Source organism: Myxococcales bacterium (assembly GCA_016706225.1).
In the GTDB taxonomy this organism is placed as follows: domain Bacteria; phylum Myxococcota_A; class Polyangia; order Polyangiales; family Polyangiaceae; genus JADJKB01.
On the sequence record JADJKB010000005.1, the window covers coordinates 746,869 to 862,211 of the forward strand.

Annotated in this window: 90 protein-coding genes, 1 tRNA gene and 1 pseudogene (2 of these 92 only partly in view); 41 read left to right on the top strand and 51 right to left on the bottom strand. The window is 68.3% G+C overall.

The window, feature by feature from the left end; all coding sequences use genetic code 11:
* The 3 genes from IPI67_11040 to rplS all read right to left on the bottom strand — a co-directional run.
* Positions 1–1,869, bottom strand: partial view of an FHA domain-containing protein gene (locus tag IPI67_11040; GenBank protein ID MBK7580730.1) — the 5' portion only. It extends 426 nt beyond the left edge of the window; 1,869 of the gene's 2,295 nt are visible here — the first part of the coding sequence; its start codon is at positions 1,867–1,869; the stop codon falls past the left edge of the window.
* A 40-nt stretch (positions 1,870–1,909) separates the two neighbouring features.
* Positions 1,910–3,349 (bottom strand): FHA domain-containing protein, encoded by a 1,440-nt coding sequence (locus IPI67_11045; protein ID MBK7580731.1) that lies wholly within the window; start codon positions 3,347–3,349, stop codon positions 1,910–1,912.
* Between the two features lie 118 nt (positions 3,350–3,467).
* Positions 3,468–3,827, bottom strand: coding sequence for a 50S ribosomal protein L19 (gene rplS, locus IPI67_11050; GenBank protein MBK7580732.1), 360 nt, complete (start codon positions 3,825–3,827; stop codon positions 3,468–3,470).
* A gap of 230 nt (positions 3,828–4,057) precedes the next feature.
* On the opposite strand from rplS, the gene rplC reads away from it, so the two are divergent.
* The 3 genes from rplC to IPI67_11065 all read left to right on the top strand — a co-directional run bounded on the left by rplC (position 4,058) and on the right by IPI67_11065 (position 8,070).
* Positions 4,058–4,726, top strand: a complete 669-nt coding sequence (rplC, locus tag IPI67_11055; GenBank protein MBK7580733.1) for a 50S ribosomal protein L3 — start codon at positions 4,058–4,060, stop codon at positions 4,724–4,726.
* A gap of 33 nt (positions 4,727–4,759) precedes the next feature.
* On the top strand, positions 4,760–6,397 hold the full coding sequence (locus IPI67_11060; protein MBK7580734.1) for a class I SAM-dependent methyltransferase: 1,638 nt from the start codon (positions 4,760–4,762) through the stop codon (positions 6,395–6,397).
* A gap of 740 nt (positions 6,398–7,137) precedes the next feature.
* Positions 7,138–8,070: an RlmE family RNA methyltransferase gene (locus IPI67_11065; GenBank protein MBK7580735.1), complete on the top strand. Its 933-nt coding sequence runs from the start codon at positions 7,138–7,140 to the stop codon at positions 8,068–8,070.
* A gap of 92 nt (positions 8,071–8,162) precedes the next feature.
* Here IPI67_11065 and IPI67_11070 read toward each other — a convergent pair whose 3' ends face one another.
* From IPI67_11070 to IPI67_11085, 4 genes are all read right to left on the bottom strand, one after another.
* Positions 8,163–8,876, bottom strand: coding sequence for a M50 family metallopeptidase (locus IPI67_11070; protein MBK7580736.1), 714 nt, complete (start codon positions 8,874–8,876; stop codon positions 8,163–8,165).
* 45 nt (positions 8,877–8,921) lie between these two features.
* On the bottom strand, positions 8,922–9,983 hold the full coding sequence (locus IPI67_11075) for an SGNH/GDSL hydrolase family protein (GenBank protein ID MBK7580737.1): 1,062 nt from the start codon (positions 9,981–9,983) through the stop codon (positions 8,922–8,924).
* Positions 9,984–10,094: 111 nt separating this feature from the next.
* Positions 10,095–10,448, bottom strand: a complete 354-nt coding sequence (locus IPI67_11080; GenBank protein ID MBK7580738.1) for a hypothetical protein — start codon at positions 10,446–10,448, stop codon at positions 10,095–10,097.
* Positions 10,445–11,020, bottom strand: coding sequence for a TetR/AcrR family transcriptional regulator (locus tag IPI67_11085; GenBank protein ID MBK7580739.1), 576 nt, complete (start codon positions 11,018–11,020; stop codon positions 10,445–10,447). The genes IPI67_11080 and IPI67_11085 overlap by 4 nt, the downstream gene beginning before the upstream one ends.
* A gap of 104 nt (positions 11,021–11,124) precedes the next feature.
* On the opposite strand from IPI67_11085, the gene IPI67_11090 reads away from it, so the two are divergent.
* Positions 11,125–11,979: a metal-dependent hydrolase gene (locus tag IPI67_11090; GenBank protein MBK7580740.1), complete on the top strand. Its 855-nt coding sequence runs from the start codon at positions 11,125–11,127 to the stop codon at positions 11,977–11,979.
* A gap of 28 nt (positions 11,980–12,007) precedes the next feature.
* Here IPI67_11090 and IPI67_11095 read toward each other — a convergent pair whose 3' ends face one another.
* The gene (locus IPI67_11095) at positions 12,008–12,523 is read right to left on the bottom strand and encodes a hypothetical protein (protein ID MBK7580741.1); all 516 of its coding nucleotides are present in this window, start codon (positions 12,521–12,523) and stop codon (positions 12,008–12,010) included.
* 96 nt (positions 12,524–12,619) lie between these two features.
* On the opposite strand from IPI67_11095, the gene IPI67_11100 reads away from it, so the two are divergent.
* A complete protein-coding gene (locus IPI67_11100; protein MBK7580742.1) occupies positions 12,620–13,507 on the top strand; it encodes a hypothetical protein in 888 nt (295 codons plus the stop codon).
* 112 nt (positions 13,508–13,619) lie between these two features.
* On the opposite strand, the gene IPI67_11105 is transcribed toward IPI67_11100, so the two are convergent.
* The 4 genes from IPI67_11105 to IPI67_11120 form a co-directional block, all read right to left on the bottom strand.
* A complete protein-coding gene (locus IPI67_11105; GenBank protein MBK7580743.1) occupies positions 13,620–13,868 on the bottom strand; it encodes a hypothetical protein in 249 nt (82 codons plus the stop codon).
* A gap of 202 nt (positions 13,869–14,070) precedes the next feature.
* A complete protein-coding gene (locus tag IPI67_11110) occupies positions 14,071–16,128 on the bottom strand; it encodes a peptidoglycan DD-metalloendopeptidase family protein (GenBank protein ID MBK7580744.1) in 2,058 nt (685 codons plus the stop codon).
* 119 nt (positions 16,129–16,247) lie between these two features.
* Positions 16,248–17,351 carry a hypothetical protein gene (locus IPI67_11115; protein ID MBK7580745.1) on the bottom strand — a complete coding sequence of 368 codons (1,104 nt, stop codon included), beginning with the start codon at positions 17,349–17,351 and terminating at the stop codon, positions 16,248–16,250.
* Between the two features lie 92 nt (positions 17,352–17,443).
* Complete coding sequence (locus tag IPI67_11120) at positions 17,444–17,986, bottom strand: hypothetical protein (protein ID MBK7580746.1); 543 nt, start codon at positions 17,984–17,986, stop codon at positions 17,444–17,446.
* 299 nt (positions 17,987–18,285) lie between these two features.
* On the opposite strand from IPI67_11120, the gene IPI67_11125 reads away from it, so the two are divergent.
* On the top strand, positions 18,286–19,437 hold the full coding sequence (locus IPI67_11125) for a hypothetical protein (GenBank protein ID MBK7580747.1): 1,152 nt from the start codon (positions 18,286–18,288) through the stop codon (positions 19,435–19,437).
* On the opposite strand, the gene IPI67_11130 is transcribed toward IPI67_11125, so the two are convergent.
* Complete coding sequence (locus IPI67_11130; GenBank protein ID MBK7580748.1) at positions 19,420–20,253, bottom strand: hypothetical protein; 834 nt, start codon at positions 20,251–20,253, stop codon at positions 19,420–19,422. The genes IPI67_11125 and IPI67_11130 overlap by 18 nt on opposite strands.
* A gap of 88 nt (positions 20,254–20,341) precedes the next feature.
* Between IPI67_11130 and IPI67_11135 the strand changes: the two genes are divergently transcribed.
* Both IPI67_11135 and IPI67_11140 read left to right on the top strand, forming a co-directional pair.
* A complete protein-coding gene (locus IPI67_11135) occupies positions 20,342–21,661 on the top strand; it encodes a sigma 54-interacting transcriptional regulator (protein ID MBK7580749.1) in 1,320 nt (439 codons plus the stop codon).
* Positions 21,658–22,605 (top strand): hypothetical protein, encoded by a 948-nt coding sequence (locus IPI67_11140; protein ID MBK7580750.1) that lies wholly within the window; start codon positions 21,658–21,660, stop codon positions 22,603–22,605. The genes IPI67_11135 and IPI67_11140 overlap by 4 nt, the downstream gene beginning before the upstream one ends.
* Here the strand turns inward: IPI67_11140 and IPI67_11145 are convergent, their stop codons facing one another.
* Positions 22,606–24,108: a protein kinase gene (locus IPI67_11145; GenBank protein ID MBK7580751.1), complete on the bottom strand. Its 1,503-nt coding sequence runs from the start codon at positions 24,106–24,108 to the stop codon at positions 22,606–22,608. It lies immediately after the preceding gene.
* A 232-nt stretch (positions 24,109–24,340) separates the two neighbouring features.
* Between IPI67_11145 and IPI67_11150 the strand changes: the two genes are divergently transcribed.
* From IPI67_11150 to IPI67_11170, 5 genes are all read left to right on the top strand, one after another.
* Positions 24,341–28,204, top strand: coding sequence for an N-acetylmuramoyl-L-alanine amidase (locus tag IPI67_11150; GenBank protein MBK7580752.1), 3,864 nt, complete (start codon positions 24,341–24,343; stop codon positions 28,202–28,204).
* Entirely contained in the window at positions 28,204–30,000 is a 1,797-nt protein-coding gene (locus tag IPI67_11155; protein ID MBK7580753.1) for a hypothetical protein, read from the top strand. The genes IPI67_11150 and IPI67_11155 overlap by 1 nt, the downstream gene beginning before the upstream one ends.
* Before the next feature lie 12 nt (positions 30,001–30,012).
* The gene (locus IPI67_11160; GenBank protein MBK7580754.1) at positions 30,013–30,546 is read left to right on the top strand and encodes a hypothetical protein; all 534 of its coding nucleotides are present in this window, start codon (positions 30,013–30,015) and stop codon (positions 30,544–30,546) included.
* A 467-nt stretch (positions 30,547–31,013) separates the two neighbouring features.
* Positions 31,014–31,781, top strand: coding sequence for a hypothetical protein (locus IPI67_11165; protein ID MBK7580755.1), 768 nt, complete (start codon positions 31,014–31,016; stop codon positions 31,779–31,781).
* 314 nt (positions 31,782–32,095) lie between these two features.
* The gene (locus IPI67_11170; protein MBK7580756.1) at positions 32,096–32,248 is read left to right on the top strand and encodes a hypothetical protein; all 153 of its coding nucleotides are present in this window, start codon (positions 32,096–32,098) and stop codon (positions 32,246–32,248) included.
* A 227-nt stretch (positions 32,249–32,475) separates the two neighbouring features.
* On the opposite strand, the gene IPI67_11175 is transcribed toward IPI67_11170, so the two are convergent.
* On the bottom strand, positions 32,476–33,114 hold the full coding sequence (locus IPI67_11175; GenBank protein MBK7580757.1) for a hypothetical protein: 639 nt from the start codon (positions 33,112–33,114) through the stop codon (positions 32,476–32,478).
* A 109-nt stretch (positions 33,115–33,223) separates the two neighbouring features.
* On the opposite strand from IPI67_11175, the gene IPI67_11180 reads away from it, so the two are divergent.
* From IPI67_11180 to IPI67_11195, 4 genes are all read left to right on the top strand, one after another.
* The gene (locus tag IPI67_11180) at positions 33,224–34,474 is read left to right on the top strand and encodes a beta-lactamase family protein (GenBank protein ID MBK7580758.1); all 1,251 of its coding nucleotides are present in this window, start codon (positions 33,224–33,226) and stop codon (positions 34,472–34,474) included.
* A 226-nt stretch (positions 34,475–34,700) separates the two neighbouring features.
* Positions 34,701–36,830: a WD40 repeat domain-containing protein gene (locus IPI67_11185; GenBank protein ID MBK7580759.1), complete on the top strand. Its 2,130-nt coding sequence runs from the start codon at positions 34,701–34,703 to the stop codon at positions 36,828–36,830.
* A 286-nt stretch (positions 36,831–37,116) separates the two neighbouring features.
* Complete coding sequence (locus IPI67_11190; protein MBK7580760.1) at positions 37,117–39,264, top strand: SLC26A/SulP transporter family protein; 2,148 nt, start codon at positions 37,117–37,119, stop codon at positions 39,262–39,264.
* 444 nt (positions 39,265–39,708) lie between these two features.
* Positions 39,709–40,701: a M23 family metallopeptidase gene (locus IPI67_11195; protein MBK7580761.1), complete on the top strand. Its 993-nt coding sequence runs from the start codon at positions 39,709–39,711 to the stop codon at positions 40,699–40,701.
* A gap of 6 nt (positions 40,702–40,707) precedes the next feature.
* On the opposite strand, the gene IPI67_11200 is transcribed toward IPI67_11195, so the two are convergent.
* Positions 40,708–41,052: a hypothetical protein gene (locus tag IPI67_11200; protein MBK7580762.1), complete on the bottom strand. Its 345-nt coding sequence runs from the start codon at positions 41,050–41,052 to the stop codon at positions 40,708–40,710.
* 67 nt (positions 41,053–41,119) lie between these two features.
* On the opposite strand from IPI67_11200, the gene IPI67_11205 reads away from it, so the two are divergent.
* Both IPI67_11205 and IPI67_11210 read left to right on the top strand, forming a co-directional pair.
* The gene (locus IPI67_11205; GenBank protein ID MBK7580763.1) at positions 41,120–41,377 is read left to right on the top strand and encodes a hypothetical protein; all 258 of its coding nucleotides are present in this window, start codon (positions 41,120–41,122) and stop codon (positions 41,375–41,377) included.
* A gap of 195 nt (positions 41,378–41,572) precedes the next feature.
* The gene (locus IPI67_11210) at positions 41,573–41,989 is read left to right on the top strand and encodes a hypothetical protein (GenBank protein ID MBK7580764.1); all 417 of its coding nucleotides are present in this window, start codon (positions 41,573–41,575) and stop codon (positions 41,987–41,989) included.
* On the opposite strand, the pseudogene IPI67_11215 reads toward IPI67_11210, so the two are convergent.
* Positions 41,883–42,355 (bottom strand): annotated as a pseudogene (locus IPI67_11215) (DUF1295 domain-containing protein). The gene IPI67_11210 and the pseudogene IPI67_11215 sit on opposite strands and share 107 nt — an antisense overlap.
* 231 nt (positions 42,356–42,586) lie before the next feature.
* On the opposite strand from IPI67_11215, the gene IPI67_11220 reads away from it, so the two are divergent.
* Positions 42,587–43,639 carry a metallophosphoesterase gene (locus IPI67_11220; GenBank protein MBK7580765.1) on the top strand — a complete coding sequence of 351 codons (1,053 nt, stop codon included), beginning with the start codon at positions 42,587–42,589 and terminating at the stop codon, positions 43,637–43,639.
* A 28-nt stretch (positions 43,640–43,667) separates the two neighbouring features.
* A complete protein-coding gene (locus tag IPI67_11225; protein ID MBK7580766.1) occupies positions 43,668–44,339 on the top strand; it encodes a carbohydrate-binding family 9-like protein in 672 nt (223 codons plus the stop codon).
* Positions 44,340–44,442: 103 nt separating this feature from the next.
* On the opposite strand, the gene IPI67_11230 is transcribed toward IPI67_11225, so the two are convergent.
* The 6 genes from IPI67_11230 to IPI67_11255 form a co-directional block, all read right to left on the bottom strand.
* Positions 44,443–45,819 carry a hypothetical protein gene (locus IPI67_11230; GenBank protein ID MBK7580767.1) on the bottom strand — a complete coding sequence of 459 codons (1,377 nt, stop codon included), beginning with the start codon at positions 45,817–45,819 and terminating at the stop codon, positions 44,443–44,445.
* A gap of 87 nt (positions 45,820–45,906) precedes the next feature.
* Positions 45,907–46,878, bottom strand: a complete 972-nt coding sequence (locus tag IPI67_11235) for a hypothetical protein (protein ID MBK7580768.1) — start codon at positions 46,876–46,878, stop codon at positions 45,907–45,909.
* 74 nt (positions 46,879–46,952) lie between these two features.
* Positions 46,953–50,105 carry a VWA domain-containing protein gene (locus IPI67_11240; GenBank protein ID MBK7580769.1) on the bottom strand — a complete coding sequence of 1,051 codons (3,153 nt, stop codon included), beginning with the start codon at positions 50,103–50,105 and terminating at the stop codon, positions 46,953–46,955.
* Positions 50,106–50,284: 179 nt separating this feature from the next.
* Positions 50,285–50,482 (bottom strand): hypothetical protein, encoded by a 198-nt coding sequence (locus IPI67_11245; GenBank protein MBK7580770.1) that lies wholly within the window; start codon positions 50,480–50,482, stop codon positions 50,285–50,287.
* A 137-nt stretch (positions 50,483–50,619) separates the two neighbouring features.
* Positions 50,620–51,879 (bottom strand): aldo/keto reductase, encoded by a 1,260-nt coding sequence (locus tag IPI67_11250; GenBank protein ID MBK7580771.1) that lies wholly within the window; start codon positions 51,877–51,879, stop codon positions 50,620–50,622.
* Positions 51,880–51,957: 78 nt separating this feature from the next.
* Positions 51,958–52,773, bottom strand: coding sequence for a hypothetical protein (locus IPI67_11255; protein ID MBK7580772.1), 816 nt, complete (start codon positions 52,771–52,773; stop codon positions 51,958–51,960).
* 197 nt (positions 52,774–52,970) lie between these two features.
* Between IPI67_11255 and IPI67_11260 the strand changes: the two genes are divergently transcribed.
* Together IPI67_11260 and IPI67_11265 are read left to right on the top strand one after the other, a co-directional pair.
* Complete coding sequence (locus IPI67_11260; protein MBK7580773.1) at positions 52,971–53,384, top strand: hypothetical protein; 414 nt, start codon at positions 52,971–52,973, stop codon at positions 53,382–53,384.
* 44 nt (positions 53,385–53,428) lie between these two features.
* Positions 53,429–54,079, top strand: coding sequence for a DNA-3-methyladenine glycosylase I (locus tag IPI67_11265; protein ID MBK7580774.1), 651 nt, complete (start codon positions 53,429–53,431; stop codon positions 54,077–54,079).
* Positions 54,080–54,355: 276 nt separating this feature from the next.
* On the opposite strand, the gene IPI67_11270 is transcribed toward IPI67_11265, so the two are convergent.
* Entirely contained in the window at positions 54,356–54,889 is a 534-nt protein-coding gene (locus IPI67_11270) for a Uma2 family endonuclease (GenBank protein ID MBK7580775.1), read from the bottom strand.
* Positions 54,890–55,249: 360 nt separating this feature from the next.
* Here IPI67_11270 and IPI67_11275 point away from each other — a divergent pair, with 360 nt between their 5' ends.
* From IPI67_11275 to IPI67_11285, 3 genes are all read left to right on the top strand, one after another.
* Positions 55,250–55,414, top strand: a complete 165-nt coding sequence (locus tag IPI67_11275) for a hypothetical protein (protein ID MBK7580776.1) — start codon at positions 55,250–55,252, stop codon at positions 55,412–55,414.
* Positions 55,415–55,535: 121 nt separating this feature from the next.
* Positions 55,536–56,726: a hypothetical protein gene (locus IPI67_11280; GenBank protein MBK7580777.1), complete on the top strand. Its 1,191-nt coding sequence runs from the start codon at positions 55,536–55,538 to the stop codon at positions 56,724–56,726.
* 210 nt (positions 56,727–56,936) lie between these two features.
* Entirely contained in the window at positions 56,937–57,779 is an 843-nt protein-coding gene (locus IPI67_11285; protein MBK7580778.1) for a hypothetical protein, read from the top strand.
* 159 nt (positions 57,780–57,938) lie between these two features.
* On the opposite strand, the gene IPI67_11290 is transcribed toward IPI67_11285, so the two are convergent.
* From IPI67_11290 to IPI67_11300, 3 genes are all read right to left on the bottom strand, one after another.
* Positions 57,939–58,367, bottom strand: a complete 429-nt coding sequence (locus tag IPI67_11290; GenBank protein ID MBK7580779.1) for a type II toxin-antitoxin system VapC family toxin — start codon at positions 58,365–58,367, stop codon at positions 57,939–57,941.
* A complete protein-coding gene (locus IPI67_11295) occupies positions 58,354–58,542 on the bottom strand; it encodes a type II toxin-antitoxin system prevent-host-death family antitoxin (GenBank protein ID MBK7580780.1) in 189 nt (62 codons plus the stop codon). Before IPI67_11295 ends, IPI67_11290 begins: the two co-directional genes overlap by 14 nt.
* A gap of 661 nt (positions 58,543–59,203) precedes the next feature.
* A complete protein-coding gene (locus IPI67_11300) occupies positions 59,204–60,388 on the bottom strand; it encodes an acyl-CoA dehydrogenase family protein (GenBank protein MBK7580781.1) in 1,185 nt (394 codons plus the stop codon).
* 116 nt (positions 60,389–60,504) lie between these two features.
* Here IPI67_11300 and IPI67_11305 point away from each other — a divergent pair, with 116 nt between their 5' ends.
* Positions 60,505–62,142: a L,D-transpeptidase gene (locus IPI67_11305; protein ID MBK7580782.1), complete on the top strand. Its 1,638-nt coding sequence runs from the start codon at positions 60,505–60,507 to the stop codon at positions 62,140–62,142.
* Between the two features lie 54 nt (positions 62,143–62,196).
* On the opposite strand, the gene IPI67_11310 is transcribed toward IPI67_11305, so the two are convergent.
* Complete coding sequence (locus tag IPI67_11310) at positions 62,197–63,930, bottom strand: cation:proton antiporter (protein MBK7580783.1); 1,734 nt, start codon at positions 63,928–63,930, stop codon at positions 62,197–62,199.
* Positions 63,931–64,549: 619 nt separating this feature from the next.
* Between IPI67_11310 and IPI67_11315 the strand changes: the two genes are divergently transcribed.
* On the top strand, positions 64,550–65,323 hold the full coding sequence (locus IPI67_11315) for a hypothetical protein (protein ID MBK7580784.1): 774 nt from the start codon (positions 64,550–64,552) through the stop codon (positions 65,321–65,323).
* 82 nt (positions 65,324–65,405) lie between these two features.
* On the opposite strand, the gene IPI67_11320 is transcribed toward IPI67_11315, so the two are convergent.
* The 7 genes from IPI67_11320 to IPI67_11350 form a co-directional block, all read right to left on the bottom strand.
* A complete protein-coding gene (locus IPI67_11320) occupies positions 65,406–67,898 on the bottom strand; it encodes a hypothetical protein (GenBank protein ID MBK7580785.1) in 2,493 nt (830 codons plus the stop codon).
* A 70-nt stretch (positions 67,899–67,968) separates the two neighbouring features.
* Positions 67,969–70,065 carry an SUMF1/EgtB/PvdO family nonheme iron enzyme gene (locus IPI67_11325; GenBank protein MBK7580786.1) on the bottom strand — a complete coding sequence of 699 codons (2,097 nt, stop codon included), beginning with the start codon at positions 70,063–70,065 and terminating at the stop codon, positions 67,969–67,971.
* Positions 70,066–70,878 carry a putative DNA-binding domain-containing protein gene (locus IPI67_11330; GenBank protein ID MBK7580787.1) on the bottom strand — a complete coding sequence of 271 codons (813 nt, stop codon included), beginning with the start codon at positions 70,876–70,878 and terminating at the stop codon, positions 70,066–70,068.
* Positions 70,862–71,728 (bottom strand): DUF692 domain-containing protein, encoded by an 867-nt coding sequence (locus tag IPI67_11335; GenBank protein MBK7580788.1) that lies wholly within the window; start codon positions 71,726–71,728, stop codon positions 70,862–70,864. The genes IPI67_11330 and IPI67_11335 overlap by 17 nt, the downstream gene beginning before the upstream one ends.
* A gap of 20 nt (positions 71,729–71,748) precedes the next feature.
* Entirely contained in the window at positions 71,749–72,114 is a 366-nt protein-coding gene (locus IPI67_11340) for a hypothetical protein (GenBank protein ID MBK7580789.1), read from the bottom strand.
* A gap of 135 nt (positions 72,115–72,249) precedes the next feature.
* On the bottom strand, positions 72,250–73,089 hold the full coding sequence (locus tag IPI67_11345; GenBank protein ID MBK7580790.1) for a hypothetical protein: 840 nt from the start codon (positions 73,087–73,089) through the stop codon (positions 72,250–72,252).
* Positions 73,086–74,579, bottom strand: coding sequence for a hypothetical protein (locus IPI67_11350; GenBank protein ID MBK7580791.1), 1,494 nt, complete (start codon positions 74,577–74,579; stop codon positions 73,086–73,088). The genes IPI67_11345 and IPI67_11350 overlap by 4 nt, the downstream gene beginning before the upstream one ends.
* A 103-nt stretch (positions 74,580–74,682) precedes the next feature.
* Between IPI67_11350 and IPI67_11355 the strand changes: the two genes are divergently transcribed.
* Complete coding sequence (locus IPI67_11355) at positions 74,683–76,332, top strand: serine/threonine protein kinase (GenBank protein MBK7580792.1); 1,650 nt, start codon at positions 74,683–74,685, stop codon at positions 76,330–76,332.
* Between the two features lie 9 nt (positions 76,333–76,341).
* Here the strand turns inward: IPI67_11355 and IPI67_11360 are convergent, their stop codons facing one another.
* A complete protein-coding gene (locus tag IPI67_11360) occupies positions 76,342–78,210 on the bottom strand; it encodes a response regulator (protein ID MBK7580793.1) in 1,869 nt (622 codons plus the stop codon).
* A gap of 107 nt (positions 78,211–78,317) precedes the next feature.
* Entirely contained in the window at positions 78,318–79,406 is a 1,089-nt protein-coding gene (locus IPI67_11365; GenBank protein ID MBK7580794.1) for a CDP-alcohol phosphatidyltransferase family protein, read from the bottom strand.
* A 56-nt stretch (positions 79,407–79,462) separates the two neighbouring features.
* Between IPI67_11365 and IPI67_11370 the strand changes: the two genes are divergently transcribed.
* The 4 genes from IPI67_11370 (at position 79,463) to IPI67_11385 (ending at position 86,048) form a co-directional block, all read left to right on the top strand.
* Positions 79,463–81,472, top strand: a complete 2,010-nt coding sequence (locus tag IPI67_11370) for a hypothetical protein (GenBank protein MBK7580795.1) — start codon at positions 79,463–79,465, stop codon at positions 81,470–81,472.
* Between the two features lie 58 nt (positions 81,473–81,530).
* The gene (locus tag IPI67_11375; GenBank protein ID MBK7580796.1) at positions 81,531–82,856 is read left to right on the top strand and encodes a tryptophan 7-halogenase; all 1,326 of its coding nucleotides are present in this window, start codon (positions 81,531–81,533) and stop codon (positions 82,854–82,856) included.
* 70 nt (positions 82,857–82,926) lie between these two features.
* Positions 82,927–83,523 (top strand): hypothetical protein, encoded by a 597-nt coding sequence (locus IPI67_11380; GenBank protein ID MBK7580797.1) that lies wholly within the window; start codon positions 82,927–82,929, stop codon positions 83,521–83,523.
* Between the two features lie 287 nt (positions 83,524–83,810).
* The gene (locus IPI67_11385) at positions 83,811–86,048 is read left to right on the top strand and encodes a DEAD/DEAH box helicase (protein ID MBK7580798.1); all 2,238 of its coding nucleotides are present in this window, start codon (positions 83,811–83,813) and stop codon (positions 86,046–86,048) included.
* A gap of 39 nt (positions 86,049–86,087) precedes the next feature.
* Here IPI67_11385 and IPI67_11390 read toward each other — a convergent pair whose 3' ends face one another.
* On the bottom strand, positions 86,088–87,059 hold the full coding sequence (locus IPI67_11390) for an extensin family protein (GenBank protein ID MBK7580799.1): 972 nt from the start codon (positions 87,057–87,059) through the stop codon (positions 86,088–86,090).
* A 69-nt stretch (positions 87,060–87,128) separates the two neighbouring features.
* Here IPI67_11390 and thrC point away from each other — a divergent pair, with 69 nt between their 5' ends.
* The 3 genes from thrC (at position 87,129) to IPI67_11405 (ending at position 91,272) form a co-directional block, all read left to right on the top strand.
* The gene (gene thrC / locus IPI67_11395) at positions 87,129–88,454 is read left to right on the top strand and encodes a threonine synthase (protein ID MBK7580800.1); all 1,326 of its coding nucleotides are present in this window, start codon (positions 87,129–87,131) and stop codon (positions 88,452–88,454) included.
* Between the two features lie 299 nt (positions 88,455–88,753).
* Positions 88,754–89,305 (top strand): sigma-70 family RNA polymerase sigma factor, encoded by a 552-nt coding sequence (locus tag IPI67_11400; protein MBK7580801.1) that lies wholly within the window; start codon positions 88,754–88,756, stop codon positions 89,303–89,305.
* A gap of 392 nt (positions 89,306–89,697) precedes the next feature.
* Complete coding sequence (locus tag IPI67_11405; protein MBK7580802.1) at positions 89,698–91,272, top strand: VWA domain-containing protein; 1,575 nt, start codon at positions 89,698–89,700, stop codon at positions 91,270–91,272.
* A gap of 40 nt (positions 91,273–91,312) precedes the next feature.
* On the opposite strand, the gene msrA is transcribed toward IPI67_11405, so the two are convergent.
* From msrA to IPI67_11420, 3 genes are all read right to left on the bottom strand, one after another.
* On the bottom strand, positions 91,313–91,879 hold the full coding sequence (gene msrA, locus IPI67_11410; protein MBK7580803.1) for a peptide-methionine (S)-S-oxide reductase MsrA: 567 nt from the start codon (positions 91,877–91,879) through the stop codon (positions 91,313–91,315).
* Positions 91,880–92,089: 210 nt separating this feature from the next.
* On the bottom strand, positions 92,090–92,356 hold the full coding sequence (locus tag IPI67_11415) for a hypothetical protein (GenBank protein MBK7580804.1): 267 nt from the start codon (positions 92,354–92,356) through the stop codon (positions 92,090–92,092).
* Positions 92,353–93,123 (bottom strand): PEGA domain-containing protein, encoded by a 771-nt coding sequence (locus IPI67_11420; protein ID MBK7580805.1) that lies wholly within the window; start codon positions 93,121–93,123, stop codon positions 92,353–92,355. The genes IPI67_11415 and IPI67_11420 overlap by 4 nt, the downstream gene beginning before the upstream one ends.
* Positions 93,124–93,301: 178 nt before the next feature.
* Here IPI67_11420 and IPI67_11425 point away from each other — a divergent pair, with 178 nt between their 5' ends.
* From IPI67_11425 to IPI67_11440, 4 genes are all read left to right on the top strand, one after another.
* Positions 93,302–100,579: a hypothetical protein gene (locus IPI67_11425; protein ID MBK7580806.1), complete on the top strand. Its 7,278-nt coding sequence runs from the start codon at positions 93,302–93,304 to the stop codon at positions 100,577–100,579.
* Between the two features lie 137 nt (positions 100,580–100,716).
* A complete protein-coding gene (locus IPI67_11430) occupies positions 100,717–101,196 on the top strand; it encodes a hypothetical protein (protein ID MBK7580807.1) in 480 nt (159 codons plus the stop codon).
* Positions 101,196–103,031 carry a hypothetical protein gene (locus IPI67_11435; GenBank protein ID MBK7580808.1) on the top strand — a complete coding sequence of 612 codons (1,836 nt, stop codon included), beginning with the start codon at positions 101,196–101,198 and terminating at the stop codon, positions 103,029–103,031. Before IPI67_11430 ends, IPI67_11435 begins: the two co-directional genes overlap by 1 nt.
* An 81-nt stretch (positions 103,032–103,112) precedes the next feature.
* The gene (locus IPI67_11440; GenBank protein MBK7580809.1) at positions 103,113–104,207 is read left to right on the top strand and encodes a hybrid sensor histidine kinase/response regulator; all 1,095 of its coding nucleotides are present in this window, start codon (positions 103,113–103,115) and stop codon (positions 104,205–104,207) included.
* Positions 104,208–104,232: 25 nt separating this feature from the next.
* Here IPI67_11440 and IPI67_11445 read toward each other — a convergent pair whose 3' ends face one another.
* From IPI67_11445 to IPI67_11485, 9 genes are all read right to left on the bottom strand, one after another.
* Entirely contained in the window at positions 104,233–105,675 is a 1,443-nt protein-coding gene (locus tag IPI67_11445; protein ID MBK7580810.1) for a serine/threonine protein kinase, read from the bottom strand.
* 434 nt (positions 105,676–106,109) lie between these two features.
* Entirely contained in the window at positions 106,110–106,559 is a 450-nt protein-coding gene (locus tag IPI67_11450) for a hypothetical protein (protein ID MBK7580811.1), read from the bottom strand.
* Positions 106,560–106,650: 91 nt separating this feature from the next.
* Positions 106,651–107,802 (bottom strand): hypothetical protein, encoded by a 1,152-nt coding sequence (locus IPI67_11455; protein MBK7580812.1) that lies wholly within the window; start codon positions 107,800–107,802, stop codon positions 106,651–106,653.
* Positions 107,803–107,825: 23 nt separating this feature from the next.
* Positions 107,826–108,851 (bottom strand): PEGA domain-containing protein, encoded by a 1,026-nt coding sequence (locus IPI67_11460; protein ID MBK7580813.1) that lies wholly within the window; start codon positions 108,849–108,851, stop codon positions 107,826–107,828.
* Between the two features lie 11 nt (positions 108,852–108,862).
* The gene (locus tag IPI67_11465) at positions 108,863–109,498 is read right to left on the bottom strand and encodes a hypothetical protein (GenBank protein MBK7580814.1); all 636 of its coding nucleotides are present in this window, start codon (positions 109,496–109,498) and stop codon (positions 108,863–108,865) included.
* A gap of 185 nt (positions 109,499–109,683) precedes the next feature.
* Positions 109,684–111,819, bottom strand: coding sequence for a serine/threonine protein kinase (locus IPI67_11470; protein ID MBK7580815.1), 2,136 nt, complete (start codon positions 111,817–111,819; stop codon positions 109,684–109,686).
* A 46-nt stretch (positions 111,820–111,865) separates the two neighbouring features.
* Entirely contained in the window at positions 111,866–113,203 is a 1,338-nt protein-coding gene (locus tag IPI67_11475; GenBank protein ID MBK7580816.1) for a serine/threonine protein kinase, read from the bottom strand.
* 339 nt (positions 113,204–113,542) lie between these two features.
* Positions 113,543–113,764 carry a DUF5615 family PIN-like protein gene (locus tag IPI67_11480; GenBank protein ID MBK7580817.1) on the bottom strand — a complete coding sequence of 74 codons (222 nt, stop codon included), beginning with the start codon at positions 113,762–113,764 and terminating at the stop codon, positions 113,543–113,545.
* Positions 113,761–114,012 carry a DUF433 domain-containing protein gene (locus IPI67_11485; GenBank protein ID MBK7580818.1) on the bottom strand — a complete coding sequence of 84 codons (252 nt, stop codon included), beginning with the start codon at positions 114,010–114,012 and terminating at the stop codon, positions 113,761–113,763. The genes IPI67_11480 and IPI67_11485 overlap by 4 nt, the downstream gene beginning before the upstream one ends.
* A gap of 361 nt (positions 114,013–114,373) precedes the next feature.
* Here IPI67_11485 and IPI67_11490 point away from each other — a divergent pair.
* Positions 114,374–114,460, top strand: a tRNA-Leu gene (locus tag IPI67_11490).
* Between the two features lie 34 nt (positions 114,461–114,494).
* Here IPI67_11490 and IPI67_11495 read toward each other — a convergent pair.
* Positions 114,495–115,343 carry the 3' portion of a hypothetical protein gene (locus IPI67_11495; protein MBK7580819.1) on the bottom strand. It continues 69 nt past the right edge of the window, so the window shows 849 of its 918 coding nt (coding positions 70–918); the start codon falls outside the window, past its right edge; its stop codon occupies positions 114,495–114,497.

Sequence of the window (115,343 nt, forward strand, 5' to 3'; positions counted from 1 at the left end):
CTGGGGCGCGGGTGCCGCATAGGGATTGGGAGCAGGCTGCTGCATGCCGCCGCCGTAAGGCTGAGGCGCTTGAGGCGCGCCGTAACCGCCGTAGGGCATGCCCATTGCCATCACCGGTGCGGGGGCAGGCGCTGCGCGCTTTTTGCTGCCGCTGCGCACGATCACCACGACCAGGAGCAGAAGCACCACGACACCGAACAGCCCGCCGAGCACCGGCAAGAGCGGAAACGGACTGGTCGTGCCCTTGACTTGCACGATGCTGTCGGAGGTTACGCCGCTCGTGCGACGGGCCTTGTTGTCGTAGACGACCAAACGCACCACCGCTTGTTCCCCGGAGCCGTGCAAGATCTTCTCTTTGTCCGGCGCCTCGAACTCGGCGTAGGTGTCACCCACCTCGATGGCGCGGCCCTTCATGCCCATGGCAATCAGCTGCTGCTGAGTCCGCTTCGCCTTGTCGATGTCGGCACCGGCTAGCGCCGCCGGCGCCTGCTGCCCCGCCGGGAGGAAATACACCTCCGCTCGGCCCTTCTCGCCGCCCCAGCAGAAGTTGCCGTACACCTTGAAGGTGCCGCCGGGATACACGCCGCCTTGGCGCTTGTTCATGTCCTGCGAGTACTGGATGTTGACGTCGAGCGGCCAGGTGGTTGGGTCGATGCCCACCGGCACTTCTTTGAAGGTGTTGTCGCCGAGAATGGGCGGCGAGACCTCCTTGAACACCAGGCCGAAGGTCTGGGTCACGCCGGACTCGATGCACGAGACCCGCCACTTGACGATGTGCATGTTGGAGAAGCGCGCGCGCACCGAGCTCACGATGTTCGTGGCGCGTCCACCTTCTCCGCCCTGCACCACCGTGAAAAATCCGCCGATCTCGGTGTTGGCGATGCCGCGCATGAACTCGAGCGAGTTCTGCCGGTACTCGTCGTAGACCTTGGGCGGGAAGAAGATGCTGATCACCGGCACCGGCGCCTTGGGCAGCGCGGTGTTGTCCTCCGGGAAGCGACCGCCGGTCATGTACTTCGCGATCTGCAGGCCGCCCGGACCGGTGGTGAGCGCGTCCGCCCCGCCGAACCCGGTGGAGATGACGACCATCGCCTGGTGCAGCGGGACTTTCACGTCCTCGCCGACGTTGCCCAGCGCCTTGAAGCCGTCGGTGGCGCCCTCCTTGATGATCGTGCCGAGCGAGCGGTTGCGGCCCTGCGACCGCCAGGTGCCGGTCACGCCGTTGACGAAGCCTTGTGCCTGACCCTTCTTGGCGGCGCTCATCCATTTGCTGTCCTTCACGACCTGCCGATCGTTGAAGAACATCACGTTGACGATGTCGCTCTGGCTCATGCTGCCGATGAAGGCATTGGCGATCTGTTTGGCGTCGCTGAAGCCGTAGTCGATGCGTTGATCCGCATCGACCATGATGAGCCAGGCCGTTCCGACGCTGGGTTGCGCGAGGCTCGCCCCCCACTTCGCGTGGCTGAGGTAGCTGGCCGGTTGGTCCGTGCCCTCGACCTTGACGGTGAAGATGGCGTTTTCGTGCGGGAAGCCCGCGCCCGCCGCCCCGAAGGGCTGGTACAGCGCCTGAGGTTTTTCCAGCGAGTCGCTCAGGCAGCGGTAGTAGCCGGTGCCTCGATCATCGACACAGCCCGCCGTCGCATCGCTGATGCGTTTGGTCTGCACCAACTCGATCAACGTGGTCAGGATAGGCGCGCCGTTCTCCTGGGCCGCCCGCGGGTCGATGCGCAGGATGTGGGCCTCGGGCGCGGCGAACGCGGCGCGGCTCGTAGTCAGAACGACGACGGCGGCGACGAGCGCCGACAGGAATGCCAGCGCGTGGCGGCGAAGTGATGGGTGGGCGAGATTCGACATCGCTGCTTGCATGTCCCTCGTGCTCGGGTGCGTCCGCGTGCTCTGCGCGTGGTTAAATGATCTTGACGGTGGTGGTGTAGCCGCCGAAGCGGAGTGTGTCGCCGTCGCGGATCTCCACGGGTGTGCCCTTGGCGACGCGCTCCTCGTTCAGGTAGGTGCCGTTGGTGCTACCCGGATCTTCCAGCTTGATCGAACCGGGCCGCGCGGCGGCGTGCAGCACCGCGTGGCGCGATGACGTCGTCGGGTGGTCGAGTTCGATGTCCAATCCGTCCATCGCAGCCTTGCGCCCCACGACGTTCTTGCCTTGATAGAGCGGCCAGAAGCTTCCGAGCTCGCTGGCCTCGAAGCTGACGAGGAAACCGGCGAGCACCCGTGGCGCGTCTGCCGCGATGGCCATCGGATCGTGAGCGACCTGCGCCTCGGTGCGCGAGACACCCGTCGGCGGCGGCGCACTGGGGCGCACGTCCTCAGGCGGTGCCGGTCGTGCTGATGGCTGCGCTGACGGCTGTGCTGACGGCGCGGGGGCTGCGGACGCGGCCGGCGTTGCGTCCGGCGGAGCCGGAGCGGCGTCCGGCGCTTGGCCCGCCTGGGCCCGCAGCGCCGCTTCGTGTTCATCCGCCGTCGGCGGTGGCGCGGTGGCCGCGTAGGCGGCCGGATCGTTCCAGCCCGGTTTGGGCGCGCCGGAGCCCGGTGTCGGAACCGGCACGGGCGCGAGCTGAGGACCACCCGGTGGTGGGCCAAATCCGGGACCGCCCGGCGGCGGACCACCCGGTGGCGGACCACCAGGTGGTGGGCCAAATCCGGGACCACCCGGCGGTGGACCACCCGGCGGCGGGCCACCCGGTGGCGGCCCAAATCCGGGACCACCCGGCGGCGAACCGCCCGGCGGTGGACCTCCGGGCTGGGGCGCTCCAGGTCCGCTGCCCAAGTCCGGCGCCATGGTTGCACCAAAGGGATTGAGTCCCTCCGGGGAGCCGACGCGAAATCGCTCGTCCGCCGGGGCGAAGCCACCCTGTTGAGGCGGCGCACCTTGCGGACCCGCGGGCGGCGGACCGCCGGGCGGCGGACCCCCGGGCGGCGGACCCCATCCCGGCTGCGCTGCGGGCGGCGGCCCGTACGGACCGGGCGGTGGACCGTACGCCGGCCCTTGGGGTCCCGGGCCGAACCCTGCCGGCGGTGCGCCGGGCGGTGGACCGTACGGAGACGGCGGCGCCTGCGGCGGCGCCCCCGGCGGACCGAAGGGGCTCTGCGGCGGGGCTCCCCACCCTGGCGGCGCTCCACCAGGCGGCGGGCCATATCCTGGCGGTGGGGCGCCCGGTGGCGGACCGGGAGGCGGGCCCCAACCGGGAGGTCCGGCTGGGGGGCGTGCGCCGCCAGGTCCCGGGAAGGTCGGCGGCTGAGCGCCGACACCGGATGCGGGCAGCGGGGCCCCGCAGGAAGCGCAGAACTTACTCGTGGGCTGGTTGGAAATGCCGCAGCGCGGGCAGGCGATCATCGAGACGACCTCCAAAACGCCTAGAAACGGCCGGAAAACATGCCGGTTCTGGGGCGGCGACGAGCATAGCCGGTCCGCTCACGCCCGAGTAGCACCGAAGTGCTACCCGCGTTGTTCAGACGTCCTTCACGTCCCGAATGCGCGCGGCTTTGCCCTGCAGCTTGCGCAGGTAGCCGAGGCGCGCCTGGCGCACGACGCCGCGCGAGACGACTTCGATCTTCTCGATGCGCGGCGAATGCAGCATGAAAATGCGCTCGACGCCGATGTTGAAGCTGACCTTGCGCACGGTGAAGGTACTGCGCGCTCCGGCCCGGTTGCGCTTGATCACGGTGCCCTTGAAGACCTGAGTGCGGAGTTTGTCGCCTTCGACGATCTTGTAGTGAACCGCTACGGTGTCCCCCACGCGAAAACTCGGCAGATCCGAGCGCAGGCTGCTGTTTTCGTGGGCATCGATCTTGGGGTGAATCATCGACATGACAGGGGCTCCGGCCGGCTGGGGGCGGGGATTATGCACGCAGGAGAGGCCCCGTCAATGCACCGGCCGAAGGCAGCGGAATTCACCTGACTCCGCCCCCGGCGGTCCAGACCGCCAAAAGGGTGGCTCGAGCGACCGGCTTGCACGGCCGTCGAAAATACACTACTTCGCGAGCCCATTTTTACGGATGGCCCAGTGTGCCTCCGCGACGACGAAAGAGAGACGGCAAGATGAACACGCATCCGGGTGTCATCGGGCGAAAGCTCGGAATGACTCAGGTCTTCACCAGCGACGGTTCCGTGATCCCGTGCACCGTGGTGGAGGCGCGTCCCTTCGTGGTCGCCAAGCGAACCAAGGAGAAGGACGGCTACGACGCCATCGTGCTCGGCCTGGTCGATCGCAAGGACAAGCACACCAAGAAGCCTCAGGCGGGCTTCTACAAGAAGTCCGGCGTCGGTCCCAAGCGTTGGCTGCGCGAGCTGCGCTGCACGCCCGAGTTCGCGGCGGGCTTCGAGGTCGGCGCCGAGGTCAAGCTCGACGCCGTGTTTCAAGAGGGTGAGTTCGTCGACGTGCAGGGCATGAGCCGCGGGCGGGGCTTCACCGGTGTGATGCGGCGCTTCAACTTCGCGGGCCAGGTGCAGACCCACGGTACCCACGAGTACAAACGCCACGGCGGCTCCATCGGTACGAACATGACCCCGGGTCGTGTGATGCCCGGTAAGAAGATGCCTGGCCAACACGGCAACACGAAGGTCACGGTGCAGAACCAGCGGGTGGTCAAGGTCGCGGCCGACGACAACCTGTTGTTCGTCGAGGGCGGTGTGCCCGGCTCGAAGAACGCACTCGTGTTCGTCAGAACGACGGTCAAGACCCGTCGCATCCCGGACGCGAAGAAGTAGGCCCCGCCTTCGGGCGCTGGTCGAGCGGTCGGTTTGTCATTTTCCCTCCGTCTCTGGCTCGATGAGCGCATCATTGCGTGCGACTCCGATGTGCTCGTGGTCGACAAACCGCGTGGCATCGTGGTGCACGGCGGTGACGTGTCGCTCGCCGACGATCTGGTGACGCGACTCCGAGCCTGGCTGCGCGCTCGGGGTGAGTCGGATTACCTGGGTGTTCACCAGCGCCTCGACAAAGAGGCCTCCGGAACGCTGCTGTTCACCCGGCGGCGCGAGCTGAACGCGGTGGTTGCCCGCGACATGGAGAGCCATGAAGCGCGCCGCACCTACGTGGCCGCCGTCACGGACAAGGGGCTCGCTGCCGAGGGACGGCTCGAGCATCAGCTCTTGCACGACAAGTCCGGCGTCACCCGCGTCGTCGGGCGAGGTGGGCAGCATGCCGTCGCTCGTTATCGCGTGCTCGAACGCCGCGCCGGTCGTGCGCGGGTCGAGCTGATGCCGGAGACCGGGCGCACCCACCAGCTCCGAGCTCAGCTCGCGGCCGTCGGCGCGCCCATCGCTGGCGACCGTTTGTACGGTGGCGCCCGCGCTCCGCGACTGATGCTCCACGCCCGATCGCTCGAGCTGCCGTCGGCAAAGCGGCGCTTCGAGTGTGCGGTGCCGGAGTGTTTCGACGACTGGGTACGGACCGGCAGCGTCGGACTCGGCTCGGAGGCAGCGGTGCATGGCTTGCTCGCGGACGCCTTCGTGCTGCGCGCTCCGCTGTTCGACCGCGCCACCGCCTTCCGTTTGTGCAACGGCGAGGGGGACGAGCTGCCGGGTGTCGTGCTGGATCGCTACGACGAGTTCGGTGTGCTCTCCGTCTCGAGCGACGAGGCGCGCGCGCGCGCGGAGGAGCTTGGGCGTGCGGTGCAGGCGCTCGGCGCCCGGGGCGTCTACCTCAAGATCCGCGAGCGTGCGGATCAGCGGCAGGTGGATCCGGAAAAGAACGCGCCGCGCCTACCCGTCGTTGGTGAAGCCGCGGCGGACGAGGTGGAGGTGAGGGAGGGCGCCCTGCGCTTCCGCGTGAAACTGGGGGAGGGGCTCTCCACGGGCCTGTTCGTCGACCAGCGAGACAATCGCGACTTGGTGCGCCGCCTCGCGGGCGGCTTGCGCGTGCTCAACCTGTTTGCTTACACCTGTTCGTTCAGTGTGGCCGCGGCGGCCGGCGGAGCGCGCGAGGTGGTCAGCGTCGATCTGTCGCAGCCGGCCCTCGAGCGCGGTCGCGCTAGCTTCGAGCTGAACGGCCTCGAGCCGACCGCGCACCGCTTCTTCCGTGAAGACTGTGTGGCGTGGCTCGCGCGGTCGCGGCGCCGCGGGGAGCGGTTTGACCTGATTGTCCTCGACCCGCCCAGCTTTGGTACGCGCAGCAAGCGAGCGACCTTCGATGTCGACAGCGGCTACGTGCGGGCTGCCGCCGACTGTCTTCTGCTGCTTGCGCCGGGAGGGCGGCTACTTTCCGTGACGAATCATCGCAAGACCAGCCGCGAGCGCCTGCGCAAGATGCTCCACGACGCGGCGCGCGAGGCCAAGGTGCAGGTGCGGCAGCTGAAGGACCTGGCATCGCCCCTCGATTGTCCGGATGCGTCGGAGGGACCGAGCCCGATGAAGAGTGTACTGGTGACGGTGGCGTGAGCGGTTTCTCCGCGCGTGTTCGAGCCCGGGCGGCGATCGTCGCTGCCGAACCGCGCGCTTCCTCGTGCTAATCTGGCAACCATGTTCAAGCGCGCCGCGCCGCTCGTGGTCTCGGGCCTCACGACGTGGCTCGCCTGCGCGTGTTCTGGCGCAACGAGCGACGATGCCTCGGGCGGCGGCGCGGGAACGTCTTCCGGGGGCGGAGGCGGCACGACGTTCGGGACGGACGGCGGAGACTGGCCCGACGGGAGCGGCGGAGGTGGCGCAAGCGGTGGCAGCGGGGCCTCGGGTGGCGTCGGCGCATCAGGCGGCGTCGGCGCATCCGGGGGCATCGGCGCAGCCGGCGGCACTGGCGCAACCGGCGGCACCGGCGCAACCGGCGGAGTCGGTGCGTCGGGCGGCGTCGGCGCGACCGGCGGCACTGGCGCGATCGGCGGTGCGGGTGGCTGTACCTCGGGGCAGACGCAGAGCTGTCAGGGGGCTTGCGGCGCGGGAACTCAGACCTGCGCCGGCGGGGTCTTCGGGGCGTGCAACGCGCCGGGCACACAGACCTGCACGAACTACGCGACCTGCAAACAAGAGGCGCTGTGTCTGTGCGCGCCGGTGCCCGCCGAGATCTGCAACTTGAAGGACGATAACTGCGACAACAACTGCGATGACTTCGCCAAGTGTCGCACCGGCGTTCACCGCTCCGTGAAGTCGACGGAGCACTTCTACACGACGAGCCTCACCGAAGCGAAATGCTGCGGGTACACGCTCGAGTTTCAGGACTTCTACTACCTCTACACCGCGGCGACGGCCGGGGTCGTCCCCTTCCACCGCTGCCTACTCGCGAACGGCAAGCACTTCTACACTGCCAGCGCCAGCTGCGAGGGCGCTGCCGGCAGTGTAATGGAGGGGGTGATCGGTTACATCGGTACGGCCGCCGCCTGTGGCGCCGTGCCGCTGTACCGTCTGAGCCACGCGTCGGGCGACCACTTCTACACCACGGGCCTGGCGGAGAAGAACAGCGCGGTCGCCAGCTCCGGTTACATCGACGAGGGCGTGGCGGGATACGTCTGGACCACGCCGTGAAGAGCCGTCGCCAGAACCCATACGCACGGGCGGACGCGCGCACGCTGGAGGCGAAAGCCAAGGGGTATCCCGCGCGCAGTGTGTTCAAGCTCGAGGAGATCGATCGCCGCACGCGCCTGCTCTCCCGTGGCATGCACGTGCTCGATCTCGGCGCCGCTCCCGGCAGCTGGAGCCTGTACTCTGCGGAGCGGGTCGGCCCCACCGGGCGGGTGCTGGCGGTGGATCTGGCCGAGATCAACCAGGCGTTCCCCGACAACGTCACCGTGATCCAGGGCGACGCCCTCGATCTGGATCACACCGCGCTCGCTCTGTTTGCGCCTTACGACGCGGTCATCAGCGACATGGCGCCGAACACCAGCGGCAACAAGGCCAAGGATCAGACGCTCTCCTTCGAGCTGTTCATGCGCGCGCTCGACGTCGCAGTCGCACTCGGCAAGCCCGGCAGCGCGTTCGTGGGCAAACTGTTCATGAGCAACGACTTCCAGCCGGCCCGCAAGGCCGTGCGGGATCACTACTCCAAGGAGCAGACCATCCGCCCGTCGGGCACCCGCAGCGTCAGCTCGGAGGTGTTCTTGGTTGGCTTGGGCTTGAGGCGTTAGAGCTCGCGGCCTCGGCGCGTGGCTTGGTCGGGGTTGCTCGCAGCCAAGGCCCGCGAGAGATCGCCCTCGCACTGCCGAACCCGAGCTGCGCCTCAGCCCGCCTGTTTCGGCCCGGGTGGCTTCTGGGCGGCGACCAACAGACACATCGCGGTGACCCCCAGCGACACCACGATCCAGAGCAGGCCCCACACTACGGATGGCACGAAGGTGAGCTCGGCGAGCATGTCCGCGTCCGAGCCGATCCCCGGGCGCTCGAGCACGTCGTCGACGATGTCGAGCACGGCGTACAGACAGCTGGTCACGCCGATGAGCTGGAGCACGAACTGGTTGACGGCATTCGAGAGCTTGACGCCCATCACGATCAGAGACGCCGATGCCAAGAGCGCGAAGCCAAATCCGAACCACGAGCGGACGTAGACGATGGTCACTGCGAGCATGAAACCGCCGATGAGCAGGCTGATCAGGCGCTGGCGTTTGGTGCGGGACGCCGCGACGATGATGAGTCCGCCCCAGAGCAGGCTGCCGAGATAACCGGCGCTGAGTACGACAAAACGGCTGCCGCCGGAGGTGTGGCAGACGCCGCCCTGCTGTGCGTTGATCTCCAGCTTCTCCACGCCGCCTCCGGTGACGATGGCGGCGATGCCGTGGCTGATCTCGTGCAGCAGGACAACGAAGATCTTGAGTGGCGTGACGACGAAGGTGCCCCACAGACTCGCGACCAAGACGAAGACTGCGACCAGGCCGAGCACGGTCTTTGGGTCCACATTCCGAAGCAGACGATTGAGTGTGTCGACCCAGCGGCTCATCGGGAGATCTCAGCTACCGCGCCGGCGGCTCCGTCAACGGGCGGCTCACTCTTTCACGGTCGCGGCGAACATCTCGGAAATCTTGGCATGCCCGGTCGGGTTGGGGTGAATGCAAGTGATGTCGAACCAGAGCTCGGCGCCCGGTCCGCGATAACAGATGCCCGCCGCATCCTCGCGTTTGTAGCCGTGGCCACAGAACTGTTCGAGCGTGAAAATCATGTCGACCTGGTGATCGACGGCGATCTTCATGAAGCGCTCCTGGAAGTGCACGACTGCGGGAGCGCCCTCCAGCCAGTTGCCCTTGAGGCCGCCCAGGCTGGCCGTTGGGCACGAAAAGAGATCGCCGGTAGCGTCGGTGTATTCGTACGGATTCGCGAACACCACGTAGATCCCATTCGGGAATTTACCGGGCTCCTTGAACCACTTCACGGTGTCCTCCAGAAGATCCGCGGCTTTGTCGGCTTCGAGCTTGGCGGTTGCCACGGGCATCTGGTCCTTGGCCCACGCGGCGATGTCGTTGCCGCCGATCGTGAAGACGACCAGCGTGGACTTGGAGTCGCCGCCGGAGGGAAAACACGCAGCGACCTGCTGTTGTCCCCCGAGGAAATCGTCGGTGCGAGCGCCCCACTTCGAGCAGTCGCTGACCTCGAGGCCCGGGAACGTCTTCTTCAGCTCCTCACCGAGCAACGCGCGGTAGAACTCCGCAGCCGGGGTGGGGGGCGTTCCGGCGGTCACCGAATCACCGATGAACACCAGGCGCTCCACGCCCTCGACTTTCTGGTGGTTCGTGCCGAAGCAGTGCGAGCCGATGACGGGCTCGAACTGGTCGTAGTCCGGGCCGAGCGTGCCGTCTCCGCCGATGTCCTTGAAGCACTCCTTCGCGGTGAGCTTGCCGCCCGCGCCCCCGGTGTTCGAGCCGGCGGCGCCTGCAGCTCCGCCACCCGCAACGCCGCCGCTCGGTGCACCCCCGCTCGAGCCGCCGGTGGCCGCCGTACCGCCGGAGCTGCCCGTGCTCCCCCCTTCTTCGCTCGAGCCTCCGCAGCCGAAGGCCGGCATGGCCAGCAGTCCACCGCCCAACACAACCGCCAGCGCACCCCGCTTCAACACACGTCGAGGATACGCGGTCGGGAGCTTCGCGCAAGGCGTGCCAGAGGGTCCGCTCGGCTTCGGTGCCTTGGGCTGTGCTGCCCTCGCCCCGCAGGATTCATCCTCCTCGACTCACGCGCACACGCAGTTGAGATTCTGGCCGTCCAGGGTGCCGCTGCAGGTCTCGGCCGGTGCGCTGCAGGCCCCGCTGCCGTCACACGGCGTGCAAGAGACGGCGCTCACGTCCACGCAGGAAGGCGACGCGGGTTTGCAAGCGGCTGCGTCCGTCGGCGCGCCGACACAGCAGTGGAACACGCAGAGCTGATTCCCGCTGCACGTCTGCGTGCCGCAGGGGATGGTTCCGGCGTCCGCGATGCTCGGGTGGCATCCCGCGTCGACCGCACACTGGCACGCGTCGAGCATGCCGGGCGGACAGCACGTCGCGAGCGAGCCGGCGCACAACACCGCGGCTGTCCTTCGCTTCAACCGTTCGACGCCACTTGCACGGTGCTCATCAGCGTGTTTTGCCAGGACGCGAGCAAGCGCTCGCGTGGCAGATCACGGTGGTCGAGCCAGTCGAGGACGGACGCTTCGACGTGACCGATGAACCCCCGCACGGCGTTGCGAACCTGCGGCGTCACGCTGTCGGCGTGTTGCAGGATGCGCTCGAGGATGCGCTTGCGGCACTGCTCGATGATCGAGCTGACCTCGGCGTCGAACCCGATGCCGCCGCGGTACAAGGCGCGGTACGCGGGCTCGCGCTCCTCGACGAAGCTCAAGTACGCTTCGAGCGCCTGCGCCGGATCGTCCCCTGCTAGTTCGATTCGCTCCACCAGCTCACCCGCGGCGACGCCGAGCGCTGCGATGTAGAAGTCCCGCTTGCTGGGGAAGTAGTGATAGAGCAGCCCCTTGCTGATGCCCGCCTCCTCCGCGATCTCGTCGATGCTGATGTCGTCGTAGGACCGGCGCGCAAAGCGCTCGAGCCCGAGCTTCAGGAGCTCCTCGCGGCGCTCGCCGACCGGAAGCCGACGACGTGATTTCTTTTTTGCCGCTGACACGAGAAAACTATTATTATTCCAGTGGTTACTGAATAGTCTAGGTCGCTATTGACCGCAGGTCAATAGGGGTTACCTTTGGCGGGACACTGATTCCGGAGGTTTTGATGACCGCATCCGCCGCCCAGCCACGAGCCGCCGAACCCCCCGCGACCCGCGCGCGCCAGACGATACGACCGCGCCGTCCGAAGCTCGACTACAGCGATCTGCCCCGGCACTGGCTGGCTGGAAACCGCTTCGCGACTCAGCTGGTAAACGGGCTGAACCTGCTCTTTCCGCGCGGCGAACGCTTCTTCGTGCGCAGTGTGAATCACTATCTGCCCGAGATCACCGATCTGCAGCAGCGTGCCGACGTGCGCGGATTTTTTGGTCAAGAGGGGCGGCACGCCGCGGAGCACGAGCGTTTCTTCGAGGTGATGGAGCGACAAGGCTACGAGATCCGGGAGTTCCTGCAATGGTACGGCAAGTGGACCGCGCGTCTCGAGTCCGTCACTCCACCGGCGCTCAACCTGGCGGCGACGGCTGCGGCTGAGCACTTCACGGCGTTGTTCGCCGACGTCGTGCTGCGGCAAGGTCTGCTCGACGAAGCCGATCCCCGCATGCGCGATTTGCTGCTGTGGCACGCCGTCGAAGAAATCGAGCACAAGGCCGTAGCTTACGACGTGCTGCAAGTCGTCGCTCCGAGCCATGCGCTACGCGCTGCCGGGCTGCTCTTGGCGAGCACGGAGCTGGCGTTCTTCTGGTTTCACGCCACGCGCATGTTGCTGCGCCAAGACCCAGCCGATGGAGCGAGCGTGGAGGAAGAACGAGAGCAGCTGCGCGCCTCCGGTTTCCTGCGGCCGTCGCGCTTGCTGGCAGGCATGCGCGACTACCTGCGACCGGACTTCCACCCCTGGCAACACGACAACAGCGAGCTCGCGAAGGCCCACGTCCGCGCGGCGGGTCTGGACGAGGTCAGCTGACGCGGGCCGTCCTTGGCTCGGTTCCGGCTCAGTAGTGCCTGCCGGTCCCGACCACGCTGAAGGCGGCGTCGACGATGAAGGCCAGCACGACGCCGTCCTCGCCCTCCGACACCGCGTCGTCGGCGTAACGTCGAGCCTCGACGAGGTCTTCGAAATCGCGGCAGCTCACTCGACCGTCCGCTTCGTAGACCACCGCTCGTAGGCTCCCCATCGCCAGGGGGCCGGCTGCTCGAGCGAACGCGGCGGCGGGCCAGAGCGTTCGCTCGAAGTGGTCCAGGACTTGGAGCAGTGCTTCGTCAGGGCACGCCGGATCCGACACGAAGAACCACCACTGAGCGTGCTGGTTGTTGATGCTGAACGACGCTCCGAGATACTCGAAGTCGAGCCAGGCTTCCGTCACATCATCGGTCAAGAAGCGGGTGAGCCGGGCTCCCGGCAACTGCGCGACCGCTTGTGGTAAGCGCTCCCAATCCGAGGTCTCGGGCAGGTCGCCGAAATGGCGGCTGCCGTCCGCCATGCGTAGATCGATGAGCCGCGAGCTCATTGGATTTGGCATGAGCGCACAGCGCACGAGCGTTGCCAAGGGTGCGCAGCAGCGAGAGGCTCGCGCGGCGCGGCGGCGTGAGCTAACCTGGGCGGCATGCGTAAGACGGTTGCGTTGTTCTCTCTGGCGTTTTGGTTGATCGGCTGCGGGGGTGACTCGACCACGGAAGGCACCGGTGGCAGCGGCGGCGCAACGGGCGGCAGCGGCGCAACCGGCGGCGGGGCAACAGGCGGCGCGGGCGGAACAGGCGGTGGCAGCGGCGGGACGACGGGAGGCAGCGGTGGCGTGACAGCCGGTGCGGGCGGAACGACCGGTGGCAGCGGCGGGACGACGGGAGGCAGCGGCGGCGCAACGGGAGGCAGCGGCGGCGCAACGGGAGGCAGCGGCGGCGCAACGGGCGGCAGCGGCGGCGCAACGGGCGGCAGCGGTGGCGCGACGGGCGGCAGCGGCGGCGCGACGTCGAAACCCGAGTGCGCTTCCGACAGCGACTGCAAGATCTTGCAAGATTGCTGCAGCTGCAGCGGATATCCGAGCTCCGAAACCCCACCGTCGTGCGCCAAGCTCTGCATTCAGGACAAGTGCGGCGAGCTCGGGGTGACGCCGACCGCGTCCTGCCAGGCGGGGCGTTGTGTCGCGGGTTTCAACTGCGACCCGTCGAAGGTGACGTGCAAATCGCTGACGCCCACCTGCAACCCCGGAGAGATCCCGCTGATCAACGCCGCGGGCAACTGCTGGCAGGGCGGCTGCGTTCCGGCGAACGAGTGCAAAGCCGTGAAGGCCTGCAGTGACTGCACCGGCAACCTGGTCTGTGCGAGCTGGGTCACACAACTCGGCACCCAGCACCACTGCGTCGACGTCCCAAAGAGCTGCGGTACGGACTTCACCTGCGGCTGCATGGGTCCCAGCGTGTGCACCTCTCCCTACCTGAGCTGCCAGGACTACTCGGGTCAGAAGGGCGTGAGCTGCAGCTGTCCGAATTGCTGACCGAACGGCGCTGCTCGCGTCGCCTGCGTTCCGGAGTGTGCAGTTGACTGGTAGCGAAAGGGTTGCGCGCATCTGAAACGGCCGGGCCGTGTTTCGCGCCGCGCGCAGACTGCTACGCTGGCCTCACCCAGCAGCTGCTGCTCTCGCTCGTGCCGAGCGGCGGGAGCGGGCCCACGGCGTTGGCACATGAGACGGTGTCGGTGTCGGAGAAGGCCTTCGCGAGGGACGCCGAGTCCGCGCTATCGGCCTTGCCTTCGCTCCAGCTCAGCTCGTCGTCGGGGCCGACGGGGCCGTCCGAATCGGGCTCGGACGCCGTCGATACGCTGCACGCCGCGGCCGCAATTCCGACGAGCAGGCACACGAACCGCGTCGCCCATCGCGGGGGGCGGCGGGTTTCAGTCGGAGATTTTTCCGGCGCACTCGCCGAAGCCTCGAGCCTGTTCTGGGACGATCGGGACATGACGCTTCGTGCCTCCATACGGGTTAGTGTCGTTCACAGAGTGGGGTGGGGTCAGTGACCGCCGCGGCCAGCTTCGTGACGAAGCCGGCCACCGGCAGCGCGCTCAGCCGCCGTCAGCGCCGCCGTCAGCGCCGCCGTCAGCTGTGGCTTCGGGAGTGATCCAGAGCTCGGTTTGCTCCCCGAAGTAGGCGTGGTTTCGCGGTCCGGTCCCGTCCCACAGGTCGAAGTGGCCGGTGTACGCGGTGCTCCCGCTGATGGTGAACTTGATGATGCCCTTCTTGCCGACGAAATCGTCTGGGTTGCTGCTGACGATGTCGGGTTTGCCGACTCGCGTGCGCAGGTACTCCGACAGCTCGCGCACGCGGAAGGCGTACCACTTGCCGTCGCCGCCCTTGACCACGTTCATGGGCTTGGCTTTTGTCGGACTCGGGACCTCGAAGCCGCCGTAGTTCAAGGCGCGGCTCACGCGAACCGTGCAGGTGTTGCTGATCCACGCGGCGTCGACCGAGCCGCCGATCAGCTTCTTCACCGTTGAAGCCCCGCCCATGGGGTAGGCGTCCCACATGCCCTCCAGCGGCGGCAGCTTGCGGGGCGAGTCGCCCTTGCCGAGGTCCGGCATCTCGAAGCTCATGTCCATGGGGTCGAGTGCCTCTTCTTCGCCGTCGTCGAACGCAGCGTCATCCGCGACGTTGCTGGTGCAGCCCGCCAGAAGCAGCATGAACGAGCAGGCCACCATGCACCCGAGAGCGCTCACGGAAGATCGGCGAGCACGCGGCCCGAAGCGCCGTCGTGCGGCGAAGGCGCCGGCCAACGCGAGGCTGACCAGCCAGGCAAAGCTGAACTTCGTGCCGGCGGGCGCCCCGACTGCACAGCCGTTCGCCTGGCTGGCGGCGGGGCCGCTCTCGACCGCGGCCAGTCCAGCCGCGTCTTCCTTGCCGTCGGCGCTGACCCGTGTGATTCGGATGGCGTCCGCCAGGAGTTGCCGCGTCGGCAGCAGGCTCTCCCAGGTGTTGTCGTCCAGGCGCAGCGACTGCCCTGCGCCCTTCGCAAAATCGAAGCTGCCGAGCTTCTGCCAGCCGTCCTTGGCGTTCTGATCGACGCTGACGGTCGAGGTCTTCGTGCCGTGCGAAAGGGTGTACTTGGCCTTTTTCGACAGCGTGTATCCGGTGGTTTTCATCGTATATACCTCCACGTCGTAACGGCCGGCCTCTGCGAAGCCGAGCTCCCAAGTCGCTTGATTCGTCGGTTTGTGAGCGCTCTTCACGTGCATCCACGAGCGGCTGCCGGCGTGCCCGTCTTCGACCAGGTGCCAGTTCATGGCTGGGCCGAGGCGCTTGAAACACACGTCGTCGTCCTCGACGACGCGTCCCTGGGCCGGGATCACCGCGCAGGTCTTGCAGTCTTCGGCGCACGTTGCTGGTGACTCGTCGCCATTGCAGGCACCGTCGCCACACTGCACGTCTTCGACAGTTGTGCTGGTGATGACGGTGCCGACCGCCAGGTCTTCCGTCCCGTCGAGCGGCTCGGGCACGACGGAGCTACCCGAGAGCGAGCCACCAGTGCCCGTTCCGCCGATCTGGGCATCACGGTGGATGGCCCAGTGCAGGTGCGGTCGCTCGAAGTTCGTGCAGCTCAGCGAGCTGTCGCACGAGCTACCCAACGTGCCAAGCTGCTGGCCAACCCTCACCAGCATGCCCTCGCTCACCGCGATCGAGTCGAGGTGCGCGTACACGCTGTGGTAGGTGTGACCGTCCCCGAGATCGTGCTCGAGCACGATGCGCTGGCCGTAGTTACGCCAGTTCGAAGTGGCCCACCCCGACCTCAGAACCTTGCCCGCGAGCGGGGCGAGCACCGGGAGCCCCTTGCCGGAGTTGGGCTCGCCGGCGATGATCAAGTCGAGCGCGTAGTAGTCGTTGGCCTTCCAGGACGAGGCCGTGTAGACGTGGAGTCCCGAGCCAGCGTTCGGACCAAAGCCCGCGATCACCTCGATGTCGTACCCAGCAGGGAAGGGCAGGCTGAGCTCGACGCCCGAGGGGAAGGCCACGGCACCTTGGAGGGGCGACGTCAGCGCCCCCGCATCCGACACCCACGACACCGTGCCGAGCAGCGCCAGAGCGCCGATCACCCCGAACTTCGTCGACGTAAGCAGCTCCCGGTCCATGAGTGCTACTTTTGCCTACATGACGCCTCTGGGTCATTGACCAGGGCGGACAGTCTATTGACCCGAGCGACCGGCACCGACCCATCGGGTCTGCGAAGCGCCCGAACCAGCCCGCCGCCTCAGAAGTTGTAGGCGACTTCGTACGGGATGCACGACGAGGTCGTGTTGCCCTTCACGCGGATGTAGACGCTGGCTGAATCCGAGACCGACGCGCAGTCGAGCAGGATCTCCGCGGCCCCGGCGCTCGACGTACAGCAACCCTTCATCGTGCCTTCCGTCGCCGGCACGCCCTTCGCGCAGCTCTTGAAACCGTCCGACTTGTCCGTGCACGCGGCGAACACACACGCCTGAATGCCGGTGGTCTTGGTGGAGATCGCCGGGCTGACGACGCAAAACCCGTCTGTGCCGGTGAACTTGAAGAAGTCCACATCGCCCCCCGCCTTGACCACGCCTGCGACCGAGCTGCCCGAGGCGTCGCAGTCGTTGATGGTGCACAACGTCGTCGGGCAGGCCGAGCTCGCGGTAGTCGGCGTGTTGTTGGGCTCGGGACCGGGATCGGTGCATGTAGTGCAAGCGCTGCCGTTGCACGTGCCCCCGCACTCGCAGCTGAGCAGCCCATTGCAGTTCTTGAGGCCGCTCGCACACTTCACGCATTTCGAGGCCGAACACTGGTAGTCCGCGTTGCCGCACTCGAACGCCTTGGCCCCCGTGCATTGAGGTGCCGTGCCGCCCGTTCCGCCCGATGTGCCACCGGTTCCACCGCCGCCTGACCCGCCCGAACCGCCTGATCCGGGGATGCTGCACGTCGCGCAGCCGAGGGTGTTGACCGAGACGACGCACATCGGGTGCCAGGACGTGCTGCAGCAGTAAGGCTCTTGGTTACAGACGCACGCCTCGACCTTCGAGTTCGAACATCCCGGCGACGATGACGGGGTGCAACAATCGTTCGTGGAGGCGCCGCCGCTGCCGCTCGCGCCGCCGGCGCCGCTCGCGCCGCCGGCGCCGCTCGCGCCCGCAGCGCCGCCCGAGACTGTCCCGGAGCTGCCACCGTTGCCGCCCACGGCCCCGCTGCCCGAGTAGCCAGCAAATCCCGAGACGCCGCCGAAGCTCTGGCCCGCCGAGCCACCTCCGCCGCTGGGATCTTCGACCTCGTCGCCCCCAGCGCATCCCCACCCGATGAACGGTGTTGCGAGCGCCAGGCCCAGGACTCGCGTGAGCCTCACGCCTTCACGATACCATCCTCGAGGCTGGGGGGTAGGATTGGAATCACGGAATCGCCAGCCGCAAGCGCGCAATCGAGGCGGCTCACCAACGTTCAAAACAACGAGTACTTGAAGTTGGCGACGCCCACGGCCGTCTTGAACAGGTCGAGCAGGCTCTCTGGAGGGTTGGGCTCGTTGCAGCGCATCGTCATCCGACCGCTGAGCTCGTGGCTCTGGCCGCCCATCAGCTTCGGGAACGTGACGGTGCGCTTGCTCGTCACGTCCACTTGGCCCGAGTCGCGCGCCAGCGACGTCGCGCCGATTTCGGCGAACTCGTCCGCGGCCTTGGTGCTCGGCAGTGGGCCCGAGCCGGCCTCGCTCGCGGTCTCGCCGATGTCAGCGAGCGCGTCACTCTTGCCTTCGCAGCCTTTCAGCGCCAGCGCCCAGGCCGTGCTCCGGGCTTCGTCCATTGCGTGGAGTTTGGCGGCATGGAACCTCAGCGCGGACCATGCACATGCGAACACCATCACCATGAACACGGCGACCACCGCCGCCTCCACCATCGCGGCGCCGCGCTCCCGACGTCCGCGCGCACTCGATCGGCTCCGCATGTCGGTGCTGGTGTGCAAGGCGTCTGCCAACCCGCGATTGGCCATTGCCTGCCTGCTTCCCGCGCTAATTCTCACGCCTTGGGCGAGCGCAGCCTGACGCCGTGGGGCCCGACGCGACCCGGGCTAGCTGGTCGAAATCACGGCCGCCCAGCGCCGAATTGGTCAGTGTGCGAGTGTCAGAACATGTCGCTGACACTGCGCGTTGACGCGTCTTCGCCGTATGCGAGCTGCGGCTCGTGCTCGTAGCGCTCGCTGATCCGTCAGGCCTCCGGCAAGGTTCGTGCAGCAAACCCGTGGTATCCTCGTGTTGGAACGCCTCCTGCTTCGGGGCGTCGGCACTCCCCATGGATCTCGGACCGTTGCTTCGTCCCCGCGCTGGCCTGCTCGCGCTGGTCCTCTGCCTGGCTGCGTGCTCGACGCCCGGGAACCACGAGGGCGGAGAGGACCTCGGCGCGGTCGAGCTGCGCGCGAGCGGCACCAAGCTCGTGGCCAGCAGCTGGGTGAAGCTCTGGAGCGATCTCCCCAAAGATCGCAGTGGGCTCGCGCACTACCGCGCTTGTCTGGGTGAGCCGTTCAAATACACGCTGGCCTTTCGCAACAAAGGCGACGCCATCTGGCGTGACGAACCCGGTCGGGGAAAGGAACCCGGTAGCGACGTCTTCCTCGAGACCGCGAACGGGAAGAAGGACACGCTGGCCGGCAAGAACCGCTTCAGCCTGCGTTGGAACAGCAACGACTGGGTGCGCGGTGACCGCAAAGCGCGGGAGTGCACGGTCGACCGAGGCTGTCGTAGGACGCGCTCGGTTCACGACGGCATCAGCGCGACGGCTCCGGCCAAACCTGGTGTGTACAAGTCACGCTGGCGCTTGCGGGACTACAGCCGTGCATGGGACAAGCCTCGTGGCTTCGGGCCGAAGGTCGAGCTCCGCGTCCGCGTGCAATGGTGCCCCGAGGCGGGTGAGTGCGCGTGCAACGTCACCTGCTCCGATGGGACCAAGAGTGTGCTCTGGCTCAACGAGGGTGACGACTACCAGTGCAAGAACAGCGCGGACTACGCCTGCTGGCCCGCTGCTGCGACCCAGCATCAGTTCGTGCCGTGCGTCGCGCCTTTGGACGGCGGAGCGGGTAGCGGCGGGAGCTCCGGCGCGGTGAATGCCGACGAACCTCCGGACGGCCCCGGGTACTGGATCACGGACTCCGACGACGTCGTCGGTGTGGGTGGTTCTGGGGGCACAGGCGGCTCGGGCGGCTCCGGCTCGGTCGAGTGGTGGGCCGATGGAGACGACCCCGGGGTCGGGGATGACGTCCCGGACGATCCGGACTACGAGCCCGACGGCTTCGATGGCGTGGCGGAAGAATTCGAGCCAGGCGTCGTTTCGGCGGACGACTCGGGCTGCGCGCTGTCTCCACGCCCTTCGGCGCCGCTCGCGCTGGTGTGCCTCACCGCGGCCGGAGCGCTTCTGCTGCGCAAGCGCCGCTCAAAAAGCAAACTCTAGCGCCGTGCGCACGCCGTTCGGGTGGGGCCAGATCCCCAGCCGGGCACCGGGACGCCGGCTCGCGGGCGCGCCCTCTCTCGGCTCGTCACTCCGCTCCGTGAAGTAGAAGTACGCGGCTCCGCCAAAGGCCAGCGCTGCAATCGCAAGGGACACGTCGGCCCGGGTGAAGTCGGCTCGAACTGCGTCGACGTCGTCCGGAGCGCACTCCCCCTTGCAGGCCTTCAGATCACTTCGTCCACTCAGGCCCTTGACCCCGAAGTAAGAGAAGCTGAGCAACCCGACGGCGCCGACACCCGCGAGCACGTAGCTGATGACGGCAGGGCTGGAGGCTTGGGTGGGGGCGCCGGCTTCAGCCGAGAGCTCGAGCTCGACGCGGCGGTTCTTCTCGCCCTGACGGATCGTGAGCGTCTGCGTAACCGGCGGCCGTCCCGGCGCTTCGACGCGGAACACACGCTGGCCGGGGTCCACCTCCAGGGCCGCGCCGTTCAGCGAAGTTGCCAGGACCTCGTCGTCGACCAGCACCCGGACATCCGAGAGCTCCTTGCCGCCGGAGCTGACGCTCACGACCACGGTCGGCATGCCGCGTTCGACCTCGGCCAGCCAGGACGAACAATCGGCACGCAGGAGCGCAGGACACTCCGGCTCGACACAGACCAGAAGCTCCTTGCGCGATGTGCGCAGCTTTCCCGAGTTCTTGTCCTGCTGTGCCGCCTCGTACGCCCGGAGGCACCCCGCCTTGTCCGCGGCGCGTGCCGCGGGCGCCCACACAACTGCGGCGGCGATCGAGAGCAGAAACGTTGCGAGCCTCGCGCCCATCCGGCCCCGTTATTCTCCGCCCGCCGCGAGGCCGCAACCCGCTGCTGCTTTGGCTGTGCCGCGCCGACCGCGGTAGAGTCGGCTGGGAATGGCCGACGTCACCGAAACCCGCCAGGGACCTGGAGAGCTCGCAGGCTCGAGGCCCATCACCGGTGTCGTGATCCTGTTCTGCGAGGAGCGCGAGCTCGCTTCGCCTCGCTCCCTCGCCGTCACGTCGCGGTGCCGCCTGGGTCGTGATCCGCAGGTTGCCCTTCAGCTGGAAGACTCGCAGGTTTCGCGGGAGCACGCCGAGCTCGCGCCGGCAGCCGGGGGTGTCCACGTCAGCGATCTCGGCAGTCGCAACGGGACCTATGTCGACGAAGAGCGGGTCGGTGAGGCCGGGGCGTTCGCACGGGTGGGCTCGTGCATCCGCTGCGGGAAGACCTTGCTCACGGTCGTGGAGGACGTGGAGCTCTTCCGCAAGAACCCACAGTCCACGCTGCCTCCGCTCGTGGGCAGCGCGCGCATCGCAGAGGTGAAGCGCCTGGTCGGGACGGTCGGCCCGTTCGCGCATCCGGTGCTCGTGCTCGGCGAGACCGGCACCGGCAAGGAGCGCGTCGCCGAGGCGGTGCATGCGGCAAGCGGGCGAACCGGCCCCTTCGTTCCCGTGAACTCCAGCGCCATTCCCAGCGAGCTCGTGGAGTCGGAGCTCTTCGGCCACGCTCGCGGTGCGTTCTCTGGCTCACACCAGGCGCGCACAGGCCTGTTCCGTTCGGCGGACGGGGGCACGTTGTTCCTGGATGAGATCGCCGACCTGCCGCTGACCGCGCAGGCCAAACTCCTGAGAGCGATCGAGACGGGTGAGATCCGGAGTGTCGGCGACGATCGCGTGGGCACCGTGGATGTTCGAGTCGTGTCGGCCACGAATGCCGACCTCGATGCTCTCGCGCAAAGTGGCCGCTTTCGCAGCGACCTGCTGCACCGCATCTCGATGTGGCGCGTCACGCTGCCCCCACTCAGGGAGCGGGTCGAGGATGTGCCCTTGCTCGCGGCACATTTCCGACCGCCCGACTCCCCTGGATTCTCGGTGGAGGCGATGGCGCGGCTGGTCCTCTGGCGCTGGCCTGGCAACGTGCGCGAGCTTCGCTCCGCCGTGTTCACGGCAGCAGCGCGCGCTGCTGCGGACCGGGCGGAGCAGATCCTGGTGGGGCACCTGCCGCCGGAGATTGCCCGCGGCGGAGGGCAGCGGAGCGCGCCCCCTGCCGCGCTGGACGAGGAGGCCGTCTTTCGCACACGGGTCGAGACGGCGCTCTCGCTCAGGGCCGGCAACGTCGCGCAGGTGGCGCGCGATCTCGGCTGCAGCCGCCCGTGGTTGTATCAGGAGCTCAAACGCCTGGGCATCGACGTCAACGCCCATCGCAAACGATGACCCACCGCCGTCTCCGCGTTCTCCTCGCACTTGGGGTTTCCAGCACACTCGCGGCGTGCACGCTCGTGTTTTCCCTCGATGACTACGCGGCGCCGACGCTCGCCGTTTGCTCGAGCTGCGCTGCCAATCGCTGTCAGTGCGCGCCGAACGCGCCGACGGGCTTCGACTACGCACGCCTGCGCGTGCCGGCGAAGACCGAGGACGTGTGCCCGAGCGGCACCGTCGCCGGTGTTGCCATGGGCCAGGGGGTGGAGGATGACGGCTGCGAGTGCGCGTGCGACAGCCCGGCTGCGGGAGCTGCGTGCAGTTTGGCGATCTTCGCCGGCAAGGGCTGCAAAGGGTCTCCCGTTCAGAGCATCGCGCTCGGCGCCTGCACCGCGCTCGGCACGAGCGGAGACTCGTCCGCGGCGGTGCTCCCGGCCGCCGGCAAGGCCTGCCCCGTGCATGCAACGCTCCGCCCTCCGGCTTTCACCGTGTCGGTGCTCGTGTGTCTCGACCCGCTGCCCGGAGACAGCGGCTGCGACGAGCGCACGACCTGCACCGCCGCTCCCGGTCCGCCCTTCGAAGCCACCGCCTGCATCATTGCCAAGCCCGGTGCGGCGGTGTCCTGCCCCGACAGCTATTCTCACAAGTACCTCTTTGCGACAGAGTTCGACGATCAGCGCTCCTGCGACTCGTCGGCGTGTGCCTGCAGTCCGCAAGAGTGCCCGGACACCACCGTGAGCCTTTGCCAGGATCCAGCGTGCCAGGCCAGCTGCGGAGTCTCCGGCCAGAATTTCCTCAACTGCAAGGACTTCGCCGGGCTCACTCACGGTCAAGTCGTCAGCGACGGAAAGACGGTTGGCAAATGTGAAGCCAGCGGCGAGGCGACCAGCTCGGGCAGCGTCGCGACCTCCGGATTGGTGACCGTGTGCTGTCGCAACGCGCTGCCCAAGGGAACGTGATCAGAAACACTCCGGCTTCGGCACCTTCACACGACCGCGGTAGGTGAAGGGCGGCTCACAGGCGCTCTTGCCTTTGAGTCCCGCGGGGCCCTTTGCGCTCGGTTTGGGCGAGCTTTGGGTCGGCGGTGCCGTCGAAGCGGAACCAGCGACCGATGCCGATTCCGCGGGCACGGGCGGCGCGAACGGCGGCGTGAGCGAGGGCGCAGCGACCGCGAATCCGCCGCCCGCGGCGGCGGGTAGGCTCGAGCTGCTCGGCCCGGCGGGCGCGTCGCTTCGGGCGCGGGCCGCCAGAACGACGAGCACGATGGCGCAAAACAGCACGGCGCCGAGCAGCGACCCGGTCAGCGCCAACCACAAGCGGTCCCGCTTCGGAGCTTCCTCGGTGGATGGCCGCATCACCGTCATGTCACTGGTCACGAGCGACGTGCTCGACCGGGCGTCGTTGTGCTCGGTCGCAGCCGCGGTGGCCTCGCTCACACCAGCCACGGGCGCCGGTTGTGGCTCGGCGAGTGCTTGCTCACCCGCCTCGATGCGTGCCACCCGCTCGGCGCGCTCCGCGAGCGCCTTGCCCGCCACCCGCTGCACCCAGTCGGCGACTGCTCGTTGCGAGGCTGGGGTCAGCGCATGCTCGAGCGCCAGCGCGAAGTCCCGCGCCGTCTGGAAACGCAGCGCTGGGTCGCCCGCGATGGCCTTCATCACGACCGCGTCCAGCTCCGCCGGCACCTCGGGCACCAGCATGCGGACCGACTGTTTTGCGCCGTTCTTCACCAGCTCGAAGATCTGAGCGTCGCCCTCGCCCAGGAACAGCCGCTGCCCCGTCAACAGCTCCCACGCCACCACGCCCGCGGAGTAGACGTCCGTGCGGCGATCGACGTTCGCACCGCTGAGCTGCTCCGGTGACATGTAGCTCGGCTTGCCCTTGACCTCCCCGATCCGGGTCGTGGCCAGGCGCTCCGCCGCGTGCGCGATTCCGAAATCGAGCACGCGCGCGAGGCCGTCCTCACCCACCATGACGTTCTGCGGAGAGACGTCACGGTGCACGATCGAGAGCGGCCCTCCGGTCTCGCTCTTGGCCTCGTGCGCCGCGTGCAACCCGGTCAGTGCCCCGACCAGGATCGCGCACACGACGTCAGCCGGAATGCGGGCCTCGGATTGCCGCCCGGCGCGCCAGAGTGACGAGAGCGACTCGCCGGCCACGTAGTCGAGCACGATGAAGAGCTCCGTGGGCAACGAGACGACATCGAGGATCGGCACCACGTTGGGGTGCCTCACCCGGGCCGCCAGCCGCGCCTCGTCGAGGAACATCGATACGAACTCCGCTTCGAGCGCGAGGTGCGGGTGCAGGCGCTTGATGGCGACGATGCGCGAGAAGCCCACCGGACCCACCATCCGGGCCAGGTGTACCTGGGCCATGCCGCCCTGAGCGATGGACTCGAACAGCAGGTAGCGCCCGACGCGTTCCGGCCGGGCGGTGGCAGCGGGCAGCGGCGCCGAGCTACTCACGCTCGAAGCTCCAACAACACCCGAGCCAGCCTAGCACTCCTGCCCCAAACCCGGCTCGGGTGTCAGACACCTGTCAGACACCCGAGCTGGCAAGAACAGCGGGAAAACTGCCGGTTCTGCGCTCCCCGGGGTGTCAGCGCCGACAACGGGGGTTCGGGGCGATGTCGGCGCTTTTCTCGGGGCTTTTTGTTGGAACGGCACCTGCAAGCTCACCTGCCGGAGGTTCACCGTCATGTTCCGTCTCGCCACTCGACTCGCCGCGCCCATCCGCGTGCTCCTCGGCCTCTGCCTGGTCGTGGTCGCCGCGCTCGCCGGCTGTGCGATGCCGCTCGGTGATGGCGAGCACGAGGCCTGCGAGCTCGAGCCGCAGACGCTCTCCTCGGAGCCGGCGGGGCTCGAGGAGGACGTCGGCGTGGCGCAGGAGGAGCTGTCCTCCCACTCCTGCAAGATGTCCGGCGCCACGGGCTACAGCTCGGGGCATGCCTTCGACATCAAGGTCGTCAGCGTCGACAGCAACAGGGTCGAATGGAAGACCGCCAACGCCTATCTACGCATGGCCCAGGCGGCAGCCAAGGACGGCGTTCAGATCCGCATCGTCAGCGGATTTCGCAGCATGTCGGAGCAGCAGTACCTGTACTCCTGTTACAAGAACTGCAGCTGCAACAGCTGCAATCTCGCGGCCACACCGGGCTACAGCAATCACCAGAGTGGTCACGCGCTCGATCTGAATACGAGCGCGGGCGGCGTCTACAGCTGGCTCTCGAAGCACGGCGCCAAGTACGGGTTCAAGCGCACGGTTCCCAGCGAAATCTGGCACTGGGAGTGGTGGGGCGACGACCCCGGTATCGGTCCGTGCAACGGTGGCACCGTCAAGGCAAAGCTCACGAAGCGTTGGAGCAGCGCCAAGCGCCATCGCGGCAAGAAAGCCAACTACACCGTGTGCGCGGGTGACAGGTTCAAGTTCAGCTTCACCTTCAAGAACAAAGGCACTGCCACTTGGCACGACGTGGACGGCCGCGGTCGGAAGGTCGGCAGCGACGTGTTCCTGGTCACGGCCAACGGCAAGACGGACAAACTGACCGGCAAGAAGCGCTTCTCGGTCAAGCTCAACAAGAACGCCCACGTGCACGGTGACCGTAAGGCGAAGGACTGCAGCACCAAGGATGGTTGCCGGCGCACGACCTTCATCAAGGGTGCGATCGAGGCCATGGCGCCGAAGAAGCCAGGCATCTACCGGTCGCGTTGGCGGTTGCGCGACTACAGCAAAGCTTGGGGCAAACACTCGAAAGGGTTCGGTCCGAAGGCCCAGCTCGCGTTTCAGGTGGTGAGCTGCGACCAACCCAAGAAGGAGTGCGGTTGCCGAGTCTGGTGCACCGACGGCAAGAGCCAGAAACTGCCGGCCAACATCAGCAGCGCGGCGATGTGCAAGTCCGTCGCTCAGACCTTCTGCAAGCCGGCGGGCTACCTGGATCACAGCTTCCAGGCGTGCTCAACCGCCGGCACCGGTGGCGGTGGAGGGAAGGGTGGAGCTTCGGCCACGGATCCGTCGGCGCCGAGCGCGAGCGAAGACCCTGCGGCGGGCACCGAGCCGTCCGCGAGCGAGGAGCCCGCGGTCGAGAGTCCCGCGGCGAGTCCGGCGGACGATGAGCCCGCTGCCGAGAGCAGCGCGGGCGACGAAGGCGACGAGGACGACGACAACGGTCTGGATTCGAGCGACGACCTCGACGATGGCGTGGGCACCGAAGAGGCGGATGACGCGGACTTCGAGGACGACGACTACCCCGGCTACGACGAGACCGAGACGGTTGTGGGAGAAACGTCCGGGTGCTCGCTGTCCGGCCCGAGCAGCGGAGCACCGCTCAGTCTCGGATTCCTGGCCGTGATCGGCGCGGGGCTCTCTGTTCGCCGACGTCGCTCGCGTGACAGGGCTCGCGGCGCCGGCCGCGTCGCTCTCGGACTGCTCGCGCTCCTCGCTCTCCTGTCGTTGCCGCTCTCGGGCTGCGGCGCCGACACCCCGAGCCCCGCCCGGCGGGCCCAGATCACCGGTGACTCACCGCTGGTGCAGATGTTCCGGGATGCCGAGTCCGAGACCCGTGTGCCGGCGGAAATGCTGGCAACGATGTCCTGGCTCCAGGCGCGCCTCAGCATGAACCTGGGTGCGGCGGAGTCCGAGGCTCACGGCGCGCCGCGGGAGCACGGCTTGATGGCCATCGGCACGGGCGGGCTACGAACTCTCGACGAGGTCGCCCGCGCGGCGAAGCTCGACCCGAGCGACGTGGCGACGGATCCGCGGACCAACGTGCGCGCCGCCGCACTCTGGCTCGCCGCCGAAGCAAAGCGTCAGGGGCTCTCACCAACCACGGACCGCGAGTGGGCGTCGGTGTTGACGGCGTGGGGTGGGGACGACGTGTCGTCCGGTGTGTTGCGTTTGCTGTCCGTCGGTTGGGAAGGCAGCGACGACGACGGACACGCCGTCTCCGTCAGCGGGAGCGAAGCGGAGCTCGAGAACGCGCGAGCACAGAACGGCGTCGGCAGCGTGCAACAGGAGCTCGGCTACCCGGGCGGCAAGTGGAGCCCTGCGGCTTCTGGTAACTACACCAACGCGAGCCGCGGCAAGTCCGACATCCGATACGTCGTGATTCACACGACCCAGGGTTCGTACGCGGGCACCATCGGCTGGTTCAAGAATCCGGCTGCGAAGGTGAGCTCTCACTACGTGGTGCGCTCCCACGACGGCGCCGTGACGCAGATGGTGGATGACCGTGACATCGCCTGGCACGACGGCTGTTTCAACACCAACTCGATCGGCATCGAGCACGAGGGTTTCGTGAGCGCACCGAGCAAGTGGTACACCGAGGACCTGTACCGGTCGAGCGCGCGGCTCACGGCGTGGCTCTGCGACAAGTACGGCATCCCGAAGGATCGCAAGCACATCCTCGGCCACAGCGAGACCCCAGACTGCAGCGACCACACCGATCCGGGCTCCGGTTGGAACTGGAGTCAGTACATGAAACTCGTCGAGACCGGCGGCAAGCTGGAGACCCTCAAGGCCAAGTCCGTTCGGAAATGGAGCAGCGCGCGCCGCTACCGCGGTAAATCTGCCGACTACGTCGCCTGCGCGGGCGATGACCTGAAGCTGTCGTTCACCCTGAAGAACGTCGGCAGCGCCGTCTGGCACGACATCGACGGGCGCGGGAAGAAGGTCGGCAGCGACGTGTTCCTGGTCACGACCAGCGGCAAGCAGGACGCGCTGACCGGCCACAAGCGCTTCAGCTTGCAGAACAACCTGAACCAACATGTTCACGGCGACCGCAAGGCGAAGAACTGCAGCGACGAGAACGGTTGCCGCAAGACGACCTTTGTTGCCGGCGGCATGCACGCCAAGGCGCCCAACAAACCCGGCGTCTACCACTCACGCTGGCGCCTCCGCGACTACAGCAAGGCGTGGGGGAAGAACTCCAAGGGTTTCGGCCCCAAGCTGGATCTCAGCCTGAAGGTCGTGAGCTGCGATCAACCCAAGGGCAAGTGCGGTTGCCACGTGTGGTGCAGCGACGGCAAGGATCACCATCTGGCGGCGAGCATAGACAGCGCGGCTGAGTGCAAAGTCGTCGCGGAGAGCTTCTGCAAGCCGGCGAAGTACCTCGCCCACGGCTTCAAGGCGTGCTCCACCGCAGTCGGCGGCGGGCAGCCAGGGTCCGACCCCGCGGACGAAAACGCGGGCGGTGCGGGCGGTGCCGGGGGCTCGAGCTCGGAACCCAGCTCCGGCGGCGCGAGCGGCGGCGTGGCCGGCTCCGACACCGGCGCGGCGGGCGCCGGCGGCGACAGCGCGGAGGGCGGCGAGGCCGAGGACAACGGCTACGACGTCGACGACAGCGAGGACGATCCCGACGTGTTGCCCGTCGAGGACGACGCTGACTTCAGCGACGACGGCTTCGAGGGCGACGACGGCGCGATGCCGGAGCCCGGCTCCGACGCCGGGGGCTGCTCGGTTGCTGCGACGGGCCGGGCTCCCGAAGCGCCCTACCTCGCGCTCGGTCTCGTGGGCCTCGCGCTCGGTGTTTCCCGCCGGCGGTGCGCTCGGAAAGCAGGGCAGTGATGAGCGGCCATCGATTTGCCGCGCTGGCGCTCGCCGCGGCCGCGCTGTCTTCTCTCTCGAGCGTTGCCTGCACGGCTGAGGTCGCCGACGAGGATCTCGGGCAACGACGCGAAGAGCTCAGCGCCCCGAAGAAGGCCTTCTGCACCATCCCGGTGGACGGACGCGGCAGCAAGCAGATGGAGACGGACTACATCCCACACGTCATCACCTGCGAAAATGGCGGCGCGAGCTTGGAGGCACTCAAGGCGCAGGCCATCGCCGCTCGTTCGGTTGCGTACTACTCCATGCTCACCAAGGGAAGCATCTGCGACAGCCAAGGCTGTCAGGTCTACGGCTGCGGCGCAGCGCCTTCGGAGCGAGCGAAGCGCGCCGCCAAGGAGACCGCCGGCATGTATCTGTCGAGCGGCGGCACCCTCACCTATGCGTTCTACGTCGCGGGTGACTCGGGCGCGTCGGCCCCGGGTTGCAAGGACTTCGGCGGCTCCACCAGTCACTACGTGACGTACAACTGGGGCAAGACGGGCAAACACATCGACCAGACCTCGCTGGGCTACCAAGGCCCGCCGGGCTTCGGCCAGAACCGTGGCTGTATGAGCCAGTGGGGCGCTCGCTGTCTCGAGAACCAGCGCGACTTCAATCACCTCGAGATCCTGCGCTTTTACTACGGGCAGGACATCACCGTGAGTCAGGCCTCGGGTCCGTGTGTGACCGATGAAAAGACGCTGCGCGCCAAGCTGACCAAGAAGTGGAGCAGCGCCAAGCGTGAACGCGGCAAACACGCGGACTACATCGTCTGCGCCGGGCAGCCGTTCGCGATGACGTATTCATTCAAGAACACCGGCAGTGCGACCTGGCGCGACGTCTTGCATCGCGGCAAACCCATGGGCTCGGACGTTTTTCTGGTCACCGCCAACGGCAAGAGCGACGCGCTCACCGGTCGCAAGCGCTTCAGTCTGGCGAAGAACGCCAACTCCGAGGTGCGTGGCGATCACAAGGCAAAAAACTGCCTCACGAAGGACGGCTGCCGCAAGACCCGCTTCATCGAGGGTGGCATGGGCGCTGTCGCGCCGAAGAAGCCGGGTGTCTACAGCTCGCGCTGGCGCTTGCGCGACTACAGCAAATACTGGGGCAAGAAGTCTCACGGCTTCGGTCCCAAGGTCGAGCTGCGCGTCAAGGTCGTGGCTTGTGAGCAGCAGAAGAAAGAGTGCGGCTGCCGCGCCTGGTGCACCAATGGCAAGAGTCACGCGCTCGCCGCGAGCATCGACACGGGTTCGGCGTGTCAATCCATCGCGCAGTCCTTCTGCGGTCCCGGCAATTATCTGGATCACAGCTTCACCCCTTGCCCGAGCGGTTCGTCGGAGCCTGGTTCGAGCCCCGGTGCGGGCGGCGCGAGTAATCCTTCCGAGCCCGGTGGTGGCGCCCCGACGACGGAGCCCGGCGCGGGAGGCACGCCGAGCGGAAGCGAGTCGGGCGCGGGAGGTACGCCGAGCGGAAGCGAGTCGGGCGCGGCCCCGACCGAGGAACCCGAGGACGAGGAGCTCGACAACGGCGTCACCCCCGATGAGGGGGAGGCGGGCGACGAGGATGACGCTCCGGTGGAGGACGACGCCGACTTCACCGATGACGGCTTCGATGGTGACGCGGAGGGTGGCGTCATTCCGCTCGACGAGACCTGCGCCGTTTCGACCGCCGGCGCTGGCGCCCGCGGTTCGCTGGGGCTTCTGGGCCTCTGCCTCGGGCTCGTCGCAGTCCTTCGTCGGCGTGGTCGCAAGAGTCAAAACGAATACACTGGTTGAAGGAGACACACGATGCACTTGTCCAAGTTCGTGTTGGCGACGTCACTCTTGGTTGCTGCGTGCGGCAGCGACAGCGGGGGCGGCCCGCCCGGTGCAAGCGGTGGCGGTGGCGGCAGCGGTGGCACCGGCGCGACGGCGGGCGACGGCGGTCTGCCGGAGGCGTATGCGCCCGAGCCGGGGGTGTGTCGCGCGCTGTGCTGTGCCGATACGGATTGTGGGGACGGACTGAAGTGCGAAGCGTTCGATGCCAAGGCCGGCACCCTCGGTGTTTGCGCCGGCAGCGCCGAGGGCGGAAGCGTGAACCCCGAGGCCGGTGCCCCCAGCTTTCCCGAGAGCTGCTGGACGTTGACCAAGCCGGAGTGCAACCCCCTCACCAACGAAGCCTGCGCCGCAGGTGGCGCGTGCGACATCGGTGGTCAGGGCGATCCCGACACCAAGCCCGTCGTCAGCTGTTACTACGACGACAACATCCAGGGCCCCGGCGAGATCTGCGACAACGTCGACGGACCCTTCTGTGTGCCGGGCTACCACTGCGCACCGAAGTGAGGCAGTGTCGCGAGGACGTCGCTGCGACGCCCTCGCGCTCGCCCCTCGCCCCGCGCCGCGCCCGGACTCTCCCACCAGCGAGACTCGAGCGCTGAACGCGCTGCGGGTGAGGCTGAAGGCGACCGCTCCCGCCGCCGCTGCGTCGCCGCTCACCCGCCGGCGGCTTCAGTTGATGCTCACGCGGAACGCAGTGAGCTTGGCGCCTGCGAGAGCCGGTGAGGTGAAGCGGAGCGACCACGCGCCCAACGCTTACATTGGCGCCTTCGTCATTCACTCCGCGGACGTTTGCCCCTGACGCGCGGGAAGCTCGACCGGCACAGCGTGAGAACCTCGCGCTCCGTGCTACGCTCCACCGGTGTCTAGCAGGGGTCGAGATGCCGTCGACGCGCCGGGAAGCCGCAGAACCGACCGCGCCGATGTCGTGTCCGGCGGCGCCGCGTCGGAGTGAACGCTGAGCTGACTGCGGAATGACCAACGCACACGCCATGCTGCGGGTCGAACGCTGTCAGGGATGCGGCGGTGAGATCGGGGTCGACGGCAGCGAAGTGGGGGTGGTGTGTCCATTCTGCGGACACCGCCGCTACGTGGAAGAGAGCGAGCGAGCCGCCCGGAATGCCGCCGCCAGCGCGGCCGAGCTCGAGCGGGAAGCGACTGCGGCGCTCGTCGCAGCGATCCACCTGGAGGCTCACGCGCGCTCTCGAACCGGGGCGCTCATCGCCGGCGCGATCGTCGCGACTCCCGCGCTCTTGGCGGCGATCGCAGTGACGTACGTCGGGGACTTGCTCGAACCGCTCTGGGTCGGCATCTGTCATGGGATGGTGCTATTCTCCGGGGTCCTTGGCTTGCTCGCTGGCGGCGCCGCTGCGCTGGTCCTGTTCATGCCACGCCGGATCGAGGCACGTGTGCGCCGCCGGCTCACCGAAGTAGAGGCGGAGGTGGCGCGACGCGCCCGTGGCGGGCGATGTCCCAGCTGCGGGGGCAGCGTCTCGTCGAGCGCTCCGGCGGCGATCCTCGACTGCCCCTTCTGCCGAGCGCCGCTGTGTCACGCGCACGGCGTGCTGATCGCCTGGACGGCGGACACACGAGCGCGCGCCGAGCGCTGGAAGTGGCGCGCCTTCGACGAGGCTCTCGGCGCTTCGTTGTGGCCGTGGCCGACGTGGCTCGCCTTCACCGTGCTCTTGGCAGCGGGCGCCTCCGCGCTGAGGTCGCTCGGCGAGCTGGCCTTTCTGCTGTGAGCGGCGCGACTCACGGCCTCGAGCCCGAGCGGTTCGGGCGGCACTTCATGCGGCGACGTGGTCCGTGGATTGCCGAGTGCACGGGTCCAACGCCGGTTGACGCTTGAGCCTCCACTGAAAACCGAGAGGCAGAGCTGCCCCTCGCGCTTCTTCCCGGTCGCCGATAGGCTGGCGCATGCCAATGCGCCTACGCTTGCGCGCGCTGCTCGTTGCCGTCACCTTTGCCGCAGGGGCGCGCGCGGACGTTGCCCCGGATCTGCTGGCGGGGCACCACTTTGTCGAGACTGCCCGCGCCGCTGCGACCGTTCGCTCTCTTGGCGTTTCGCACCCTGGTGGCCGGTCGCTCGCTCGATCTCGACGACGCCCGCGAGTTGATGAAGCCGCTGGGCCTCGAAGACTCGGACGTGCGCCGGATCCCGGATGCCCCGGCGCTGCTGATGACGGGCCGCAGGCGCGCATCGAGCTGAGCGGGCCCCGGGTCGCCCGGGCACACGTCGTCGAGACCTTCGACGCAGGGCAATGGTCATCTCGTCCTTGGTCACGTCGCCGAGCAACGGTCCCTTGTCGACGGCGCCCCGTGCGAACCCCGTCCACAGCAGGACCCCAAAAGCAAGCGCCAGCGCGGGTGAGGGGCGTGGGTTCACGCCATGCATTTATCACCGGATCCGAGCAGGGTGCGCGGGTGCGGCTCGGCTCACTTTCCACACGCTGCCGGCAGCACGGCGCCGAGCACGGGCAAGATGGCGTTGCGGCCGAGATCGAAGCCGAGCCCCATCGCCCAGCTCTCACCGCCGAGCCCGATGAAGTCGCGTCGCCCGAGGGCCCAGGCGTGCAGACCGCTGAGCAGGTAGGTTGCGATCACACCCCGGCGGCACTGCACTGCCTCGGTCAGCGCTTGGTAAAACGGGTAGACCTCGACCCGGAGAGCGGCGCCGAAGCCGGCGAGGTGCGTACTGTCGTCCTTGCTCTGCCAGAGTGGCGCTCCGGTGAGGCCGAGGGTGAGGGCAGGGCCGGGGAGCCGGTGGAGCAAGAGTCCGGCGCCGAGACCGGTGGCGAGGAACCCCAGACGTGGTGAGTCGGGATCGAGCGGGCGCTGGGCGTCCATGCCGAAGATCGCGGTGACGGCCACCGCGTCCGAGAGCCGGTGGACGCGGATCTGATCTTCGAACGACAGCGACAAGATGCGGGTATCGAGCAGCGTCGAGTGCCCCACGCCGACGCGCACCGAGCCGATAGCGTCGAGATCGAGCTCCGGTCGCTCGCCGCGAGCGACCCCGGACGCGGCGCCGATCAGCACGAAGACGAGGCCGGCGCAGATTCGGTGGTGACTCACCGCTGTGCTCGTACGCCCGGCCGGGCGTGGGTCTTCCCAGTGTCATGGTTCGGCCCCGCCCGGCATCTGCTGGACGCTGCGGTTGCGCTCTGCCAGCGTGGGCTCGCTCATGGCTCCACGGTCCTCGATGCAGCGCGCGCCGTCGCCCGCTTGCGGTCATCATGCTGACGGTTTCGAGCCCGTCGCCCGCACCTTCGCCGAGCAGCTCGCGCGCGGCGAGGAGATCGGCGCCGCGTTCAGCGTGTACCAGCGCGGCGTGCAGGTGGTGGATCTCTGGGGCGGGGTCGCCGACGCGACCTCGGGACGAGCGTGGGAGCGAGACACCCGCATCGTCGTCTTCTCCGTGACCAAGGGGTTCGCCGCGATGGGCATGCACTTGCTCGCCGAGCGCGGGACCTTCGACTGGGACGAGCCCGTCGCGAAGTACTGGCCTGGCTTCGGCCAGCAAGGCAAACGAGAAATCAGCGTGCGCACTCTGCTCAACCATCGCGCGGGGTTGCCCTGCCTCGACGCGCCGCTGACGCTGAAGGACTGCATCGAGCCCGCGCGCGCCGACCATGTTCTATCGGCGCTCGAGACGCAGGCGCCTGCGTGGCAGCCGGGCGAGCAGCAGGGCTATCACGCGCTCACCTTCGGCCTGTACGTGAGCGAGCTGTTCGGGAGGATCGCCGGCGAGCCGCTCGGACCATTCCTCCAGCGCGAGCTGTTCCAGGTGGTCGGCTCGGATGCGCGGCTGGGCACGCCCGCCTCGGAGGACTCGCGTCAGGCCACGCTGTACGTGCCGAGCACGCGCGATCGGCTGCTGACGCTCGCCCGCGGCGCACTCCTAGCCACGGGTTCGCCCGAAACGCGCGTCACCCGGGACCTCTTTTCGCGAAGCTCCGTGGTGCGCCGCGCGTTCACGAACCCCTCACCCGGGCCGCGCGGGCTCTTGGCTTACGCAGAAGTCGAGGTCCGTCGCGCAGCCCTCGCCTGGGCCTCCGCGACCGCCAGCGCCGACGGTGTCGCCCGCGCCTACTTGCCGTTCGCGAGCGACGGCCGCTTCCAGGAGAAGCAGCTCTTCTCCAAGGGCTCGCTCGCGCCCGTGCACCGACGTCAGAGCTGGTCGCCGCGCGATCGCCTGCTGAAGAAGGCGCTGGGATGGTCACAGGGTTTCCTCAAGGAAGAACGCCAGACGTTCAGTCCGAATCCCCAGTCGTTCGGGCACGCCGGCATGGGCGGCGCTCTCGGCTGGTGCGACCCAACCGCCGAGCTCAGCATCGGCTACGTCATGAACCGCATGGACGCACACGTCCGTTCGCCGCGCGCCTTGGCGCTGTGTCGCAGCCTGTACGAGTGCGAACCGGTGTATGGTTCGTAGCGCGGGCAGCTGGCACAGTTCTGAGTCAGCAGCTGCGCGCAAGGTGGCGTCGATGGGCGCGGCCGGCCGGCAGCTCGAGAAAGCCGGGGCGACGTGCCGGATCCGAGCTGCGGATCCCGGGAGACCGGACGACTGGGAAGCCGTCTCGCCCGGACCGTCGTGGCCTGCACGACGCCTGACGCGGCGCCCCGTTGTGCCCTGCCCGGCGCACCCGTAACATCGGGGCATGCGCCACTGGAACAAGACGCTCGCCGCGGTTGCAGTCATCAGTGTCCTCGTCGCGCACGCCTGCGGCGGCGAAGAGGGTGGGGGAGTCGCCGGCAACACGGGCGGCTCCGTCGGCACGGGCGGTTCGAGCGGCACCGGCGCGGGCACCGGCACCGGCGGCGACGCGAGCTTGGTCTTCGATGGGCCCCAGGGCGAGATCGAGTCGCTCGCCGTGGAGCCGTCCGCGGCCGTCATCGACGTCGTGAACGGCACGAGCACGCCGGCGCAGTTCAAGGCCGTGGGCAAGCTGAAGGGCGGCGGGTCCACGGCGGTCGCTGCGACGTGGAGCTTCGATCGCCTCGACCTCGGGCTGATCTCGTCGGCCGGTAGCCTCACGGCGCACGGCACGAAGGGCGGCGCGGGCACCGTGACGGCGACGTTCGGCACGCTGAGCGCCACCGCTACGGTCAGCATCAACCTGAAGCTCGAGGAGGACACCGCGAGCCTCACGCCAGCCGACAAAGCGAAGTTCGGCTCTCCGGACTCGAACCCGAGCGGCACGTTGCTCTACCCGTACGACCAGACCGTGTTCGCGCGGGGGATCCTGGGCCCGGAGTTGATGTGGAGCGGCGGCGGAGCGGGGGACAAGTACAAGCTCGAGATCGTCGACAAGTCGGTCACCCTCACCGCCTACTTCCCGGCCGATCCGCCCAGCCGTTTCGGCATGAAGAAGGAGTGGTGGACGACACTCACCGAGAGCAGTGACGGCTCGCCCGTGAGTGTGAAGCTCTCGCGCCTGGACGCCGCCGGGGCCGCGCACCAGCCCATGAGCCAGAGCTGGAGCATCGCACCGGGCAGCCTGCGCGGCACCATCTACTACTGGGCCGTCAACACCGGCACGTTGATGAAGATCGCGCCGGGCGCCTCCAGCCCCGTCGCCGTGTTCGATCCCGGGCCGGCGAACCAGCTCGGCACCCCCGCGCCGTCCGGCTACGACAACACCCAGCCGCCGTGGGAGGCGGGCACCGGCGGCAAGCGCTGCGTTGCCTGCCACACCGTCAGCAAGGACGGCTCGACCCTCGCCACCATCTTCGAGAAGAAGGGCTCCACGGCCAGCCCTTGGGGCACGGTTGCGCTCGGACAAACCCCTCCGTCCATTCTCCAGATGTCCGCCTACACGTCGACGGCCATCTACCTTGGCCTCAGCCCCGACGGCACCTGGGCGGTGCGCAACGACTTGAACATGTCGATGCACCTGGCGAACGCCAAGACCGGCGCGCCCTTGGCGAGTGCGCTGGATTCCATCGCTGACAAGGTGTGTGATCCCGCGTTCTCGCCGGATGGGAAGCTGCTCGCGTTCTCCAGCAACGTGACCGGCGCGTACCCCGTCGAGTTCAGTCGTGCCGATCTCGACGTGTTCGAGTTCGACGCCACCACGCAGGTCTTTTCGAACCGCAAGAACATCGTGAACGGCGGCAGCCAGGCCATCGCTTTCCCGAGCTTCTCGCCGGACTCGAAGTGGGTCTTCTATCAGAAGGGCGACTACAGCCGGGCCAAGTACGGCGCGTCGGGCAACCTGACCGGGCACAACAAACTCTACGTCGCGGACGTGGCGAAACAGGTGGGAGAGATTGAGCTGTCCAGCGCGAGCGGTGTGAGCCTCGCGGCCAAGGATCAGCTGCGGAGCTACCAGCCCACCGTCAATCCGATCGCAGTGGGCGGCTATGTCTGGGTCGTGTTCTTCAGCCCCCGCGACTACGGCAATCGCATGCAGTCCGCGACGGACTCGACCATCGAGAATCGCAAGCAGCTCTGGGTTGCCGCCGTGGATCTGAATCCGCAGCCCGGCAAGGATCCGAGCCACCCTGGCTTCTGGCTGCCCGGCCAGGACCTCTCGACCATCAACATGAACGGCTACTGGGCGCTCGAGCCGTGCAAGCAGAATGGCCTCGAGTGCAACGATGGCTACGAGTGCTGTACCGGCTTCTGTCGCGACCAGGGCGACGGCTCGTTCAAGTGCGTTCCTCCGCCGACCAACGAGTGCGCGCTGGTCGGTGAGAAGTGCACGACCGTTGCCGACTGCTGCTCGCCGCCCGGGTCCAAGATCCAGTGCATTGGCGGCTTCTGCGCGCTGCCTGGTCCGGCGTGAGGGGCACAGCCGGGGCCCGGCCCCCGGCCGGGGGGGGGGCGGGGCGGGGCGCCGCGGGGGGGCGCCCTCCGAAAGGGGGGGGGGGGGGCGCGCCCCGGGCGGGCGGGGGCGCGGGGGGGGGGGACCGCTAGCCCTGGTCACTCGAACAAACTGCTCAGGATGACCGCGACCAGCACGCGGCGAGATGGCCCCCGTCATTGACGGCGCGGCTCGCGCGGAGCATTGACGAAACGTGTCCGAGCGTGGGAGCTCTCGTTCCTCTGAAGCCTGGGGTGGCCTGGCGGCCATGCTGGTCGCGATCCCTTCGTCCATCGCGTTCGGCGTCGCGACGTTCTCGCCGCTGGGGGCGACGGGCGCGGCGCTCGGCGCCGTTGCCGGCATGCTCGGAGCAACATTGCTCGGAGTGGTCAACCCCGCCCTCGGCGGCACGAAGGGTCTCATCTCCGCGCCGTGCGCGCCGGCCGCGGCCGTCATGGGCGCGCTGGCCGCTCAGCTCTCGCGTTCGCACGACGCTGGCACGACCCTGCTCTTGATGGCCTTGGTCGGTGCAGCCTCGGGCGCGCTGCAGATCCTCTACGGGCTCATCGGCGGTGGCAAGATCATCAAGTACATCCCGTATCCCGTCGTCGCTGGGTTCATGAGCGGCGTCGGGGTGCTCATCTTCCTCAAACAGATCCCCGGCCTGTTGGGCGTTGCCTCAGGCACGCCGCTCGTCGTCGCCATTTCACATCCGGACAAATGGCAAACGCCTGCCATGGTGGTGGGAGCCGCGACGATTGTTGGTGTCCTAGCCGGCCCGCGGCTCACGCGGAAGGTGCCGGCCGCCATCCTGGGGCTGGCCACCGGGGCAGTGGCCTACGCGGTGATGGCCGCGTTGGATCCATCCCTCAGGTCCCTCGCGGGCAACCGGTTCGTGGTTGGCGAGGTGCAAGCGTCGCTGTCGTCCATGTGGACGGGCATGCGCGAGAAGGGGGTCGCGCTCGGCGGGCTTGGCCTCTCGGATCTGCCCGCCGTCTTCGTGCCTGCGCTGACGCTGTCGGCTCTGCTCTCCATCGATACCCTGAAGACTGCGGTGATCGTCGACGCCATGACCCGCTCCCGCCATGACTCGAACCGCGAGCTTCGCGCCCAGGGAGTGGGGAACGTCGTGAGCGCCGTCTTCGGAGGAATGCCGGGAGCCGGTACCAGCGGTCCGACGCTGGTCAACGTCACGAGCGGCGGCAAGACGCGCCTGTCCGGCATGATCGAGGGCGCACTGTGTCTGATCGTGCTGCTGCTCTTCAGTCGCTTGGTGGCCTGGATTCCGCTGGCCGCTCTGTCCGGCATCCTCACCGTGATCGCCGTGCGCATGTTCGACACCAAGAGCTTCAACCTCCTGCGCCAGCGTTCGACGCTCCTGGATTTTGCGGTGGTCGCTGCGGTGATCGCCGTCGCCCTTTTCGTGGGGCTCATCCAGTCATCGGCGGCCGGGTTTGCGCTCTCCGTGTTGCTCTTCGCGCGGGAACACATGACGGCGTCGGTGGTCCGGCGTCGCTCGACGGGCGCGCAGACTTTCTCCAAGCAGCGGAGGATCGCCGACGAGATGGGCGTGTTGGAGCGCGAGGGGGAGCGCACGACGATCTGCGAGGTGCAGGGCAACCTGTTCTTCGGCACCACGGATCAGCTCTTCAACGAGCTGGAGAAGGACGTCGCCAGCAAGGACTTCGTGGTGCTCGATCTGAAGCGGGTTCAGGGCGTGGACTTCACCGGGGCGCGACTCCTGGACCAGATGGACATTCGCCTGGAGGAGCACGGCGGTCGACTGGTGCTGGCCGGCATCCCGGCCACCCTGCCGACCGGCAAGGACCTGCGCGGGTACTTTGCCGCGCTCGGCGTCGGCAAGGCCAGCGGCGGTGTGGAGATCTTCGACGACCTCGACTCGGCACTCGAGTGGGTCGAAGATCAGATCCTGGATGCAGCTCTACCGAACCGGCTGCAGCGCGGGCCGCCGCTGCCGCTCGAGCGCATCGATCTTTTCCAGGACCTGGAGTCCGACACGCTGCTCAAGGCCATCGCGGGATGTCTGGAGGAGCGGTCCTACGCCGCAGGTGAGAAGATCTTCGCCAGGGGCGACGAGGGCGACGAGCTGTTCGTGATCCGCAAGGGCACGGTGCGCATCCTGATTCGGCTCGAGGCCGAGCGCGCATTGCACGTCGCGTCGTTCGGTCGGGGGGACTTCTTCGGCGATATGGCCTTCCTGGACCGTGGGAAACGCTCCGCAGACGCCGTCGCCCTGACGCCGGTGGAGCTCTTTGTGCTGTCGCGCGCGCGCATCAACGAGCTGTCCCACGAACAGCCGGCGGCTGGCGCGCAGCTCTTCGCGCGGCTCGCCCGCGCGCTGTCCCTTCGGCTCCGTCACACGGACGCCGAGGTCAGCGCGCTTCAACACGGATGAGCGGCACGATTTTCAAAGCAGGCGAGCCGCGGAGCCGCGGGGACTGCCTGGTTGGTCGAACCTTCAGCGCGCCAAACCCGTTGGCCGAGGGGTCGCAGCGTGCGCAGCCCTACACAAAGGCGCTGGAAGCGCTGGCAGCTGCCTCGAGTTGAGCCAACGGCGTTGGTCCTCCCGTACAGTACGCGCTAGCTTGAGAGCAACCCGACGTCGCTCTCACCGATCGGATACGGCTACACGCACGCACTGCCAACGACACTTCAGGTGGGCGTCGTCGTCTACTCCGCTGGCAACAGCCCCGACGTGACCGCGGCCTTCGACTACGTGGACTTTGCCGGCGTCACGAGCGCCGCAGACTGCACCAAGGACTAGCGCCTGAATCGCCGGGACTCGGCGCGCGCGGCACTTCACGTGGCGGTTCGCGCGCAAGCGTGAGATGCTCGGCGGATGACTTCGGCGCTTCGTTACTGGCTCGCGCTATCGGCTGTCGTCGCGCTCGCCTGCACGGAGGCGGGCGGCGAGCCGCCGCCGAGCTCGACGGCGAGCGGTGGCGCTGCCGGTCTCGTCGAGGGTTATCTGGGAGGAAGCGCGGGATCGGAGTGGGCGGCGGGCGGCGCCGCAGGTGTCGCCGGCGGCTCGGGCAGCGCCGGGACGTCGGGAAGCGCGGGCACTCCGGGCGGTGGTGGCGCGGCGGGCGCAGCGGCTGGCGGGAGCGCCGGCACTGGAGGCACCGGGGCGACGGGCGGTGGCACTGCAACGGGCGGCTCGGGCGGAACCCCGAGCGCGGATCACTGCGCGGGACAGAAGGACGGCGCTCATTGCGGCGGGAGCATCGGCGCCGGCAAAGGCAACCTGGTGACCTGCGGCGGCGGCGTCACCAAGGCGACCAAGGACTGCGCGAACGGTTGCCTGAGTCCCACCCTCGGCGACGACGTCTGCAAGTCCGCCTGTTGTCTGAAGAAGGCTCCAGGGAGCTTGGTGCGCGGATACAACGCCTGCCCGGCGAGCCCGAGCGCGCCGGCGCACTACGGCATCGACTACTCCAGCGCGAAGGGAACGGAGATCCCCGCCGGCATGGACGCGACCGTGGTCAAGGTCGTGACGGGTCATCCCAACTGCTGGGGCAGCGCTACCGGCACCATCAAGTGCTCCGCGAGCTGCATGGCGAACTACAACGTGGTGCGTCTGAAGAGCCTGTGCGGCGACCCGAAGAATCCGAACCGAGACTTCTACATCGAGTACGCCCACGTGAACGGTGTGGCGAAGGGCATCAAGCAGGGCAGCGTGGTCAAGAAGGGCGAGATCATCGCCTACGTGGGCGCGAGCGGGTGCGCCTCGGGTCCCCACATCCACTTCGAGACCATCAGCGTTCCCAAGGGAGCGTCGGCGCCCGTCCGCACCTGTGCATCCGTGGATCCGACGACGCGGTACTGCAACTGACGTCACTCAGAAATACGCACGCCAGACCATCAGCCCGAGCCAGCCGACCGCGAGCGCGAGTGACACCGCCGACAGCAGCGGCGCACGGCGAATTCCCGTCAGGGCAGGGATGGTGCTCGACAGCGCAAGAATTCCCGAGATGCCCAGGGCCGTACGCCGGAGCGACGAGCGCCAGGCTTCTGCTCGTGCAAAGTCATCCCCCAGCTGGTTGCGAAACACGATCACCAGGATAACCAGCACCCACGCAGAGATCGCGAGCACGAGCCCGGTTCGGCTCGCGCGTTTGGGTGGCGGGACCATGGTCAGCGGGACTGACCGCGGACTGATGGAGGGGGGTAGGGACCACTTCATTCGTCGGGGCAGAGCACGGTCAGGAGAAGAGCCGCGTTCGCCATCAGCCTTGGGTAGCAGAGCGCGCGTGGCTTGGGAAGCGAGTGCGGCTGCGTACATGCTCGGCATCGACATGACGTCGAGCGTGCCGACCAGGCGGTACAGCGCGCTCTTTGGCCTATGTTCCGGCGCTGGTGTCCCACGTGATCTACGTGTCGCCCGTTCGAACGGTCACGAGGCCGGCGAGCAGCTCGGCCTTTCCTTGCGGCGCTGCGACGTCCCGAAGGGGGCCGGGCGCCGCTGCGGCGCCTGGGGTGAGCCGGGTGGGCTTGTCGTGCTCGACTAGCAGACGGGCGAGATGCACGGCGCTCCCGACAATCGCACTTCCAGTGGTCGTCTCGGGGCGCTCGGGGGGACGTCGCGGAGCACGTGGGCGCTGCGCCTCACTTGTCAGTCTTCGCATCACCGGCGAACTTATCACGCCTTTTCGGTCAGGCGATCGGCCGTTGGATCGGCCGCTCCGATGTGCTTGGGTGAGGCAATGCGAAGCGCAGCGGCGGTCCTCCTCGGGTTGGCACTCCTCGGCTGCGGCGATCCCGAGGCGCGAAAGGTCACCGATCGCTTCCTCGGCGCACTGAAGCAGTCCGACTACCGGGCCGCCTACGCCGAGCTGCATGGCGACGCCCGTACCTTCGTGCCGAACGAGGCGGCGCTCGCGAACATCATCGAGAGGAAGGGCAAGGTGATCACGGACTGGAGTCGCAACTGCGGCTCCAGCGGTAAGGGCGTCGATCGCGGCGGCTACAACTTCTCGGCGACGACCCGGGGCCTGTTCCAGAAGGACGAGCGGGTCACGGTCGGCGTCGAGCCCAAGAACGTGGGCAAGTGCACCGGGCCGCTCTTGATCGAGCTGCACCAGGAGGGTGGCGCCTGGAAGGTTCGTTCGTTTCGCTACTGACCACCCGCCATGGGGCGCCGCCGCGGTGGATACCGAGCACGCGACCTACGGGCTGAGCCCGACGGCAGTGCCGCCTTCCGTGGGGTCGCAGGCAAAGGGAGTGAGAGCCAAGTTTCGTCCTCATGAGGTGCGCGTCGAGCAGCGTCAGGCCGGACACCCTCAGCAGCAGAAACGTCATCAGCGCAGGAGCGAACACGGTCACCCCCCCGAAGGCGATGTCGACGGCGCAAAGCCAGAAGCCCCACCAAAGCACGGCCTCCCAAAGTAGTTGGGGTGCCGACTCAGCCGCCAGAGCCCGGGGTCGAGCACCTGACCGCTCCCCGTGCGTTTGCGCCGAAACGTCGCGAGCTGCCAATCGGCCACCACCTCGAAGAGGAAGCCGGCGACGCGTCACCGCGAGTTCCGCGCAGCGACGGCGAAAGACGTGCGCTTGGCTGGGCTCGGGAAACGCTAGTGGTCTAGTCAACCGCGCGCCGCGCGACGAGCGGATCCGCCGCCCGGCCAAGAACAACGGCGGTACACGGCGGCCGAAGGCTCCCGCGCAGCACGTTTACCGGACACTGGCCAATCGCGCCGAGCGGGGCTAGGTTCTCGGCCATGTCTACTCGCGCGCTGTGCGCTGTCGCGCTCTTGTTCTGGGGATGTGGCGGTGAATCCTCCGATGCAAAAGGGACAGGCGGCACGGTCGCGGTTGGCGGCGGCGCGGGCGTTGGTGGAGGAGGAGCCGGTGGCGGCGCTGGTGCTGGTGGCGGCGCTGGTGTTGGTGGCGGCGCAGGTGTTGGTGGCGGCGCAGGCGTTGGTGGCGGTGCAGGTGTTGGTGGCGGCGCGGGTGCTGGTGGCGGGAGCGGCTCGCAGCTGGTCTTTGCGGCGGTGGGCGACACCCGCCCCGCACTGCCGCTGAGCACCGGTTATCCGACCAGCGTCATCACCCAGATCTACACGACCATCGAGGGGCTCAATCCCAAACCGCCGTTCGTGATCTCCACCGGCGACTATGCGTTCGAGCTGCTCAGTGACACGACCAAACAGCTCGACCTCTACCTCTCCGCACGCAACAAGTATTCGGGCGAGTTCTATCCGGCGATGGGTAACCACGAGTGTTACAACCTCGTGGATTCGAACTGCGGCCCCGGCACCGCCAATGGCAACACGCCGCAGTACACGACGTTCCTGGCCAAGCTGCTCCAGCCAATCGGACAAACTCTCCCGTACTACACCAAGAACGTAAGCGCCTCGGACGGCTCGTGGACTGCGAAGTTCGTGTTCGTCGCGCCCAACGCTTGGACCGACGCTCAAGGAACCTGGCTCGAAGCCGAGCTCTCGAAGGCGACGGACTACACGTTCGTCGTACGTCACGAGCCGGTTGATGCAACCACTGCCCCGGGCGTCGTGCCCTCGGGCAGCATCATCGCGAATCACCCCTACACCTTGCTGATCGTCGGGCACACTCACACCTATGAACGCACCGGCAAGCAGGTAATGTTCGGCAACGGCGGCGCTCCCAAGACCGGCACCAAGGGCGAGGGCTTCGGCCTGTTCACCCGGCGCGCGGACGGGGCGATCCAGGTCGAAGCGCGCGACGCTCAGACTGGCGCGCCGGACGCGAGCTTCACGTTCGCCGTGCTGCCGGATGGCACGCCCACACCTTGACCCGCGTCGCGCCGCACTCGTTGGCGCGGTGGCAGTCGGGTTGGTCGCGCTCGGCGTCGTTGCGCTCCGGGCCGCGGCCCCGAAATCACCGGCCTCGCCCGGGGCGGAAGACGGCGGAGCGGTGCTCCGCGTGCCTCGCCGAGTTGCGCCGCTCGACCTGGATGCCCAGGCTCTCGATTGGAGCGTTCCGCACGCGCAGACTGGCAGTTTCAAGAGTGTCGACGGCCAGAGCACGCCCTATTCCGAAGCGCGGCTCGGCTGGGGCGACGGCAAGTTGTACCTCTTGCTCTACGCGGCGGACCAGGACATCCGTGCCGGGGTCCAGGCTCACGACATGCCGCTCGAACAAACCGACGCGTTCAGAATCACGCTGACCCGGCCCGGCGAGGCCGTGTCCCACGTCATCTACGTGTCGCCCGTTGGCACGGTCACGGACGAGAGCCTCGTGAATGACCGAGTCGACACCTCCTGGGAGTCAGCCGCCGAGGTAGCCCATGCGAACGACGGCACCCTCGACGACTCCCACGACGAAGACGAGGAGTGGGTCATCGAGATGGCGGTGCCACTCTCGGTCCTCGGACTCCGGGGAGAGGCCGGTGAGCAGATCGGCCTCTCTTTGCAGCGTTGCGACGTTCCGAAGGGTGCCGGACGCCGCTGCGGCGCGTGGGGTGAGCCGGGTGGGCTCATCGTGCTCGAGTAACCGCTGCCACTGGCGCGCCAACTCCCGCTCCGGCCTCGAGCGCTGCGGTCGCCGGCGGCCGCGCCGCCAAGGCAGAAACGCCTGGGCCGCTCCTCAGCGGTGCCTAGGGTGCCAGCTCGAAGAAGAATTGCAGGTCGCTGTCGGTCGCTGAGCCCCAGCCGTGCAGGCCTTCCCATTTGGCGCCGCCATTGACCGTCAGCTCCGCGTTCCCTTCACTGAAGAAGGTCGCGTCGTCGTATTGACCGTAGTTCTTGCGGATCGTTCGCACATAAAACGTGCTTCCCGAGGCCGTGCTGAGCTCGAGCGTGTAGGTTTGTCCTTGCGTCAGGCTGACTGGTTTGGAGAACGTGCCATAGCCCCAGTCGGGGTCGTCTTCACCGGAGGCAGCTCCGTCGGGAAACGAACTCGAGGCGAGGCTGAACGAGTCGAGAGCGGTGCCACTCGAGTCCCGAAGCGTCACCACGAGACCTGCCGAGCTTCCATTGGCCTTGGAGAGGCGGACGCCCGCCCCGACTGCGGTCTTGGTCCCGGAAGCGACCGCAAACTTCTGCCGCACGCGTTTCTGCGTTCCATTCACCTGGGCGGGGGCCAGTCCGGTGTATCCGAGCTCCATGTACCCGCAGCCCTGATGCTGACCGCTGTCATAGTCGACCTGCAAGATCGGCGAATACCCCGGGCGCAATACCCAGGTGCCGGTGGAGTTGGTTCGATACCCGTGCGCCCAGTCGTCGTTCGAGATCAGCGGGTGGTACCTACCGTCAAACTGACGCAAAGATGGCGAGATGTGGAAGAAGTCGAAGCTGAAGAAGTCCTTCGCGGTGTCGGCCGACAGGTTCTTCCCCACCAGGTGGTAGAACTTTCCCGCCTGCACCGCGATACCAGGGCTGAAGGTGTACAGACGGTCGACCTGAGTGACCAGCATTCGCGCCTTGTCGACGTCCGTCGTGACGCCGAGCTTGGTGCCACTGGGCATGTGCTCGTTCGACCCGTCGTCGTCTTGAATGCTCAGCTCGACGCCGCTGGGGCTGCCCTGTCCATATCCGGGCTTGTCGGGGCCCATGTAGAACGCACGCACCGACGTGATCAATCCCGTGAACTTCGCGCGGAAACGCATGTTCACGCTGTCGTGAGAGTTCTGGAGCGCAGTATTGGCCAGGGAATCCATCGACCAGCCCGCACCCCAGCGTTGCGGGGCGGAGCCGCCCGTGCCGCCCGACGAAGTGCCGCCCGACGAGGTGCCCGCGTTGCCCCCAACTCCCGCACCGCCGGCGCCCCCGCCCGTGCTGGTTGTGCCCCCACCGCTCGGCGCGCCACCGGCTCCGCCGCCGTCGTTACTCGTGTTGCCGCCGGTGCCCGGGCTTGCGCCAGTGCCGTGCGGTACGGACGACGCCTCGTCACTCCCGCAGCCGAAGGAAAGCAGCGCGCCCAGGAGCGCAGCCCCGCCGAGCGCTTTGAATTGGCCACCGGGGTTGGACGCCATGCTGCCTCCGCTTCGCAGCATACTCGATTGAGCGCGTGGCTTCACGGAGGGCCGTTGAGATCGTCGCTTGGCGATCGCCCGCCGTGATCACGGCTTGGAGGTGACGTACAGCACGCCTGCGCCGTCGGGACCGGTGTTTGGCGCGCAGGTATCCGGCGGGTAGAGCTTGCCTGCGCTGGTGAGGCAAGCGCAGGTCGGGTTGGCTTGGCAGGCAGCGGGCATGGGACTGCACCACGCCGTCGTGCCGCCGGGGCCATTGAAGTAGTACTGGCAATACTGCAGGTACTTCTTGCAAGTGTTGTTGGTCCCGCCCGCGTTGCAGGCGAAGCTGTCGCTGGTGGCTTCGCAAAACGAACTCGAGTTGCAGAACTGACCGCTCGGACAGTTGCCGCAATTCACGCTCTTGCCGCAATTGTCGTAGGCGGTACTGCAACTGCTCGCGGAGCACGGATCCGTCGCAACGCAGCAGGTGTTGTCGCCTTGGCACGTGCCGGAGCTACACTCCGCACCGCTGACGCATTCGACGCAGCTGTGGCTAGCGGTATCGCACGCCGGCAACGGTGCGCTGCAATCGGCGGCGCTGGCACAGGCGACGCAAGTGCCGGTGGCGACGTCGCAGGCAGGCAACGGTGCGCTGCACTCCGCTGGGCCTTTGCACTGGGCGCACGCTGCGGTAACCGGGTTGCACACCGGCGTGGAACCGCTGCAGTCCTGGTCGGAAACGCACACGGCGCAGGCCGGCTCTGACGGCGCCAGTTGGTGGAGCGCAACGATGCCGTTTCGACAGGCCTCTTCGCAAGTCATCTGGGTCTGAGATTTCCAGCAGGCTCCGTCCGGTCCATACGCGGCCAGCGTTGCCGCCGCCGTGGCCGGCTGCGCCTTCAGCGAACACGTCACGAAGCGGGTGCAAGCGCTGCCGGGGCCGGCATCCTCGGCCGTCCCGCTCTCAGTGCCTCCGTCATTCTCGGTCGAGGCATCCGGCAGTGCGCCGCTCGAGCCGCCGCTGCCACAGCCGCAGACCAACAGCACGATCCCCATGCCGAACGCGACGAAGTGCATGCGCCCAGCGTAGGCTGCTCGCCTCAGGTGCGCAAAACCTCGCCCCCGCAGCGCTTGCTGCGCTCCTTGCCCGCTCAATGACACGGGTTGTAGCTGTCACCGCCGCACAGAGTCGGTGCGCTCGCGCTGTCGGGATTGACCGTGTTGTAGGTGCCGGAGGCGGCGTCGTAGATGCCGTACAGGGCGCCGGCCGCACCGGGCAGCGCGCTGCCGATGCCGTCGTTGATGGCGCCGCACGCCATGTCGGCGCCGGGGTTGCTGAGGCCACCAGGGGTTGCGCCATAACCGATGACCAGGGTCGCCATGGTGACGTACTTGACCTCCCACTGCGCGAGAGCGACCCAGCCGCCCACCGACACGCCGAAGAAGTTCCCGAGCAGGCTCGCCATCTGCAGCATGTTGTTCAGCTGATCGAAGTCGTTGCAGATGTCCTCGGCGCCGCCTCCGGTTCCATTCGGCAGCATGCCGATCACGGTGCCGGTCCCCTTGTGGATGACCCAGAACGGCCCGGGTTTGACCGGCGCGAGCAACGAGTGCTCGTTGTTGAACTCCGGTCCCAACGCCCCCCACAGGAGTTGTTCTTGGGAGGTCAACCCAGGCTGCCCGTCGACCGCACCCGGGGCGAACAGCCCAAGGGTCTTGCCCTGAAGCGCTTCGTACGTGCTGGGGCCGGCGAGCAGGCCGGCTTCCATGATCGCCAGGCCGGCGGTGGTCTTCAGCGTCTTCTCCCAGGCGGCCCGCGGGTCATCCGCGGCCGTGGCCCAGCGCGAGAGCGGGAACAGATCCAGCTGGCGGGAGACCAGCCCTTGCTCCGAGAATTTCTGGATCATCGCCGCGATGCGCGGTCCGGTCTCGAACGTGAGCGACTGGGTAGACCAGGCGTCCACCAGCGGCGGCTGCGCGAGCGGCAGCTTGCCGGGGCCCATGCTGAAGCCCTGCCCGAGGGCTGCAAGCAGCTTTGCTTCGTCCTTGCTCTCGGCCGCCTCGAAGATCGGCCGAATCGAGAGCTTCTCGCCAATCCAGTCGTCCAGCACCACCGAGGCTGAAGGCGCGGCGCCTTCGACCTGGATCGAGACTCGGCCGAACAGCGCCGAGCGCACGTCGTCCAGCATGGCCTCGGTGATCTCGGGGAACGCAGTGCTGAAGCCGAGCCCGAAGCCGGCCAGGGTGGCGGTGTGCTCGCGGCCGGGCACCCCGATGGTGAGGTAGAGGCCCGAGAGCGCCTGGGCGACGACCGGTGTCGCCGGGACGTCGTAGCTATCCGCCCCGGTCTTTTGGTTGAGCTTCACCGTCACGTTGCGCGTGGTCGCGGTGCCGGCGGGTGCCCGGTACGAGAGCACGTAGTCCTCCACGGCCCGCGCGTCGATCTCGGCCAGCGCTGCCGCCGTCGCCTGCGAGAGTTGCGTGGCCGGGACGCTCTTGCCCCCGGACAGCTTGGAGATCTCGTCGAGCGTTGTTTGTTTGATCGTGCCGACTCCGATCGACAGTACCGGGACGCCCGCGGCCAGGGCCTGGGCGCACTTGGGTTCTTTCGTGTCGGATTCATCGCCGTCGGTGACCAGGACGATCACCGTCGGCTTCTGCTGTTCGACCTCGTAGAGCGCCTCCCAGATCTCGGAACCAGCGCTCGCGGTCGCGAGCCCCTGCACCTGGGCCTCGGCCTGCGTGAGGTTCGTCGCCCAGGTCGTCGAGATGAAGCTCGCACCGAAGTTGACGTACGCCGCACGGAACTGCGCTTGGGGATACTTCGCGTAGAGCGGCTGCACGATTTGCTTGCCCAGATCCGCCGCGCCCGTCCCCAGGAACGCGGGTGGAAGGCTGCTCGACGTGTCGTAGAGAAGGATCACCTTCGGCGGCGGCGCTTCATTCCGCATCAGGCTGAAGCTCACGGGCTGGTCGTCTTCGCGCACGTCGAACGCCGACGCGCCCAGCCGGGGCACGTTCTTGCCGCCGGCGTCCAGGGCGCTCACCGTCACGCCGATGCGCCGGTAGGCGTTGCCGTTGGCGCGGATCTTCACGCTCGAAACCTTGGCGAGAGCCGCGGGATCGGTCTCGGTCTTCCCGACCGGCTCGCCGTCCACCGTGAGCCCACCAGTGGCCGTTTGCTCATAAACGCTCCCGCCGAGCGAGAGCATGTTTCCCACGTGAGCCAGCTTCTCTTTCTCGTCGTTGGTCAGGTCGGGTCCGACGACGTTGAGCACGGGTACGACGGTCTCGATGTCGGTGACGCGCATGTGAGCCAGCGTCTCCGTGGAAGCTGGCGGCGGGAACGCCAGCTGGATGCGCCGGCCGACCACGTCCGAGGCGTCGTAGCTGCCTTCCACCAGCGTGAAGCGCTTGTAGGGCGCGTCGGAGCGCGCGGCTTCGAGCACGATGTGGATCTTCTGTGGCGGATCCGCCGCGCCTGTCGCGGTCGGCGTGTCGACGGTGAACGACTCGCCGAGCTTGGCAGCGGGTGCGAGGGGATTGGCATAGGTCCAGGCGCCACCCACCTTGACGCGCACCAGCGGGATCGGCGGCAGCGTGAAATCGAACGGACTCGTCAGGTCCTGGGGCAGGGCCGCGAGAAGCTGGCTGAACAGCCCGCTGGTCTGAGCGCCGTCCTTGTCGATTGTCGTGTACTGCCGGAGCGACGAGTGCCCGAGGGCAGCGGCCCACTCCGTGGCTTCCGTGGCACTGATCGGCGGTGCGTGCGGCAGTGAGATGGAGCGGAGCAACATCTTGTGCCCGTCGAGTTTCGTGGCATCGGCCTTGCCCTGGACGACTTCGGCCTCGAGCCCGGCCTTCTTGTAGAGCGCCACCAGGAGCTCGGCCTTCTCCCGGGGTGTCCCGGCGCCACCGCGCAGCGTGCCTTTGACCCCCCAGCGAGTCAGTGAATCTGCGGCATCGAAGCTGTCGACTCGAGGCGGGTAGGTGGCGATCTTGTCGCGCACGAACTCGAAGATCTTTGCCGGGTCCTTCGTCGCGACGACCGCGTCGGCTTGAGCGGGCAGATGATCCGGGCTCTTGCGCAGCGCCGCTTGGATGCGCTGCCAGGCCGTCCACATGTCCAGGCCGCCGCTGCCGCCGCTGCCGGCGCTACCGCCGCCGCCGTCGGCTCCCGCGCCGCCGCCCGTCCCCGCGCTGGCCTTGCCGCCGTCGTCGTCTGAGCTGCACCCCGAGCAACCCGAGGTCAGCGCGAGCGCGCCCAGAGCCAGAGCCATTCCCAACTTGAGCTGTGCGCGCATGTGTACCCTTCTCAGCCCAGGTCACCCCGACGTTGGGCGAGCGCACCGTAGCGCATCTGCCTGCCGGGCGCCGGCTTCATCCCGCCGCTTCGAACCGAGTCGAATTGATCGCGCTGGGCAGTCTTGGCCACGAGATTGGTCTTCGCCAGGCACACGGGGTCGTCCGCAGACGACCGCTTTCATGAGAGCAGGCGAATGCCGTAGGGAACGCACGCGATTGTCAAGAGGACCGACGCGGTCAAGTTGACGATCTCGACGCCATCAGGCGTCCCGATCAGGAGTACACCGATCAAGAACGGAATGCTCTGCCAGCGCGGCATGAGCTTGGTCTTGATCAGGGCGGCGGCCTGCATGCCGAACCCGACGGGCAACAGCACGATCGCTCATCGGCCGCGCCGCGGCGCGAAAGCCGAGACCGCCGTGGGGTTTGAGCCTCGATGGCATGGTGCTGCATCCGGCCCAAGCCTCCCGGTGAGCGCGGCCTCCTGCCTTCGAGGCCCAGCCGGGGCCGCGCTCATCCAAGGCGTCGATGAGCGTCGCGCACGCCGCCCGCGGCGTCCACGCCGTAGGGACACGCTGCGCTGCACGCGTTGCACGAGGTGCACTGCTCCGACCAGCGCGCTCTGTCCGGCAATTCGGCATAGTGCTTCCGCGCGCGCTCGGGCCAGCCATATTCGCGCTCGTACATCGCGAACTGGAGCACGTGCGGGATCGCCACTTCGCTGGGACACGCCGACGTGCAGTGCTCGCCACACCCGCGGCAGTACTCGGGCGACAACGCTCTGGCGTAGCCGTCGAGCAGCTCGCGGTCGGCGCTGCCGAGCGGATCCTGCACCGCGCCCACGGCCTGGTCCTGCGCGCTCGGATCGGTGCCGAGCTTCGAGTGCACCACCGACGCCACCTCCGGGTGATCGAGCACCCAGCGCAGGTTCGCCTGGTAGATGGAGAACTTGCTCTTCTCGTAGGCCCCCGGGATGCGTCCGCCTCCGGGCTGCGACTTCATCACCACGACGCCGATGTCCTTCTCCTTGGCACGGCTGAGGAGCGCGGGAATGCCGGCGCTCTCGTGGTCGAGCACGTTCATCTTCACGAGCAGCATGTCGAAGGCGCCCTTGTCGATGGCGTGCCGCAAGATCTTGCTGCGCTCGCCGTTGTGACTGGTGGCGCCAAAGAAGCGCACCTTGCCCGCCTTCTTCGCCTCTTCCATGGCGAGATAGAGCTCGGGGTTGTCCAGACGGTTGTAGCCGGTGTCGGGGATCTTGTGCCCGCCGCCGAGCCAGTGAAGCTGCATGATGTCGACGTAGTCCACCCCCAGTCGGCCCAAGCTCTTGTCGAGCGACGCGAGGATCTCGCCCTTCCTGGCGTCCACGCCTGCGTCCCACTTGGTGGCGATGATCAGCTTGTCGCGCAGGCCGGCGCTCGACTTGAGGGCGCGCCGGATGACCTTCTCGCTGTCGCCGTAGCAGACGGAGGTGTCGATGAAATTCATGCCCACGTCGACGGCGCGCACGATCGGTTCGGGTCCCGACAGCCCGCCCGCGCCGATCCCGACTACGCTGACCTGCAGGTTGGTCCGCCCAAGTCTGCGCCGCGCAACGACGGCCGCGCCGGGCTCGAGGTGCGGGGGGCGTTCATCGACGATCGGCACGCCTGCGATCGGTCGCCGGCGGTAGGCGTACACGCCACCGCCGACGACCAGCGCACCGGCGCCGCCCCCCGCGAGCGCCAGCTTCAGGAATCGTCGCCGTCCGACGGGCTTCGGGGTGTCGCTCATGCCGCTCAGCTTAGTGCACCCCGGGGACAGCGGTAGCGTGGCGCCGCGACCGCAGAAATCGCCGGGCGGTGATCGCAATCACGGATCGAGATTGCCCAGCCCCTGCTCGGCTGCGGCGCGGTCTTCGAACCAACGCAGCTCCCAGCAGACTCCCGCCTTGGATTTCTCCGTGCCGCCATTCCTCACCACGCCGTCGTCGTTGCCGTCGAGATTCATGGCTTGGTTGAGCTGTGGCTCCCAGAAGCCGATGCTGCCGTCGTCGCGGTGGTAGTCCGTGACCGCGTGGCCTTGAATGTGTCCCTTCGAGTCTCTCACGTAGTCTCCGCACCACGTCACCGGCCCGAGGCGGCGGAACTTCCGGTACAAGATGGCGGTGAAGGTCGCGTGAAAACCCTTGGCCTGCATCGCCTCCTCCAGCTGGCTCGCAAAGTCGTCGCAGTCCTGCACGTTGTCTTTGAACGGCTTCAGGTGGATGCCAGTGCGGCCGGCGGTGTCCCGCCAGCCAGTTGGTGGGCCAGACCCTACCGGCACGCTGGCCACGGAGCTCACGGAGGTGAGCAGGTTGAAGCCGTCGGGGACCGACCCACCGAGCGATCGGCAGGTCGCCGCGGAGACCGACCGGACGTAGCTCGTGGCGTCCATCGGATCGCCCAAAATGCAGTCGAACGGCGCATCGAGGACGGCGCCGCTCGCGCCGCTGGAACCGCTCGCGCCGCCGGAGCCGCTCGCGCCGCCGGAGCCGCTCGCGCCGCCGGAGCCGCCTCCAGAACTAGCGGTGCCACCGCTGGCCCCGGAGCCTGGGCTGGCTCCCGAGCCCGAACTGCTCGCCGTCCCGGACGAGCCGCCGCCAGAGCTGAGCTCGAGCGTGCGCGTTTCGTTGTCGGGGTCATCCACTTCGGCAGCACAGCCTACGGAGACGCAGAACGCTCCCAGCAGGATCCAAGAGGGACGGGACGAGGGGTGTAAGGGATTGGTCATGCCCACTGCATCAGCAGGAAGCGTGCCGCCGGGCGCGCTGCGTCGCGCGAGATCGGTGGAGAGCGCCGCCGAACCTGAGCGTGCCGTGCCGCGCGCTGGGGTATGCTCCCGAGATGCGACTTCGAACCACGGTGCTGTTCCTGGCCGTGGGCCTCGCGCTCCCGACGGCTTGCAAGAAGGACAAGGGCGGCTGTGCCGACGGGCCGAACTTCGCGAAGCTCGCGTTGCCGGCCACACTCCACATCTACCGGAGCGGCAGCTATCTCGGTGCGATCACGGTTCCGGCCGTCGGCGCTCCGACATTCGCGGCAGCCGCAGGCGCCCCGGAAGACCGCTTGAAGGCATTCCACGAGGACTTCGATCCGCTCGTCAGCTCGGACAAGGTATCGGTGAAGTACGAGACCGCGAGCGGCGACACACACTACATGTGCGGCGCGACGGTCAACAAGGGCACACCCGAGTACGCCGACGCGCTCCGCGCTCACTTCTTCGGGAAGTACTACGAGGTCCAGGACCGCGCGCCCTGAGAGCGGAGATGCCTTGGCTCGCTGGATCGGGTAGTCAATCGGCCATGGTCAGCGAGATCGTCCGCGGGTCCGATGGGGTCGCCCGGTGTTGGTGGGCATCGAGCACCGAGTCGTACGCTCGGTACCACGACGCGGAGTGGGGCCGGCCCACGCGAGACGATCGGTGGATCTTCGAGAAGCTGTGCCTCGAGGGGTTTCAGTCCGGGCTCAGCTGGCTCACCATCCTCAACAAGCGAGACAACTTTCGCGCGGCGTTCGCGGATTTCGAGGTCGACAGCGTGGCCCGGTTCAATGCGCGGAGCGTCGACAAGCTGCTCGGGGACGCCGGGATCGTTCGGCACCGGGGGAAGATCGAGTCCGCGATCAACAACGCCAAGCGAGCTCGAGAGCTGCGGGACGAGTTCGGCTCCCTCGCCGCGTTCGTTTGGCAGTTCGAGCCTCGGCCGGAGTCGCGCCCCAGGAGCTTGAACCGCGCCGCCCTGATGAAGCTGAGCACGACCGCGGAGTCCATCGCGTTGAGCAAGGAACTGAAACGTCGCGGGTGGAGCTTCGTGGGCCCCACGACGGTCTATGCGTTCATGCAGGCGGCTGGGCTCGTCAATGATCACATGCAGGGCTGCGCGGCGCGGCAACGCTGCGCTTCGGCGCGCACGAAGTTCAAGCTGCCGCTGCCGAAGCGGTCGCGGAGAACCTGACGCAGGGATTGGGCTTCGGCCAGGGTCCACCTGGCGAACGTGCCTGGCCAGGCGGATAATCCATCGGACAATCTCGTCTGATTCTCGTGTGGTTCGCCGGAGCCACTCATCGCGCCGGGCACTCGTCGTTGAGGTGGCTACTTCGCACATCCGCGGTGTCCGCGCGGTTCGTCGCGATTACGCAGCCGCGCAACTGATCGAGCGCCAGCTCACGGTGCCGCCCGACGGCCTGCTGCTGCGGCTCGATAAAGTTGAACTATCGACAGGCGGGACGCTTCAGCGCGATAGCTCGTCGAGATCGATCCGCAGTCCCCTCGGCAGGTCCAGCATGCCGCTCGTTCTTTCCTCGGACGTCCAGGCGCCCTCGGGTGTGCGCCGGTAGAGTTCCGCCCGGACGCCCTCTTGATGCACGATCACGTACGCTTCGAGCGACGCCAGCCGCTGGTAGGCATCGAGCTTGGTAGTGCGGTCGTGAGCTTGCGTGCTCGGGCTCAGCACTTCGAATACGACCGTCGGATTGGTGACGGCACCGGGCTTGCCCGCGGCTTCGACGGGTGCGCCACAAACGATGGTGAGATCCGGCAGGAAGGCGCGGTCGAGCTCAGTGACATACACGACTAGCCCAGCCGCGTATGCGGAGCACTCGCCGCGAACGGAAAGCTGGCCCGCAAGGCGCGCGCAGAGCTGCGCATGGCGCGGCGTTGTTGCGCCCATCGCGTAGGCGACTCCCTCCGCCCACTCGTGGGGCCAGTCGAGCGCCAAAAACTCGTCCCAGCTGATCGCCGGCAGGTTCAGAGCTGCGCTTGCCATGCCTGTGACCAGGCTAGCACGCCCGGGCGCCAGTTCCCCGGCTCTTGCCCTCCCGGCGGAGCCGGTGGTACGAGCGGAGCTGGCGGTACGGGCAGCGGATGGGAATGCAACGACCTCGGCAATGAGTGCATCTGCATCGAGACGTCCACCCCGGGCGTCACTCCATGCACGGTGTCGCACCCCTGCTGCTACACTCTCATCTACGGCGGCGTTTTGAATTGTATTTGCAGCGACAGCACCGGCTCGAGCTGCACCGATGAAATTTCGCTCGGATCTCACGCACAAGGTCGAGAAGGCACTGAGACCCGCGGCTCGAGCGAGGCTCCGCACGCTCAACTCGGCAATCCACCGGCCCTCGTCGTGCCCAAGCCGCCCGTGGATGCGTCCACCCACAAGCCACCTCCGGCTCGCGGCGATCAGCTCGAGCTGCTCGGCGAGAAGGACGATGCGCCGGTCGGGCGGAGGCGGTGGGCGTGGTTGCTCGCGCATGTCCCCCGTCGGCTCACGATCGGTCACATCTATTGAGCCCGCTCCTCCGCGTCCGACGAAAGCGCGTCCGCGAGCAGCGTTACGATGTTGACCCTAGCCAACCGTTCGGCGCAGCATTCGGGCGCCCGAGAGCAAGGGGCAGGACGGGGAGACGAGTATGCTGAAGAACCTTCTCGACGTAGTGCGAGCCGGCGCGACGGGTGGTCCTCGGAGCCTCCCGGCTCCGATCGCGGCTCAGACGGCCTCGGCCCCGGCCGACGTCCGCGATCTGGTCGACGTCATCGGCACCCGCGATGTCCGGGTCTCGCTCGGCTGGCGATCGATCGAGACACGATACCTGGGCAGCCTGGCGGACACCTGGCAGCAGGTCGCCGACGACACGGGCGAGAGCGACCCGCGCCAGGGCGACCTCGCGAGCGGCGTGCAGATTGGGGCGAGCGCCGGCGGCGAGGTCTACTTCGGCTTGTGCTGGGGGAGCGGCTCGGTGGAGGTCGCTGAGATCGACACCGAGGACGGGCTCATCAAGTGGTTCGCTACCGTGGCTGCGTTCCTCCAGTACCTGCGGGACGCCGAGACCAAGCGCGGCCAGGCGGCGCCCGAGGCGCTCGCGGCGATGTTCCCGGCCGCCTCCGCGGCGGCCGCGCCCCCGGCTCCTCCCGCGGGGGTCGAGGTCTACGCCGGCATCCCCCCGGGTCACCCGTTCGCGCAGGCGCAGGCGCACTTCAAGCAGGAGCAGAACGTCATCGAGGTGGGCCCGACCCCGAGCGGTCGCACGGTCCTCGTGCGTCGCTTCGCCGCGGGCAACCCCTTCACGCCGGCCGCGCTCGTGGTGCGCGAGGCTGACGGAACGATCCGAGCGCTCCCGTGGACCGACACCAACGACATCTACGGGCTCTGCCTCGTCCCCGGGCAGGAGCGCGTGCTCGTGTGCTCCGGGGCGCCGGGTCCGCTCCTCGACGTCGATCTCGACACCGGCGCGCAGACGACGCGGCTCCCGAACGTGCGCTGGTCTTGCGGCTTCGTCGACGACGATCACTTCGTGGTCCACGAGGACAGCGAAGCGCGCGCCTACGCCTACGCCGGCGGGGCGAGCCCCGTCGCTTCGGCGGCCGTCGAGGGGATGAACCTCTTCGTCGGCCACGGCCGGGTCTTCACCCTGCCCCCGGGTCCCACCGGGCTCTTGCAGATCCATCGCTTCGACGGCGGGGCGCTGGTGGACGAGCTCCGCTCGCCGATGGAGCCGCGCGTGTTCTTCCTCTCGGCCACGGCGGTCCACGACGGCCGTCGCCTGCTCTGCAGCGTGGACTGGCAGGGCAAGGCGACCTGGTTCGACGTCGGCGCCGCCTGAGTCAGGGGCTCGTCGCGGGAGCGCCGCCTTCAACCACGAAGAGATCGGCCCCATCGCGATCCCGAGCGGGCTTCCTTCGCGCCCGCAGCGGCAGCATGGGCGCTCTGCAAATCGTCATCGGGGCGGTCCATAGGCGAGACCCCACGCGGGGACAACGGAGGTCGAGGCGTTCTCGCCGGACGGTTGACGGTGGACTGCGCAGTGGGGACGATGGCCCCGAGGAACGGCTTGGACTTCGGGCGGCTCGTCGCGGCGGTCGGGTTGGCGGCACTTCCGCTGGCCATCACCGTCTACTGCGGCTCGCGCCGCAGGGCGGAGCTCTCGAAAGCATTCGATCGATTCGCGCGGCGGCTCACGGACAAAGGGCTCACGCTCGAGCGCGCTCAGCGTGACAACTGGCACTTCACCGGCTCTTGGCTCGGATATCCGGTGAGTGCCGCCATCGTGAAGCGCAAGATCACGTCCGACTATCACACCTGCTCGGAAGTGGGCCTCGCTGCGCCCAGCGCGCTCGGGCGGGCCGTCGTCTACTCGCTCCGATTCGATCTGCCGCGGCGCATCCAGGACGAGCTGGCAGAGCTCCCCGGCGTGCGCGTCGACGCCGAGCTCACGAAACACTACCGAACCCACGCGGCACCGGGCGTCGATCTCGCGGCGCGCCTGGGCCCGGACCTGCGACGCGCGCTGCTCGGCTTCGAGAACCTCGTGTCCCTGGACACCGACGGTGATCTTGTCACGGTCGCGCTGGACGGCATCGAGTGTCGTCCAGAGCACATCGAGGCCGCGCTCGACCTCACGGCTGCGTTCATCGAGCCCCGCCCGGTCAGTGCGCCAGCTCGAGGCCGAGCCCGCATCAGCTGGTGGGGGATCGGCGCCGCGTCCGTCTTCGTGGCGTTCTGGCCGGCGTTGCTGCTGTCGCGGCTGCCGCAGGTGACGCACCACCTGCCTGATTCCGATCCCTGGCTGCAATTTTTCGCAATCTTCGACCCGCTGCACCTGGTGCTCATCACGGGCGTCGCGGTCGCCGCCCGGCTTGGGCGACGTGCCGACTAACGAGCTCGTCACGCACTGCGCTCATCCGCTCGGCTGTGGTCTGCCGTGATGTTCGAGACCGAGTGGAAGAAGGTGCCGTGAGGGCTCGGCGCTGTCTTCGTACCGCACGACCTGGTTGCTCGGCCTGTGGCCGCGGACATCCCACGCTCGTCGACCAGGTCAACTCGGCTCGACGGCCCGCACACCCTTCATCTCGTCGGCGTAGTCCAGGATGGCGGCATCCCGGGTGACGAGGGTCGCGTCCAGGCGCCGGGCCGTGGCGACGATCAATCGATCAGCGGGGTCGCCGTGCTGCCACGCAGGAAGCTCCACTGCATCGACCGCCACTTCCGGTTCGAGCGGCGCCACGGCAGTTTGGGTCGCCGCCAATGCTCCGACGAGCCAGCCGAGCAGCGGGCCTGAAACTCTGAGCTTTCCGGCGCGAGCGAGCATCGCGATTTCCCATGGCGTGATCGCGGCGACGTAAAGGACGCCGGCCTCCCCCGCGCGCTCCAACTTGCGCATGATGCGGCGCGCGACCCGCCCGCGCCCGACCGCAACGTCGAGCCAGACGTGGGTGTCGAGGACGATCGCCTCAACGGTCGGCATTCCAGACCACTCCGGTCGAGAACAGCTCCTCGTCGGGCGCGAGATGGAGGATCGACTCCCGCGCGGCACCGAAGATCGGTCGTGGGTTTCGCGCTCGCGCTGGCACGAGTCGAACCAAGACCTTGCCACGCTTGGTGACCTCCAGTGGCTCCCCGGTCTCGGCCACCCGATCCATCAGGCTGAGGCAGGTCGCTTTGAACCTCGCCGCTGCGATCTTCTTCACGTGACCACTATGATGTGGTCATCTTGAAACGTCAAGCGAGCCGTCCTCACTTTCGGGGCCGTTGCGGACCGCCGTCGAGCTCGCGGAACTCGAGGTTTCGGTGCATGGCGACCTCCTGTCCCGGCAGCGCGTCCGGGCTTTGCCCGACCACGGCGCAGGGGGCGTGACAGGCGCGCACCCGCACGGCGCCTGGAGAGCGCGGCGCTCCAGTCCACGCGCTTCACACATGACAGCACCGCACCTGGCGCGACCCGTGCGCCACCAGGGCGGAGCCCGGACGCGCTGCCGGGCAGCACCACCCGCGCATCGAAACACCCCCGCCATCAGCCCCGCCCCGTGCGCCGACGCACTCTCGCGCTGTCACACGTCGCGCTGACGTTCGCAGTCTTGCCCGCCCCGCCCACCATTCAGATTGCCACCACGTCCCGAACTCGGAACCACCCGCCCCCTCCATCTGCGCGCAGCGCCGGCTCCGATTGCGCTCGGCTCTCGCACTTGCTCCAGCGCAAGTCGCGCCTTCCGCGTCGCGCCGCCGGCGCGAGCACAGATCAGGAGGGGGCAGGCCGGCGCGCAGCGGCGCTCTGGCGCCGCGAGCACCGCCCCGGGGGAGGCATCAAAACGCGTTGATCCCCGTGAACGCCTTCCCCAACACCAACGTGTGCACCTCGTGCGTGCCTTCGTAGGTGTAGACGCTCTCGAGGTTCAGCATGTGGCGGATGGCGGGGTACTCGAGCAGGATGCCGTTGCCGCCGAGGATGCTGCGGCAGGTGCGGGCGGTCTCGAGGGCCACGCGCACGTTGTTGCGCTTGCACAGGGAGACCTGCTCGGGGCGGAGCTTCTTCTTCTTCTCTTTGATGCGCCCGAAGTGCAGCGCCAGGATGTCACCCTTGACAATTTCACTGCCCATCTCGGCGAACTGCTGCTGGATCAGCTGCTTCGACGCGATCGGCACGCCGAACTGGATGCGCGTGCGGGCGTAGTCCACCGTCGACTCGAAACACGCCTTGGCCGCGCCGAGTGCGCCCCACGCGATGCCGAAGCGCGCCTGCGTCAGGCAGCCGAGCGGCGCCTTCAGGCCCATGCCGTTCGGCAGCATGTTCTCGGCCGGCACGCGGCACTCGTCCAGCACGATCTCGCCGGTCACGCTGGCGCGCAGGCTCATCTTGCCGTGGATCTTCGGGGTCTCGAAGCCTTTGGTGCCGCGCTCCACGATGAACCCTCGGATCGACTCGGCGCCGCCGTCGTCGACCTTCGCCCACACCACAGCGAGCTGCGCGATGGGGGAGTTCGTGATCCACATCTTCGTGCCGCTGATGACCCACTCGTTGCCGTCCTTGCGGGCGCGCGTGGTCATCGAGCCGGGATCGGAGCCGCTGTCGGGCTCCGTCAGGCCAAAGCAGCCGATGATCTCGGCCTTGGCCATCTTCGGTAAGTACTTCGTTTTCTGCTCCTCGCTGCCGTAGGCCCAGATCGCGTACATCGCGAGGGAGCCTTGCACGCTGACGAAGCTCCGGAGGCCGCCGTCACCGTACTCGAGCTCTTGCAGGATGAGCCCGTACTGGACGGCGCTCATGCCGGCGCAGCCGTAGCCCTCGAGCCCCGCGCCGAGCAGGCCGAGCTCGGCGATTTCCGGGATGAGCTCCATCGGGAACTCTTCATTTTCGAACAGCTCGCCGGCTCGGGGCAGGAAGCGCTCGCGGACGAAGCGCCGCACCGCGTTGCGCACCAAGATTTCGTCCTCGGTCAGGTGGTCGTCGAGGGCGGACAGGACATCGAGCGACATGGGTTCGCTTGCCATGCGCGGCGGTCTATCACGGCCCCGCCGGGACGTGCCCAGGGCCGGCGGCCGCCCGGGAAATCCGGCCGGAAACTGGGCCAAATGCGCCGCCGGACGCTAGCCCCTCGGGGAGCCTCATGGCCCACGCCTCCCGCAGCGTCACTTTCGCGCTCGCCCTCGCCGGGCTGTCCTTCGCGAGCTGTCTCGTGGACGGTCGCTTCGCGGTCGGGCACGAGCTCGCGCGGCAGCTGCCCCGCGCACAGCGCTTCGTGAAGCTGGCGATCGCGCGCATCCCGGAGCGTGCCGCGCCGGAGCCAGCGCCCGCGCCGGAGGACGATACGAGAGCGATCGCGGCGGGGGACACACGGCCTGCGAGCTTCAAGACCGGTGACGTGCTCTCCGGGGCAGAGTCCGAAGGCGATGGCGCCGATGGCATGGCGATGAATCCGAGCGCCGCGCCGGACGCGGGTCAGCTCGGCGCCACGTCCAAAGAGACCTTCGTCTACGCATCACCGAGTTGGCGCGCCAAGAAGATCGGTTACCTGCGAGGCGGCGCGATCGTGAAGCGCTCGCCGGAGCCCGTCTCGACTGCCGGCTGCAAGGACGGCTGGTATCGCATCGCGCCGCTCGGCTTCGTCTGTGTCGGCAAACACGCCACGCTGGATCTCAGCCACCCGCTGGTGACGGCGACGGCGCGGCGTCCCGATCGCCACGCGCCCATGCCCTACGCCTACGGCATGTCGGCCTTTCCGACGCCCCCGCTCTACACCAAGGTCCCGAGCGCCGGCGAGCAGCGCAAGGTCGAGCAAGATCTCGTTCACCACGCGCGGCAGAAGCCCGACACACTGTGGGATGACGTGCCCTTCGAGCCCGTGCCCGAGATGATCGACGGCGGCCGGCAGGTGATGGCGTGGAACGGCGTGCGCCACTCGCCGGGCAGCCTGTACACCGGGCGCGCGGTGCCCAAGAGCGGCTTTGCGTTCCTGGATTTCTTTCAGGTCGAAGGCCGGAGCTTCGGGCTCAGCGTGGATCTGGACGTGATCCCCCTCGACCGCATGCGCCGCGTCGAGCCGAGCACCTTTCACGGCCTCGCGCTCGACGAAAAAGTCACCTTGCCGGTGGTGTTCGTGATGTCGAAGAATGCCAAGCTCTACTCCGGCGACCCGCGGAAGGGGCCGCTGGTCGGGGACCGCGCGCTGGGTTTCCGAGAGGCGGTGCCGGTCACGGCGCTCCGGGTGCAACGGGGGGGCGCTCGGTATTCCGAGACGACGGACGGACTGTGGCTGAAGGAGGAGGCCATCGTGCGCGTCGAGCCGATGCGGAATCGTCCCGGCTGGGCCACCGACGGTCGCACCTGGGTCGACGTCTCGATCCTCAAGCAATCCCTGGTGGCGTACTCGGGCGACAAGCCCGTGTACGTGACGCTGGTCTCGACCGGCGCCGACGGACTCGGCGATCCGAAGGACACACACTCGACCGTTCGCGGGCAGTTCCTGATCCACACCAAACACGTGACCGCCACCATGAGCGGGGACGAGCTCGGCGACGAGTTCGATCTGCGCGACGTGCCGTACGTGCAGTATTTCCAGGAAGGCTACGCGTTCCACGCCGCGTATTGGCATGACTCGTTCGGTCGACCGAAGAGCCACGGCTGCGTGAATCTCTCACCGCTGGACGCCCGCTGGTTGTTTCACTGGTCGGACCCGCCGGTGCCACAAGGGTGGCACGGTGCCATGAGCCTGCGCGAAGGCTCGCTGGTCCACATCCACCCCTGAACGCACCGTCGCCCGGAGTCGGGAGCCGCCCGCTCACCCTGGCAATGCGCTCCGTTACGCTCCGTCTTTGGCGGCGGCTTGCGGGTCAGTCCCGTCCCCGAGCTCTGCCCGCGCTCGGTCGCGCTCGCGGTCGAGCTGGTCGGCGCTGGCTCCCAGCGCGCCAAGTAGGTGCGTGGCCATCGCCAACGCCACCTCACCCTCCGCAGATACCACGGTATCAGCGCCCGCGCGGCGCAGCGACGCGACCTCACCGACATACGTGGTGCGGGCCAAGATGGTGATTTCGGCGTTGAGGTCCCGGGCCTGCCGGATCACGGAGCCCGGCGAACCGGAGGCGGCAAACACCAGGCTGCCCGCGGTGCGAACCCCAGCTTCCTCCAGCACGGCAGCCTGGGTCGCGTCGCCGAAGATCGCGCGGATGCCTTGCTTGTTCAGTCGGTTCACCGTCTCGTGGTTCAGCTCCACCACGGTCGGCTCGATCTGATTTGCGATCAGGAGCTTCGACAGGGTACGACCGACCGGGCCGTAGCCGATGACGATGGTGCGGTGTGAGCGGTCCAGCAGCGAAGTCGGCTCGTTCGCGCGCTCGAGCGGACGGCGCATGCGTGCGTCGATCCACCGCGAAATAGGCGGCACCAGCCGGTAGAGCAGCGGGTTCAGCGTGATGCAGATCATGGACACCGCCACCAGAGCCTGCGTCGCGCGCTCGGGCAAGAGGCCGAGCTGCCGCCCGAGCGCTGCCACGATGAAAGAGAACTCACCGATCTGTGCCATGCCGAGCGCGACGGACACTGCGTTCTTCGCGGACTGCCCTCGGGCGAGCATCATGCCGAAGGTCACGAGCGGCGTGCCGAGCAGCACCAGCCCGAGCGTGGCCGCGGTGAGCCCGAGGTTGGGCACCACGGCGGCCGGGTCGAACAGCATTCCCATCGACACGAAGAAGAGCACCGCGAAGGCGTCGCGCATCGGCAACGCCTCGGACGCCGCGCGAGTGGCGAACTCGGACTGGCCAACGACCATCCCGGCCAGAAAGGCACCCAAGGCCATGGACGCGCCGAACAACTTGGCGGAGCCCACGGCGATGCCTAGGGCCAGCACCAGCACCGTGAGGGTGAACAGCTCTCGGGAGCGGGTCTTGGCGACGTAGCCGAGCAACGCGGGGATGACGCGCTTGCCCACGATCAGCGTGAAGGCGACCAGGAACACGATCTTCACCACCGCGAGCCCCGCGGACACGAGCAGTCCGTGGGTTCCACCGCCCGGGGCTTGGCCCGCGACGATGGGCAACATCACCAACGCCAGGACCATCACCAGGTCCTGCACGATCAGCCAGCCCACGGCGATGTGGCCCGCGGCCATGTGCAGCACGTCGGCATCCGAGAGCACACGCAGGAGCACGACGGTGCTCGCGATGGAGATACTGAGACCGAACACCACGGCCGCCCCCGACCCCCAGCCGAAGGCTCGCGTCACGAAATACCCACCGGCGGTCGCCAGACCGATCTGCACCAGCGCGCCGGGGAGCACCACACGGCGCACCGCGAGCAGCTCGTTCAAGTGAAAGTGCAGCCCTACGCCGAACAGCAACAAGATCACGCCGAGCTCGGCGAACTGCTCACTGATCCCGCCGTGTGCGACGAACCCCGGAGTGAACGGACCGACGGCCACCCCCGCCAGCAGGTACCCCACGATGGGCGAGAGCTTCAGCCTCTGGGTGACGAAGCCCAGAAGCAGCGCTGCTGCGAGGCCGCCAGCGAGGGTCAGGATCAGATCGAAATCGTGAGGCATGGGCGGCGGAGCAAACCTGAGTCCAGAGACAGGATTCGGACGAGCGGACCGCCCAGTGGGGAAGCCGCCGGAGAGCCGCTGCAATGCACCGTTCGAAGACGGCGTCAGAGCGACGAGGCAGAGACGACTAAAGCACAGTTTCGAAATCGCGGCGATTGAGCGGGACGCTCCCCGATGTGCTTCGAGCTCGAGACGACAGCGCGCGCTGTGGCGTCGCGCGGCCAAAGACGGCTGGCGCGGTCGAGCCGCCCTTCCGTTATCGTCGCTCGGCCAGCCGAAGAACATCCAGTGTGGTCCTGCGCTGGTGCAGATGGATCGACTGATTGCCCACACCAAGAGCGCTGACGAGCTGGCACGACTGAAGGAAATTCGCGCTCAGTTCACCGACGTCTGCAGGTAGCGCCGCCCGTGGCCGCAGCGGGGCGTGTCCCGCGCACGAGTGAGGTCGGGCTCCAGCTGCCGCGGCGCCTGGGCCGCACACTCTCGCCCCGGGCACTCCCGCGTCCGTATCGGCCCGAGAGCACGCCGCTCTACCAGACAGCGGCGGAGCGCTGAGCGCGCGTTGCTTGCGGCGCGACCTGCGATTGCGTTACCTTCGTCAGCTGGAGGCTCGGGGCACATGCGAAAGACTCTTGCGCTCGTCAGTTTGTTGCTCGGTTGTTGTTACGTCGTGGTGGCCTGTGGCTCGGACTCCGATAGCGGGCTGAGCGGCACCGGCGGCAAAGACGGGGGCGCGGGCACCGGCGGTTTGGGGGCCACCGGCGGCAGCGGAAACACCGGCGGCAGCGGAAACACCGGCGGCGGGACGGCGGGTGCGGGCGGCGGGACGGCGGGTGCGGGCGGCGGCACGGCGGGAGCCGGAGGCGGGACGGCGGGTGCGGGCGGCTCGGGCACCGGAGGAGCGAACACCGGAGGAGCGAACACCGGCGGCGCGAATACCGGCGGCGCGAACACCGGCGGCGCGAACACCGGCGGCGCGAGCACCGGCGGCACGGGCGGCGGGAATACCGGCGGCACCGGCGGCGGCGGCAACGCCTGCGGAACGCAGACGTGCGGCTCGAACCAGACGTGCTGCCCCGGTCTCAACTTCTGCTACCCATCGGCGTGCCTCGCCTGTTGCCCGAACCTCGGGGACGGCGGTGTGGCGACGGACGGCGGCAAGGCCTGTGGAAATCAGGCGTGCGGGTCGAACCAGGCTTGCTGTGAGACCGGCGTCGTCAAGTATTGCTACAACACGACCTGCACCCAGTGCTGCCAGAAACCGAGCGACGGCGGCGTCAGTCTGGACGGCGGCGCGGCCGCGTGCGGTAACACGAAATGCGGCAATGGGCAGTCGTGCTGCAAGAACCAGTACTGCTACCCGTCGGCCTGCCTGGCCTGCTGTCAGCCCTGACGGCTCGCGAATCTGTCACTCCCGGCGCGTAGTGAACGCGCGCCGGGCTGCCGGGAAGTTCACCAGCGCGTGGCTCGCGGGCTCAGCGCCCGAGAGCGTCGAGGGCGTAGGTGTGGAGCGAGGGCGCGTTGGCGGTAACCCGCAAAAAGACGTGTTGCACCGGCTGGAGATTGGGTGCGCCCCGTCGGAGCAAGCGGTAACTCTCGGGGCCGAGCTCGGTGCCGTCTCGGCGCGACCAGTCCGCCGCCAGCTCTCGGCGCAAGACCTCTCCCAGATACGCACCGCCGAGCACCGTCACGCGTCGCGCCCAGCGGGTGTCGGAATGAGGCGCCTCGCCCCGAGGAGCAATGCGGTCGATGTGGTCGTCGAGCGCGAGGAGGCTGGCCAGCGAGCCGTCCAGGATTTCTCCGTTTCGCTCCCGGCACAGCGCAGAAATGATCGAGCGCTCGACGGCGAGCGCGTAGTGCGGCAGGCGCGATGGAGCGGGCCACTCCGCGGGATCCCAGGGACAGATCGGCGTGACCGCCGGCAAGTGCAGCACGCGTCCGGTGGCCTCGGACTCGAGCTCGGAGACCACCGATGCGGCGGCGAAGCGGTGCTCTCCCGCGAGCTCCTCGGCGACCATCTCGAAGGGGCGGTACGCGCCCTTCTCTCCGAACACCTCGGCGTTCTGCGGCTCAGCCGGATTTCCGCGCCAGCGGGCTCCGAGACTCTGGCGCAGCGTCTCGCCGACGTAGGCGCCGACCAGGACCGCGAGCGGATGACCGACCTCGATCAGGGGCGCGCCAGGCGCGAGCAGCGACAACAGATCCGCGATGCAGATGAGGCTGCGCGGGGTCTGGTCGTAGGGCGCAAGATCCCGTGAGATTGGTGCGACGGTCAGGAAGCTCGCGGCCACGGCGGCGAGGGCCGGCGGTTCACGCCGCGTGGTATCGGAGACCTGACTCAAGGTGTCCGTGGCCAGCTGGGCGAACGTGTTCCAGGCGTCGGCAACACGACCTTCGATGACCGCGTGTTCGAGCGGTCCCCACAGGCTCGACGCCTCCAGCTCTGCATCGCCTGCGGGTGCGGCGATCGAGGCGGCGTGCGCGCGCAGCGAGAACAACCCGTCACCGTGGGCCTCGAGGCTCTCGGTGAGCGCGGCGGCCTCTTTTGGACTCTTGTCTCGGAGCCTCGCGCTCGCACGCCTGGCGTCTTCGGTCCGACCCAGACGTGCCGCTGCCATGGCCAGCGCCGCATACCCGTCGGCGCTGGGTTCGAGCTCGATGGAACGTTCCGCCAGTCGCAGCGCACGCACGGCGTCCCCGGCGTGCGCCTCGACACAGGCGCGGAGTCCGAGCAGAAGTCCTTCGTGGGGTCCGCCGTCTCCGACCAGCTCGCGCAGGGCAAGCGACGCAGACGAGACCAACTCGGGATCGGCGGTGCGACGGGCTCGGCGTAGCGCGGCCCAGGCAAACGTCAGGCGAATGGTGGGCTGAAGTGGATCTTCTTCGTGGGCGCGCTCGGCCTGTTCGAGCGCGAGATCGATGTCGTCCAGCTCCAGCGCGAGACGGGCGACCCCCGCACGCACGGTCGGGTCGAGCAGCGGCGCCCCAGCCAGGCGTCTGGCGACCGCGAGCGCCTCGGCACGTTGCCCGCCCCGAGACAGCACGCGCCCTTTCAGCAGTGCATGGTCCGGCTCGTCCGGATCACCGCGACTGGCCAGGGCCGCGAGGGCCTCGTCGAGTCGGCCCGAGTCGAGCATCGCAGCGACGTCGAACAAACTCGCCGCGCGACCCTCCGACGCCGGAATGTCACTCGTGACGATGCCCTCGGTGCGACCGCGACCCACGGGGGGGCGACGTTGGCGCTCGGCCGGGCTCGCGGGCTGAGGACGCTCTCGGCGCGATAGCGCGATGCGCTCCGTGGCTTCCGGGACCGAAGAGTACCGAGCGCCGGCGTTCATTTCCGGAATGCGGGAGGGAGAGCGCTCCGTCAGCTCGATGGTCTGCTCGGGTTCTCTCGGTTGTTCCCGCGCTTCAGCTCCGCGGCTCGGAAACCCTGGCGGGGGCGCCGAGCGGCCGGAGATCTCCAGATCTGGGATCGAGCCCGAGCGATCGGGGCGTGAGCTCGAGGCGAGGTCGGGCACCCGCGCCGGTTTGGGAAACTCCGGGTGGCGCAGGGCGCTGCTGGTCGGGCTCTGTGGTTCCAATCCTTCTGCGCGCGCACCGCGACCGAACGCCAGCTCGATCTCGGCGTTGGGCGGTCGGCTTCCCACTCCAACGGGTGGCGGGCGTGAGCTCCGCGCCGCGCCGGGCCGCTGTAGCGTGCCGGCCTTGGCCGAGAGCAGCAGGGCCTCCGCTTCCGGAAACTCTTGAGACTCGTCGAGCAAGCGGCCAAGTCGCTCGGTGAGGCCTTCTTGATCCAGGGTCCCACGCAGGTACAGCAGGCGTGACGCGAGGTAGGTGGTCGCGTGGCGGAAGAAATAGTTGTCACCCAGCTGCGCCAAGAGGTGCTGCGCCTCGTCGAGCTCTTCGGCATCGAGCTTCTTGTCGATGATCGCGAGCCGAGGATGATCCAGCGGGCTTCTCCCCATCAGCCCCAGCTTAGACTTGGTTCAGGCAGATTGTTCGGACGAAAAATTTTCCCAGCCCGGGAGGGCTTGGTCACGGGCTCTTGGCGCAGCGAAAGCCAATGCCCGGATGGCGGCGATCTGGCTCCGCTGCGAAGCGAAAGCTCGGGTGCAGCCACTCTTCCCGCGCACCGTTCCAGGCGCCGCCGCGGATGATCTTCTTCTCGCCGCTGGCGCTGCCGGTGGGGTTCTTCTGCTCCTCCGCGGTGTAGGGCGCCTCCCAATCCGAGACCCACTCCCAGACGTTTCCGACCACGTCTTTCGGGCCAAAGCGCGAGTCCCCCTTGGGAAACTTGCCGACCGGCGCGGTCGCGGCAAAACCGTCGCTGTCCTTTTCGAACAACACCAAGACACCCACGCCAGCCGCCTTGGACCACTTCTGACAGTCGAGATCGCAGGCGTTCAGATGCGCCACCGTCGGTTTGTCGTCGCCCCAGGGGTAAATGCGCCCATCGGGGCCACGCGTCGCGAACTCCCACTCGGCCTCGGTGGGCAGGCGTTTGTCGTTCTTGCGGCAGAACGTGTCGGCGTCGCGCCACGAAATGCAGTTCATCGGGTGCATCTTGCGGTCGTCCGCGTCGACGTTGCAGAGCGGCAGGAACGCCTTCTCTTCGGCGCGCGCCATGCCCGAGTACATGACCTCCGGCTTGAGCCGGCGGCAGCCCCCCGTGCTGCTGCAACCGAGGTAGGCCTCGACCGTGACCTCGGTTGCGTCCATGCAGAACGCGTCGAGCGACACGTTGTGCGCGGGCTTCTGGTTGTCGCCCGCGGCCTTGTCGTCCGAGCCCATGTAGAACTGACCGGCGGGGATCTTGAACATGGCGTCGGGGCAGGCGTTGACTTTGGGTTCGCGCAATGCGCTGGCCGAGGGTGCTGGCGAGGGCATCCCCGACGCGGTGGGGCCGCCGGCGCCAGGGTCTTCGCTCTTTTTTCCCATGGCTCGCATCCCGAAAAACGCTCCGCCACCGAGCACCAGCACACCAATGACCGCACCCACGATGAGCCCCGCGCTCGACTTCTTCGCCGGCTGGAGGCTGGCTGGGGTCACCGTCGCAGGGTCCATGGTGATGGCATCCCCGGGCCGGCTCAGCGCCGGCTGGGTGCGCGCCGGCTGGATCGGCGTGATGGCAGCGCGCAGGGACTCGGGCATCGCCATCGTCGCGGACATGGCCTCGGCGCCCGTCACGCGAGTGCTGCCTGCTGCCGCTGCCTCGAGCGCGCCCCAGAACTCCGATGCCCGGGCGAAGCGCGCCGTGGGTTGCACCGCGAGCGCCTTTTCGAGCACGGCTTCGACGCCGTCGCTGACGTCACAGCCCAGGCGGCGCGGGGTGGGGCGGTTGTCCGGGTGCCCGGCAGAAAACGCCAGCTGGACCAGATCCCCGCCGTCCAGCGCGGGCTTGCCGATCAGCATCTCGACCACGACCAGCGCCAGCGCGAACACGTCCGTCCAGGGACCGGTTGCGCCGTAGCTGCGGCTGAACTGCTCCGGCGCGCCGTACTGCGGAGTGAACGACGTGATGTTGGTGCCGGTCTTGGCGAGCGCGGCCTTCATCTGGGTGTTGTCGGTGATCATCTTGGCGACGCCAAAGTCCAAGATCTTGACCGTCACTGCGCCGTTGCGCGGGTCGTCACCCAGCACGAAGATGTTCGGCGGTTTCACGTCGCGGTGAGCAATGCCGTGGGCATGCGCGACGTCGAGTGCAGCAGCAACCGGACCCAGGAGGCGCAGGACCTCCTGCATCGTGAAGCGCGCGCGCCCCTGCTTCGTCTCCGACACGATCAGGTCCTCGAGCGGTCGGCCTTCGAGCCACTCGAGCACCATGTACGGCATCCAGCGCCCCTCGGGCGTGGTGTAAAATCCGACGTCGCGGGCTTGAACGATGGCCGCGGTCTGCGTCGACAGCTGATTCAACATCGAGCCTTCGTCGATGAAGGACTGCTGCATCTCCTCCCGCTGATCGACCGGCACGCTCGACAGCTCACTGAAGAACTTGATGGCGACGGGTTTCTTCCAGATGTTGTGCTGCGCTCGGTAGACGACCGCGAACCCGCCCTCGCCCACGGCGTGCTCCACCATGTATTTGTCAGCGATGAGCTCGCCGGAAATTCCCAACGGGTCGCGTGCCGCCATCTACTCTTCCTCCATCTGTCGCGAGCCGAGCAGCGCGCCGCGCTCGGCCAAGTCTGCCAGAAGTGTCGCCGTTCCCTCGACTACCTTCTGATCGAGCTCGATTGTTCGTGTCTCGCAGGCCGTTTGAAGGGCATTGCCGAGAGGCTGGCCGGCGAGCAGGCGCTCGAGGATGTCGGCGGCAAGCGGGCTCTGTTCGAGGTAGCGCACCTCGTGCTCGGGACTCCGATAGACCAACAGCGCGGTCGGCTCGTGAGCCGGCGGCGTGCGGTCGTCCAGGTCGTCGTTCAGGCGATGGACCGCGTACTCGTAGCGCATGAGCCTCACGGCTTCGATGAAGCGCAAGGGCAACTCGAGAGACAGCTCACCCGGCTCGTGCGCGAGCGGACGCGCGAGCTCCGACGCAACGTCGATCTGAACCGACTCGTGGCGCGCTAGATCCATGCTCCAGGCCGGTACGCGCGGATCCGCGGGCCACAGCGGTTGGCAGAAGGCGAGCAGCTCCGGGGTCACATCTCGCAGGTAGTGTGAGCGTGGGGCAACCTCCGCCAGGTAGCGGTCGAAGTACTCGTCGAACACCGCTCCCAGACGCGCCATCGTCCGAGGGATGGCGCACTCGAGCGCTTCGCGCAGGGTGCCGCGGACGAGCGTTCGGTAGACGAGCAAGCGCTCCAGCCCCTGCTCCTTGATCGCGCGGGCGTCGTCCTCGCCGACTCCGTTCGTCCGGAGCCAGTTGCCGATCGCCGCCTCGTCGTCCGGCGCGAACCCTGGGCCGAACACCAGATCGGCCATGGCGAGCTCAAGCGCTTCGGGCAACGGGGGCCTCCTTTGCGCGAGTTGCCCGGGCGTAGACCTCGGCCAAACGCTCGACCTCGGCCAGGAGCTCCGACAGCTCGGGCACGTGGTTGTCGCGTTCGAGCAGCACGGGCACCGGGCCGGTGCGCTCGAGGGTCCATTCGAGCAGCTCGATCACGGGATCGATGACGGGCGCGCCGTGGGTGTCGAGGATCAAGCCGGACGTTGTACGAGTGTGACCGGCGATGTGGATCTCTCGTACCCGCTCGAGGGGCAGGGAAGTGATGAAGACCCGCGGATCGAAGCCGTGATTTTGGGCGTTCACCCAGACGTTGTTCACGTCGAGCAACAGCCCCGCATCGGCCCGCTCCAGCACCTCCGAGATGAAGTCGGCCTCGGCAACTTGCCGGTGTCCGGGGTGGGCGTACCAGCTGATGTTCTCCACCAGCATGGGGATGCCCAGATGATCTCGAGTCCGCTGCACGCGTTCGGCCGCGCGCACCGCGTTCGCCCGGGTCTGCGCGAGTGGCACCAGCTCGTGCAGGATGCGGGACCCGACGCTGGCCAGGCACAGATGATCGCTGTGCCAGGGGGTTCCGATGGACTCGGTCTCGGCGCGAAGCTCCGTCAGATATTCCGCGGCCGGCGCCTCGCTCGCGCCCAGCGAGAGCGTCAACCCGTGCGTCACCACCGGGTAACGCTCCGCGATGCGTCGGAGCGCCGCCGGGTAATAACCCCCGCGGCGCATGTAGTTCTCCGGGCTGACCTCGAAGAACGCGACGTTCAGGGGCGGACCGTCGAGGACCTCTTCGAGGAACTCCCAGCGCAAGCCGAGGCCAACGCCGAGCGGCTTGCGCCCTCTGTTCGGCATCTCACGCCCCTCTCGGTCGGTCAGCCGCAGGTTCCGGCGCCGCAGCCCGCTTTGGCGCCCGCCGCCTTCTTTTTTGCGGTCGGCTTCTTCTTCGGCTTGGTGGCGGGAGCGGCAGCGGGCGCGGCTACTGCAGTTGCACCCGGTGCGGCCGCGGCGGTGCCCTCTCCAGCCTTGTCGGTGTTGGCGCCCTCGGCTGCCGGCTCCTCCGCTGCAGGGTCGGTGCTCTTTTCCTCGCTGGCTGCGCCTTCCGGCGCGGACTCCGTCGCGGCCGGTACTTCCTTCGACTCGACCGGGGATTCGGCCGGAGGGGTCGAGCCGCCGCAGGCGACGGCGCCGAGCGCAGCGAGGGTGGCGGCGATGTGGGTGAGCGAGAGCTTTCGAGACATTTCCTGTTTTCTCCTTCAGCGCGGCAAAAGATAGCGGCTTTTTCCGGGCGGCGCCGGTTTTGTCCGCTCGAGCGGCTGGATTTGCTTACGCCGGCCCGGGCCGATCGGTTTCGTACTGGCCAATTCGCCGGGGATTCACGGGCTTTTGACTGTGCCCGTTGCGAACAGGCTCACCTTGGCCTCGCTCCCGACCTGCTGGCCAAGGAGCTTCATGGCTTGGGCTTGAAACACGCCCGACGAGTCTCGTGGCTTGATCTGGTGTGCAGCCAACGACACGACCACCGGGCGGCGTGTGGTGAGGGTCAGGCGCTCGGGAACCGTGTCTGCAGAAGCACGCTCGGCGTAGTGGAAGCTCACGCGGATCGGCACCTCGACGTCCACGCGCACCTGATGCAACACGAGCTGTCCGCGTGCGACGAGCGTGACGCTGCGGCGCTCGCTTTTCTTGGGTTCGCCGGCGTCGTCCTCCGGCAGGTCCGCGGGCTCCTCCGGCTCGGGCTCGACGCGTTCGCGTTTACCGGTGTGGGCACTCGCACTGCTCGCGTCGCGGAGCGCGGTGAGGGTGAAGATTGCCCAGCGCAGACGCTCGCGTTCCGCCTCGGGGCGGCTCGCGCCGACGTCCATCCAGTTTTGCGCTTCTTGCGACTGCTCGGCGTCTCGGCCGGCGTCGCCGTCGCCGCGGATCTCGATGCTCGCGACGTCGATGGCGAGCGTGCCGCGGCTCTCGGTGAGATCGGTGAGGTTCACGTCCAGCTCACCGCGGCAGACGCGAAACACACCGCGAGGGCTGCCTTCTTTTGCTCGCAGCGTGAGCTTTGCCTCGCAGCGTTCGCTCCAGACGTACTTGGCGGACAGCGCCGCGCTCGCTTCCGGAGGGTTCGCGAGCCAGGGCTCCGTGCGCTCCGGCGGCGGTGGCTCCTTCTTGGAGCAAGCGACACTGAACAGCGCCGCCGCGAACAATGCGAAGCGCCTCATCGCCAGAGCCCCACGCTGGCGCCCCAGCTGAAATAATGGCGCGCACCGTCGAGCGCCGCCGACAGCCGCCACTCGGTGCCGTCTTCCAGGAGTCCGAACAACGTCCACGGGAACAACTTCTGGTCGAAGCCGAGGGTTCCATGCAAGCGCGCTTTCGCTCCGCGGGACTCGAAGCGCGTCGGCTCGCCATACGTGCCGGCCCGGACCTTGAGCCAAGCCGGGACCAGTTCGGTCTCGACGCCGAGGCGTGGCGTGTAGGTCGCCTTGCGGCCGGAGCGCTGGACTCGACGCTCGATGAACGACTCCACACCCACACTCTGCCGGACCGGTCCGGTGATCAGCAGTGAGGTCGAGATGAGCACGTACGAGCGACTCATCTGGCGCACTCGCCGCAGGAGCTCCAGCCGAACCTCTCGCAGGGCGCGCTCGCGATGGACCTCGTCGAGGGCATCGTCGGCGGCGATCTCGGCATCGAACGCCGCCTCACGCGCGGCCGTGGCGCGGGCGTCGAGCCCCGCTTCGCCGAGCGAGCGTCGTTTTCGCCGGCGCGCCTCGAGCTTTCTCCAGGCCAGGTACCGATCGAGTCGAGCGAGCGCCTCGTCCGGCTCGACGAAGCGCGGATTGAGGGGCCGCGGTCCGAGCTGGACCGCGAGGCCAAAATCGATGTCCCACGGCAACGTGACCTCGTTCGGTAGGTAGAGATCCGTGCCGTTGCGGCTGATGACCCGGTCTCCCGCTGCGTTCTGCTCGACATCGGTGGTCAGCGCGTTCGTGACGACCGGCGAGCGCGCCGCGAAACCAATGCGGTACGGCGCGCCATTGGGTCGGACCAACGTCCCGACCTCGAGGGCGGCGCCTTCGATGTGAAACAGCTGTTTGGGCTCGTCGGCCTCCGGGTTACGGTTCTCGAGCAAGAGGCCCGTCCCTCGGCTGCCGACGCCGACCAGCAGCTGGCCGTCGAACCACGAGCGCGCGACCTGCAGGCGGATGCCGCCGAAACGAGCGTTCAGGCCCAGGGTCTGGCCCTGCGGCGCAACGTCGAAGGTCGTGTAGTGCAGCGAAGCGCCGACACCCCAGCGACCCAGCTGCAAGTTGGCCGCGAGGTCGAGGAACAATGCGTCTTGCTGGGTGCTCGACAGGTTCGTGCGCTCACCGCTGTTGAACAGATCGTTGCCGCGCACGGCGGCAGGAAAGGTGAGCCCGAACCCCAGATCGTAGTCGGTGTGATCACGCGAGTGCACGGCGCGCAGCGCGGGGGCGACCGGGTTCACCGCGTTGCCGTCGACCCCCTCGGCGATTGCCACGTAGGCCCCCGCCAAGCCGAGCACGCGGGTGCCACCGAGGACCACACCCTGCGTCAGATCGATGCGGTAGTCGCTGGTCGTGATCGTCGAGCCCTCGGGGCCGAGCGGGCCTGCAGCAATTGCGGAGCCCGCACCGAGGAGCAGGGTCAAGAGCGCGCAGGGAGCGGCGAATCGGCGAGCGAACACGCCCCGCAGGATAACCCAACGCCTTCTCTTGGGGTCGCTGGCTTCCGCGGAGCCGCGCTGGGCGCTGCGCCCCAGCCCCGGGCGTGTAATAACCGACGACGCGATGCAGCTCGAGGGCGCCGTCATCGGTGGGGACTTCCGCCTCGAACGGGAGCTGGCCAAGGGTGGCATGGGAGGGGTGTGGCTGGCCGAGCAGCTGAGCACCGGGCAGAAGCGCGCGCTCAAGCTCATGCACCCGACTCTGATCGCGGAGCCGCGCATGCGCGAGCGCTTCGAGCAAGAGGCGCGCATCGGGGGGCAAATTCCCAGCGCTTACGTGGTCGAGGTGATCGCAGCGGGTGTCGATGCGAACTTCGGGATCCCGTGGCTGGCGATGGAGCTCTTGCACGGAGAAGACCTGGCTCAGCTCTCCGCGCGGCGCGGGCCGCTCCCATTCTCGGAGCTCCTCGTGCTCTACCGGCAGCTCTGCCACGCGCTTGGCGCGGCGCATGCTGCGAGGATCGTGCATCGGGACATCAAGCCCGAGAACGTGTTCCTGGCGGAGGTCCACAGCGCCGAGGCAACGCAGCAAGTGAAGGTCCTGGATTTCGGCATCGCAAAGCTGGCCGCGGACGCCCGAGACAGCGCGACGGGACGCCTTGGCACTCCACTTTGGATGGCGCCAGAACAGAGTGATCCGCGCGCGCACATCACACCGGCGACGGATGTGTGGGCGCTGGGGTTGGTGGCGTTTCGGTTGCTGGTCGGGCGTTACTACTGGCACACCGCCAACGATCCGTCCGCGGCGCTGAGCGCGCTGCTCATGGAGACCCTGACTCAGCCCATCGTGCCCGCCTCCGAGCGCGCGCACGAATACGGCCTCCAGGGTGTGCTGCCGCCCGGGTTCGATGCCTGGTTCGCCCACACCGTGGCCCGTGATCCGGCACAGCGATATCCGGATGCCCACGCCGCGTTCGCCGCGCTGGAGCTGCTGGCTGGGAGCACGCTTGCGTCGGCGGTCGCGCCGACCTCCCCGAGCTTCAGCGCATCGGTTTCGGCGGTATCGTTTGCGCCCGCGCCGAGCGCGCCGGCCCCGAGCGCCGCCGCGCCGAGTGGAGCTTTGGCCAGCCCACCGCGCACCTCGAAGGCGCCGCTCTTCATCGCCCTCGGTGGAGGACTGCTGCTCTTGGGTGGGTTTCTGATCGTGGGCCTCGGCGCCGGAGCCTGGCTGTACAGCTCGGAGTCCGGCTCCGACCGCACCTCGGCCCGGGCTGGCACGCCGCCGCTCATCACGACGGATACGACTGCTGCGCCAGTCGCCGCGCCTCAGCCATCGCCCGGCGAGCCAACTCAGAAGTCTGCCGCCAACCGACCGCGTGGGGTTGCGGTCGCACCCGGCGCGTTGCCGGCCACCACGAATGAAAAGCGGGCGGAGCCTACTCCAGCTCCCTCCGCTCCGGAGCCTGCGGCCGAGACGCCGGCCGCGGGCAAGCTCGCGCCAATCGATGTCGCGGCCGTGAAGAAGAAGGTCGACGCCGCCGCGGCCTCTGCGTCGGTCGCGTGCGCGGGGTCCAAGGCGGCCGACGCGGGGGCCGAGACCTACACGGGCTCTTGCGGGTTTCGCCCGGACGGCACGGCCTCGCGGGGAATGTCCGGTGGCGGCGGCGCGCAGAAGTGTGTTCGCGACAAGATGTTCTCACTGGCCATCGGCAAGTACGCGCACCCCGAAGAGTGGCACGTCGAAGTGTTCCCGTGGACCGTCACGGTCAAGTGAGCGTGTGTTTCATCGGCTCGGGTTGGACGACCCCGAGCCAGCCGGCAGCGTCGAACGCGAGAGCGAAGGGGGGCTGCTCTGCGTGCCGAGCGCGCGCGCAAGCGCTGCCATGACCTCCCGCGGACCGCAGGGTTTGGGCAAGAAGGGATTGTCCACGCGCTGCAAAAAACGCCCGAGCTCCGGATCGCGTATCCCACCGGACATGAAGATCCACCGCTCTCTCGGCGTGGAGCTGGCGACGACGGCCGGATCGTCGAACAGCTCGATGCCCGACCGACCCGGCATGAGAATGTCGCAGTACACTGCGTCGAACGCCTCACCCGCGGACAGTGCCGTGAGTGCAGGCTCCGCGCTGCCGGCCGTGACCACATCGTGATCCTTGAGGATCCGCGCGAGTGCACGCCCCACGCGCGCGTCGTCGTCCACGATCAGGATTCGCGCGCGCTTTCCAGGCTCCGGGGCGCGGGAGAGTCTCGGCGCGCGCGGCAGCGCGGCGTCTCGTGGGGCGGGAAGGAGGTCGACGCGGAACGTGCTGCCCTTCCCCCGCTCACTCTCGGCGCTCAGCCGGCCGCCGAGACCCTCGATGATACCGTGACTGAGTGACAGCCCGAGACCGGTTCCGAGGCCCGCGGGCTTCGTCGTGAAGAAGGGCTGAAAGATCCGGGCGAGCACCTCGGGGCGCATGCCCTCTCCGGTGTCCGAGATCTCGACGTACACCCAACCCGCCTCGTCGAACCCAGTCTTCAGCCGCACCTCGTGCTCTCCCGTCTTGTTCGTGCACGCCTGGGCCGCGTTCACGATCAGGTTCAGGAAGACCTGTCCCAGCCGGGCACGGTTGCCCCGCACCGGTGGGATGCTGCCATAGTCCCGGATCAATCTTGCGCGCTGGCGCAGCTCCGAGGCCGCGATATTCACGGTCGAGTCGAGCAGGGCCTCGAGCTCGACGATTTCCAGCTGATCCCCGGAGTCCCGGGAAAAAAGTCGGAGATCGGCGATGATCTTCCGCACACGCTCGCCGCCTTCCATCGCGTCGCGCAGAGCTTCGGTCAGCTCCTCTTCCCCGAGCTGGGCGGCGGCGTCGAGCACGAGCGACACGTTGGTCATCACATAGGTCAACGGGTTGTTGATCTCGTGAGCGATACCGGCGGCCAGGGTTCCCACCGCCGCCATGTGCTCGGTCCTTCGCAGCTCCGCCTCGAGCAGCCGCAGTTGCTCCGCCGTGATCTCCTGATGCGTGACGTCCCGCCGGAGCTTCAAGAAGAGCGCGCCCGGACTCCCGGGGCGTCGGAGCGGCGAGACACACACCTCGTGATCGCGGCTGCGACCTCCGCGTGGGTTGGCCAGGCGAGTGCGGGTCCAGTTGTCCGCCGGAAGGATCTGGCTCTCGTCGAGCGGAAGCTCCTCGAGCACGCTGGCGCGTAGGGCGGCTAGTTCGAGCCCGGTTTGACGCACGAAGGCGGGGTTTGCGTATTGAATGCGACCGTCGGTGTCGGTGACCTCGGCGGAGACGGCGAGGTTTGCGATGAAATCGAAGCGAGTCGTCGCAAGTAGACGACAGGCCTCCAGACGGACCGCGAGGTGGTCGCTGGGCTGCTCGCGGAGGAGCACGTCGTCCGCGCCGCTCGCGAACAAAGCTTCGATGTCGGCCGTGGCCGTGACTGCCGCCAGTACGGTGGTGTCGAAACGCCGTCCGGCCGCCCGAAGTCGAGCGTCGGCCCGTGCGACGTCGGGTGGCTGGCCGTCGATGACCCACAGACAGGGGAACGACGCGTCGTCGGCCAGGTGGTCATCGGTGAGCTCCGCTGGGCTGGCGCCGGCGTCCGCCAACCGCGCGCCAAGTGTGGCGTCCATTTGGCCCGAAGCAAAGAAGACGAACACGTGGTCATAGTACCTGGGTTCAGATCGTGATGCAGTAGGCGGGCGCGGGTCGGAGCCGGCGTCAAACACGCGTCCTGCCTGGTGGCGCGGGATTTGCGGGCGCCGCTTCAGAACTTAGCGGCCGTTCGCCGCTCTTTGGCCATGCGCAGCTCCGCCGCAAAGACCGAGATCACGATGCCGACTGCACCCAGGGAGAACACCACCAGCATCGGTCCGAGGGCCCCGGCCAGGGCTGCGACGAGCGTGAGAAACACGAAGGTATCGCGCTTGAAGAGCGGCTGCAGCGCAGCGAAGAGGCCCCCGGAAGTCTCGCTCCCTGGTGCGCTGATTGGGTACTTCAACAGATCGCCCGAGCCGATGCGGATCAAGTAGCGGTACTCGATGCTGCTCGCGATCAGGCCGCATGCGACCGTGACGGCCCCCGCCACCAGATACGCGAGGTGCCCGGTCGCGGTGTAGAGGCCCCAGCCCGTCGCACCGAAGAAGCTGTAGTTGGTGACGTCGTCGCCGACGGTGTCGAGCCACTCTCCCGCCAGGGAGCCGCGGTACGTGACGCGGCTCATCTCGCCGTCACAGCCGTCGAGAATGCTCTGCATCTGGAACAAGAACGCGCCGAGCGCCATCGAAGCGTAGTCGCCCCGTGACGCCAGCCACGCCCCGAACAGGCCAACGGCCAGAATGGCGACCGAGACCTGGTTCGGCCTGAGCGGAGTCTTCACCAGCCAGCGCGAGATCGACAGCGACACGTAGCGGTTCAGCCAGCGGCTGGTCCAGCCGTCCTGGGGTTTGCGCAAGGCGCGGAACAGCGCCTGCTCGGCGCGCCGTGCGCTCTCTCGGTCGACGACGTCGATGGCCTCGAAGCCGAAGGGTACCTCGACGACAAAAGGCTCCCGGGCGAGGTCGCGCTCTTCCGTGAGTGCGCCGGAGGCCGCGAGCAGCTTGAAGAGCTGCCGGTGTACGACGAGGCTCGCCGGCGCGATGACGCGTGACGCATCCGCTGGCGGGGTGTCCTCGATCGGCAGCCTGAGTCTCGGGTCGTCGAGCAGAGGACGCAGTGCGGCTTGCGTCGCTGAGACCACGAGGGCCGATGCGCCGCCGGCCTGGGCATCGAGCGCCAGGCGGAGCGCCAGTGACAGCCCGCCGACTCGGCGTGAGGCGTCCCCGTTCGGGGGTGAAAGCACGAGTACCCAGCTCACCAGGCGGATTCTTAGCACCGGAGCCGGCGCGACCCGCACGTGATAAGACCCCGGTCATGCTTGGCCGCTGCTGGACGCTTGGGCTGCTCCTGTCCTTGGTTTCGGGTTGTGCGCTCGAGGACGATCCCGCCCACGTCAGCGGTGAGAGCATCTACATCGCGCCGGCGGCGCTCAGTGACCTCTCCGAAGAGACCTTCTTCGATCACCCTTGGCCGAGCGACCTGCGCAAAGAGTCTGACGGTTTCATTCGCTTCGAAGGCTTCCCGAACCCGCGCAAGAAACCCATCCTGATCGGCTACATCGAGTCCCTGCAGGGTGTGCTCACCGGATTTTCGCCCGCGGCTCCCGGGTTCCTGCGCTTCACGACGCCGCTCGCCGAGAGCTCACTGCCCACGCCCAGCGACTCCCTGGACCCGAGCGCGAGCGTGCAGCTCATCGACATCGAACCCTCCTCGGCGGAGTACGGGGAACGCAAGCGCGTCAGCCTGTTTTTTCGAGCGGACGTCGGGGCCTACTGGCCCGAGAACACGCTGGCGTTCATGCCGACGCTCGGGTACCCGCTCTTGCCATCGACTCGCTATGCGCTGGTCGTGACCAACGCGGTGCGGGCCAAGGACAGCGGGCTCGTCGAGCCATCGGCCGATCTGAGGGCGGTGCTCGGCCGTGATCCCGCGAGTGGCTCCACGGCCACGGCCGGTGACGCGCTCGCAGACGCGGTGACCGAGCTCGAGACCGCCGGCATTTCGCGCAGCACGATCGTGCACCTGGCAGTGTTCACGACCAACGATCCCGTGGCGGAGACCGCGAAGATCCGCGACTTCGTGCTCCAGAGCTATCCCGCACCGAAGCTGCTCGACGGCACGCTGAGCAAAGCTGAACAGTCCGGCTTCTACGACACGTACGAGGGACGCTATGGCCCGACGCCGAACTTTCAGAAGGGCAAGATCCCCTTCGTCAAGATCGCCGACGGCGGGCAGCTCTCGTTCGATGCGAAGGGTGAGCCCGTCGTGGTCAACGACTTCGACCTGCGTTTTGCCATCACCGTGCCCAAAGAGAGCGCGTGCCCGATGCCCGCGAAGGGCTACCCCATCGTGCTCTACGCCCACGGCACCGGCGGCAACTACCGCAGCTTCATCGGCAGCAAACGCGAGGGCACGGCGCTGGCCAAACGCTGCATCGCCACCATCGGCATCGATCAGATCTTCCACGGCGACCGTCCCGGGGCGGACGCCGGCAAGCCCGAGTTCCTGTTCTTCAACGTGCAGAACCCGATCGCCGTCCGGGCCAACGGTCCGCAATCGGCCATCGACGTGGTGCAGCAGGCGCGTTTGTTCACGGACACGAAGCTGACGATCCCGGCCTCGGTCACGCTGGGTTCGGAGATCCGCTTCGACGCCGACAGGCTGGCGTTCATGGGACACTCCCAGGGCGGCTTGAACGGGCCGATCTTCCTGGCGGTGGACGACCAGGCGCGGGGCGGAATGCTGAGCGGGTCGGGCAGCATGATCAGCATTGCCCTGCTCGAGAAGACGGCGCCGCTGGACATCGCGGGCCTGGTCAAGACCGTCTTCTTGGGGCTCCTGGGCGACGAGGTCGACGAGCTGAACCTGTTTCACCCGGCCATGTGCCTCGCGCAGAGCATCGTCGATCCCACCGACCCGATTCACTACGTCCCGATGATCGCGACGCGCCCGCGAGACGGTTTCTTGCCAAAGAGCGTGATGATGACGGAGGGAGTGAACGAGGACGGCAGCGGGGACAGCTACTCGCCGCCGCACGGCATCGAGGTGCAGGCGGTGGCCCTGGGCCTGCCGCCGCAGACGCCGGTGATCCACGAGATCGCAGAGCTCGAGTGGGGCGACGTGGTGCCGGTGACGATTCCGCCCGAGGGGCTCAGCGGCAATCTGGCGAACGGCGCCGCGAGCGGTGTGCTCGCTCAGTGGCTTGCGTCGGATGCGAGCGACGGGCATTACGTGCTTTACGACATCCCGGCGGCCATGAACCAGGCCGCGGGCTTCGTCGAGAACTTGATGAGCGATCCCAAGGGGCGGGTTCCGGCGCCGTAATGTCGGTGGGTCGCGGACCAACGAAGCGTCTTGCCCGGGGGGCGGACTGCCGATTGCCATGACTGAAGCGCGGTCGATGGAGGCGGACGTCGTGGTCATCGGCGGGGGGCCTGCGGGCTCCACGGTCGCGACCGTCCTGGCGCGGAAGGGCCACGCGGTGCTGCTGCTCGAGCGCGAACGTCATCCCCGCTTTCACATCGGCGAGTCGCTGCTGCCCGCCAACATCCCCATCTTGGAGCGGCTGGGTGTGCTCGAGGCGGTCCGTGAGATCGGCGTCGAGAAGCTCGGCGCGGATTTCCCCTCCGCGGACGGCACGCGCCGCAACGTGTACCGCTTCGATCGCGCGCTCGGGCAAACGCCGGGTTACGCGTTCCAGGTCGAGCGCGCTGAGTTCGATCAGCTGCTGTTCCAGCACGCCATCGCGCAGGGCGTCGATGCTCGCGAGGGCGTCCGCGTGACGGGGGTCACGCTGTCCGATGCGGGCGTGACGCTCGAGGCCGAAGGCGACTCGCTGGCTAGCTCGACCATCCGCGCGCGCTACGTGGTCGACGCAACGGGTCGGGACGCCTTCCTGGGCAAGCTGCTCGGCCTGCACCGCAAACACCCGGTCCACCAGAGTGCCGCGGTTTTCGCCCACTTCCGGGGTGTCACGCCGCGGACGGGTGAAGAAGCGGGGAACATCAGCATCTACTCCCACGACCGCGGCTGGGCCTGGATCATCCCGCTGCGCGACGGGCTCGTCAGCGCGGGGGTCGTGGCGGATCCCGACTTGTTCAAGACTCGCAACGAGCCGCTGCCCGAGTTCTTGCGCCGGTTGCTTGCCGGGATCCCCGATGCGGCGGCGCGCATGAGTGAGGCTGTGATCGTTGGTAATCAGCACGCGAGCGGCAACTACTCGTACCTGTGTGATCGCCTCACCGGTCCGCGCTGGATCATGGCGGGTGACGCGGGTGCGTTCGTCGACCCCGTGTTCTCGACCGGCGTGTACCTTGCGATGCGCTCCGCGGAGAAGGCAGCCGCGGTCGTCGACGGCGCGCTGCGGGAGCCCGGACGGGAGCGCGCGCTGCAGCGGGCCTTCGAGCGCCAGACCTGGGAGGGGTTGCGGGCGCTGTCGTGGTTCATTCTGCGCTTCACGACTCCCGCGATGCGCTGGCTGTTCGACCACCCGCAGAATGGGTTGAAGCTCGAGCAGGCGGTGATCTCGATGCTCGCCGGCGATGTCTTCGAGAACCCCGGCGTCCGGTGGCGCCTCGCGATCTTCAAGCTGCTCTATTACGCCGTCGCGCTGAGGATGTTACCGGCCACGCTGCGAGACCGCCGACGCCGGCGCCAGCACGTGAACGCCGTGTTTTCCGGCGGGACCACCAAACAAGATCCGGCCTGAGTGTCACCGGTGTTTCGAGTCCAAGGACTCCGCAGGCGGCGGTGTCCGACCACGACGCGGAGACCAGAGCATGCAAGGCCCCTATCGCACGCGGGTGAATCCCCCGGCAGAGTTCGATGATTTCTGGCGTCGTGTGGAGCGGCGCCGGCGCGCCCTCGGTCGGCTGCCCCGGGTCTCGGCAGTGTTCGTGCTGCTGCCGACACTGGCATTCTCGACGCTCGAGCTCCTGAGCCCCGCGCCGCCATCGGCTCCAGCGCTCGTGCGGCGTTCCATCGGGTTGTCGATGCGCGAGCCCTTCGGCCTCGTGGTTGCGGCGCGAGGGGCGACGGCACGAACGGGCGCGCTTCCCCCGGGAGTTCCTCGCCCCGAGCTTGGCGCCGCGCAGCTCGGGGCGGTTCAGGCCGCCATCACGGCGGACGCCAGCGCGAGCCTGTCCAGGTGTTACGCCAAGGCGCGCGAGCACGAGCCATTACTCTCCGGCGCGCTCGTGGTTGCCGTGGCCGTGAAGCCAGGTCGTGAAGCGCGGGCGGTGGCAACGGGGCGAGTCGAGCTCCTGGCCTCCCTCGGCCGCTGCGCATCGCGGGCGCTCGAAGACGTGCGCTACCCCGCGTCGAAGGAGTTGCTCTGGATCCACTATCCGCTGTGGTTCGAGGCTTCGCCGGGCTGAGGCTGGGGTTGGGTGGTGCCGCCCTCGCGCGTCGCGCGTCGCGGGCATGTGAGTCCATGTAGGCGCGTGCTTCGTGATCGGCCGGCCGATCGGGAAGCGCGTGCGAGATTTTTGTCCGAAACAAGATCGACAAGTGATGTTTTTTTTGATCTAACGCGTGACCGAGTAGAACGGATTCAGCGGACAGCGTGCAAGCCCACCAAGTTGATCAGACAGCAGGCGACTCCTCAGCGGCCATCAGCGAGAAGTTCGCGGTCGAACTGAGGGTTCTCTCGGAGCGACTTCTGGTGGAAGGGGACGACGGGCGCTGGCGCGAGCGCGAGTGCGCCGTGCTCTCACTCCGCTTCGACTACGGCGGCGTTCGTGTGCGGCCCGAACGCGACGACGACCTCGACGCGGACGACCCCGAGTCCGACGCCCCCGCCGTCGACCGAGATCTTCGGGCCGAGCGCGCGGTCCAGGCGCGCATCGAGCGCTACGGTGTCGTGGAAATCGATCACCTCGACAGCGTCGTGGCCCCCCACGGCGCTCAGGCCGACTACGTGATCAACGTCGACGACAACGTGCACGCCATCTGTTCGTTCTCCGGGCTCGCGGTCGAAGAGCTGCGGGCGCTCGGCTGGCAGGTCGAGGTCGACGAAGGCTTTCAGTTCAAAGTCGTGGGCGGGAGCGAACACTGGGTCGCGCGCCTCGGCGACGTGCGGGACAAGGCGGAGTGGTTTCAGTTGGAGCTCGGGCTCGAGGTCGATGGCCAGATCATCGATCTGGTCCCGGCGCTGATCCGCCTGCTGGAAGAGGCGCCGAAGGGTGCGCGGCTCTCCTCGCTCTCGCGACAGGTGGCGCGCTGCCGCGCGCTGCCGGTGGCAAAAGGTCAGTTCGTGGCCATCCCCTGGGAACGCCTCGAGCCGATCCTGGCGGTGCTCGCCGAGTTGTATGACGGCCACGGCCGAAAGCTGCGGCTGCACGAGGCCAACCTGGCGGTGGTCGGGCGCCTCGAACAGGCGATCGAAGGCCGCGGTCGCGTGCTCATGTGGTCCGAGGTGAGCCCGGCCGTCGAGCGAGGCAAACGCCTGGGCCGCGGCCCCGCCGTCGCCGAGCGACCCGCGGTGCTGCACGCCGAGCTTCGACCCTACCAAGCCGAAGGGCTCACCTGGCTGTGCCACCTGCGCGACCACGGCGTCGGCGGCGTGCTGGCTGACGACATGGGCCTGGGCAAGACCCTGCAGACCATCGCGCTCCTCGCCATCGAAAAAGAAAAACGGCGCATGGACCTGCCGACGTTGATCGTCGTGCCGACCAGCCTGGTCGAGGTCTGGCGCCGGCAGATCAAGCAGTTCGCGCCACACCTCTCGGTGCTCACGCTGCACGGTGGCAAACGCCACGCCGCGTTCAAGAAGCTACCGGCGGCGGACGTCGTGCTCACCACCTACTCGGTCCTGTCTCGCGATCTGTCGCGATTTCGCGAGCAGGAGTACCACTACGCGATCCTCGACGAGGCGCAGGCCATCAAGAACGCGCGCAGTCAGGCCAGCCAGGCGGTGCGCACTCTCAGGGCGCGTCACCGCCTCGCGCTCACGGGGACGCCCATCGAAAACAACCTGGACGAGCTCTGGAGCCTGTTTGAGTTCGTGATGCCGGGCTTGCTCGGCAACGCACAGCGCTTCCGCACCGGGTTTCGCTTTCCGATCGAGCGCGAGGGCAACGAGACCCGCATGAACGCGCTGCGCTCGCGCGTCTCGCCGTTCGTGCTGCGCCGCCTGAAAGAGACGGTCGCCCGGGATTTGCCGCCCAAGACCGAGCTGGTGCAGCCGGTCGTGTTCGAGGAAGAACAACGGGATCTCTACGAGAGCATCCGCGTCGCTGCCCACGCCGAGGTGCGCTCTGCCATCCGCCGCCAGGGCTTCGAGGCCTCCAGCTTGATGATCCTCGACGCCCTCACCAAGCTGCGACAGGTGTGTTGTGATCCACGCCTGGTGCAGGTGGACGCGGCCCGCGACGTGAAGACGTCCGCCAAGGCCGAGGCGTTTTTTGCGCTCTTGGCTCAGGAGCTCGGACGCGGTCGCCGGGTGCTTGTCTTCTCGCAGTTCGCGCGCATGCTGGGCCTCTTGTCCGAGGGTCTGACCGAACGGGGCATCCGCCACGTGACCCTCACCGGCGCCTCGCAGGAGCGCCACAAGCTGGTCGACGCCTTCCAGACGGGTGAGGTGGACGTGTTCTTGATCAGCCTGAAGGCAGGCGGGACGGGCCTCACGCTGACCCGCGCCGACACGGTCATTCACTACGACCCGTGGTGGAACGCCGCGGCGCAGATGCAGGCCACCGATCGCGCTCACCGCATCGGGCAGACGCAGCCGGTGTTCGTACACAACCTGGTCGTGTCGGGCAGCGTCGAGGAGCGCATGCTCGAGCTTCAGCAGCGGAAACGCCGGCTCGCCGACACCTTGTTCGGCAACGAGGTAGGCGGCGGGCGGCTCTTGCCCGACGACATCGAGAGCCTGCTCGCACCCCTCGACGTCGACGAGTGAAGGCTCAATGCGGTCTCCGCCGCCCGGCTCAGCTCAGCGTCACTCGTCGCCCGGACCCTCGTCGATCAGGGCCGGTGCGGACTTGACGAGCCAGGTGGACGGCTCGGTGTTCTGGCCAATGTCGCAATGGAAGTGGTTGCGATGGGCCGAGTTGTAGTTCGGCGTGAGGATCGTGCCGAACACGTGCGACGTCGAGAGATCACAGGCCAAGGAGTAGAGCTCCTTGCTGATCCCGGTCTGAGCGGCCAGGGCCTTGGTGCACGTCTCCGACGACGAGCCCGACCACTGGACGAAGTGAGCAGGGTTGTTCACGTCGTAGACCTTGCCGTCGTCCTTGTAGAGGTAACGAATGTCGACCGCGCGACCCCAGGAGTGGTTCGAATATCCGCTGTACGGGGCCACCGTGCAGTCCGGCTCCGGATCGTTGGGGCCCCGGCAGAAGTTGGTCGTCGACCAGGCGCAGCAGCAGCGATAACAGTACGAGCCGAGCGTCCCGATCTTGTGAATGCCGTGGGCCTTCAGCACCTCGGCCATGTCCCACAGGTGCAACACGAATTTACACGCCATCGGATCTTTCGCGACCGAATCGGTGTCGGTGCTGGCGATCAGGACGTCGTTCAGCTTGCCGGTCAGCTTGACCGCATCGACCACACCCTTGGCCGTGGTCTGGGTGTAACCAACGCCGAGTTTGTCCAGCTCTTCGAGACAGGTGAGGGGAGCGCCGCCCGTGCCGCCGCTGCCGCTGCTGCCACCGCTGCTCGTGCCGCCGGTGCCGGTGCCGGCGGCGCCGCCGACCGCGCTGCCTGCCGAGCCTCCGCTCGCGCCGCTGCCTGATGCACCGCCGCTGCCGCCGACCCCGGCGCTTCCGCCGGTGACCCCGCCGTCGGTACCCGCCGCGCCGCCCGAGCTCGAACCACCACCGCCGCCGCTTCCGCCGTCGTCGCCGCAGGCGACCAGGCAAGCAGCGACAATCCAAGCACCCAGGCCGAACCGGAGAGAGCGGAGGAGCATTGTTTGTCTCGAATACACGCGCTCTCGGCTTTGCGTCAACGCTCGCCCCGACCATACTCCCTTGCCGCGATGAGCCATCACTCGGAATTTCGCTGCATCTCGGGGTGTGACGGCGCCTGGCCCGTCACCCAGGCCATCTACCGTTGCCCGAGGTGCCAAGGGCTGCTCGAGGTTCGCCACGACCTCGACGCGCTGAAGAGTCGGAGCGCCGCCGGTTGGATGCGGCTCTTCGACGAGCGGTACATGCGCAGCCAATGGCCCTATGGCTCCGGCGTCTGGGGCAAGCGCGAGTGGGTCATGCCCGAGGTGCCCGACGAGCTGATCGTCAGCATGTACGAGGGCGGGACCAACCTGTTCTGGGCGGAGCGTTACGGCCGGCAACTTGGTCTCGACGATCTCTGGGTCAAGCTCTGCGGCAACAGCCACAGCGGCAGCTTCAAAGATCTCGGCATGACCGTGCTGGTCAGCGTGGTGCGCTGGGCGATGCGCGAGGGGCTGGAGGTCAAGGCCGTGGCCTGTGCATCGACCGGTGACACCAGCGCGGCCCTCGCAGCCTACGGTGCGGCTGCAGGGCTGCCGGTGGTGGTGCTGCTGCCGCGAGGCAAGATCTCGACGGGCCAGCTGGTACAACCGCTCGCACACGGCGCCCTCGTGCTCGGGCTCGACACCGACTTCGACGGTTGTATGGACATCGTGCAGCGCCTGGCCGAAGAGGGCATCGTCTACCTCGCCAACAGTATGAACGCGCTGCGCATCGAGGGTCAGAAGACGGTGGCCGTCGAGGTCGTGCAGCAGCTCGACTGGCAGGTTCCAGACTGGATCATCCTGCCGAGTGGCAACCTGGGCAACGCCAGCGCGCTCTACGCCGGGTTCAAGTTGATGAAGGAGCTAGGGTTGATCCAGCGCTACCCGCGGCTCGTGATGGCTCAGGCCGAGAACGCGAACCCGCTCTATCGCGCCTGGAGCGCGGGCAAACGCGAGGTCGAGGCCATCAAGGCCCAAGCGACTCAAGCGACGGCGATCCAGATCGGAAATCCGGTGAGCGCGCCTCGGGCCGTGGCAGCGCTGGAGGCGATGAACGGTCTGGTCGAACAGGCGAGTGAGGAAGAGCTGGCGGACGCGGCCGCGCGGGCGGATCGCACCGGCATGTACACCTGCCCGCACACGGCCGTAGCGCTCGCGGCGCTCGAGAAGCTGAAGGCCCGCGGTGTGATCAAGGGCAGCGAGCGCGTGGTGTGCATCTCCACGGCGAGTGGGCTCAAATTCACCGAATTCAAGGTGGGCTACCACGAAGGCCGACTGCCCGGTGTGACGAGCCAGCTGGCGAACCCGCCCGTGAGCTTGCCGCCGGACTTCGGCCAGGTCGTCGACGCCATCGCGGCGCGCTTCGGTTGAGCGCGCGCACCAGGCGGTCATGCGCTCGACGCGGGCCCACTCGCTCACACGCGGCGGGCGCGCGCGAGCCTCTCGTGACTGCCGGAGCCATCATTGATCATCGGCAAGAAATCGATGGGAAGTCCGGGCGCCGCTGCGGCGAGCGCCTCGGCGGGTGCGAGCAGCGGGCAGTCGGACCGCCCTCGGCCGACCCTCGTCTCAGGGATTTTTCGCGGGTTTTCCTGGTCTTCAATTTTTTTTCTAAGACAAGCGAGCCGGCCCCGTTGTCTGTCTGAGGAACGGAAAGCCCGATAACCAGCATGACGGAATCGGCGGACACATCGGAACCGGGGCAGCGCGAGTGGGTGCTCGCCGCACTGACCCACTTCGAAGGCCCGCTGCTCCGCTTCGCGAGCGGACTCGTCGGCTCCGGTCACGCCGCTGACGTCGTGCAGGACACGTTCCTCGAGTTGTACCGAGCGGACCGCGGTCAGGTGGAAGGTCACCTGTCTGCGTGGCTCTTCACGGTGTGTAAACGCCGCGCCATCGACGTCGTCCGCGAACGCGGTCGGCTCGCGGCGCTCGAGGAGGATGACGGAATGCAGAGCCCAGACAGTGGACCCGCCGCGCGTGTCGAGCGGCAAGAGTCGATGAGCCGCGTGGAGCGCGCGCTCGAGCGGTTGACCGAACGCGATCGACAGGTCGTGATCCTGAAGTTCTCGGCGGGGCTTCGTTACAAGGAGATCGCCGAGGTGATGGAGCTCTCCGCGTCCAACGTCGGGTTCATCCTGCACACGGCCATCAAGATCCTCCGCGAGGAGCTGGGTGACGCGGCGGGAGTCTTGTTGGTGAGCAAAAGGAGCGTGTCATGAGCCTGGAACCCAACGACCCGCGTCTCACCGCCTACGCCCTCGGCGAGCTCGAGGCTGAAGACCTGAGCACTTTTCTAGCGGAGCTCGAGGCAAGCCCCGGGGCGCGCGCCGAGCTGGACGCCATCGTCGAGACCGCGGAGCTGCTCCGGCAAGGGCTGGCTCAGGCGCCGGTGTCTGGGCTGGGCGAGGCAGCGCGAGCGCGCATCGAGCGCACGCTCGCGGAAGGCTCCAAGGGCGCTGACCCGAGTGAGCCGCTTCCGGAAGCCGTGCCGCCGCAAGAACCGACGAAGGTGGCCAAGATCCGCCCGCGCCGGCGCCGGGCCTGGATCTTCGCCGTCGCAGCCGCGCTGCCGTTCGCGCTCGCGTTCGGGGTCTTCAGCCTGCGGAGCCCGATGCGCACCAACGAAAAATCGAAAGCGACGGACATGAGCCCGTCGCCGCTCTCGGCGCGTGGACGGTTGATGGCGGACGAGGAGCGGCGGGAGGTTCCGGCTGGGACGGCGGGCACGCTGATGCCCGAGGTCCCCAACGGCGAACGCGGCAAACACACCGAGCAGTACGACGCGGTGCTCGACAACCCGTTCGTGCGGGTCGGCGTCGATCCACGCTCGACCTTTTCCATCGACGTCGACACCGCCGCGTACGCCCTGGTGCGGCGCTTTCTCACGAATGGGAGCCGCCCGCCGCGCGGGGCGGTGCGCATCGAGGAGATGATCAACTACTTCTCGTACGCGTACCCCGAGCCGAGCGCGGGCGCGCCCTTCGGCGTCACGACCGAGGTCAGCGCGGCGCCATGGGCCAGCGCCCACCGACTGGTGCGCATCGGGCTCAAGGCCAGGTCCCTCGCGATGCGGGCGCGCCCGGCGTCGAACCTGGTGTTCTTGGTCGATGTGTCGGGGTCGATGAACGACCCGAACAAACTGCCGCTCTTGAAGCAGGCGTTCTCGCTCTTGGTGGAGCAGCTCGACGAGCGGGACCACGTCTCGATCGTGGTCTACGCCGGCGCTTCAGGCATGGTGCTGCCACCGACCTCGGGGGATCGGAAGCGCGAAATTCTGGGTGCGCTCGAGCGCCTGGAAGCGGGCGGCTCGACCAACGGCGGACAGGGCATCGAGCTGGCCTACTCGGCGGCGGCGCAGAGTTTTGCCCAGGGCGGCGTGAACCGAGTGCTGCTGGCCACGGACGGCGACTTCAACGTGGGCACGACCAGCCAGAGTGCGCTCATCGATCTGATCCAGGCCAAGGCCAAGGCTGGAGTGTTCCTGAGTGTGCTCGGTTTCGGTGACGGCAACTACAACGACTCGATGCTCGAGAAGCTGGCCGACAAGGGCAACGGCAACTACGCCTACATCGACAACGAGGGCGAAGCCAGGAAGGTGCTGGTGCGGGAGGCTACGGGCACGCTGGTCACGGTCGCCAAGGACGTGAAGCTCCAGCTCGAGTTCAACCCGCGCAAGGTCGAGGCCTTCCGACTGATCGGTTACGAGAATCGCGTGCTCGCTCACTCCGATTTCAACGACGACAGCAAGGACGCTGGTGAGATCGGAGCCGGGCACACGGTGACCGCGCTGTACGAGCTCATTCCTGCGGGCGGATTGGTGCCGGGCGCGGAGGTCGACGGGCTCAAGTATCAGAAGCCCGCGCCCGTCGCCGAGGCAGCGACGAGCGGAGAGCTCTTCACCGTCAAGCTGCGCTACAAGCTGCCTGAGAGTGACAGCAGCAAGCTGCTCGAGGTGCCGGTCACGGATCAGGGCGCGGCGCTTGGGGCTGCGAGCCCCGATTTCCGCTTCGCCGCAGCGGTGGCCTCGTTCGGCATGTTGCTGCGAGACTCGCCGCACAAAGGCAGCGCCACGTTCGAGAGCGCGCGGCAGCTCGCCGAGAGCGGACTGGGCCAAGGGCGCGATCTAGAGGAGCGGCGCGAGCTGCTCACGTTGATCACTCGCGCCGAGGGCCGGTCCCCGCGCTGAGCCGAAGTCACGCGCGGGGCTCAGCGCAGGCGCTCAGCCCTCAGTCTCGCATCCAGTGACAGGTGTAACCGCCGGGGTTCTTCTCGAGGTAATCCTGGTGGTACCCCTCGGCCAACGTGAACGGTCCCGCCTCGACGATCTCGGTGACGACGGGGGACTTCCACTTGCCGCTCTTGTCGATGCGCTGCTTGACCATCTCGGCGACGCGGCGCTGCTCCGGCGACGAGACGAAGATTGCGGAGCGGTACTGGGTGCCGACGTCGTTGCCCTGGCGGTTCTTGGTGGTGGGATCGTGCATGCGGAAGAACCACTTCTCGAGCAGCTCTTCGTAGCTCAATTTGCTGGGGTCGAAGGTGATGCGCACCGACTCGGCGTGCCCCGTCGTTCCGGTCTTCACTACCTCGTAGCTCGGGCTTTGGGTCGTGCCGCCGGCGTAACCGACCTCCGTGTCGAGCACCCCCGGCACTTTGCGCAGGATCTCTTCCATGCCCCAGAAACACCCTCCGGCCAGCACGGCGACCTCGCGTTCGCTCGTTGGGTTCTTGTTGCTGGCAGTGGCGGGGGACTGGGCCGCGACCCGCTCGGGATCATTGGTTTGCTTCGACATGCAGCCTCCGGAAACGCATAACGCCAGGATCGAGACTACGAAAGGGCCTGCTCTCATCGTCGAGCATACGAGCGAGCAAGCCGAACGGTTGCATCCCCCGAGCGACGAGCCCCTCGCTCGGGGCCGCGGAGACGGTCGAGCGCTTCGGATCCGGCCGGCCCCAGCCGCCGAAACCGCGGATGCTTCAGCGATTTGCGAGGTGGCTCGTGCTCAGAACGTGAACCGCGCGGCTGCGCCGCCGCCGGTTGGCGTTGCGTAGGGTGCGAGGTTGAAGCGCGCCTTCTTCGGCAGATTCTTGGCGGACTTCTCCTTGGCGGGCTCGGAGTCCCCACTGGTGAGGAGCACGATGCCGGTCACACCCAGCGTGATCGCCACGCCGAAGGCCATGTCCGCGATCAGTGCGTTGCGCTCCACCTTGTCGGCGTTGTCCGTCGTCGGGTCGTCGTTGAAGTCACTCTTTGCGCCCAGGGCCTTCACCCCGAAAATGCGCCGACAATCGTGCTGGCGCCGGCGATGCCGAGGGTGACGTAGGCCGGGACCTTGCTCTTTGGCTGGGCCGCGGGTGCGGGCTCTGCAGTTTCCGGCGGTGTCGGCGCGTCCACGGGCGCGGGAGCCGGGGCCGGGCCGAGATCGGCGGCCGTGAGCTCGATGTTCTTGTCCGTCTTCTGGCCGGCGGTGACCTCGATGGTCATCTCCTGCTTCTCGTAGCCGGGATTGGTGATGGTGATTGTGTGAGAGCCGGGCTTGAGCTTGAGCATCATCGGCGTCTCACCGGCCTGGGCTGCGCCGTCCACGCTGACCGAGGCGCCCGCGGGAGTGGTGCCGATGCTGACCTCGCCGGTCTGCCCACCCTTGAGCTCAGCCAACCGCGCCTTCACCTGGCTGATCTTCTCGTCGCCCAGCTTGCTGACGTTCGCGTGCCCCAGCAGTTTCTCGAAGGCAGCGGCTGCGTCCTCGTTCTTGCCCTGCTTGTCGAGGGCCATCGACATCCAGTACTCGGCGTGAGGCGAGGGCAGGATCTCGTTGGCCTTGGAAAAGCCGGTGTACGCATCGGCGAACTTGCCGGCGTTGTAGGCCTTCTCGCCCTCTTGGTAGGCCTTGCGCGCGGAGTCCCGCTTCTTCTGTTCGGCAGCCGAGACCTTCCCCTGCGCGTACGCCATGGGGAGGGCAGCTGTGCTGGCGAGTGACCCTGCCAGGACGAGCGCGAGGGCCTTCGAATACGGAGCGGAAATCCTGCGTGCCATGTGCGTGCCTCCGACGCGCCGGGTCGGCCGGCACGACAGAAGAGAGGCTAGACCCAGAGCAGTTCCCGGGACAAGCACGCTTTTGCCCGGCAGATCGTCCAAGGACGAGGATTCCGACTCGGAAAACGCGAGTTATCGGGGTAGTGATAGTGTCCTCGACGCAGGGCTTCCGGCGGGCATGACCACACCTTCCGACAACGGTTCTTCGCCTGGCGGCGGCGCGGTTGGACGAACGACCCTGCGGCCTCCGGAGTGGACCTCTGCCCAGGAGGGTCCCCGCTCCGCTGCGTCACTGACGTTCGAGATCCAGCTGGCCGACTCTCCGGTTTCGCGCCGCACCGGCCCGCGGGCAGAGCTCGCCCACCTGGCTGCCCGCATCGAGAGCTGCGCCGCCGCCGGTGACACCGAGGGGGAGCGGGCTGCCGCGACCTCACTCGCGCGGGCGCTCGTGATGCGCGGCACCGAGCTGGACACCGCGACCAAGCTGGCGCGCCGCGCGCTGTTGCTCGGACACGACGCGGCGCTGCGCGAGGAGCTCTCGGGTTGGTTTGCCGCGCTCGGCGAGCCAGGGTTGGCCGCCGCTACGCTGCGGCCGCTGGTCGCCGACCTCTCGGGTCAACCGGCGGCGCGCATCCTCACGCGCATTGGTGTGCTGCTCGGGCGCGCCGGGGATGCAGCCGGCGCCGCGGACGCGCTGTTCGACGCGGCGCGGGAAGATCCCGCCGACGCCGCCGCGCCGGAGTTGCAGGCCGGGATCGGTGCGTGGCAACCGGAAGCGGTTCCTGCGGAGCGGGCCGCCGAGGGTTACCTCGAAGGGTTTCGCCGACGCGAAGCGGCCGGCGATCGGGCTGGCGCGTTCGAAGATCTGCTGCGCGCTTTCGAGATGGCCCCGGGGGAGCCATCACCGGCAGAGCGTCTCGCCGGCGCGCTGGCAGTGCGTGGGCGGGTTGGCGCGCTCGACGAGGTGTTGCGCGAGCACGCCCGGGCGAGTGGTGACCGGGGCCGTGCGGTGCACCTGCGTCGGCTGCGCGAGGCGCTGGCTGCCGACGACTTGCCGCGGGCGCTCGGCGCAGCCTTCGACGCCCGCCTCGACGGTGAAATCGACACCCTCGGCTCGAGTCCGGCTCGCGGCCTGAGCTTCGACGGTCTGGCGGAGCGAGTGGGCCTCCACGAAATTCACGCGGCGCGCCTGACTCTCGCAGCTTCCGGGCAGACCGCCGGCGAAATGCTCGAGACCCACACCGCGCTCGCGCGCCTGTACGGCGGCGCGCTGGCGTCCCCCGAGCGGGCCATCGATGCCTGGATCGAGGTTCTGGTCCTGGACCCGAGCGACGCCGCCGCGCGCGCTGCGCTCTTGAACGAGCTCGGCTCGACCGGGGACGCTGCGCCGATGGTGAGTGCGCTCCTCCGCATCGTCGAGCGCGGCGGCTCGGATCGGGCCACCGCCCTCGTCGATCTCGCGGAGCTGGCGCGGACCAGCCTCGACGCGCCGGGGCTCGCGGTCTTCGCTGCGACCGAAGCGTTGAAGTCCAACGCCGACTCACAGCTGCAGGAACTCCTCGAGCGCTTTGGCCCGGCTGCGCGGGAAGAGGACGCGCGCATTGCCGCCCTCACAGCCGAGCTCGCGAGCGACGGCGACCGGGAGGGCAAGCTGGTGGAGCTCGCGGCGCTCTTGCGCATGCGACCCGATCGCGTCGACGAGTACATCACGGCATTGAAGGAGTTGGTCGCGCTTCCCGGCGACCGGCGCTCGTACCAACGCACGCTCGAGCGCGTTCTGCTGCGCGGTGGCCGCGAAGACGACCTGCTCTCGGTCCTGGAAGCGGCGCTCCGGCGTGAGCCGGGGGCGGACCACGAGCGGTTGGCCCTGGCGTTGGCCAAGGAGCGGAGAGCGCGGGGCGACGAGATCGGTGCGCTGACCGTCCTCACTCCACTGCTCGGCGCCGTCGGGAGCCACGCGGCCGCCGCTGCGATGGCGCTCGTGCTCGCCTCTCGCCGCGGGGAGGACCGAATTTGGGCCCAGGCGCTGGTGCGTGTGTCTGCGCCACTGTCGTCGTCCCTCCGCGCGGTGCTCTTGGCGGTGGCCGCGGAAGCGTTCTTCGCAAGCGGAGATCTCCAGGCGGCGCACGAGAGCGCCGAGCAAGCAAGCCGCGTCGACCCCTCGCAGGCCCGACCGGTTGGTGTGCTCGCGACCATCGCCATGTCGCGACCGCCGGATCGATCGGTCGCCGAGGCCCTCGAGCGAGCCATGGGGTTCATCGTGCCCCGCGTCCAGCTCTGCGAGGCGCTGGCCGTTGCCCACGAGACGCTGGGAGATCCACTGCTCTCGCTGGTCTGGACCCAGCGCTGGCTCGCGCTTCGGCCGGGAGATCCCCGGGCAATTCGTACGCTGCTCGGCCGCGTCACCGAGTCCGGTGACGCCCAGCGCATCAGCGACACTCTGTCCTGGCTGCTCAGTCAGCCGCAGCCATTGTCGGATCTGGCACCCGCGCTCTCAGCGGCGTTGTTGCGCCTCGCAGAGCTCGACGTCTCACGCGGCACGGCCATGGCGCGGCGTGCCCTCGAGGTGCTCGGTCCCCGGTCCGAAGAGTTGCGCCAGACGGTGCTCGCCGTCGCCGACGCGGCCAACGAACCGGGGCTCGCGCTCGCGCTCCTCGAACGCACCCTGGCCGTGGGTGGAGAGAACGCCGAGCGCGTCGAGCGCCTGTTCGAGGTTGCGTCTCGCCGGCGCGTGGTGGGAGACGCGGACGGTGTCGCGCGCGCGTTGTCGCGGGCGATGCTCGATGGGGCGAGCGCCGACCAGGTGCTGACCGCGCTCGGGGACGCCCCGCCGGCCCGCAGCTCCGACGGCGAGCTTTCGCTGTTGACGGCCCGCGCAGAAGCGTTGGCCCGCGCCTCGGGCGCCGATGCGGAGTCGCGCGGCCGCGCCTACCGCGAGCTGGGCGCGGCGCGTTGGGATCTCGCTGGCGATGCGGAGGGTGCCGTGGCCGCGTGGCAGCGGGCCGCGGAGCTCGATCCGGTCCACGGCATCGCGCGCCTGGCGCGGGATCTCGTGTCTTTTGCTGGGTACTCGGAGGCGCTGAAACATCTGCAGCGTTTTGCCCGCGGTCAGTCGCACCCGCGGGACGCTGCGCGCCTCTTGGGCGTCGCTGCGAACGTCGCCCTCGCCGCCGGTGAGACTCAAGCTGCGCTCGGCATCGCGGTGGAGGCGCTCAATCTCGATGCCAGACACGCCGACGTGCTGGCGGTCGCCGAGCGTGCGGCTGGCCCCGAAGATCTCGACACGCTCGAGGCTTTGTACGTGAAGCTCTCCGGCGCCGCCCTCGGCAGCTACGGGGAGCGCGCGGTTCACTACCGCGCCGCCAGGCAGTTCGAACGTCGTGGTGACGCAGGGCGCGCGCTCGACCACGCGGTGCGGGCCTTCCGCGCGGTCCCTGCGGAGGGCGTCACGTTCGTGCTCATGGGGCGGCTCGCCGAGCGCACGGGGCGCGGCGCCGAGGTCGTCCGCGCGCTGACCCAGGTCGCGGAGACCACGGCGGAGGCCGCACAACGCGCGGGTTGGCTGAAGCGCGCCGCAGCCTTCGGCGGCAAGGACGAAGAGAGCCTTCGGCTCCGCGTCGACGTGCTCTTGCGGGCGCTCTCGGTGCACCCCGAGCCGGCGCTCTTGCTGGCCCTCGGCTCCGCGATTGCCGAGCTCGCTCAACTCTCCCCCGACTATCGCGAGATTGGTGCGATGCGCGTCGAGCACTCGCTGGAGGTGCTGCTGCCGCGCCTCGAAGGCCCCGAGGGCGCCCGGACTGCCGTGTCTGCGGCGCGGGTCGCCCTCGATTTGGGCCTGACGCGCCCGGCGCTCGCGGCCCTCTCCCGCGCAGTCGAGGCCGATCCGGACGTGGGGTGGTTCGCAGATCTGTCGGATCGAGCCACGCAGCTCGCGGCCGAGGTCGAGCCCGCCCAGGCCTTCGTCGCACGGGTGCGCGATGCGGCCGCGGACAAATACAGTAACGTCGGGCGACATCTGCTGGAGCTGGCAGCGCAGGTTGCGCGGGCGCTGGAGGACGGAGCGAGCGCCGGTCAGCTGATGGTCGCGGCCGCGGAGCGGGATCCGGACGACCTCGAGCTGGCGCGCCGTGCGGCCCTCGCGGCGCAGTTGACGGGTGACGCCTCGCTGCTCGGCCGGATCGCCAGCGCCGTTCCCACGTCGGAGCGCGTGGGTGGGCTGATGCTGGCCGCCGCCCAGGCAGAAGCGAGCGGCGATCCGATGTTGGCCATCGAGGCCTTCGAGCGCATCGAGCACGATGCCGCGGCCAAGCTCGAAGATCGACGGCGTGCGCGCTTGCGGTTGCGCGAGCTCTACGGGCAGGTTGGCAACCACGACAAACTCGAGCGGCTGCTCGAGGACGAGCTGGGCATGAGTGAGCTCAGTGGGGCAGCTCTCGCTCGCGTCGCGCAGGACCTGGCTGCGCTGCTCGCGACGCGCGGCAAGCTCGAGCGCGCGCTGGTCGTCTTGGAGGACACCCTGCGCAGCCTGCCGCGGGATCCAGGCTTGCTCGAGGACATGGCCGCGCTCGCCGCTCAAGCACGCGACGGCCAGCGCCGGGCAGCGGCGCTCAGTGCCTTGGTCGAACTGGTAGCGCCGCGGGCGCGCGCGAAGGTACTCCGCGAGCTCGCCCCGCTCCTGGAAGAGCAAGGGGACGAGGCGGGCGCCACGGCGCGCTTCGACGAGCTGCTCGCGCTCGAGCCGAGCGACGTCGACGCGCTGGCTGCGCTCGAACGCGCAGCGGAAAAACGCGGGGACTTCGAGCGCGCCGCCGCCCTCCTGGCGCAACGCGCGACGCTCGCGCAGCGAGTGGACGACGTGCGGCGCATTCGACTGCGGCGCGCCACGCTGCTCGAAGAGCGCCTCGGGCGGGCGGACGAAGCGCGCAACGAGCTCGAGGCCCTGCTCGCCGCGACCGGGGATCACCTCGCGGTCCTCAGGGTGTTGGCCGATCTGCACGAGCGACTCGGGGGGGCGTTGCGCGCGGCCCCGCTCTGGATGCGCGCCGGTGCGGTCACGCCCGACAAGAGTGAGTCCGCCGACCTCCTGCACCGAGCGTGTCGAGCTTTCCTCGCTGGCGGCGATGTCGAATCGGCGCGGCGGGTGCTCGATGGCATGGAGGCCTGGGCGCACTCCACCGAGCTGCTCGAGCTGCGGGTCGAGGTCGAACAGAAGAGCGGCGACTCCCGCGAGCTGGCGCAGGCGCTCGAAGAGCTGGCCGGCGACCGGAGCGGAGACAAAGCACGCCACGTGGCGCTCCTGGTCGCGGCGGCGCGTGCGCACGACCTCGCGGGAGACCGTGAAGACGCGCTGGCCGTCGCGGAGCGCGCGGCTCAGCTCGCGCCCGCCATGGCCGAGCCTCAAATCCTCGCGCGTCACCTCGAGTATCGCGTTCGCGGACCGACGACCCGCGAACACGCACGCCTGGTCGTCGCGGCGCTGCGTGGCATCAACGGCCCTCTCACGCCGGAGCAGGCCGAGCTCCGCTGTTTTCTGATTTCCGAGGCTCTCGACAGCGCGGTGGGAACCGGCGCAGGCATGCGCGAGCTGATGAAGGTCTCCGCCGAGCTCGGCACGGTGCCGCTGATTGCGCTAGGCATCGCCGAGCGGCTGACCGAAGGCGGGGAGCACACCCAATCGCTGTCGTTGTTCGACGTCGCCCTGGCTGGAGATCTGCGCGGGGTCCGCCACCGGGGACGCGTTGCCATCGTGGCCGCGGACGCCGCTCGGGAGGCGGGCGATCTGGTGCGGGCGCAAGGTTTTGTCGCCATCGCGGCGGCGGAACCCATGACCCACGACGCCGCCGTCGCGCTCGGCGGGCAGCTTCGCTCCGAGGAGCTCGCACGGGAGATTGCCCGTGAGCGCACGAGCGTGCGACGTGAAGCGCCCTTGGTTCGCCGCACCGACACCGAGCCGGGACTGCCGAAGGCAGAGCCGGTCTTGGCGGGCGACTCCGAACTCTTTCCCGGCCCGAGAGACTCGGAGCCCCCTCCACCGCCGCCTGTGCCGCCGGTGCGTCGTTCAGAACCGCCGCCGCTCACCCGTGCATCGGCGCGTCCGAGCACGACGTATCACTCGACCGCGCCGCCGGAGCACGTCGCGGCTCCCCGCTCGTACTCGGAGCAGCTGGCCAAGTCGCCGAGCGTGCAGCCGGCGCCCCCGCCAAGGAGCGCTCGCCCGGCGGCGATGAACGTCGAGCCGGTCATCATGGACAAGGGCTCGGAGTCAGCGCCTCTGTCGGAAGTGTCCGCCAAGGTCGACATGCCGCCGTCCTTGCGGCGCATGTCTGGCACCTTCCCCGCCGCTAGTCCCATGGAGGCCGATCTGGTGGACCGCCTCGCGAAGGGTTCCCTCGACGCGGGCTTCGAGCTGGTCCGCCAGCTCGAGAACCGCCGCAGCCGCAGCTACGATCTGGTCGCGGTCTGCCGCCGCATGGTCGGCATCGCTCCGGGGGATCGCGAGCTCTTGCGACAGCTCTACGTGGCGGCCCTGGCCGACAAGAACCACGTGTACGCGCGCGCCGTCGAGCACGCCCTCGCGCTCTTCGATCCGAGCGTCGAGCCTGCTCTGCCGCCGAGCCTGGCGGAGCAGCCGGAAGATCCGGCGCGTTTGCGCTCGCTGCTCCTGCGTGAGCTCACGAGTCCGGTGTGTGAGGCGCTTTCACTGGTCTGGGAGGGAGCGAGCCACGTCTTTCGCCGCGACCCGTCGACCTACGGAGTCGCAGGCTCGGCGCGTCTGCCGCTGAACGCCCCGTCCCCGCTCGGGCGCAGCTACGCCGCCGCGGCTCGCGTCCTCGGACTGACCCGCACACCGCTGTTCGAGCGGCGCACCATGGGTGCGGTGTCGCTGGGGGTCGCGCTCTTGAATCCTCCGGCCGTCATCGTCGGGGGTGAGGTCACGCGCGAGACTCCCGAGCTCAGCTACCACCTCGGCGCAATGTTGGTCGCGACCCTGCCGGAGCACGTGCTCTTGTTCGGGAGCAGTGAGGAACAGGCGCGGTCAATCTTGAAGAGCATGCTGCTCGCGTTCGGGCCACCGGAGGAACAGAAGGGGGAATTGGCTAGCGCCGCCGCGTTGGCGGAGGTGCTCTGGGAACGCATCCCGGCTCGCGCCCAGCGGCGCCTGCGGGAGATCTGCCACGAGCCCACCGGCATCGACTACGAGACGGCCATGGACAACGCGCGCCGGGCCGCGCGCCGCGGTGGGCTCTTCGTGTCCGGGGACCTCGGAGCGGCGCTCCGCCAGACCTGCCGCCAGGAGGGCCTCCCGCTCCAGGCGCTCGAGGCGCCGGCCACCCTCTCGAAGCTCGTTGGCGAGCAACCCGCCATCGCCGATCTGGTCCGGCTGGCCACCAGCTCCGAGTACGCCGCGGCCCGCTGGCAATCTCCGCGGGGGACGCGGCCTGCCGGCGGCGTCTGAGCTAAGGTAGCGGTGCAATGCCCCGGCGGCTCTCGAGCGCGACACCGTTGTCACACCCGCCTTCGGGGGGATCCCACCGAAGCGGACGAAGTCGGCTGATTCGCCTTTTGGCACGCCTATCGCTACTCGTGGGCCTCGTGGTCCCCGTCGCCGTCGCCTGCATCGTCTCGGATCCGGCCGAATACGGCGTGGCGAAGCAGACGCCGCCCTTCCTGGATGCGACCCAGGCCAAGCCCAGCGTGCTCTACCGCTATGACCTGACGTCGGGTCAGACCCTGGCGGTGAACGTGCCCGTGCGCGCCGAGGACGCCGGCGACGAGCTCGTGGCGCAGCTCTATCTCGACTACCTCGTGGTCGGTCGACAGACCCTGCTCGGGTTCCGCCAGCTGGCCCCCGGCAAGTTCGAGGACGAGCGCACCATCGACATCCCCGCAAACAACATCGTGACCCAGGGTTGCCATGCCGTGAGCCTGGTGGTCACTCACCGCGGCAATCTCAACGAGAAGAACGCTCCGATACTCTCGGCTGACACTGCCATCCTGTCGTGGTGGATCAACGTCGACGACGACGGCACGAACACGATGAGCGAGTGCCCGGTGCAAGGAGGAGCCAACTGATGCGCCTCTTCTTGGCTCTCGTTCTGTCCACGCTCGCGGCGGGCTGCTCCGTCGACGCGCTCGAGGACAGCTCGCTCAAGCCGCCGACCAACCATTGCACCGCCGATACCGACTGTGGCGATGGCGCGTGTGACACGACGCTGGGGTTGTGCCACGCGAAGGAGGGTCAGTTTGCTACGGTGCTCTTCGAGGTGACTCCCCCGGCGGACGCCGATCGTTACGGCGGTCTGTCCTTCCTCGTCGCCGAAGACGTTGCCGGTAGCGGTGGCCCGCTCGACCTTGCCCTCGGCGTCGTGAGCAAGGTCACCGGCACCGTGCAACCGCAGAAAGCCGATTACCAGGGCAGCTGTTCGGTTGCGTACGGCGCGACCAACAAGAGCTCGACGCCGCCGGTCAAGGTCACCTTCACCTCGACCACCACCATCCTCGGGCTGCCGTCGCAACACTTCACCGCCAAGACCAGCTTCAACACCAAGACCGAGCAGTTCGAGTTCGAGGCTTGGCTGCCCCCCGACGAGTACGACGTCTACGTCGAGCCTCCGACCGACTCGGAAGACATCAACGCCCAGTCCTGCACCGTGGTCCCGCAGCTGGTGCACGGCATCAAGGTCGAGGCGGGGGACGTCGAGCTGCCGATCCCGTTGCAGGCTCCGAAGCTGCTCGAGATCGAGGTACTCTTGCCGTCGATCGCGGTGACCACGCAGGAGAAGACGCCGCTGGTCGGCTGGAAGATCGACGTCATCGATCCCGGCACCGGTCGTGTGCTCTCCGCGCCGGCGCTGCTCACCCTCGTTGCGGACCCCACGGACGCGGACAACCAGCACTACGTCGCAGAGGTCGAGTACGCCGAGGCGGTCGGGGTCGGCGCAGGAGTCGGCAAGGAGCTGGTTCGCTTGCGGCCGCCCACCGGTGAGGACAAACCCACGCTGGTGCTCGAGCGCGCCGCGCTCGAGCTGTTCACCCCCGGCAAAGCCAAGATCGAAGCGCAGAAACAGCTCTGGCCGGAGGCGGTCGTGCTCGATCAGATCAGCTTGTTCGGCACCAACGGCAGCCCCTTCGAGCAGGTTGCGGCCGCGCGTTTTGTGTCGACCAAGCTCGATTTCTCGAGCGGCGGCAACGTGAGTCAAAATGGGCTGGCGTTCTTCGAGAAGACCGTCGAGGTCCAGAACGGCGTGGCGACTGACGTCCAGCTCTTGCCCGGTGAGTACGACGTCTACGTCGCGCCGCCGGCAAACAGCGGTTTTGCGACCACGAAGGCCAAGCTCACGGTGGCATCGGGACAGCCCAAGCAGGGCGGTAAGAGCCTGACGCTCGAGCTGGTGTCCGATGTCGGCGGCAGCGTGCTCGTTCCGAGCGGCGACGAGGCCGCCGCAGGTGCGACGGTTCAGGCGATTGCCTCGCCGGTCTTGGCCACTCCGCTCGAGATTGCCGTCAGCGCCCTGCCATTTGCGCCCAAGGCCTCGTCCGGCATCGTGGGCGCGAACGGTCAGTATTCGCTCGAGGCCGATCCGGGGATCTTCGACTTCTCGATCCGTCCTGCGGAGGGGACCGGCTTCGCCTGGCTGGTTCGCCCGAACGTCGAGGTGCAGAGCGGCGTTCACGATCTCGGGCCGACGCAGCTGCCGCTGCCGGTGATCTACACCGGCCTCATCACCGTGCCGGGCGCGGAGACCCCCACGCCGGTTCCGGGCACGCTGATCCGCGCGTTCATCTACTTGAACTCGGCCGGGTACACGGGTGACCGCGCGGGGGCCAAATCGGTGGTCCAGATCGCGGAAGCGCGGGCGGACGCGACGGGCAAGTTCCGCCTGCTCCTGCCGTCGCACCTCAACTGAGCGTGGGCGCGCGTCCGGGCTTTGTGCCGTGCGCCGTCCCGAAGCTGGTTCCCGCCGCCCGCACGTAATACGCTTCGGAGTGTGAAACGTTCGCCGCTCGCACCTGTGAGCGAAGCCACTCCCCAAGCCTCCGGGGCCACGCCCCCGGCCGGTGATCTGGCTGCCGCCCTGCACGAGGTGGGCAACGCACTCACGGTGGTGCTCGGTTGGCTCGAAATCGCGGAGTCGCGAGCAGAGGAGGGCCCGGCTCGCGACGCGCTGGAGATCGCCCGCAGCTACGCCCAGCTCGGGCATGGCATGGCGCGGCGTGCGATCGGCAGCAGCGACGCCATCCTGGAGATCGAGCGCAGCGCCGCCAGTCTCGCCCGCGCGGCGGTGCTCGGTGTGACGCCGGCTGCGACGCAGAAGGCGGTCGGACTGCGGCTCGAGACCCGCACGGGCCTCGACGACTGGGTGACCGATGCGGACGCGGTAGCGCGCATCCTGCTCAACCTGCTCCTGAACGCCGTGGCGTTTTCGCCTGCTGGCGGCAGCGTCACGCTCGAGCTCAACGAGGGGCCTGGCGTGATCGTCTTTCGCGTCGTCGACGAGGGTCCCGGCATCGACGCCGAACGCGCGCAGACGTTGTTCTCGGCGCCGGACTCGACGCGTCCCGGGGGTCACGGCATCGGGCTTCGGCACTCGGCCGAGGTCGCGCGGGAGCGGGGTGGCGCCCTCGGCCTGGTCAGGCCGGGCCCGGGTGCATGTTTCGAGCTGTCGTGGCCTCGCGGTGAGAAGAAGAGCGGCGCGCGCCACCCGACGGTCGCGACGCGGCTCGAGGGGACCCGCATCTTGGTGCTCGAAGACGATCCGGCCGTGCTCGGCCTGATCGAGCTGAGCCTCGAGACGCGCGGCGCCACGGTGGTCTCGATCACGAGCGGAGCCGAGCTCGACTCGTTCGACATCCTGTCGGGCGTCTCCGCAGCGCTGTTCGATCTCTCCCCGATCGCGGACGACCCCAAGGCTGCCCTCGCGCGGCTCCGCGCGCGCGTCGGCGATGTGCCCGTGATCCTGATCAGCGGTTCGCCAACGGGGGTACCCGAGGCGGTCGCGGATGAAATTCGAGTCTGGGTTCGGAAGCCGTTCGAGATGAGCGAGGTGGTCGAGGTCTTGCGGGGGCTACTCGGGCGAGGCTGATTCGCGCCCTCGGGCGAATGCGGCCTCAGTCCATCTGAACTCGGCGGGCGGTGGTCTGTCCCGAGACGATGGTGACTGCAAAGCTCTTTTTGGTGGAACTGCGCCGCAGACGCACGCCGTGAGGCCCTGGGGGTAGCGCGGCACGGATGATGGGTGAGGGGCCGAGATTGCGGCCGCCGGCCGTCACCGAATCGCAGCCCGGAACACACATGACGGTGAGAAAGCCGGGCCCACCGTTGCGAGGTGCTTCCTCGACGCTGGTGGCCGGGGGCGGCGAATCGTCGGCGGCGGGCGCGGGAGCGGGTGGGACGGAAGTCCACTCTGTCTTGGGTTCGTCGGAGTCGCTGTTTGCGCCCGGGTTGCTGGGCGTGAGCTGAGTCGTGTCGGACCGCGGGGCCTCCTGGCTCAGCAAGGCGAGGTAGAACATTGCTGCGAACAGGAACAGCCCCAGCAACGCAGCAACGCCGCCGAGCACCAAGACGAGAGCACCTGTCGTCGAGGTCGACCTGCGACCGCCGTCCGGGACTCGCGGCGCATCGGGAGCCCGCGTACGTGCCCGGCGCTCGCGCCGCTCTGCCGTGTAGGCGCGCCGAAGCAGGGGCTGGAGCGCCGCGAATGCCGTTGCCGCGTCGGGAAAACGCTGGCTCGGCTCGAGCGCACAAGCACGCGCCAGCCAGTTATCGAACCCATCCGGCAGCGAACCCAAGAACCCGAGTCGCGCGGCGCGTTCGGTGGCCGGCGTGCTGATGCCCGTTCCGATCTCGGTCGTGAGCTCCGAGATCCCGAAGTGTCGATGCGCGCACAGCCAGTAGCGTCTCCCCGTGAGCAATTCGAAGGCGCAAAGTCCCAGTGCCCACACGTCGGTGGCTGGCGAGACGCTGCCGCTCCGCAGTTGCTCCGGGGCCATGTAGAACAGAGTGCCGAGCGGTTCAGTCAGTGAGGTCGTATCCGCCACGGCTTTTGCCAAGCCGAAATCGAGGATCTTCACCGTGAAGTGGGCATCCGCGCGGGCGGTCTTGGCCAGGAAGATGTTCGCGGGTTTGAGATCGCGGTGCACGATGCTGACGGCGTGGGCCGCGCCGAGCGCGTGGCACGCTTGTTTGAGAACGGTCGACGCCTCGCGCGGCGAGCACGGACCTCGGGCGGACAGACGCGCCGCCAGGTCCTCCCCTTCGAGGTACTCCATGGCCAACCAGGGAAATCCCGTCTCGGCATCGATGCCCGCGGCGACCACCTCCACCACGTGATCGCTCTTGATGCGCGCCCCGAACATCGCCTCCTCCGCGAAGCGTTGTCGGAGCTTCGGATCGTTGGCGAACTCGACTCTCATCAGCTTCAGCGCGCGCGTGCGCCCGGTGCTCATCTGCAGCGCGCGATACACCGCTCCCATCCCACCGACGCCGATCAGGCGTTCGATCTTGAAGTCGGTCCCGAGCACCTGGCCTCGGGACAGCTTCGGGAAGGCCATCCTGCGAGAGTAACAGCGCGAGCGCGCCGCGTCGTGCCTACGCCGCACGGCGCGGACGTTGTCTGGCCTTGGTTGCAGGTGCGTCCATTCCCGGCGGCTCGTCTCGATGCCGTGCACGCGGAGACATCTTCAAGACCGTCGGCCGTCTGACCGCGTCAGGTTCTGGGTCGCAAGACTCGCAGCGTCGCCGGCCGGTCATCCGCCGAGTTCTCATCGCGCGTGCCGGCAGACCGCGCAGCAGACGCAATCACTGCGCGCACGTCATCCGGGGTCTCCGAACCACGCGCTGCTGCCCACCCCCAGCGTGCTCGCCGCCCTGCGGGCGGCTGCGCGCGCTGCCCCTCCCAAGCGTCCGTCCTCGCGCTGTGCGCTGCGGGCGGCCGCGGGAGGGGTGGCGCCGCGTTTCACTGACAGGCCCCCGATTCGTGTGCGCATCACTTCTGCTCGTACTCTTGCGCGCTCGCGCCATCGCTGCCCGCGGGCGCAGGGTTGGCGCCGACTCCGCCGACCGAGCCGCCCGCACCCTTCAGCCCCGCAGTGCCCGCCGTGAGCGTCACTGTGCCGAGCTTGATTGGAGCGGTGCCGTTCCACACGAGCGCGACGCTCGCGCCGCCGGTGCCGCCGGAGCCGGAGCCGCCGTCGCCGCCGGTGCCGCCCTTACCGCCATCGCCGGCCTGGCCAATCCCCGTCGTGTTCGCGCCACCCGGCGCGCCCGCGCCGCCGTTGCCGCCGCCGCCACCGTTGCCCCCCTTGCCGCCATCGCCGGCCTTCTGCGAGACGAGCTCGACGCTGTCCAGCGTCGCCGTGCTCTGCCACACGAAGAGCGCGACGCTCGCGCCGCCTCCGCCGCCGCCGGTGGCCTTCTTCCCGCCGCACCCGCCCATGCCGCCCGCGCCTCCAGACGCACCGATGCACGTCGGCAGGCCCGTGGCCGCGCTCGCACCGCCGCCTCCGCCGCCTTGACCGGGGAAACCGTCACCGGCGCCGTCGTTGCCGTTGGCAGGTGAGAAGCCGGTCGCGGTGAATGTGCCGGAAGCGGCGGCTGCCGTTCCGGGGGAGGAGGAGTTGCCGCTGGAACCCGGTTGGCCGGGACCCCGATGCTCGGTGGGACCCGGAGCCGCCGCCTTTGTTGTCGACGTTCGCCGGCGTCACATTCGTCAGCGGCGTGCCCGGCGTGCCGTTGCCGCCCGCGGCGGCTTTCTCCGCGTTCCCGCCCTTCCCCCCCAGCGAGCCACACGCGCTCGCCGCCGCCCACGCTCCTCCGACCTGCGTCGCGGGTGCGCTCGAGCAGGTCGCGCCCGTGCCTTGCTGGGCTGCGCCTGGCGCGCCGCCTGCGTCTCCGTTTGCGCCGTTCGTGCCGGGTGTGCCGGCCATGCCCTTGCCGGCGGTGATCTTCACACGGCGCAGGGTGAGGTTCGTGCTGGAGGTCACGAAGACGCCGAGGCTCGAGGCGCCCGCTGTGCTCGCGTCCGCGGCGGCGACGTCGAAATCTTCGATGGTGAGACTCGTTGCCACCGCATCGACGCGCACCGCCGTGCTCGCGCCCGCGAGCTTTGCCTTCGATGTGGTCGAGTAGCTCCACGCCGTGCAGTCGAATCCGCCGTAGAGTCCCGAGCCGTTCAGGGCGGAGAGATCGAGCGCCGCGGACTCCGTGTAGCCACCGCCATCGTCACAGGCATACACGCGCTTCTTCGCGCTCGCGGCGTTGCTCACAGCTTTGCTGAGCGACTTGTAGGGTTTCGTCTTGGTGCCGTCCCCGGCGCTGTCGTCGCCCTTCGGCGAAACAAACACTCCGTACTGCTCGTCGATGACACACGTCTCCTCGCCCGGCGCCTTGCTCGCATCACACTGGCCGCCGTCGCTTCCCGCCACGCCGCCGGTGCCTCCGGTCGCCCCGCTGCCTGCTGAGCCTGCCGTTCCGCCGGTGTTGCCGGTTCCTCCACCGCCGCCGGTGCCTCCGCTTGCGCTGCTGCCCCCCGTGCCGCCGCCGGCTCCCGCTGTTCCGCCCCCGCTGCTGTTCCCGCACGAGCTCGTGCCCTCGCACGAGTCGTCCGTGCCGCAACCGAGCGGCAGGAAGCTGCCGAGGCTCACGAGAAACGTCAGTGTTGCCGATGAAGTGAAGCGCATGGTGTTCTCCTTGCCCGCTCGAATCAGAACCCGCCTCGCACGACGACGCCATGCGTCTCGCCGAGCAGCGGCGTGATCTGGAGCCCCGCCGCTCGCGCAGCGTTGGGTCTTGCATTCGGCCACGCGAGCCACGCCACCGCCGTCGCGGCGCCCAACACGCCGGCGCCCACGAAGCCAACGCTGGCGATGGTTGCGTTCCGATTGGCTCGCTGGCGACTGTCCTCGAGCGTCGCGCACTCCGCGGCGTTGGCCCCGCCGGCGCAGGCGTTCTTGCCGAGTTTGCGGCTCAGATCGTCGGCATCGCTCGCTGATGATCGCGAGTCCAGCCCAAAGCCGATGCCGACCCCCAGCGACACCAGCGTGAGCGCCGCGCCAGTCACGAGCACCACGGTCTTCGTGCTGGACCGATCATCACTCATCTTGTCCGAGCCCGAGCCCGGGACCGCGCCGGTGTCGGGTTTGCTCGACGGAGCCGATGCGAGCGGAGCAACAGCTGACTTGGCAAGCTCGAGTCGAAGTGTATCCGCCTCCCCCGCCGCGGCCTCGAGCTCGCGCTTTCCCGGCTCGTATCCCTCCAGCTTCGCCTCCACGACATGGCGCCCCGGCTCGAGAAAAATCTCGGCACCGAGCGGCGCTCGCCCCGCCGCCACGGAATCGATGCTGAGCTCCGCCCCCGCGACGCTCACCTCGAGCGTCAATGCAAACACCTTCGAGCGCGCCGTCCTCGCGCCCTCTTCGATGCGCTTCTTCGCGTCTGCAGTGGGCTCCTGATTCGGGAAGTTCCGCAGCGCGAAATCCAGGTGTTCGGCGGCGTCCCGGTACCGAGCCAGCTTGAGCTCGCTCTGCCCGAGCAGCGCGGCCGTGTCGAAGCTCTGCTTGAGCCCCCACGACTTCACCAGCAAGCCCCGCGCGCGTTCCCAGTCCTTCTTCTGAACCGCCGCGCGCCCCTCGTTGAACAGCTGCTCCGGTGTTGCCTCGGCGTGCGCGGGCGAGGCCGTCGAGAGTGCGAAGGCAATGGCGAGCAGACACAGAAGTGCGCGGAGCGGCATGGCGATGATGCTCAGAGGAAAGGTCGATCCGGGTCCGGGGCATTCGGAGTTTTTGTGCTCGTCGCGGGCAGAGGATTCGGGGCCGATGATGGAACGGCGAGCGGCACAGTCTTCGGCCTCGGCGGCTGAGTGACCTCCTCGCCAGGTGCAGTAGCGGTCGCTGAGCCCGTCGATGTTGCCGTGGCTGTCGCAACGACCGGAGCCGCAACGGGCTCCGCCACGGCGGTTGCGGCAATCGGCGTCACCGTAGCAGCGACTGCCGCCGGGCTCGTCACGGCGGCCGGGGGCTGGAGCAGACGCCAGCCCGCGAACAGTCCGACGATGGCGGCGACGATCAGCGCGATCGGGACCCATCGCTTCGGCCGTGCTCGACGCACTTCGGCGACGCTCTCGGGCTGCTCGCTCGCTCGTGTTGATGCCTCGACCTCGGGCGTCCTCGCAAACTGTCGGAACCACCCCGACGGCGGCCGGCGCCACAGCTGAGGCGGCACCGTGAACTCCTCTTGTCTCAGCCGTGGGTCGGTCTTCCCAGGGTCGACCAGATCGCTCGGCTCACCCACTCCCCGCAGCGTGTCGCGGCGCTCTGACGCAGGCAGGTCCACGCGCAAATCGGGAGGCAGGCGAGGCTCTTTCGAGTCCGCGCTCATGACACCCTCCCCGGATGAACGCACCACAACCCGCACGGCCGGCGATTCGTACCGTCCATGCAACATTCGGCCAAGTCCTGGGGGGATCGGCCGCACCTCCGTGCGCTCTGCCACGTCCGCCAGCATTGGGCAGCGGCATCGGTTCCCGGACGGGTCTGTTGCGTGATTTCTCGGCAAGCCATGGCTCAGAGCCCAGATCCAGGCAATTTCAGCGGCTTCGAGTCGCCTCGCCGGGACGGACCGGAGGCGGCGAGGGGCGGGGTGGGCGGTGCGGTGAGCGGTCGCGGCGCGCTTGGTTCGACGGAGGGCGGCTCCGCGGACGCTGCCCCGACGGCGGATTGCGCAGTCGCACCCTGCTCGTGCGTGGGCGCGGGCAATGCGGCCGGCGGTTCAGGGGTCGCCGATGCGGCCGCCGGCTCAGGGTTCTGCGATGCGGTCGGCGCGTCAGTGTTCGCGGATCGGGTCGGCAAGGCATTGGAACCGAGCGCGCGCGCGCGCACCGCTGCGCCGATCCCGACGACCGAGGTGGCGCACACCGTTGCAATCGCGATCACCCACCCCATGCGCACCGGCGCGGGTGGCCGCAGAGCCGGAGGCAGAGCGGGCGGCGAGGGTCTGGGGGTCGCGACTCCAGAAGGAGTGGGCGTCGCCGCGGCTTCGGCCACGCTTTGTCCCCGTGTGGGCACCTCGACGGGCGGCGCGTGCATCACGGGCGGCGGCGTCGAGTCCTCGAGCGAAGAAGCGTCGAGGACGAATGCGGCCAGCTCCGAGTGCGCGAGCTCCGAGTCCTCCGGCGCTCCGAGGAGCAGCGCGAGCAGGGCGCCTCGTGGCGCGGGATGCATGGACAATGGAGTTCGACCCAACGCGACCAAGATCGACAGCGCAAAACTCTGGATGTCGCCGTCGGCGGCGCCGAGCTTCAAGAGCGCGGACTCCGCGGCGTCCGAGCGTGTGCCGGGTTCGAGCAAGAGAGCCGCACCCAGGGCGATGTCGGTGCGCTCTGGACTGGTCCGGGTTCGAGCGCGCTGGGTCAGTGAAGCACCCAGGCGACTGATGAGGCGTTCACGCAGGTCGCCTCGCTCGCTGCCGATGCGAGCGACCGCCGCGCGCAGCGGCGCCCGCGAGCGGTCGTCGCATTCGGCGGAGGCGAGCGAGAGCTCGCGCGCCAGCTCGGAGCCAGACGCCGCCGCAGCGATGGCGCGGAGACCCTGTTCCACGTGCGAGAACTCCGGCGAAGAGCTGGCAAATCGCAGCGCCCCGCAGCTCAAGGCCGCGTCGATGTGGGTGGTGCTCTGGGGGCGTCCGCTCGGCGTGCTGAACGGCGCCCGGGTCTCCTCGGTCTTCGTCTCGAACGACGTACCGGGCGTGCTCACCGCCGCTGCGCCCGAGGAGCTCGAGCGTCGCGGTTTCTGGATCGGCCCCGCCGCTGCGCATCCCGCCAGCGCACTCTGGAGATCCGCGCCGAGCTCGCGCATCGACTGTTGCCGGTGGCGCGGATCCTTCGACAGCGCGCGCAACACCGTGCGCTCGACCTCCCTCGGGAGGCCCGGAACCTGCTCGCTGAGTCGGGCCGGTGGCGCATAAATCTGGCGCATGCCCAGCTCGATCGCATCCGGCAGGTCGAGTGGGCCGGGGCCATCACTCCAGCAGTGCCGCCCGGCGATCATCTCGTAGAGAATGTGTCCGAGGGCGTAGATGTCCGCGCGTGCGTCGGTGCGCTCGGCCTTCAGGCGCTCCGGTGGCATGTAGGCCTGCGTGCCGATCAGGCGGAAGCGATCCGTCGTCTTCATCGCTCCCGAGCGCCGCAGCTTGTTCGTGATCTTGCTCGTACCGAAGTCCAGCACCTTGATGCTGTCGTCCTGGAGCACGAACACGTTCTCTGGCTTGAGGTCGCGGTGGATCACGTCCTGCTCGTGTGCGCACGCGACTCCCTCGGTAATCTGCAGTCCAAAACGCAGCGCGCGTTCGACGTCGAGCGCGCCCTCGCGATGCAGGACCTCTCGCAGTGAAGCCCCCTGCAGGAGCTCCATGGTGAACCAGACCACACCGTCCGTGACGCCGCCGTCCGTCACCTGCACGATGTTCGGGTGGCGCATCTCGGCGAGCGTTCGCGCCTCGGCCTGCATGCGCTCGGGGTGGTCGCCCGCTTGGTTGTGCAGCGCCTTGAGCGCGACCCTGAGCCCGGTGAAGCTGTGCTCGGCCTCGTACACCACCCCGACCCCGCCCGCGTTCAGGCGGCGCAGGATTCGATATCGGCCCTCGACCGTTTGTCCGGCCCGGAAGGGGTCATCGCCGAACTCGTGCTGCCGCTGGGTCCCCATCCGTCGCTCGCGCGACCGAGAATACTCCCTGACGGCGCGTGGACAATCACCGCAACAACGGCTGGACGATTCTAGCGGTCACGGCACCTGAAGCGACGGCTGCGAGGACCACGACCGCGAGCACCGGGAGCGAGCTCCCGTCGGTCGCCCAGAGCCCCAGCGCAGAGACGACGATGGCGACCCCTCCAGCGCCCAGGTAGGTGAGCCGCGCGGCGCCGCTCGAGGCTGCTCTGGGTGGCTCGGTTGCTCCTGCTGGGACCTGCCGAGGCTCAAGCGCCGCGCTCGCCGTGTGTGTGGGCAGCGCCGGCTCGGCCGCGCCAGCTTCCGCAGGCCCGAGGACCTCCGTGCGAGTTGCGGTCGAGGCCTGCGCGCCGAGCGGGGCAGTGGTGCTCTCCTTTGCGAGCGATGAGTCGACACCTGCGTCGGGTGCGGGCTGTTCGGGGCCACGCGCAGCCACCGCGTGCTGCGCGTTCGCGCTCGGCGTCGTCTCGAGCCACCCAATATTTGCCGAACGCCGGCTCACGATGGCGGTGAGCGCGGCGGAGAACTCTGCCGCCGACTGGAAGCGATCTGCCGGGTTCTTGCGGAGTGCCCGCAGGATCGCGGCGTCGAGCTCGTGCGGGAGCGACTGATTTGCGAGGTCCGAAGGCGCCCCCGGGTCGTCGCCGAGGTGTGCAACGAAGAAGTCGTCCTGGTGGCGAACGTGGTCGAAGGGCCCGCGCCCGCACACGAGCGTGAATAGCACCAGGCCCGTTGCGTAGATGTCGGCCCGATGATCGATCTTCTTTCCCAGCACCTGCTCCGGGCTGACGTAGCGGGGTGTTCCCACGATGGCGCCGTCGGCGGTGGGCAACGTCGGCGGCGCGGGCGCGCGCGCGTCCCGGTCAGCCATGACCTTGGCCACCCCGAAGTCGAGCAGCTTGACGACGCGTTCGCCGGTCGAGGTTTGCTGGAGAAAGACGTTGTCGAGCTTGATGTCCCGGTGGACGAGCCCCAGCTGATGCGCGGCAGCGAGTCCCGCGAGGATCTGTCGGACCACGTCGAGCGCCTCGTCGACGGGGTAAGCGCCGCGTTTCCGGTAGTCCTCGCCGAGTGTGCACCCCTCGAGATGCTCCATGACGTAGAACGGCCGGCCATCGGCGGTCCTGGCGAAGTCCGTCACGCTGACGATGTTGCGGTGAGAGAGCGCGCCCAGCGCCTGCGCTTCGACCCGCATGCGATCCGCGATGCCCGCGTCGTTCGCGAGCTCGAGCCGGAGCACCTTGGCCACCATGAGCCGCCCCACCACCTCATGCTCGACCTCGTACACCTCACCCATGCCGCCCGCACCGAGCTGTCGCGTCGCGCGGTACTGGGTTCCGCGGAAGGGGTCGGGCTCCGCCATCGGCTGCACAGATTAGCCGAAAGGCATGTGGGGGTGTGCGGGTGTGGCGGCAGGGGCACTCAATCTCACCCGATTGCCACCCGGGACACCTCGCGACGGTGGCGGAACTGGCAGACGCACTGGCTCGAGGTTCGGCCGAGCCGAGAGCGGTCCGCAGTCGTGAGTAATTTTGGAGATGCCCGCCCGCCGTCTGCGCGCGTCAGGCTTTGGGTCGCGAGACGCGCACCTTGCGAGGCGAAGCGACGACCAGGCAGCCATCCCAAGTTTTGGCTTCGGGGTCCGAAACCACCCGACCAGGTGGTCGGAAATACGCCACTGCTCGTCATCTGGCACGCGAACCTACAGCAGCCCAAAGTGTGTGCCCGGCGCGAAGCGCCGCGCGTCGGAGAAGTCGAGGTCCTGGGTCACCAGAAAACGGCCATTGGCCTGAGCAGCTGCCCAGACCGCCTCGTCCGGGCGTCCACCGAGGCCCTCATCGCGCGCCGTATCGACATCGAATCCCAACGCCACCAGCCGGAGAACGGTAGTTGCGGGGAGGTTCTCGTCCAGTTTCAGTTTCAAGCGACGCGAGGCTCGGAGGGAACCGCTGGAGGCGCTGGGAGATCTTCAGCGGCAGATGCCGCTGCAAAAGCAATCACCGCACGCACATCATCCGTGGTGAGTGATGGGAAATCTCGGAGGATGACCTCAGTTGTTTCACCGTGCGCAAGATACCCCAAAACCGTGCGCACGAGTACGCGGGTTCCCTTCACGACGGGCTGCCCGCCGCAGGTCGCCGGGTCCCTGACGATGTGCGCGGCATAGGTCATCTGAGTTCCTCCATGGTCCTCTGAACAACGCCCTCGTGCAAGCGCTCTGCGGGCGGGACGGGCGGGACGTTGATGCTGCTGCCCACCCCCAGCGTGCTCGCCGCCCTGCGGGCGGCTAACTCGAGCGGATCTGCCGATGCGGCGGCGGTCACGGACGTGGAGGACCCCTCACAGCGTCCTGGCATGTCGCCCTCAGAACCCAAGACAGCGCTTCGCGAGGGGGTGCTTGACGGCACGACGCAGGTCTCCTTGCGGGAAGTCGCCCTCGCGCGAAAACGGGTTGCCGTCGACCCTGTCCCTGAGCTAGATCCCGCTCTCCCGAGTGGCATTCAACACCACTTGATTGGTACTCGGGACACCCGCGAAGGTGGCGGAACTGGCAGACGCACTAGCTTGAGGTGCTAGCGGGGTAACTCCCATGGAGGTTCAAGTCCTCTCCTTCGCACCAAGCCTCTCAGCGCCGAGCTGAGAGGCCGTCGCCTCTACTCCAGCCACCCCGAGTTGAGCAGCACGAGCCACTCGGCTTTGTCCTGCGCTCCGGCGAGCGGGCTGTAGAGCAGCACCACCGCATCGAACAGGTAGCCTTTCTTGCCCAGCCCCGCCGGCAGCGCCGTGTTCATGACCACTGCCATCACCTTCTCGAGCGCCGCTTGGCTGAGCGCCGCCGGTGGCGTGCCCGGCGAGCCGAGTGGTGTCAGATCGAAACCTCGCGCTGTGAGCGTCAGCCCCGATAGACCGCAGTTGGTCCCGAGCTCGCTCGGCGCGTCCCAGCTCGCCGGGTAAACGAGACCGCCGCTGGCGCCGAGATTGATGGTCGCGCCGAGGGCGGTCACACCAGCCCGGGCGCTGACGGCAGTCACCCATCCGTCGCCGCAACACGCGCAAGCCGCGGCGCTCGCCGGCTGGAAGAACACGAAATTGTCCTCGGGTTTCGCGCCCGTGATCGAGCTCGTGCCAAAACAGGAGTTGCCAACGCCGCTGTCGAGCGTCGCTTGTTTGAAGGCCGTCGCTTCGTCCACCTGCGCGTACTTGCCGCAGACGATCTTGTAACCGCTGATCGTGTTGTCGACATGACCCACGCGCACGACCGCGGTGCACGAGCCGACCCCCGGATCGACCTTGTTCGAGATCGCCTCCGCCAGCGCCTGGCAGTCCGATGGCGCGCCACCGGTTGCGCCAGTTCCTCCCGTCGCGCCGCTTCCGCTCGCGCCGCCACCTCCGACCGCAACGCTCCCACCAGTTCCGCCGCCGCCGCCGCCGCCGCCGCTGGAGCCACCGCCACCCGCTTGCCCACCGGTTCCGCCGCCGTCCGAGTCCAGCGAGCCGCCGCA

Excerpts from the sequence above, each read along its gene's own strand:
- IPI67_11400 (MBK7580801.1), top strand. The coding sequence starts at position 88,754 with ATGACGGAATCGGCGGACACATCGGAACCGGGGCAGCGCGAGTGGGTG.
- rplC (MBK7580733.1), top strand. The coding sequence starts at position 4,058 with ATGAACACGCATCCGGGTGTCATCGGGCGAAAGCTCGGAATGACTCAG.
- IPI67_11200 (MBK7580762.1), bottom strand. The coding sequence starts at position 41,052 with ATGAAGTGGTCCCTACCCCCCTCCATCAGTCCGCGGTCAGTCCCGCTG.
- IPI67_11375 (MBK7580796.1), top strand. The coding sequence starts at position 81,531 with ATGACTGAAGCGCGGTCGATGGAGGCGGACGTCGTGGTCATCGGCGGG.
- IPI67_11150 (MBK7580752.1), top strand. The coding sequence starts at position 24,341 with ATGTTCCGTCTCGCCACTCGACTCGCCGCGCCCATCCGCGTGCTCCTC.
- IPI67_11065 (MBK7580735.1), top strand. The coding sequence starts at position 7,138 with ATGCTGCGGGTACACGCTCGAGTTTCAGGACTTCTACTACCTCTACAC.
- IPI67_11270 (MBK7580775.1), bottom strand. The coding sequence starts at position 54,889 with ATGGCAAGCGCAGCTCTGAACCTGCCGGCGATCAGCTGGGACGAGTTT.
- IPI67_11230 (MBK7580767.1), bottom strand. The coding sequence starts at position 45,819 with ATGGCGTCCAACCCCGGTGGCCAATTCAAAGCGCTCGGCGGGGCTGCG.
- IPI67_11260 (MBK7580773.1), top strand. The coding sequence starts at position 52,971 with ATGCGACTTCGAACCACGGTGCTGTTCCTGGCCGTGGGCCTCGCGCTC.
- IPI67_11465 (MBK7580814.1), bottom strand. The coding sequence starts at position 109,498 with ATGAGCGCGGACTCGAAAGAGCCTCGCCTGCCTCCCGATTTGCGCGTG.
- IPI67_11295 (MBK7580780.1), bottom strand. The coding sequence starts at position 58,542 with ATGGATCGGGTGGCCGAGACCGGGGAGCCACTGGAGGTCACCAAGCGT.
- IPI67_11320 (MBK7580785.1), bottom strand. The coding sequence starts at position 67,898 with ATGGGGAGAAGCCCGCTGGATCATCCTCGGCTCGCGATCATCGACAAG.
- IPI67_11425 (MBK7580806.1), top strand. The coding sequence starts at position 93,302 with ATGACCACACCTTCCGACAACGGTTCTTCGCCTGGCGGCGGCGCGGTT.
- IPI67_11130 (MBK7580748.1), bottom strand. The coding sequence starts at position 20,253 with ATGGGCGCGAGGCTCGCAACGTTTCTGCTCTCGATCGCCGCCGCAGTT.
- IPI67_11095 (MBK7580741.1), bottom strand. The coding sequence starts at position 12,523 with ATGAGCTCGCGGCTCATCGATCTACGCATGGCGGACGGCAGCCGCCAT.
- IPI67_11160 (MBK7580754.1), top strand. The coding sequence starts at position 30,013 with ATGCACTTGTCCAAGTTCGTGTTGGCGACGTCACTCTTGGTTGCTGCG.
- IPI67_11235 (MBK7580768.1), bottom strand. The coding sequence starts at position 46,878 with ATGCACTTCGTCGCGTTCGGCATGGGGATCGTGCTGTTGGTCTGCGGC.
- IPI67_11455 (MBK7580812.1), bottom strand. The coding sequence starts at position 107,802 with ATGCGCTTCACTTCATCGGCAACACTGACGTTTCTCGTGAGCCTCGGC.
- IPI67_11325 (MBK7580786.1), bottom strand. The coding sequence starts at position 70,065 with ATGGCGGCACGCGACCCGTTGGGAATTTCCGGCGAGCTCATCGCTGAC.
- IPI67_11315 (MBK7580784.1), top strand. The coding sequence starts at position 64,550 with ATGCGAAAGACTCTTGCGCTCGTCAGTTTGTTGCTCGGTTGTTGTTAC.
- IPI67_11340 (MBK7580789.1), bottom strand. The coding sequence starts at position 72,114 with ATGTCTCGAAAGCTCTCGCTCACCCACATCGCCGCCACCCTCGCTGCG.
- IPI67_11185 (MBK7580759.1), top strand. The coding sequence starts at position 34,701 with ATGCGCCACTGGAACAAGACGCTCGCCGCGGTTGCAGTCATCAGTGTC.
- thrC (MBK7580800.1), top strand. The coding sequence starts at position 87,129 with ATGAGCCATCACTCGGAATTTCGCTGCATCTCGGGGTGTGACGGCGCC.
- IPI67_11280 (MBK7580777.1), top strand. The coding sequence starts at position 55,536 with ATGCTGAAGAACCTTCTCGACGTAGTGCGAGCCGGCGCGACGGGTGGT.
- IPI67_11135 (MBK7580749.1), top strand. The coding sequence starts at position 20,342 with ATGGCCGACGTCACCGAAACCCGCCAGGGACCTGGAGAGCTCGCAGGC.
- IPI67_11240 (MBK7580769.1), bottom strand. The coding sequence starts at position 50,105 with ATGCGCGCACAGCTCAAGTTGGGAATGGCTCTGGCTCTGGGCGCGCTC.
- IPI67_11475 (MBK7580816.1), bottom strand. The coding sequence starts at position 113,203 with ATGGCGGAGCCCGACCCCTTCCGCGGAACCCAGTACCGCGCGACGCGA.
- rplS (MBK7580732.1), bottom strand. The coding sequence starts at position 3,827 with ATGTCGATGATTCACCCCAAGATCGATGCCCACGAAAACAGCAGCCTG.
- IPI67_11070 (MBK7580736.1), bottom strand. The coding sequence starts at position 8,876 with ATGAGCCGCTGGGTCGACACACTCAATCGTCTGCTTCGGAATGTGGAC.
- IPI67_11310 (MBK7580783.1), bottom strand. The coding sequence starts at position 63,930 with ATGCCTCACGATTTCGATCTGATCCTGACCCTCGCTGGCGGCCTCGCA.
- IPI67_11305 (MBK7580782.1), top strand. The coding sequence starts at position 60,505 with ATGGCCCACGCCTCCCGCAGCGTCACTTTCGCGCTCGCCCTCGCCGGG.
- IPI67_11380 (MBK7580797.1), top strand. The coding sequence starts at position 82,927 with ATGCAAGGCCCCTATCGCACGCGGGTGAATCCCCCGGCAGAGTTCGAT.
- IPI67_11125 (MBK7580747.1), top strand. The coding sequence starts at position 18,286 with ATGGATCTCGGACCGTTGCTTCGTCCCCGCGCTGGCCTGCTCGCGCTG.
- IPI67_11435 (MBK7580808.1), top strand. The coding sequence starts at position 101,196 with ATGCGCCTCTTCTTGGCTCTCGTTCTGTCCACGCTCGCGGCGGGCTGC.
- IPI67_11485 (MBK7580818.1), bottom strand. The coding sequence starts at position 114,012 with ATGACCTATGCCGCGCACATCGTCAGGGACCCGGCGACCTGCGGCGGG.
- IPI67_11195 (MBK7580761.1), top strand. The coding sequence starts at position 39,709 with ATGACTTCGGCGCTTCGTTACTGGCTCGCGCTATCGGCTGTCGTCGCG.
- IPI67_11445 (MBK7580810.1), bottom strand. The coding sequence starts at position 105,675 with ATGGCCTTCCCGAAGCTGTCCCGAGGCCAGGTGCTCGGGACCGACTTC.
- IPI67_11390 (MBK7580799.1), bottom strand. The coding sequence starts at position 87,059 with ATGCTCCTCCGCTCTCTCCGGTTCGGCCTGGGTGCTTGGATTGTCGCT.
- IPI67_11450 (MBK7580811.1), bottom strand. The coding sequence starts at position 106,559 with ATGGGCGGGTGCGGCGGGAAGAAGGCCACCGGCGGCGGCGGAGGCGGC.
- IPI67_11345 (MBK7580790.1), bottom strand. The coding sequence starts at position 73,089 with ATGAGGCGCTTCGCATTGTTCGCGGCGGCGCTGTTCAGTGTCGCTTGC.
- IPI67_11100 (MBK7580742.1), top strand. The coding sequence starts at position 12,620 with ATGCGTAAGACGGTTGCGTTGTTCTCTCTGGCGTTTTGGTTGATCGGC.
- IPI67_11210 (MBK7580764.1), top strand. The coding sequence starts at position 41,573 with ATGCGAAGCGCAGCGGCGGTCCTCCTCGGGTTGGCACTCCTCGGCTGC.
- IPI67_11335 (MBK7580788.1), bottom strand. The coding sequence starts at position 71,728 with ATGCCGAACAGAGGGCGCAAGCCGCTCGGCGTTGGCCTCGGCTTGCGC.
- IPI67_11460 (MBK7580813.1), bottom strand. The coding sequence starts at position 108,851 with ATGCCGCTCCGCGCACTTCTGTGTCTGCTCGCCATTGCCTTCGCACTC.
- IPI67_11300 (MBK7580781.1), bottom strand. The coding sequence starts at position 60,388 with ATGGCAAGCGAACCCATGTCGCTCGATGTCCTGTCCGCCCTCGACGAC.
- msrA (MBK7580803.1), bottom strand. The coding sequence starts at position 91,879 with ATGTCGAAGCAAACCAATGATCCCGAGCGGGTCGCGGCCCAGTCCCCC.
- IPI67_11180 (MBK7580758.1), top strand. The coding sequence starts at position 33,224 with ATGGCTCCACGGTCCTCGATGCAGCGCGCGCCGTCGCCCGCTTGCGGT.
- IPI67_11355 (MBK7580792.1), top strand. The coding sequence starts at position 74,683 with ATGCAGCTCGAGGGCGCCGTCATCGGTGGGGACTTCCGCCTCGAACGG.
- IPI67_11405 (MBK7580802.1), top strand. The coding sequence starts at position 89,698 with ATGCGCACCAACGAAAAATCGAAAGCGACGGACATGAGCCCGTCGCCG.
- IPI67_11090 (MBK7580740.1), top strand. The coding sequence starts at position 11,125 with ATGACCGCATCCGCCGCCCAGCCACGAGCCGCCGAACCCCCCGCGACC.
- IPI67_11110 (MBK7580744.1), bottom strand. The coding sequence starts at position 16,128 with ATGGACCGGGAGCTGCTTACGTCGACGAAGTTCGGGGTGATCGGCGCT.
- IPI67_11250 (MBK7580771.1), bottom strand. The coding sequence starts at position 51,879 with ATGAGCGACACCCCGAAGCCCGTCGGACGGCGACGATTCCTGAAGCTG.
- IPI67_11140 (MBK7580750.1), top strand. The coding sequence starts at position 21,658 with ATGACCCACCGCCGTCTCCGCGTTCTCCTCGCACTTGGGGTTTCCAGC.
- IPI67_11190 (MBK7580760.1), top strand. The coding sequence starts at position 37,117 with ATGCTGGTCGCGATCCCTTCGTCCATCGCGTTCGGCGTCGCGACGTTC.
- IPI67_11220 (MBK7580765.1), top strand. The coding sequence starts at position 42,587 with ATGTCTACTCGCGCGCTGTGCGCTGTCGCGCTCTTGTTCTGGGGATGT.
- IPI67_11155 (MBK7580753.1), top strand. The coding sequence starts at position 28,204 with ATGAGCGGCCATCGATTTGCCGCGCTGGCGCTCGCCGCGGCCGCGCTG.
- IPI67_11165 (MBK7580755.1), top strand. The coding sequence starts at position 31,014 with ATGACCAACGCACACGCCATGCTGCGGGTCGAACGCTGTCAGGGATGC.
- IPI67_11285 (MBK7580778.1), top strand. The coding sequence starts at position 56,937 with ATGGCCCCGAGGAACGGCTTGGACTTCGGGCGGCTCGTCGCGGCGGTC.
- IPI67_11290 (MBK7580779.1), bottom strand. The coding sequence starts at position 58,367 with ATGCCGACCGTTGAGGCGATCGTCCTCGACACCCACGTCTGGCTCGAC.
- IPI67_11265 (MBK7580774.1), top strand. The coding sequence starts at position 53,429 with ATGGTCAGCGAGATCGTCCGCGGGTCCGATGGGGTCGCCCGGTGTTGG.
- IPI67_11470 (MBK7580815.1), bottom strand. The coding sequence starts at position 111,819 with ATGGGGACCCAGCGGCAGCACGAGTTCGGCGATGACCCCTTCCGGGCC.
- IPI67_11420 (MBK7580805.1), bottom strand. The coding sequence starts at position 93,123 with ATGGCACGCAGGATTTCCGCTCCGTATTCGAAGGCCCTCGCGCTCGTC.
- IPI67_11370 (MBK7580795.1), top strand. The coding sequence starts at position 79,463 with ATGCTTGGCCGCTGCTGGACGCTTGGGCTGCTCCTGTCCTTGGTTTCG.
- IPI67_11120 (MBK7580746.1), bottom strand. The coding sequence starts at position 17,986 with ATGGCCAATCGCGGGTTGGCAGACGCCTTGCACACCAGCACCGACATG.